The organism is Streptomyces sp. H39-C1 (assembly GCF_027158125.1).
Lineage (GTDB): Bacteria > Actinomycetota > Actinomycetes > Streptomycetales > Streptomycetaceae > Actinacidiphila > Actinacidiphila fildesensis.
In genome coordinates, this window is the sequence record NZ_JAPVLS010000023.1 from 1 (window position 1) to 115,343 (window position 115,343).

The 115,343-nt window shown below is 68.8% G+C and carries 109 protein-coding genes (1 of these 109 running past the window's edge); 59 read left to right on the forward strand and 50 right to left on the reverse strand.

Annotated features, from left to right (window positions below; genetic code table 11):
- Positions 1–37 precede the first annotated feature (37 nt).
- The gene (locus O3W51_RS17195; RefSeq protein ID WP_269286508.1) at positions 38–1,006 is read right to left on the reverse strand and encodes a hypothetical protein; all 969 of its coding nucleotides are present in this window, start codon (positions 1,004–1,006) and stop codon (positions 38–40) included.
- A 265-nt stretch (positions 1,007–1,271) separates the two neighbouring features.
- On the opposite strand from O3W51_RS17195, the gene recD2 reads away from it, so the two are divergent.
- Positions 1,272–3,590 (forward strand): SF1B family DNA helicase RecD2, encoded by a 2,319-nt coding sequence (gene recD2, locus O3W51_RS17200; protein WP_269286510.1) that lies wholly within the window; start codon positions 1,272–1,274, stop codon positions 3,588–3,590.
- Positions 3,591–3,774: 184 nt separating this feature from the next.
- On the forward strand, positions 3,775–4,518 hold the full coding sequence (locus O3W51_RS17205) for a zinc finger domain-containing protein (RefSeq protein WP_269286512.1): 744 nt from the start codon (positions 3,775–3,777) through the stop codon (positions 4,516–4,518).
- 130 nt (positions 4,519–4,648) lie between these two features.
- On the opposite strand, the gene O3W51_RS17210 is transcribed toward O3W51_RS17205, so the two are convergent.
- Positions 4,649–5,668, reverse strand: a complete 1,020-nt coding sequence (locus O3W51_RS17210; protein WP_269286515.1) for a hypothetical protein — start codon at positions 5,666–5,668, stop codon at positions 4,649–4,651.
- A 344-nt stretch (positions 5,669–6,012) separates the two neighbouring features.
- Between O3W51_RS17210 and O3W51_RS17215 the strand changes: the two genes are divergently transcribed.
- Positions 6,013–7,770 (forward strand): hypothetical protein, encoded by a 1,758-nt coding sequence (locus O3W51_RS17215; protein WP_269286516.1) that lies wholly within the window; start codon positions 6,013–6,015, stop codon positions 7,768–7,770.
- 186 nt (positions 7,771–7,956) lie between these two features.
- On the opposite strand, the gene O3W51_RS17220 is transcribed toward O3W51_RS17215, so the two are convergent.
- Both O3W51_RS17220 and O3W51_RS17225 read right to left on the reverse strand, forming a co-directional pair.
- Positions 7,957–8,433 carry a hypothetical protein gene (locus O3W51_RS17220; RefSeq protein ID WP_269286518.1) on the reverse strand — a complete coding sequence of 159 codons (477 nt, stop codon included), beginning with the start codon at positions 8,431–8,433 and terminating at the stop codon, positions 7,957–7,959.
- A gap of 135 nt (positions 8,434–8,568) precedes the next feature.
- Positions 8,569–9,201, reverse strand: a complete 633-nt coding sequence (locus O3W51_RS17225; protein ID WP_269286520.1) for a DUF2461 family protein — start codon at positions 9,199–9,201, stop codon at positions 8,569–8,571.
- A 337-nt stretch (positions 9,202–9,538) separates the two neighbouring features.
- Here O3W51_RS17225 and O3W51_RS17230 point away from each other — a divergent pair, with 337 nt between their 5' ends.
- The 3 genes from O3W51_RS17230 to O3W51_RS17240 all read left to right on the forward strand — a co-directional run bounded on the left by O3W51_RS17230 (position 9,539) and on the right by O3W51_RS17240 (position 16,448).
- Positions 9,539–10,330 carry a DUF6193 family natural product biosynthesis protein gene (locus O3W51_RS17230; RefSeq protein ID WP_269286522.1) on the forward strand — a complete coding sequence of 264 codons (792 nt, stop codon included), beginning with the start codon at positions 9,539–9,541 and terminating at the stop codon, positions 10,328–10,330.
- 680 nt (positions 10,331–11,010) lie between these two features.
- Complete coding sequence (locus tag O3W51_RS17235; protein ID WP_269286524.1) at positions 11,011–15,801, forward strand: CHAT domain-containing tetratricopeptide repeat protein; 4,791 nt, start codon at positions 11,011–11,013, stop codon at positions 15,799–15,801.
- Positions 15,798–16,448 carry a DUF6338 family protein gene (locus O3W51_RS17240; RefSeq protein WP_269286526.1) on the forward strand — a complete coding sequence of 217 codons (651 nt, stop codon included), beginning with the start codon at positions 15,798–15,800 and terminating at the stop codon, positions 16,446–16,448. The genes O3W51_RS17235 and O3W51_RS17240 overlap by 4 nt, the downstream gene beginning before the upstream one ends.
- Before the next feature lie 448 nt (positions 16,449–16,896).
- On the opposite strand, the gene dnaB is transcribed toward O3W51_RS17240, so the two are convergent.
- From dnaB to O3W51_RS17270, 7 genes are all read right to left on the reverse strand, one after another.
- Positions 16,897–18,246, reverse strand: a complete 1,350-nt coding sequence (gene dnaB / locus O3W51_RS17245) for a replicative DNA helicase (protein WP_269286529.1) — start codon at positions 18,244–18,246, stop codon at positions 16,897–16,899.
- Between the two features lie 86 nt (positions 18,247–18,332).
- A complete protein-coding gene (locus tag O3W51_RS17250; protein ID WP_269286531.1) occupies positions 18,333–19,115 on the reverse strand; it encodes a DciA family protein in 783 nt (260 codons plus the stop codon).
- A 109-nt stretch (positions 19,116–19,224) separates the two neighbouring features.
- A complete protein-coding gene (locus tag O3W51_RS17255) occupies positions 19,225–19,992 on the reverse strand; it encodes a hypothetical protein (protein ID WP_269286534.1) in 768 nt (255 codons plus the stop codon).
- Between the two features lie 464 nt (positions 19,993–20,456).
- Entirely contained in the window at positions 20,457–20,714 is a 258-nt protein-coding gene (locus tag O3W51_RS48860) for a DciA family protein (RefSeq protein ID WP_443048294.1), read from the reverse strand.
- A gap of 53 nt (positions 20,715–20,767) precedes the next feature.
- Positions 20,768–21,772, reverse strand: coding sequence for a DnaB-like helicase C-terminal domain-containing protein (locus tag O3W51_RS17260; protein WP_269286537.1), 1,005 nt, complete (start codon positions 21,770–21,772; stop codon positions 20,768–20,770).
- Positions 21,773–22,315: 543 nt separating this feature from the next.
- Positions 22,316–24,217: a hypothetical protein gene (locus O3W51_RS17265; RefSeq protein WP_269286538.1), complete on the reverse strand. Its 1,902-nt coding sequence runs from the start codon at positions 24,215–24,217 to the stop codon at positions 22,316–22,318.
- A gap of 564 nt (positions 24,218–24,781) precedes the next feature.
- A complete protein-coding gene (locus O3W51_RS17270; protein WP_331284074.1) occupies positions 24,782–25,099 on the reverse strand; it encodes a helix-turn-helix transcriptional regulator in 318 nt (105 codons plus the stop codon).
- A 355-nt stretch (positions 25,100–25,454) separates the two neighbouring features.
- On the opposite strand from O3W51_RS17270, the gene O3W51_RS17275 reads away from it, so the two are divergent.
- The 27 genes from O3W51_RS17275 (at position 25,455) to O3W51_RS17405 (ending at position 45,604) form a co-directional block, all read left to right on the forward strand.
- Positions 25,455–26,213 (forward strand): GntR family transcriptional regulator, encoded by a 759-nt coding sequence (locus O3W51_RS17275; RefSeq protein WP_269286541.1) that lies wholly within the window; start codon positions 25,455–25,457, stop codon positions 26,211–26,213.
- 187 nt (positions 26,214–26,400) lie between these two features.
- Positions 26,401–26,658, forward strand: a complete 258-nt coding sequence (locus O3W51_RS17280; RefSeq protein ID WP_269286543.1) for a helix-turn-helix domain-containing protein — start codon at positions 26,401–26,403, stop codon at positions 26,656–26,658.
- Between the two features lie 396 nt (positions 26,659–27,054).
- Positions 27,055–27,855 (forward strand): hypothetical protein, encoded by an 801-nt coding sequence (locus O3W51_RS17285; RefSeq protein ID WP_269286546.1) that lies wholly within the window; start codon positions 27,055–27,057, stop codon positions 27,853–27,855.
- A 463-nt stretch (positions 27,856–28,318) separates the two neighbouring features.
- A complete protein-coding gene (locus O3W51_RS17290; protein ID WP_269286548.1) occupies positions 28,319–28,735 on the forward strand; it encodes a hypothetical protein in 417 nt (138 codons plus the stop codon).
- Complete coding sequence (locus O3W51_RS17295; RefSeq protein WP_269286550.1) at positions 28,732–28,884, forward strand: hypothetical protein; 153 nt, start codon at positions 28,732–28,734, stop codon at positions 28,882–28,884. Before O3W51_RS17290 ends, O3W51_RS17295 begins: the two co-directional genes overlap by 4 nt.
- A complete protein-coding gene (locus O3W51_RS17300; RefSeq protein WP_269286552.1) occupies positions 28,881–29,318 on the forward strand; it encodes a hypothetical protein in 438 nt (145 codons plus the stop codon). The genes O3W51_RS17295 and O3W51_RS17300 overlap by 4 nt, the downstream gene beginning before the upstream one ends.
- A gap of 210 nt (positions 29,319–29,528) precedes the next feature.
- Positions 29,529–29,894: a hypothetical protein gene (locus O3W51_RS17305; RefSeq protein WP_269286554.1), complete on the forward strand. Its 366-nt coding sequence runs from the start codon at positions 29,529–29,531 to the stop codon at positions 29,892–29,894.
- Entirely contained in the window at positions 29,842–30,273 is a 432-nt protein-coding gene (locus tag O3W51_RS17310; RefSeq protein WP_269286556.1) for a hypothetical protein, read from the forward strand. Before O3W51_RS17305 ends, O3W51_RS17310 begins: the two co-directional genes overlap by 53 nt.
- 31 nt (positions 30,274–30,304) lie before the next feature.
- On the forward strand, positions 30,305–31,645 hold the full coding sequence (locus tag O3W51_RS17315; RefSeq protein ID WP_269286558.1) for a hypothetical protein: 1,341 nt from the start codon (positions 30,305–30,307) through the stop codon (positions 31,643–31,645).
- 204 nt (positions 31,646–31,849) lie between these two features.
- Complete coding sequence (locus O3W51_RS17320) at positions 31,850–32,038, forward strand: hypothetical protein (RefSeq protein ID WP_269286560.1); 189 nt, start codon at positions 31,850–31,852, stop codon at positions 32,036–32,038.
- 865 nt (positions 32,039–32,903) lie between these two features.
- Entirely contained in the window at positions 32,904–33,335 is a 432-nt protein-coding gene (locus O3W51_RS17325; protein WP_269286562.1) for a hypothetical protein, read from the forward strand.
- On the forward strand, positions 33,332–33,724 hold the full coding sequence (locus O3W51_RS17330) for a hypothetical protein (RefSeq protein ID WP_269286564.1): 393 nt from the start codon (positions 33,332–33,334) through the stop codon (positions 33,722–33,724). The genes O3W51_RS17325 and O3W51_RS17330 overlap by 4 nt, the downstream gene beginning before the upstream one ends.
- A 95-nt stretch (positions 33,725–33,819) precedes the next feature.
- The gene (locus tag O3W51_RS17335) at positions 33,820–36,354 is read left to right on the forward strand and encodes a hypothetical protein (protein WP_269286566.1); all 2,535 of its coding nucleotides are present in this window, start codon (positions 33,820–33,822) and stop codon (positions 36,352–36,354) included.
- A gap of 40 nt (positions 36,355–36,394) precedes the next feature.
- Positions 36,395–36,625 carry a hypothetical protein gene (locus O3W51_RS17340; RefSeq protein WP_269286568.1) on the forward strand — a complete coding sequence of 77 codons (231 nt, stop codon included), beginning with the start codon at positions 36,395–36,397 and terminating at the stop codon, positions 36,623–36,625.
- Between the two features lie 83 nt (positions 36,626–36,708).
- Positions 36,709–37,257 (forward strand): hypothetical protein, encoded by a 549-nt coding sequence (locus O3W51_RS17345; RefSeq protein ID WP_269286570.1) that lies wholly within the window; start codon positions 36,709–36,711, stop codon positions 37,255–37,257.
- 193 nt (positions 37,258–37,450) lie between these two features.
- Entirely contained in the window at positions 37,451–37,828 is a 378-nt protein-coding gene (locus O3W51_RS17350) for a hypothetical protein (protein ID WP_269286572.1), read from the forward strand.
- Positions 37,829–37,911: 83 nt separating this feature from the next.
- The gene (locus O3W51_RS17355) at positions 37,912–38,268 is read left to right on the forward strand and encodes a hypothetical protein (protein WP_269286575.1); all 357 of its coding nucleotides are present in this window, start codon (positions 37,912–37,914) and stop codon (positions 38,266–38,268) included.
- Positions 38,269–38,328: 60 nt separating this feature from the next.
- Positions 38,329–38,559, forward strand: a complete 231-nt coding sequence (locus O3W51_RS17360; protein ID WP_269286578.1) for a hypothetical protein — start codon at positions 38,329–38,331, stop codon at positions 38,557–38,559.
- 944 nt (positions 38,560–39,503) lie between these two features.
- Positions 39,504–40,190 carry a GGDEF domain-containing protein gene (locus O3W51_RS17365; protein ID WP_269286580.1) on the forward strand — a complete coding sequence of 229 codons (687 nt, stop codon included), beginning with the start codon at positions 39,504–39,506 and terminating at the stop codon, positions 40,188–40,190.
- Positions 40,187–40,639 carry a hypothetical protein gene (locus O3W51_RS17370; protein ID WP_269286582.1) on the forward strand — a complete coding sequence of 151 codons (453 nt, stop codon included), beginning with the start codon at positions 40,187–40,189 and terminating at the stop codon, positions 40,637–40,639. The genes O3W51_RS17365 and O3W51_RS17370 overlap by 4 nt, the downstream gene beginning before the upstream one ends.
- Positions 40,636–40,848: a hypothetical protein gene (locus O3W51_RS17375; protein WP_269286584.1), complete on the forward strand. Its 213-nt coding sequence runs from the start codon at positions 40,636–40,638 to the stop codon at positions 40,846–40,848. The genes O3W51_RS17370 and O3W51_RS17375 overlap by 4 nt, the downstream gene beginning before the upstream one ends.
- Positions 40,848–41,546 (forward strand): hypothetical protein, encoded by a 699-nt coding sequence (locus O3W51_RS17380; protein ID WP_269286586.1) that lies wholly within the window; start codon positions 40,848–40,850, stop codon positions 41,544–41,546. The genes O3W51_RS17375 and O3W51_RS17380 overlap by 1 nt, the downstream gene beginning before the upstream one ends.
- Positions 41,543–41,974 carry an NUDIX hydrolase gene (locus O3W51_RS17385; RefSeq protein WP_269286588.1) on the forward strand — a complete coding sequence of 144 codons (432 nt, stop codon included), beginning with the start codon at positions 41,543–41,545 and terminating at the stop codon, positions 41,972–41,974. Before O3W51_RS17380 ends, O3W51_RS17385 begins: the two co-directional genes overlap by 4 nt.
- A gap of 35 nt (positions 41,975–42,009) precedes the next feature.
- On the forward strand, positions 42,010–42,693 hold the full coding sequence (locus tag O3W51_RS17390) for a hypothetical protein (protein ID WP_269286590.1): 684 nt from the start codon (positions 42,010–42,012) through the stop codon (positions 42,691–42,693).
- A 642-nt stretch (positions 42,694–43,335) separates the two neighbouring features.
- Complete coding sequence (locus tag O3W51_RS17395; protein ID WP_269286592.1) at positions 43,336–43,551, forward strand: hypothetical protein; 216 nt, start codon at positions 43,336–43,338, stop codon at positions 43,549–43,551.
- A 162-nt stretch (positions 43,552–43,713) separates the two neighbouring features.
- On the forward strand, positions 43,714–44,643 hold the full coding sequence (locus O3W51_RS17400; protein ID WP_269286594.1) for a ParA family protein: 930 nt from the start codon (positions 43,714–43,716) through the stop codon (positions 44,641–44,643).
- 1 nt (position 44,644) lies between these two features.
- The gene (locus tag O3W51_RS17405) at positions 44,645–45,604 is read left to right on the forward strand and encodes a hypothetical protein (RefSeq protein ID WP_269286596.1); all 960 of its coding nucleotides are present in this window, start codon (positions 44,645–44,647) and stop codon (positions 45,602–45,604) included.
- Between the two features lie 69 nt (positions 45,605–45,673).
- On the opposite strand, the gene O3W51_RS17410 is transcribed toward O3W51_RS17405, so the two are convergent.
- Entirely contained in the window at positions 45,674–46,447 is a 774-nt protein-coding gene (locus tag O3W51_RS17410) for a hypothetical protein (protein WP_269286597.1), read from the reverse strand.
- Positions 46,444–47,427: a ParA family protein gene (locus O3W51_RS17415; RefSeq protein WP_269286599.1), complete on the reverse strand. Its 984-nt coding sequence runs from the start codon at positions 47,425–47,427 to the stop codon at positions 46,444–46,446. Before O3W51_RS17415 ends, O3W51_RS17410 begins: the two co-directional genes overlap by 4 nt.
- Positions 47,428–48,373: 946 nt before the next feature.
- On the opposite strand from O3W51_RS17415, the gene O3W51_RS17420 reads away from it, so the two are divergent.
- A complete protein-coding gene (locus O3W51_RS17420; RefSeq protein ID WP_269286601.1) occupies positions 48,374–49,690 on the forward strand; it encodes a DUF2637 domain-containing protein in 1,317 nt (438 codons plus the stop codon).
- Between the two features lie 431 nt (positions 49,691–50,121).
- Here O3W51_RS17420 and O3W51_RS17425 read toward each other — a convergent pair whose 3' ends face one another.
- The 13 genes from O3W51_RS17425 to fxsT form a co-directional block, all read right to left on the reverse strand.
- On the reverse strand, positions 50,122–53,589 hold the full coding sequence (locus O3W51_RS17425; protein ID WP_269286603.1) for a LysM peptidoglycan-binding domain-containing protein: 3,468 nt from the start codon (positions 53,587–53,589) through the stop codon (positions 50,122–50,124).
- Positions 53,590–53,597: 8 nt separating this feature from the next.
- On the reverse strand, positions 53,598–53,984 hold the full coding sequence (locus O3W51_RS17430) for a pilus assembly protein TadG-related protein (RefSeq protein ID WP_269279682.1): 387 nt from the start codon (positions 53,982–53,984) through the stop codon (positions 53,598–53,600).
- A gap of 56 nt (positions 53,985–54,040) precedes the next feature.
- Entirely contained in the window at positions 54,041–54,493 is a 453-nt protein-coding gene (locus O3W51_RS17435) for a TadE/TadG family type IV pilus assembly protein (protein ID WP_269286604.1), read from the reverse strand.
- Positions 54,490–54,894 carry a TadE family protein gene (locus O3W51_RS17440; RefSeq protein ID WP_269286606.1) on the reverse strand — a complete coding sequence of 135 codons (405 nt, stop codon included), beginning with the start codon at positions 54,892–54,894 and terminating at the stop codon, positions 54,490–54,492. Before O3W51_RS17440 ends, O3W51_RS17435 begins: the two co-directional genes overlap by 4 nt.
- 51 nt (positions 54,895–54,945) lie before the next feature.
- Entirely contained in the window at positions 54,946–55,134 is a 189-nt protein-coding gene (locus O3W51_RS17445) for a hypothetical protein (protein WP_269286608.1), read from the reverse strand.
- Between the two features lie 22 nt (positions 55,135–55,156).
- Entirely contained in the window at positions 55,157–56,050 is an 894-nt protein-coding gene (locus O3W51_RS17450) for a type II secretion system F family protein (protein WP_269286610.1), read from the reverse strand.
- Complete coding sequence (locus O3W51_RS17455; protein ID WP_269286612.1) at positions 56,047–56,961, reverse strand: type II secretion system F family protein; 915 nt, start codon at positions 56,959–56,961, stop codon at positions 56,047–56,049. Before O3W51_RS17455 ends, O3W51_RS17450 begins: the two co-directional genes overlap by 4 nt.
- A 112-nt stretch (positions 56,962–57,073) precedes the next feature.
- A complete protein-coding gene (locus O3W51_RS17460) occupies positions 57,074–58,630 on the reverse strand; it encodes a CpaF family protein (protein ID WP_269286614.1) in 1,557 nt (518 codons plus the stop codon).
- Entirely contained in the window at positions 58,623–59,495 is an 873-nt protein-coding gene (locus tag O3W51_RS17465) for a hypothetical protein (RefSeq protein WP_269286616.1), read from the reverse strand. Before O3W51_RS17465 ends, O3W51_RS17460 begins: the two co-directional genes overlap by 8 nt.
- Positions 59,495–60,184 (reverse strand): SAF domain-containing protein, encoded by a 690-nt coding sequence (locus tag O3W51_RS17470; protein WP_269286618.1) that lies wholly within the window; start codon positions 60,182–60,184, stop codon positions 59,495–59,497. Before O3W51_RS17470 ends, O3W51_RS17465 begins: the two co-directional genes overlap by 1 nt.
- A 33-nt stretch (positions 60,185–60,217) precedes the next feature.
- The gene (locus O3W51_RS17475) at positions 60,218–60,919 is read right to left on the reverse strand and encodes an ATP/GTP-binding protein (RefSeq protein ID WP_269286620.1); all 702 of its coding nucleotides are present in this window, start codon (positions 60,917–60,919) and stop codon (positions 60,218–60,220) included.
- 245 nt (positions 60,920–61,164) lie between these two features.
- The gene (locus O3W51_RS17480) at positions 61,165–61,563 is read right to left on the reverse strand and encodes a hypothetical protein (protein ID WP_269286622.1); all 399 of its coding nucleotides are present in this window, start codon (positions 61,561–61,563) and stop codon (positions 61,165–61,167) included.
- Positions 61,564–62,702: 1,139 nt separating this feature from the next.
- The gene (fxsT, locus tag O3W51_RS17485; protein WP_269286624.1) at positions 62,703–64,799 is read right to left on the reverse strand and encodes an FxSxx-COOH system tetratricopeptide repeat protein; all 2,097 of its coding nucleotides are present in this window, start codon (positions 64,797–64,799) and stop codon (positions 62,703–62,705) included.
- Between the two features lie 662 nt (positions 64,800–65,461).
- On the opposite strand from fxsT, the gene O3W51_RS17490 reads away from it, so the two are divergent.
- Entirely contained in the window at positions 65,462–65,587 is a 126-nt protein-coding gene (locus O3W51_RS17490; protein WP_269286626.1) for a hypothetical protein, read from the forward strand.
- A 375-nt stretch (positions 65,588–65,962) separates the two neighbouring features.
- Here O3W51_RS17490 and O3W51_RS17495 read toward each other — a convergent pair whose 3' ends face one another.
- The gene (locus O3W51_RS17495) at positions 65,963–66,742 is read right to left on the reverse strand and encodes an XRE family transcriptional regulator (protein WP_269286628.1); all 780 of its coding nucleotides are present in this window, start codon (positions 66,740–66,742) and stop codon (positions 65,963–65,965) included.
- A gap of 278 nt (positions 66,743–67,020) precedes the next feature.
- Positions 67,021–67,623 carry a hypothetical protein gene (locus O3W51_RS17500; RefSeq protein ID WP_269286630.1) on the reverse strand — a complete coding sequence of 201 codons (603 nt, stop codon included), beginning with the start codon at positions 67,621–67,623 and terminating at the stop codon, positions 67,021–67,023.
- Between the two features lie 113 nt (positions 67,624–67,736).
- Between O3W51_RS17500 and O3W51_RS17505 the strand changes: the two genes are divergently transcribed.
- A complete protein-coding gene (locus tag O3W51_RS17505) occupies positions 67,737–69,224 on the forward strand; it encodes a serine/threonine-protein kinase (protein ID WP_269286632.1) in 1,488 nt (495 codons plus the stop codon).
- Positions 69,225–69,298: 74 nt separating this feature from the next.
- Here the strand turns inward: O3W51_RS17505 and O3W51_RS17510 are convergent, their stop codons facing one another.
- From O3W51_RS17510 to O3W51_RS17525, 4 genes are all read right to left on the reverse strand, one after another.
- On the reverse strand, positions 69,299–69,703 hold the full coding sequence (locus tag O3W51_RS17510; protein ID WP_269286634.1) for a hypothetical protein: 405 nt from the start codon (positions 69,701–69,703) through the stop codon (positions 69,299–69,301).
- Positions 69,700–71,841, reverse strand: a complete 2,142-nt coding sequence (locus O3W51_RS17515) for an integrase (protein WP_269286636.1) — start codon at positions 71,839–71,841, stop codon at positions 69,700–69,702. The genes O3W51_RS17510 and O3W51_RS17515 overlap by 4 nt, the downstream gene beginning before the upstream one ends.
- The gene (locus O3W51_RS17520; RefSeq protein WP_269286638.1) at positions 71,838–73,484 is read right to left on the reverse strand and encodes a hypothetical protein; all 1,647 of its coding nucleotides are present in this window, start codon (positions 73,482–73,484) and stop codon (positions 71,838–71,840) included. The genes O3W51_RS17515 and O3W51_RS17520 overlap by 4 nt, the downstream gene beginning before the upstream one ends.
- Positions 73,485–73,561: 77 nt before the next feature.
- The gene (locus O3W51_RS17525) at positions 73,562–75,115 is read right to left on the reverse strand and encodes a site-specific integrase (protein WP_269286640.1); all 1,554 of its coding nucleotides are present in this window, start codon (positions 75,113–75,115) and stop codon (positions 73,562–73,564) included.
- Between the two features lie 19 nt (positions 75,116–75,134).
- Between O3W51_RS17525 and O3W51_RS17530 the strand changes: the two genes are divergently transcribed.
- The 5 genes from O3W51_RS17530 to O3W51_RS17550 all read left to right on the forward strand — a co-directional run bounded on the left by O3W51_RS17530 (position 75,135) and on the right by O3W51_RS17550 (position 79,869).
- A complete protein-coding gene (locus O3W51_RS17530; RefSeq protein ID WP_269286641.1) occupies positions 75,135–75,272 on the forward strand; it encodes a hypothetical protein in 138 nt (45 codons plus the stop codon).
- Between the two features lie 883 nt (positions 75,273–76,155).
- A complete protein-coding gene (gene rfbB, locus O3W51_RS17535; RefSeq protein ID WP_269286644.1) occupies positions 76,156–77,196 on the forward strand; it encodes a dTDP-glucose 4,6-dehydratase in 1,041 nt (346 codons plus the stop codon).
- Between the two features lie 5 nt (positions 77,197–77,201).
- A complete protein-coding gene (locus tag O3W51_RS17540) occupies positions 77,202–78,230 on the forward strand; it encodes an ATP-grasp domain-containing protein (RefSeq protein ID WP_269286647.1) in 1,029 nt (342 codons plus the stop codon).
- A gap of 17 nt (positions 78,231–78,247) precedes the next feature.
- The gene (locus O3W51_RS17545) at positions 78,248–79,411 is read left to right on the forward strand and encodes a DegT/DnrJ/EryC1/StrS family aminotransferase (RefSeq protein WP_269286650.1); all 1,164 of its coding nucleotides are present in this window, start codon (positions 78,248–78,250) and stop codon (positions 79,409–79,411) included.
- Positions 79,411–79,869 carry a low molecular weight protein-tyrosine-phosphatase gene (locus O3W51_RS17550; protein WP_269286652.1) on the forward strand — a complete coding sequence of 153 codons (459 nt, stop codon included), beginning with the start codon at positions 79,411–79,413 and terminating at the stop codon, positions 79,867–79,869. The genes O3W51_RS17545 and O3W51_RS17550 overlap by 1 nt, the downstream gene beginning before the upstream one ends.
- On the opposite strand, the gene O3W51_RS17555 is transcribed toward O3W51_RS17550, so the two are convergent.
- The 16 genes from O3W51_RS17555 to O3W51_RS17630 form a co-directional block, all read right to left on the reverse strand.
- Positions 79,835–81,079: a UDP-N-acetylglucosamine--N-acetylmuramyl-(pentapeptide) pyrophosphoryl-undecaprenol N-acetylglucosamine transferase gene (locus O3W51_RS17555; RefSeq protein ID WP_269286654.1), complete on the reverse strand. Its 1,245-nt coding sequence runs from the start codon at positions 81,077–81,079 to the stop codon at positions 79,835–79,837. The two genes, O3W51_RS17550 and O3W51_RS17555, sit on opposite strands and share 35 nt — an antisense overlap.
- 358 nt (positions 81,080–81,437) lie before the next feature.
- Positions 81,438–81,749 (reverse strand): hypothetical protein, encoded by a 312-nt coding sequence (locus tag O3W51_RS17560; protein WP_269286656.1) that lies wholly within the window; start codon positions 81,747–81,749, stop codon positions 81,438–81,440.
- 9 nt (positions 81,750–81,758) lie between these two features.
- Positions 81,759–81,917 carry a hypothetical protein gene (locus O3W51_RS17565; protein WP_269286658.1) on the reverse strand — a complete coding sequence of 53 codons (159 nt, stop codon included), beginning with the start codon at positions 81,915–81,917 and terminating at the stop codon, positions 81,759–81,761.
- Positions 81,918–82,348: 431 nt separating this feature from the next.
- Complete coding sequence (locus tag O3W51_RS17570) at positions 82,349–82,519, reverse strand: hypothetical protein (RefSeq protein ID WP_269286660.1); 171 nt, start codon at positions 82,517–82,519, stop codon at positions 82,349–82,351.
- A 250-nt stretch (positions 82,520–82,769) separates the two neighbouring features.
- On the reverse strand, positions 82,770–82,982 hold the full coding sequence (locus O3W51_RS17575) for a hypothetical protein (RefSeq protein ID WP_269286662.1): 213 nt from the start codon (positions 82,980–82,982) through the stop codon (positions 82,770–82,772).
- A gap of 138 nt (positions 82,983–83,120) precedes the next feature.
- Complete coding sequence (locus tag O3W51_RS17580) at positions 83,121–84,080, reverse strand: replication-relaxation family protein (protein ID WP_269286664.1); 960 nt, start codon at positions 84,078–84,080, stop codon at positions 83,121–83,123.
- The gene (locus O3W51_RS17585) at positions 84,080–86,362 is read right to left on the reverse strand and encodes an ATP/GTP-binding protein (protein WP_269286666.1); all 2,283 of its coding nucleotides are present in this window, start codon (positions 86,360–86,362) and stop codon (positions 84,080–84,082) included. The genes O3W51_RS17580 and O3W51_RS17585 overlap by 1 nt, the downstream gene beginning before the upstream one ends.
- Positions 86,362–86,883, reverse strand: a complete 522-nt coding sequence (locus tag O3W51_RS17590) for a hypothetical protein (RefSeq protein WP_269286668.1) — start codon at positions 86,881–86,883, stop codon at positions 86,362–86,364. Before O3W51_RS17590 ends, O3W51_RS17585 begins: the two co-directional genes overlap by 1 nt.
- Before the next feature lie 179 nt (positions 86,884–87,062).
- Positions 87,063–88,160: a C40 family peptidase gene (locus O3W51_RS17595; RefSeq protein ID WP_269286670.1), complete on the reverse strand. Its 1,098-nt coding sequence runs from the start codon at positions 88,158–88,160 to the stop codon at positions 87,063–87,065.
- Positions 88,157–90,466: a hypothetical protein gene (locus O3W51_RS17600; RefSeq protein ID WP_269286673.1), complete on the reverse strand. Its 2,310-nt coding sequence runs from the start codon at positions 90,464–90,466 to the stop codon at positions 88,157–88,159. Before O3W51_RS17600 ends, O3W51_RS17595 begins: the two co-directional genes overlap by 4 nt.
- Positions 90,463–93,009, reverse strand: coding sequence for an ATP-binding protein (locus O3W51_RS17605; RefSeq protein ID WP_269286675.1), 2,547 nt, complete (start codon positions 93,007–93,009; stop codon positions 90,463–90,465). Before O3W51_RS17605 ends, O3W51_RS17600 begins: the two co-directional genes overlap by 4 nt.
- Positions 93,006–93,608, reverse strand: coding sequence for a hypothetical protein (locus tag O3W51_RS17610; RefSeq protein ID WP_269286677.1), 603 nt, complete (start codon positions 93,606–93,608; stop codon positions 93,006–93,008). Before O3W51_RS17610 ends, O3W51_RS17605 begins: the two co-directional genes overlap by 4 nt.
- Positions 93,605–93,925 carry a hypothetical protein gene (locus tag O3W51_RS17615; RefSeq protein WP_269286679.1) on the reverse strand — a complete coding sequence of 107 codons (321 nt, stop codon included), beginning with the start codon at positions 93,923–93,925 and terminating at the stop codon, positions 93,605–93,607. Before O3W51_RS17615 ends, O3W51_RS17610 begins: the two co-directional genes overlap by 4 nt.
- 35 nt (positions 93,926–93,960) lie before the next feature.
- Entirely contained in the window at positions 93,961–95,058 is a 1,098-nt protein-coding gene (locus O3W51_RS17620) for a conjugal transfer protein (protein WP_269286682.1), read from the reverse strand.
- Positions 95,055–95,294 (reverse strand): hypothetical protein, encoded by a 240-nt coding sequence (locus O3W51_RS17625; RefSeq protein WP_269286684.1) that lies wholly within the window; start codon positions 95,292–95,294, stop codon positions 95,055–95,057. Before O3W51_RS17625 ends, O3W51_RS17620 begins: the two co-directional genes overlap by 4 nt.
- A 131-nt stretch (positions 95,295–95,425) precedes the next feature.
- On the reverse strand, positions 95,426–96,292 hold the full coding sequence (locus O3W51_RS17630; protein WP_269286686.1) for a hypothetical protein: 867 nt from the start codon (positions 96,290–96,292) through the stop codon (positions 95,426–95,428).
- Positions 96,293–96,979: 687 nt separating this feature from the next.
- Between O3W51_RS17630 and O3W51_RS17635 the strand changes: the two genes are divergently transcribed.
- From O3W51_RS17635 to O3W51_RS17685, 11 genes are all read left to right on the forward strand, one after another.
- Positions 96,980–97,432 (forward strand): hypothetical protein, encoded by a 453-nt coding sequence (locus tag O3W51_RS17635; protein WP_269286687.1) that lies wholly within the window; start codon positions 96,980–96,982, stop codon positions 97,430–97,432.
- Positions 97,433–97,496: 64 nt separating this feature from the next.
- Positions 97,497–98,564: a DUF6292 family protein gene (locus O3W51_RS17640; RefSeq protein WP_269286689.1), complete on the forward strand. Its 1,068-nt coding sequence runs from the start codon at positions 97,497–97,499 to the stop codon at positions 98,562–98,564.
- 1,233 nt (positions 98,565–99,797) lie between these two features.
- Positions 99,798–100,172: a WYL domain-containing protein gene (locus O3W51_RS17645; protein ID WP_269286691.1), complete on the forward strand. Its 375-nt coding sequence runs from the start codon at positions 99,798–99,800 to the stop codon at positions 100,170–100,172.
- A gap of 252 nt (positions 100,173–100,424) precedes the next feature.
- The gene (locus O3W51_RS17650) at positions 100,425–100,772 is read left to right on the forward strand and encodes a DUF3846 domain-containing protein (protein ID WP_269286693.1); all 348 of its coding nucleotides are present in this window, start codon (positions 100,425–100,427) and stop codon (positions 100,770–100,772) included.
- 83 nt (positions 100,773–100,855) lie between these two features.
- The gene (locus O3W51_RS17655; protein WP_269286695.1) at positions 100,856–101,161 is read left to right on the forward strand and encodes a hypothetical protein; all 306 of its coding nucleotides are present in this window, start codon (positions 100,856–100,858) and stop codon (positions 101,159–101,161) included.
- A 272-nt stretch (positions 101,162–101,433) separates the two neighbouring features.
- Positions 101,434–102,810 carry a hypothetical protein gene (locus O3W51_RS17660; protein ID WP_269286697.1) on the forward strand — a complete coding sequence of 459 codons (1,377 nt, stop codon included), beginning with the start codon at positions 101,434–101,436 and terminating at the stop codon, positions 102,808–102,810.
- Positions 102,811–103,126: 316 nt separating this feature from the next.
- Positions 103,127–103,786: a hypothetical protein gene (locus O3W51_RS17665; protein WP_269286699.1), complete on the forward strand. Its 660-nt coding sequence runs from the start codon at positions 103,127–103,129 to the stop codon at positions 103,784–103,786.
- A 115-nt stretch (positions 103,787–103,901) separates the two neighbouring features.
- The gene (locus O3W51_RS17670) at positions 103,902–104,450 is read left to right on the forward strand and encodes a hypothetical protein (protein ID WP_269286701.1); all 549 of its coding nucleotides are present in this window, start codon (positions 103,902–103,904) and stop codon (positions 104,448–104,450) included.
- Positions 104,451–104,718: 268 nt separating this feature from the next.
- The gene (locus tag O3W51_RS17675) at positions 104,719–104,856 is read left to right on the forward strand and encodes a lariocidin/triculamin family lasso peptide core domain (RefSeq protein ID WP_269286703.1); all 138 of its coding nucleotides are present in this window, start codon (positions 104,719–104,721) and stop codon (positions 104,854–104,856) included.
- Positions 104,857–105,035: 179 nt separating this feature from the next.
- Positions 105,036–106,187: an asparagine synthase-related protein gene (locus O3W51_RS17680; protein WP_269286705.1), complete on the forward strand. Its 1,152-nt coding sequence runs from the start codon at positions 105,036–105,038 to the stop codon at positions 106,185–106,187.
- An 87-nt stretch (positions 106,188–106,274) separates the two neighbouring features.
- Entirely contained in the window at positions 106,275–107,144 is an 870-nt protein-coding gene (locus O3W51_RS17685; protein ID WP_269286707.1) for a GNAT family N-acetyltransferase, read from the forward strand.
- Between the two features lie 241 nt (positions 107,145–107,385).
- On the opposite strand, the gene O3W51_RS17690 is transcribed toward O3W51_RS17685, so the two are convergent.
- A complete protein-coding gene (locus tag O3W51_RS17690) occupies positions 107,386–107,595 on the reverse strand; it encodes a hypothetical protein (protein ID WP_269286709.1) in 210 nt (69 codons plus the stop codon).
- A 1,074-nt stretch (positions 107,596–108,669) separates the two neighbouring features.
- Here O3W51_RS17690 and O3W51_RS17695 point away from each other — a divergent pair.
- From O3W51_RS17695 to O3W51_RS17720, 6 genes are all read left to right on the forward strand, one after another.
- Positions 108,670–109,056, forward strand: a complete 387-nt coding sequence (locus O3W51_RS17695) for a DUF3846 domain-containing protein (RefSeq protein ID WP_269286711.1) — start codon at positions 108,670–108,672, stop codon at positions 109,054–109,056.
- The gene (locus O3W51_RS17700) at positions 109,053–109,286 is read left to right on the forward strand and encodes a hypothetical protein (protein ID WP_269286713.1); all 234 of its coding nucleotides are present in this window, start codon (positions 109,053–109,055) and stop codon (positions 109,284–109,286) included. The genes O3W51_RS17695 and O3W51_RS17700 overlap by 4 nt, the downstream gene beginning before the upstream one ends.
- A gap of 121 nt (positions 109,287–109,407) precedes the next feature.
- Positions 109,408–109,818, forward strand: coding sequence for a hypothetical protein (locus tag O3W51_RS17705; protein WP_269286715.1), 411 nt, complete (start codon positions 109,408–109,410; stop codon positions 109,816–109,818).
- Between the two features lie 227 nt (positions 109,819–110,045).
- Positions 110,046–110,588, forward strand: coding sequence for a hypothetical protein (locus tag O3W51_RS17710; protein ID WP_269286717.1), 543 nt, complete (start codon positions 110,046–110,048; stop codon positions 110,586–110,588).
- 96 nt (positions 110,589–110,684) lie between these two features.
- Complete coding sequence (locus O3W51_RS17715; RefSeq protein ID WP_269286719.1) at positions 110,685–111,953, forward strand: DNA polymerase III subunit beta; 1,269 nt, start codon at positions 110,685–110,687, stop codon at positions 111,951–111,953.
- Between the two features lie 267 nt (positions 111,954–112,220).
- On the forward strand, positions 112,221–113,291 hold the full coding sequence (locus O3W51_RS17720; protein WP_269286722.1) for a hypothetical protein: 1,071 nt from the start codon (positions 112,221–112,223) through the stop codon (positions 113,289–113,291).
- A gap of 146 nt (positions 113,292–113,437) precedes the next feature.
- Here the strand turns inward: O3W51_RS17720 and O3W51_RS17725 are convergent, their stop codons facing one another.
- A complete protein-coding gene (locus O3W51_RS17725) occupies positions 113,438–114,007 on the reverse strand; it encodes a hypothetical protein (protein ID WP_269286724.1) in 570 nt (189 codons plus the stop codon).
- A 281-nt stretch (positions 114,008–114,288) separates the two neighbouring features.
- On the opposite strand from O3W51_RS17725, the gene O3W51_RS17730 reads away from it, so the two are divergent.
- On the forward strand, positions 114,289–115,343 hold the 5' portion of the coding sequence (locus O3W51_RS17730) for a serine/threonine protein kinase (protein ID WP_269286726.1). 412 nt of this gene lie beyond the right edge of the window; the window shows 1,055 of its 1,467 coding nt (coding positions 1–1,055); the start codon lies at positions 114,289–114,291; its stop codon lies off the right edge, out of view.

The window sequence follows — 115,343 nt, forward strand, 5'->3', positions numbered from 1 at the left end:
GCGGCCTCGCCGTCCGCTACGACAAAAAACCCGAAAGCTACCAGGCCGGACTCGAATTATGTGCCGGCCTCCTCTGGATCCGACACCTCGAATCACAGCCTTGATCACAACCCCACACACGCCCTAGCTGGCGGATGTGCATCGCGCACTCACGCCACCGCTGTGCCAACGCCCGAATGAACCGACGCCGGTTGATGATGTCCCATGCCTGCTCGCCCCGCATCGCCCGCAGCTCCCTGAAATCCAGCGTGGCCAGGGAGGTGGTGAACTCGGGCGGGATGCCGGCCAACGCGCAGTGGCGGTCGCGCAGGTGCTCCAGAGCCGCGGCCCAGCTGCGCAGGAGCAGGGGGTGTCGGAGGTCGTCGCATCGTTCCTGCTGGTGCGTCACGTCCCCCGCCACCACTGAAGTGATCTTGTGTGGGGCCGCAGCCTGTAGGGCGCGCACTCGCGGGCTGACCGGTGCCTTGATCAGCTGGTGCCGGACAGCGTCCTCGATGGCCTCCAGACCATCCCGGTAGGACACCTCGTACATGGGGGGCTCCAAGGGCAGGCCGCGCCGGGCGAGTTCTTCGGCGCGCAACCGCGCGGATTCCTCCTGGTGATGTTTGGCCAGGATTGACAGCGCGATCAGCCGGGTGTCTTTGAGGTGCGGGGCAAGCATGTCCCAGCCCTGATCACCACGGCGTTCCTTGAGTAATCCATTGACCTGGCCCATGCGCTGATGCACGACACCGGCCTGACGTTTCACCTTCGCCAGCCGCTCGTCGCGGGTATAGGTAATGCGCTCCACGCTGGAAGCGAGTTCCCCGGCCGCGGCATACAGGGCGTCCGCCCATTGCTCCAGCCAGTCGTCGCTGTGCAAGGCCGCTGACACCGTGGCATCCACGTCACCGGTGGCCTCGGCGATCGCGGTCGTGACCAGCACGTCGAAGTCGACCTCCCACCACCGCTCTAACTCGGCATAGGTCATGGCCCGAACATCGCTGATCTTCATGTAGCGCGGCATGATGAGATTCTCTCCCCCAGCTCCGACGAACAGACCTGTATGGGCGAAAAGCCAGTTCGTCGGGAGGAGCAGGATTCGCTCCGAGAGCGGGTTGCCACCCGAGCGGGTTACTGGTGGCTGGACCGCTCGAGGAGAGGTCACCCGCACGAGTGAGCAGAAACCTTCATCCGCAGGACAGGCCCCGACCGGAGGCACATCCTGATCTTGTCGAACCAGGGCGGCATCACACGATCCGCAGTCGTACGTACCTCTGGAGATGGTGAGCGTGCCCCAGCAAGTGCTCCTGAACGCCCTGGATGTGATCGAGGGCGTGGTGGACCATCTGCTGCATGTGAGCTACGACGAGCGCACCGTCCTCCGGCTGGCCACCACGTCCGGCGGCGAGGAAACCATCACCGCGCACGGCAAGGCGCTCTTCGGTGTCCAGCCCGGGGAGAGTCTGCGGCTGCAGGGATGCTGGGTCCACCACCCGCGGCACGGACGACAGTTCAAGGCAGAGCAGTGCGATCGCACGATGCCGGCCGGGGAGCGGGCGATCCGCCTCTATCTCGCCTCCGGCATGATCCGCGGTATCGGGCCAGTCCTGGCGTCCGCGATCGTTGACTCCTTCGGCGAGCAGACCTTGAAGGTCATCGACGCCGAACCGGCGAGGCTGCTGGAGGTTCACGGGATCGGTCAGGTCCGGCTGGGCCGGATCACTGCGGCTTGGCAGGAACAGAAGGCGATCGCCGAGATCATGGTCTTCTTGCAGGGCCTGCAGATCTCCCCGGCGCTCGCTGTAAAGATCTACACCGCCTATGCGGACACCGACGACGACCCGATGCGTATCGTCCGGCGCACCCCCTACCGCTTGTGCCGGGACGTGTACGGCGTCGGTTTCCACAACGCCGACAAGATCGCCCTAGCTGTCGGGATCCCCAAACACAGCGACCAGCGCCTGCAGGCCGCCCTGCTGCACGAACTCGACCAGGCCGGCGCCCACGGCCACTGCCATCTGACGACGCGGGTGCTGATCGCCCGCACCCGCCTGCTGCTCACGGACGACGACCCGGAGACCGCGCAGCTCCTCGAGGACGCGGTGCTGCGCCACGCGCTGCAGGCGGTGTGTGGTCAGGGTGACGTCGTGATCGAGACGCTGCCGCTGCCCGTCGCGGACGGCACCGGCACCGTGGCCGAGATGGAGATCGCGATGGGGCCGCGCCAGCACCGGGACGAGACACAGGTCGCCTTCCATGTACGGCGCCTACTCGCCTCCGCCTCCCCCCTTGCCGGCCTCGCCCCTTGGGGCGAGCGCCTGGCCGAGCTGCAAGGCCAGGACACGGCCGGCCTGACCGATGAGCAGCACCAGGCGATCCTGACCGCCCTGACCAGCCCCGTGTCCGTCCTGACCGGCGGTCCGGGCTGCGGCAAGACCCACACCCTGCGGACCCTGGTCGACATCGCGGACGCGGCCGGCGCAGTCGTCGCCCTGGCTGCGCCCACCGGGAAGGCGGCCAAGCGCCTGGAAGAGACCTGCGGGCAGGACGCGATGACGGTGCACCGGCTCATCCGGCCACCCGACGGCGACTCCCTGTTCGACCACGCCAGCGTCCTAGAGAGCGCCGACCTGATCGTCATCGACGAAGCCTCCATGCTCGATCTATCCCTGGCCCGCCGGCTGGCCGTGGCCATCCGCAACGGCTGCCACCTGCTGCTCGTCGGCGACATCAACCAGCTGCCCAGCGTCGGCCCCGGACGTGTCCTGCGCGACCTCCTCGACGTCGAAGACATCCCGCGCACCCGGCTCACCAAAGTCTTCCGCCAGCACGATGACAGCGCCACGATCGTTCTCAACGCCCACCGGATCCTGCACGGCGAACTTCCCCGGGACGACCCCAAGGTGTTCTGGAACCGTCCCGTTGCCTCCGCCGACGACATCGCGCAGCAGGTGGTGGACCTGGTCGCCGACAAGATGCCGCAGCACTTCGCTATCAGCCCGCAGGACATCCAGGTCCTGTGCCCGGGCAAGAAGAACATCGCCGGGATGACGGACCTCAACCTGCGCCTGCAGGAGCGCCTCAACCCGCCCAGCGCTGACAAGCCCCAGCACTACCACGGCGGGGCCGCTTTCCGCGTCGGCGACCGCGTCCAGCAGGTCCGCAACAACGGCCACCGCGGCGAGAACGGCGTCTTCAACGGGACCAGCGGCATCATTACCGCCGTCGAGGCCGATACCCACCACCTCACCGTCACCTTCGACGACGGCGAGCAGGCTGCCTACCCCTTCGCGGACCTGGACGAACTGGTCCACGCCTACGCGCTGACCGTCCACCGTTCGCAGGGCAGCGAATACCCCTACGTGATCGTCCCCATGGTCAACGCGGCCGGGATGATGCTCCTGCAGCGCAACCTGCTCTACACCGCCGTCACCCGCGCCCGACGGGGGGTCATGCTCATCGGCCAGAGCGACGCCGTGCAACGAGCTGTCGCCAACAACCACACACAGCGCCGCAACACCGCCCTCACCCACCGCATCACCCACACCGACATCCCCGTTCCCGCCTTGCGGATGCAGGCACCGGCCGGTCAACTCGCCTGGGACTGACCGGTCCGATCGACGCACAGGTCCGCACGAACGGATGGCGTCGCCCGTCCCGACGAGGGTGAGGGACGCGATTTCGGCGTCCGGAACGTGCACGACCAGCTACGGGGCCGATCAACTCGCCCGGCAGGCCAAGCCATCGGACACGACTGAAAGATCCCTAAAATATCGTTCTGTGGCAAAGGTAATGAATGAGAAGGCTGAGATTCCTCAGCAGAGTCGGCTGAATCCGCCCGATCTGCCAGTAGTGGCGACTGATGGCACCGGGTGGACCACGGTCAGCGCATCGCCGGCATGGTGGCGCGCGGCCGGACAGGATGCAGCCTGGACCGGGGTGGCTGAACAGATCGCTGCGCTCGGCGAGGGGTCCGTCCGTTCCGCCCTGTGCCGGGTCACGACCGCGACGACGGGCCGTCCCTGCCGGCACAACACCGCGGTACACGGGCCGTGCCCACACCACGGGCCCGATCACGAAGCCGGGCGTTGTGGCGCGGCAACGAAATCGGGTGCCCCCTGTCGTTGGAATCTGGTGGTGCACGGTGCGTGCCCGAACCATCCCGAGAGCTGGGAATCGATCGTTCAGGCCCGTGAGCAGCAGGAGCGGCTGGCCGCGGCTGCCCGGGAGCAGGAGCAGCGGCGGCTCGAGGAGCAGCTGGCCGAGCAATATGCCGAGACCCTGCTGCTGCCCTGTTCCTACTGTGCGGCTTCTCCTGGCGATCGGTGCATCAGCCCGGGCAGTGGGCAGGTCTCCGCGAAGTTGCACACGCCGCGCGTGAAACTGCGCGCGCATCATGCCGACGCGGCGGCCGCGGCGTGCACCGGATGCGATGCCGCAGTAGGGGAATTGTGCCGCACCTCGACGGGGCGACCCGCCGTCGAGAGTCATGCGCCGCGCCGCCGAGCAGCGGAGCTGGCGGTTGACACCCGCTGATGAATGGGGTCGGCCGCCGGACCATCATGGACAGTCGGCGAGTGAATGGTTGGGCCGGAGTCGACCGCCCCAGTCCCGGGCACGCCGTCTCTTCCAGGAGATCATCTCCGCCTCTGATGTCATCCTGAAGCTATTGCGCCCAGCTCTCCATGAAGTTCGGCCAGCGTGGCTGAAGAAAGTAGCCGCCGCCCTGCGCGGTGGCGATGGCGGCGGTGGCAGGGCTGTCACGGCCGACGGGGATGTGCGGGTAGACGCAATCGATCAGGTCGTAAGCCTGGTCGTCGTCGCAGCCGGAGCCGACCACGGCGCAGACGGGGCTGCTGTATCCGCCAGCCTCGGTCCACACCCCCGGCCAGTCGGGGTGCTCCTCCGTCAGGTGCACATTACAGTGCCGACACTGGAGCGTCTGCTCCTTGTCGGTCAGCTGCGCGGCCGGCCGTGCCTGGGCGCTCTCCAGAACGTGGCCGACCCGCCGCGCGGTCTCGCCACCGAGGCGGGTTCGGTCGCAGACCGGCCCGTATTCGTGCTCCACGCTGACCAGCACGCCCGGCCAGTGCGGGTGTCGGTCGGTTACCGGCGTACCGCAGCCGGCGCACTCACGGGCGGACAAGCCGTGCGCGCGGAACAGGGCGAACGTCTCCTGCGGCAGCGCCGGGTAGTACGGGCCGTTGTCGGGGTCGGCGAGCGGCACCAGATCGAACAGCGGCAACTCTTTCTCCGCCAGGTACACGTCCTCCCACGACCGCATCCCGGCCACCGACAGATCTTGCGCCCAGCCGATGCGCGGAACATTCGTGGTCGACGGCCGCTGGACCACCTCGAGTCCGGGGTGGCGCAGGTCCTCGGGCACATACGCGGCCAGAGCTCGCCGCAGCTGTTCCACGGCCTGGCCCTGGTCGTCGGCGTCCAGCCAGCTTGTCGTCACCAGCTCCCGCAGAGTCTGCTGCGGGAATAGCGCCACCTCGTACCGCCAGCCGCCCGCGTCCCGGCGCAGACTGCGCTCGTACTGACCGGAGTCGTCGAAGGCGAAGCGCGACAGAACGCCGCCGGCCTCCTCCGCCGCGGCGACCGCTTCGTCGACCGTCGCGTAGGTATCGGTGAAGTTTCCCGATGACGGGGACATGGAGCCGAGGAGGTAATCGTCTCTCAACAGCTGCGGCAGGTTCGCCGCCACAGCCCCGAATGCGGCGGCGTTCCGTGACGCTGCGGCCCTTCGCTGCTTGGCCTGCTTCGCGTGCTTGGTCCCTCGATTGTGCTGTGCTTTCTTCCGCATCATGCCCACCTGCGTCGGAGTTTATTCTGTATCGATCCGTAAACGGAGGACCAGGAAGTTCGTCACGCTCAGGTCGGCGGAAGGGGCAACTATCCGCGCCTGCAGATCGCCTTGACCTGCTGGAAGATAGACCCTTCAACGTAGTTGCTATTAGCCTGCATTTAGCCTGTTGGGGGATAGTCGTTTCGTTTTCCCGAGCTCAGGTGCGAAATAGTACGCGGATGGTGCAAACTGAACTGCGCGCCGGGCTGGTCACCTGGGGCGCCCGCGTGACGGACGCGCAGCGTCGCGTTCGAGAGGCCGGACCCGCCGAGCAGGCCACGCGGGTACGAGTCGCCGCCGGTGTTCGCCGGGATGCCTTCAAATTTTTGGCGACGGCCTGTCGCACCCTGAGCAGGTGGCCCGCACCAGCCGATGTCGAATCCGACGGTGCCGAGGCCGCGATGACGGTCCTGACCGCCGCTGATGCCGCCGAGATCCGCGCCCTTCTCCCGCTGCTCACCCGCGCCGCTCAGCACGAAAGGGTCTCCACCGTCTGCGTCGCGGAAGCAACAGACGCACTGTGCGCGGCCGAACAACGCCCCCAGCTCTACGGCACCATCCCGGATTACCCCGTCGCCGATCCAGCGCGCCTTGCCACGCTGCGGGCCCGCGTCGGACTGCCGACCAACGCCCCGCTGGTCAAGACGGCCCCTCTTCCCGAGCCGGCCCCCGCGCCTTTGCTCAAACAGTTGCCCGAAGAGCTGGCGATGCTCGAGGGCCTGCTGACGGACCTGCCCGCAGTCCCCGCCCTACCAAGGGTGGTGCGCCCCACCGTTGGCACGGATAACCCCTGGGGATGCGCCTACTGCTGCGGACCAGCCCGGCCAGGAGCCTGCGAACTCGATATCCGGGGCCGTGTCTGGCGGATCTGCACCCCCTGTGAGGAAGCCGAGGACACCCCCCAGGGCAGACTCCTGGACGTGTTGTTGGCCGTGGGCAACGTCTCCGACGGCGCCGCCCATCAGACGGCCGCCCTGGCCCGGAAAGAAGGTTGGCGGGTACCGCTTCGGTACGAGGACACCAGGGCGCGTCCGAACCACCGGCCCCAGCCGCGATGGGCCCATGTCCCGGCCGGAGCCGTGGCGAAACTCGTGGCCTTCGCCGAGCACCACCAGCGCCTCGTACCCGTCCCGGCCCCGCAGGCGGCACCTCCGGTCATCGCCGCTCAGCGCGGCGCGGACGCCCCCGCGCCGCAGCAGTCCCTGGCCCGGCCGGTCACGCCTCAGGCCGACAGTTCCCCCGCCGCGAACTCCATGGGGAGCGCACCGCCCGGATGGGGCTCCTGCCTGCTCCATTCGAAGCGTGCCGCAGAGATGCTGTCCTGGCCCGGCGACGTCGCCCTGACACAGCTCCAGGTCTCCCAGGCTCTACAGCTGGCGCCCGGTACCCTCGATCGCTTCCGCCTCACCATCGCCACAGTCACGGGCCTGCACGAGGTGTTCGCCGATCCGCCGACCTGGCTGGTGGACTTCCACGGCCTGTTGGCGCACCAACGCTCAGTCAACTACGTCCGGCAGACCATGGGCACGAGCACCCCACCGGCCCCTTCTCCCCCGCCGCCACCACCGCCGGTCCGGACGCCGGCTGCGCGCCCGGCAGTTTCGGGGGAAACGACGGCGGCGGCACCGCGCCCAGTACCGCCTGCGGGCCCTCCGCACCCCGAGATGCTGCTCTCTCAACGAGCGGTCACGCTGCTGGCCAAACCACCGAAGGAGCGGTTGAAGCCCGGCCAGGTCGCGAAGGCCTTGCAGGTCGCCGCCCTGGCCACGGTGCAGAAACACCACCTCGTGGTGACGACCGTTGACGAATTGGCCGCGGTCTTCCACGCTCCGCCGGCCTGGCTGTTGGAGTACCACCGCAAGCTCGCCACCGAACGGGAGGCAGAACTCGCCCGCCTACGGGCCGTGCCGCACTGCCCGGAGGGAGCCTCGGCATGATGACCGCCCCGACCGACTGCCCGCTCGTTCCCGTCTCCCGCACACGAAGGCGCGCGGGTTCCGCGGAACGCCGGGGCCACGGGAACCCGTACGCGAGTACCCGGGCCATCGGGCCTCGCGCTCATGGGAGCGCCCATTTAGCAGCATCTTCTTCCCATGGGGCCCGAGCACAGCCTCGCGGCCTACCTATGAAACGTCCGGTGGGCCGTCAGGTCCGGTCTGCTTCTTGTCGAGCATCTCTTCAAGCGACGCCAGGGCCCTCTCATCCAGAGCTCGCTGCTCGGATGACAGGCCAGGATCGGTGAGCTTCGCTCGCAGCTTCTCCACCGCAGACCTAATGACCGGCCCCGCATCCGGAGCCTCTTCTCGTGCGGGAGCTGGTTCTACTCGCCGTCTGTTCTGGAACTGCTCCCGGGTGATGTGACCGTCGCGGAAGGCCGCCTCCCACATGGACTCGGCGTCGTCCGCGCCGAAATCACTTTCCCGGAAGCTGCGCTCCGGGTGCTCGTCCGGCGCCGTTTCCACCCATGGGTCGGATTCGTACGACAAACCGTAGTCCGGGCTCCCCGGGCCATAGTCCGCCACCGCCGACGGATCAGGCGCGTAGGACAAGCCGTAGTCCGGACTTCCAGGTCCGTATTCCTCGTCCTGTCCCTGTGACATGTGGCATCCCCTCCCGCTCGCCCGAGTCGAAACGAGCCTAAGGCTCCACGCGGCCTCGGGGTGCCAAGCCGACGATAGGTCACTGTTCGGACCGCCTGCCACATCCGTCGTGTGCCGCGCGGAGGCCTCGCGATGTCAGGCGGCGCGCTTCACGTGGCGGACCAGCCACATCAGCAGGGCGTCCAGGTCGGCGGCGGCCGAGAGGACCCGGCCGACCGCCTCGGGGGTGTGCAGCCACTCCTCGCAGCCGAGGGGACGCGCGGCGATCAGAGAACGGTGGCGCAGCAGGTTCGTACGGGAGTGGTCTGTCGGATAAGCGCGCGGGGGGCGTTTCATCACATCCCCGGAGATGTCGTAGCCCTTCTTCCGCACGTCCTCGACGATGGCGGACAGTTCGCGGCCGCTCCCCTCGGAGGCCACGGCTTTGCGGAACATGTCCACCTGGCCGGGGTCGGGGTACCACCAGGCGCCCTGGATCCGCAGGCCGTCCAAGGAGAACCGGAGACCGATCTCGATCTTGCGGCCGAGCCGGATCACCGCGCCCTGGTGCTGCCACCACCAGGAGTCGGTGCGGTAGTGCCAGACGGCGAAGTCCTCGTACCGGGGGTCGGTGTCCGCGACCTCGTTGAGAAGGGCGATCATCGGCTGCCGGACCAGGCGTTCGCGGTCCGCGCGGTAGCACTCGCGGGTCGCGTGGGTCGGTTCGCCCTGGAGCTGCCACAACACATCCATGGCCTGCTCCGGCCAGCCGGTGAACTGTCCGCGCATGCGCGGATGGTAGCTCACCCATGATCCGCGTGCGCGGAGAGTGAGAGGGGCAGGGAGGCGTGGCCCCAGACATGGTGGGAAGTGTTGCAGCGGGGCTCGCCAGCCAGTTCGACCGTGGGCGAATTCGTCGAGGAACACGGAGAGTGCAGTCGATATGAAGCGGGCGGTGAGATTGTGCAGCCGAACTTGAGATCCCACACCGCGATGTAGGTTCTCTCGATTCGTGTGATGACGGAGCTCGCTGACCTGGCGCTCTGCGACCTGTCTCACCGTGTGGCAGGGACGGTCCGTCTCACGAGGGTGGCCATTTCCTCGGAGCAGACGGCAGACTCCGGCGGTGACCTCGAACTCCCCGCGCCCTGCTCGACACGAACCAACTCCCGCCGACCCTGATCTCTATCCGGACCTTACAGCTGCCGGCAGCCTGGCCGCGGCCCTGGCACTGGCTGGTGCCGAGCAGGGGCTCGATCTGGAAACGGTGCTGAGCAACGATTCGGACCCGCTGCGGACAGCCGGCGTTACCAGCACAGCTCCTGGCCGGGAGCCCTGCTGGATCTTCATCGGGTCGGAGAGCCGTTGGTTCAACATCAATGGCCTGCGTCAAGGTGTTCAACTGCTCTCGGGCTCGACCTCCGATCTGGAAGAGCTGTCCCGGGCCGCAGCCGGTTGGCGAAACGGGGCCGGGCTCCGCGAGATCCAGAAGGCTGCCCCCTTCATCGTGGTGAGCGAGTTGGCCGAAGCGCATGAACGCGGTCCAGCCGAAGCGGTCGCCGTGCAGTGGCGGCTCCTCTTGAAGGATTTGCGCCAGGAGGCGTATCAGCTCGCCCTCGCCCGCCAGACACTGGCGCTCGCCGAGATGGCGTCAGCCGAACCGAAGCTGCGGCAGTTGTATCCGTTCACCAGCCATTGGTCGCTTCGCTTCACGACCTGCACCGGGTTCCCGTACTCGTGGGACGTGCCGTTCATCGACCCGCTGAGCGACGGACGATACCGAGTCTGCGGGCCTTCCCGCGGGACAGTCGTCGGTGAAGCTGACACGGCAGAGGAGGCCATCTTCATGGTGGTGGAGGGACTTCCGGCGAACTGCGGGCCAGCAATGGCTGGTTCCAGCAGTCAGCGTCGGGGCTGACTTCCTCCCTGCTCCTCGGCGTGATCGGTTGCGCGGAGGGCTGTGTGGGGCTTCTTCAGCAGACGTCTGAGCTTGGAGCCAAGCAGCCCGAAAGAGTGAACGCGCCGACCTGCTGGTCTCACGGCTGCTTCATAAGTGCAGCCGATATGAAGCGGGGCGTGAGACTGTGCAGCGAAATCTGAGACCCTACAGTCGTGTAGGCGCGCATTCGGAATGTCCTGTCCCACGGCAACGACCTGGGGCTTTCCAGTCGTCTCATCTGAGGGACACGGCACTTCTGTCTCACGATCTTGGCCCATCTCGTGGTCTACTCCATGGGCTCGTTGAGCGGGATCTCGGCCACGCGTTCCCAGGTGATGGACGGTCACGGACCGCCTGCAGGGTCCCAAGCCGTGGAAGCCTTGCCTGGCTGGCGACTGCCCGCGGACGGGGCGAGACCTCCTTTGCTGGCGCCGTGGTCCGGACGGTTCGCCATCGATCTGCCCCGTCTAGTCTCGGGCGATTCGGCGCTGGGGATACGCAAGTCCTAGGAACGCGTGTGTGCTGCCATCGACGGACCCGCAGCAGGAGCCCGGGTTAGTCAGCAGGGAGCGGCGGACCATGAGGACCAGTCAGCCAGGTCTCGCTACGATTGTCGTAAAAAGGGGTGAGATTGCGGTCTGTGAATCTAGGCTGCATATATGGGGGTTCCCGCGCGGCTGCGCATCACCGTCGACGATGTGGCATTCGAGCACGACGGCATAATGGCTCGGCACCGTCCAGGCGGGGAACGGGGTCAGATCGACGCGGAGTTGCGGGCGGTGGCGAAAGCGCGGCGCCGGGCGGGCGGCGGCACAGCCGCGACCAACGCGCCGGTCGAGCGATACGTCGCAGCCCTGGACCGGCTGGGCAGACGGCTGGGAGAGCACTTCCTGGCCGGGGACGCCGGCGCCGCTCTCGGTGTGGCACTGCGGGCGGGGGAAGCGCTGCGGCTCGCGATCGAGGTCGAGGACCCTGCTCTTGCCGACCTACCGTGGGAGATGACGGTACCGCCTGGGGAATCGGAGTCGTTCGCACTGGACCGGCGGTTGCAGGTGTTCCGCACGGTGCCGGTGCGGTCCCAGGCAGCGGCGGTGCCGACCGCCGGGCCCTTACGGATCCTCGCCGTCGTCGCAAGCCCTGAGCTCGGCGGCGAGGAGCGGTTGGACTACGAGGCCGAGGTCGACCGGCTGCTGTCGGCGACCGATCCCGCGGTGCACGGTAGCCAGGGAGCCGAGTTCGAGAAAGAGGAGTGGGGTTCCCTCGCGGCGATCGAAGCGAGGTTGCGTACCGGACCGTTCCATGTCCTGCACGTGACGGCTCACGCCGCACCCGGGGTGCTGGTACTGGAGGACGAAGAGGGTTACCCCGACTACGTGTCCACCGCCCGCTTCGCCGCAGCCTTGCTGTCATCGGGACACGTGCCACCCCTCGTCGTACTCGCGGCGTGCTCTACGGGGTCGAGCGCGAATACCGGTATCGAGGACTCAGATGAGTTCAAGGGGATGGCCCGGGGACTGCTCCAGCACGGGGTTCCGGCCGTCCTGGCCATGACCGCAACGGTGAGTGGCCTCTATGCGACCGAACTCGCCGGTATGTTCTATCAGTTACTCGCCGCGGACCCCGCCGTCGATCCGCTAACGGCGTTGACCCAGACCCGCCAGGGCCTGGAGCAGGCGAGAGAGCAAGGTGATCGGACGGCACCCGGCCAGGCACAGGTGGAATGGTGGGTGCCGGCGCTGTTCACCGGCGCAGATCCTGGTCCCTTGTACATGCCCGCTGAGCGGCCGGTGGCCCAGCGAACGGCCCGTATTCCGTTCGTCGGTCGACGCGCCGAGCTGCGTACGCTGGGGCGAGTCCTGAAGTCGCACGAGCCGCACATAATGCTGCACGGCCTCGGTGGCAACGGGGTGCGCAGCCTGGCCCATGCGCTCGCCGACCGGTTGCCGGGAGCGCCACGGATTGTCCGTGTCCCCTGTGACAGAGGGGTCGGCGGTGTCCTCGACAGCATCGCTGATGCGCTGGATCTGGAGCCGTGGCAAGGCGTCGGTTCCTGGTTCCGCTACCTCGACACAATCTGGCCGGCAATGCAACACGGCCCCGTGCTGCTGCTCGCCAATGTTCCCGACGCCGTGCTCCTGCCGCCGGCCGCGCCCGGCGAAGCCGACTGGCTGCTCGCCGACCAGCAACTCGCCTGGTTTTTCACCACCTGGACCCAGCTCACGCCGACCACGCCGCTGGTGCTCACCGCCCGCCGGAGGTTCGCACTTCCCGGTACCCCCCGAATGCACCGGCATCAAGTCGGACCTCTGCACCCCGTCGAGGCGCGTCTGCTCGCCCGACGGTTGTCCACTCTGGACGCGAACGCACAGACCCGAGTCCTGCAGGCAGTCGGCGGCCATCCGGGCATTTGCCATCAGGTCGCGGTGCGGGCCGGTCAGGCACCGCCAGCGGGGAACGACGAGGTGGATCGACTCGTTGAGGCTGTCATCGACGAAGCGGCGGACGCCGCTGGCCTGACCCAGCTCGCCATGGATGCTGACTGGCGGCTACTGCTCGATGTGGCGGTGTTCAAGGTGCCGGTCGGCGCCGACGCGTTCACTGCACCGAACTCCCGTGGGCGGATTGACACGGCGCTGGATCGCCTCTGTGCAGCGGGCCTGGTCGCCCGGGCGGACGACCGTTACCTCGTCGACCGATGGGTCGCTGGTCGCCTGCTGCGGATGTGGCCAGCTGATGCGGCCGACGCGCACCGGCGTGCCGCGGCCTTCTGGCGGCGTGATGAGCAGCCCGCCAGCCTCGCCGACCCACTGCTGCAGGCCCGCCACCACTTGAAGGCGGCCGGAGAACTGGGCGAGGCGCTGCTGGTCAGCAACCAGGCATGCCGGGCGCTGGCCGACCTCGGCCAGTGGTCGGAGGCACAGCGCCACTACAAGACCGCGCAAGGCTGGGTGGACCCGGCATCCGCAGACGCGGCCCGCATTGAGCGGGGTATCGGGGACCTCTGGGTTCTCGCGGGCGATGACACGGTGGCGCAGCGGCATTTCGACCGATCCCTGGCCACGTTCCGCCGGATCGGCGACGAGGCCGAGATCATCGAGACCCTGCGTCGGCTCGGCGGCCTCGCCATCCGCAACGGCGAGGAGAGTGAAGGCCAGAAACTGCTCGACCAGGCACGGGCCCGCGGCGAAGAGCTCGGCGCGACACTCGGCATCGCTGACACTTACCGGTACATCGGTCTTGCCGACCTCAAGCAGAAGCGCCACACCGAGGCCGAAGCACACCTGCGCCGGGCCCTCGCGCGCTATGAAGTCGAACAGGACCACCGGTCCGCCTGCCTGGTGCACATCGACATCGGCGACCTGTACCTTTCGCTCGATCTGCAGCACGAGGCCGGTGTCGCCTATGGGCGCGCTCAGTCGATCACGGATGCTCATCCGTCAGTCGCTTTCGCGACTTTCGGTCTGATTTCTCAGCGCTTAGGCGGTCTCGCTGCGGACATGGGCCTAATCGATGACGCTGAACGGTGCTACGGCATGGCGCTGGAGATGCAAAGGGCCACCAAAGATCTGCCTGGCCAGGCCCGCACGTACCGGATGATGGCGGCCCTGTACCGGCGCCAAGACAACTACGAGTCCGCAATGGCCGCTTTGGACGAGGCACTGGATCTTGCCGAGGATATCGACGACGACCAGACCCGGGTCGAGGGGCTGGCCGAACTCGCCGACCTCCACAAGTGGCAGGGCAGGCACGATGATGCGATGGATACCGCGGTCCGAGCGTTCAAGGTTGCCCTCGGGAGCGCTGCACCGTTCGCTATCGAGCAACCGCTGGATGTTCTCAACGACGTCCGTGAAGAAATCGGTACGCGACAGTTCGACGAGAGTCTGAGGACGGCCACCGACGCAGCCACGCTGAGGCAGTTGCGTACGTGGCTTCGTCGGCACCGCAGAATGTACGCCCCCTCGCGACGCGATATGACCGTGCGAAAGTTTCTGGCCTTCGCCACGATGCAGGAGCGGAATAAACCCCGACGACTCCTCGCCAATTTCCAGCGTCAAATCACCGGCTACTTCGCCGAACTGACGCGGTCGACGTTCGCGTTCGCCGTGGTGACCGCCGTCGGGGTCCTCATGACAGGTGCGCTACTGCGCCACACGGGCCTGCCTGAAGCACTGAAGGCCCTGCTATTCATGGCCCTGGCGGGCGTTGAGGTCGCCGGAGCGGCCCACCGGGCCACCGTACTGCGGGGCCTGCGCCGGGCACCCAATTGGTTCGTCGCCACGATCAGTCAGCCCGTCGCCCGATTGGCCGGGTTGGTGAGTTGGCTCATCGGGCTGGAAAGTCTCAAGGCTGGGTTGTCGCCGGTACCCAACGTCCTGCGCCCCCTGCTTTACCCCCGGTGGAAGCCGCCGTGGTCGGACTTCCACTGGTGGCCGATGCGCTTCGGCGGCCTCCAAGAATTCGGAGTCACCGAATTCGTGCAACTCGGTGGATTCACGCTGCTTATGTTGCTCGCGTTCATGGCGTGCACCGCCATCGGCGCACGGCTACGGACCGGTCAGTCCCTCATCTGGCCAGCGCACCTTCGCCCGACGAGCCCACGCCGGGCGTTTCGCAACATGGAAATCGACATCGTGCTGAAGAGGTCAGAGGAGGCCCGACGAGACGGCACCCCGGAGAGTCGGCTGGAGTGGCAGCGAATGCTCATCCAGTCAGCGACGAAGTCACGACGCGTGGGACTGACGTCTAAGGCTGTCGACGCTCTCATCGTGGCGTACGACATCGACGGGCAAGTCGGCAAGTGGTCGACGGTGCGGGAAGCCGTCCATGAACTGGCTACCCGGATGGGCGAGAGCACGGAGACGGTGATGGGCGCTGCCCCACCCATCGAGGTGCTCGACCTGCTTGGGCAGGCCACCGAACGCGAGCCCGTGCGAGGCCGGGCCGCGCTCGCCGCGTACTGCACCCACCTGTCCCTGACCCATCTCGAACGCCGGGACCTCGATCACCATCACGTGCTGGAGGTGGCGGAACGTGCCGCGAAGCTCTACTCCGAACTGATCCCGAGCAACGTCAGATGGTTCCGGCCGTTCGCCGCCATTGCCAGCGCCGATGCCGCCGAGGTCTTCCACGCTGCCGGGTCGACGGACGATGCGATCGAGTGCCTCCGCTTCGCGATCGCCACGCTCCGGGAGCACGGCTGGGACATTTTTTGGTGGCGGACGGACCTCGTGCGCCTCCAGGTCGAACTCGCCCGCAGTTTCATCGCGCTGCACCGGATGAGTGACGGCACAAACGTCATCTACGAGATGCTCGCCGACATCGACCAGTACTTCGCCGGGCCCGGCGAGCAGCTTCCTGCTGACCTTGGTACTGCGGTCAACGAGCTACGGGACTGGGCCGAGGGGCTCGACAGCGCGAACCGGCCGGCCGACGAGGGACCCCAATGACCATCCCCACGACCACGTACGCCGTCGCCGTCTTCCTGGTGCTCGTCCTGCCCGGCATCGTCTACGGCGTAGTCCGGGCGACCGTCTCCGGTACCCGCCCCCACGACCGCGACTGGACGCCCCGGGTCCTGCAGGCGATGCTTGTCAGCATCCTCCTCGACACTATGTACCTGCTGGTACTCGGCAAGGTAGCGGTCAGATGGGTCACTGAGGGTACTGACACCCTGCGGTCGCAGCCCCGCCTCGGCGCCCTCGCCGTCCTCTGTCTTGGCCTACTCGTCCCAGCACTGCTCGCCTACCTCCGACACGGAGAGCCACGCTGGCGCCAGGCGACGGTGATGGGCCGGTTCCCGGTCAGAGTGCCAACGCGCGGCACCACGAACTCACCCGTGCCGACGGCGTGGGATCAGGTCGCCAGCAGGCTGGAAGGCCGGTGGGTGCGAATCAGGCTCGGCGACGGCCGATGGGTCGGCGGCTGGTTCGCCACCAAATCGTTCGTCAGTACCTACCCCGAGCCACGCGACATCTTCATCGAGGACCAGCACCACATCGCCCCGGACGGCACAATCGGCGACCAGGTGAACGCGACTGCCGGGGTCTGGGTGTCACTCAAGGACGGTGACATCGTCGAATGGCTACACCCCTAATTCACACCCCGACAATGAGGAGACCCCGCAATGCGAGGTATCTGGCCCTTCCGCCGCCGCAAGCGCGTTGAGCGCGAATTCGGCGACGTCCGAGACCTACAAGACACCCGCACAGTAACCGCCCGGATCGCGCCGCAGAAGCCTGCCAACCCACCGCCCGGGCCCTCGGGGACCAGTACAGTATCCGACGACACCCAGGCGCCGGACGCGGGCTGAGGCAGGCCAGTCCGTGCTCGATGGCTAGAAGACATCGACACCCGTCGTCGGCCAGGGCCGGTTCTCGTCGATCTGCCCGTCCACATAGTGAAGACTCGTCGAGACCGGGATCAGCACTACTACGGGCGAACGATCAGACAGGAGTTCGTCTCACTGTCTTGTCCCTTGGGCCAGAAAAGGGCCACTGCTAACGAGAAAGGGACATCGGGAATGTGAGCCTACACGTCGGGGGCTAGCTCCCAGCCATGTCGACGAACCGTCCATAGTGGCCTTGGAACGCGACGGTAATGGTGGCGGTGGGGCCGTACCGATGCTTGGCAACGATCAGATCCGCTTCTCCGGCGCGAGGAGAGTCCTTCTCATAGGCGTCGTCGCGATGGATGAGAATGACAAGGTCGGCGTTGTCCTCCAACGCACCGGAGTCACGAAGGTCGCTGACGAGCGGTTTTTTGTCGATCCGTTGTTCGGGGCCGCGATTAAGGGTGGAAATGGCGACGACAGGGATATCGAGTTCTTTCGCCAGGCGCTTGAGGCAGCGGGAGATCTCGGAGACTTCCTCATAGCGGGATCCGAGGGGGCGGGTGCCGTAGTTGAGCAGCTGCAGGTCATCGACCGCGATGAGTTCGAGGCCGTGTTGGTGGTGCAGGCGCCGGCAGTGGGCGCGGAGCTCCGTGAAGCTGGAGTAGGGGTCGTCCTGGATGAACAGGGGGGCGGCGGAGATGTCCGGCATGCGCCGGGCCAGACGGGCCCAGTCCTCGTCGGTCATGGTTCCACCGCGCATGTGGTGCAGAGCGACACGGGACTCGGCAGCAAGCAGGCGCTGGGTGATATCCAGGCGACGGGCCTCGATCGAGAACAGCGCGGCGGGCCGGTTCTCTCCTATGGCCGCGGCCCGCAGGAAATCCAGTCCGAGGGTGCTTGTGCCCATGGCCGGCCGGCCGGCGATGACGATCAGCTGCCCGGGATAGAGGCCGCCGGTCAGCAAGTCGAGATCGGTGAAGCCGGTGGGGATACCGCTGGGTCCGCCGTGTTGCCGGCTGCCGACGGCCTCGATCTCGTCGAGGGCGCCCTCCAGGATTTCGCTCAGCGGGTGGGCAGTGGGGATCCGGATCCGGCGACGGGATGTCGCCGCGAAGAACTCCGCCTGGGCGGTGTCGATGACACGGTCCAGGTTCTCGGCCGTGCCTTCGGCGGTGTGGTTCTCGATCTGGGCGGCTGCTTGCTTCATACGCCGCAGCACCGCCATCGCCTGAACACGCTCGGCTTCCTTGATCCAGGGCCCGGCGTGGCCGACCCCGTCGAGCAAGGTGAGGAGGTAGCCGCGGCCGCCGGTCTGCTCCAACTTGCCCAGCCGTTCCAGTTCAGTACCGACGCTGGCGTGGTCGGCGGTCTCGGCCCGTCCGTAGATCTCCAAGATGGTGGTGTAGATCGTCTCGTGGGCGGGGCGGTAGAAGTCGTCGCCTACGAGGATTTCGACGATGTCGGCGACGGCCTCCGGGGACCGCAGCATCGCCCTCAGGACAGCTTTCTCCGCGGGCAGGTCGTGGGGCGGGCTTGCCGGTTCGGTCTCGTCCTCGGTCACGCCGCCCCCACTCTTCGTCAGCAGCGAGGCCCTGGTCCTCGGCGCTCAGGCCAGCGTAGCGAGCCGAAGCACGCGGGTTGATCCTTTTAGGAGAGAAGGGCTTTCTCGGAGCAAGCCCTGGCCAGAGCGCGGGCGCGCACGTCATCGGCTTCTGAGCGCGGGTTCTGGGACCGGTGTGCTTGGAGCTCCAGGCTGCGGGCGAACAGGTGCTCGGGTTCCCGTGGTGTCCCTGCGGCCTGTCGGCGCATCGCGGCGAGGACCTCGGTGTCTCCTGGGTCCGTAGGCGGGGGGTTGTGCTCCGAGCGGGCCATTGAGCCGGGCCTCGCCGGTGCGGCCGGCTGCCGTCCGGTTAGCGGGGGCTGCGGGTCGTGCGGGCTGGACGGGGCCACGCTGTGCCTACGGTTCGTGGCGGGAGCCTTGGCAGGGGCGGGCTGCTGGCGGGAGGGCGGCCCGGCGATGACGATCTCGCGCACGGTGTCGGCGCGCAGGGCTTGGTTCATCCACTGGACGAGCGACGGGGCGAGCAAACGGGCCTGTGTCATCCAGGCGGAAGAGTCCGCCCGGATCTGGAGGGTACCGGTGGCCGAATCGAAACCGACCGGCACCAAGTGGGCGACGAGATCCTCGCCGAGCGTGGCCCACTGGCCCATAACGATCATGGTTTCTGTATTGTGCCAGCCCCTTCGTGCCAGCAGTTCTGTGATCGCGTCGCGCAGCAGCACCGGCCGGCGCTTCCCCGATCTGGGGGGCTTGGCGTGCACGTTGGATCGGGCGGCGACAAATGATCGGCGGCGGGCGTCTTGCCGGGCGTGTTGCATGGCCCGGCGCACCAGGTCGCCCTCACCGGCGACGGCTGGCGGTACTGGCACTTGAGCCACCTCGTCCCTCCCCTGCTGCTGGCCGGCTGGAGGCCGCCAACCGCGGCTGATCCTTCGTTCACGATGCGGCCGACTGATCCGGGTGTTCGCCGATTCCGCCTTACCGCTCGGGGCCAGGGCCCCGCCCGCGGTTCTGCCGTTCCTCGCGGGCCCGCTTGGCCGCGGCCGCCCAGACGGGGTCCTGCGCCTCGTGCACTGCTGTGATCTCGCCCCGGTCCCGCTTCGTGGCGTTCCTGCGGTCGCGCTCTGCCCGCTGACGGGCGCGCTCAGCCTCCTGCGCCGGGGTTTCGGTCGCCGCGGTAGGGACGTACTCCGCCCGGGAACGGGGGGCCTGGGTATCGCGGACGACGGACCGTGCCGTGGCCATCATGTCCTCGGCGACCGGGCTCATCGGCTCGACCAGCGGGCGGTGTGGGCGTGGCGGGTGGCAGACCGGGCACTGCTCATCGGGATTGTCCCGGACCCATCCGTCCTCGCAGTCGCCGTCGCACTGCGTCGGGGTAACCAGCCACAGGGCCACGTTGTCCGGCCCGTAGGCCTCCCAACTGCCCTCGTCACCGGCGTCGGTCAAGGGGCGATTCGACCAGCCACCCCACCAGCGCCGCTCGATACGGTCGATCAGCTGCTGGGGCGTCCGGTACTCCAGCTCGGCGCGGATCAGCCGCATGACGTTGGCCGGCGCCATGCCGCCGCAGGCCCGCATCACCTTGGTGGGCAGGGCGAACAGCACGCGCTGCTCCCGGGCCAAGCCCTCACTGTGCTTGCAGTCGTCGCACAGGTCCCGCTTCCAGGTGGAGGAGAAGAAGTGACGCGAGCGGCGCTCCGGCTTTCCGGGGGCGGCGGCCGGCAGGGGGCGGTGCCAGCGCACGGGTTCCTCGGTCTGTTTAGGCAGCGTTCCGTCGCAGGTGCGGCACAGGCCGCGGCAGGTCCGGCACAGGCCCACGGTGTCGCGCCCGGTCGGCGCATCGCAGCGGGGGCACTCCGTGCGGCACACATCGCACAGGTGGTCGCTGGGGTGCGGCGAGGCCAGCCACCGATTTTCTCCCTGACATCGGATGCATTTGCGAGTGTCGCTATCCGGGGCTCCGGGAAGGGTCGGATGGTCCGGGCAGGAGGGACAACGAATGACAGCACCAGCCATAAGACTTCCCCGCGGTATGCGTCGACCTCAGGCCGTGCTCCTCGCGGGGCACGGTGACCGAGAGATGATCGAGTTGCGATGCGACAGCGCCATTGTAGGTTTCCGTGAGGCTGTCAGGCGATGCCCGTTTCTCGTCCGTGCCTGCGGTCCTGGCGGTCGATCGGGTGCGCGCTGAGGTGTGTCCGCCTCGGTCATCCCTGGGTCCCTGGGTGCGGCACGATGCAGAGTTCGGACATGCCCTGGTCCGGTATGTGCGTTTTGATCCTGATCAGGAGCGGTTCGTGCAAGAGCCGTAGCTGAGTTCTCCACGCCACGATGTTGCAGGCCAGGTGAAGTCGCCGGTGTTCGTCGACACCCAAGGGCGTGACGCGCGCGGCGATGTCCTCGCCGACGGCAGGCAGCCACCAAATATTCATGGCGGAAAACCACGCGGGACGGTTTAGCGGCATGACACTCCGTGAGAGCGAAGTCGGCAAGGCGGCGAAGTCGACTTGCGCGGGGGCTACCAGTCGACCGTCAGGCGGTCGGGTGCTGGCCCCGAACGATCCTTGGCCACCAGGACACTGACCTTGCCAGGTTCTGTGCGGTCGAGTAGCAGCACCGCGTCGGCGGGGTATTCCAGTTCTGCAGCGATACCGAGGTCGGCGAGCTCCAACGGCACACCGGTGCGCCGCGGCCGCTCCAGCCGGGCGAGCAGCAGGATCGGCGGCTGTTCAAATTCCGCGGCCATCGCGATCCGCTTCAACTCCACTCCGACCTCGTTCACGTCGTCCTCCGTCCGCACCGGGCGCTGCGGGACGAACACCTCCGGCTCGTCCGGATCGCGGTCCTCGTCCGGGCCGTAGAGCCGGGTCGTGGAATCGACGTGCATGAGCTGCAGGCGGTCGATGACGACGAGACCCACGCGCACGCCGTGCGCGCGCATCGAGGCGAGCACCCCCTTCACGTGGTCGGGGGTCAGCGGTTGGGTCCGGTCGACCGTCAGGCCCGCTACGTGGTTGCGCGGCGTGAGCGCGGGCGCGAAGAGCACCACCTGGGTCCCTTGGGCCGCGGTGTGCACCGCAATGTCGTAGCCGGCCTCTGCCTCCCTGCTGCGCGCGCGCGTGCCAAGGCACACGAAACGAGCGGGGCGCAGGTCCAGCAGAGAGTCCATCGCGGGCCAGGGCGTTTCCCGCCCGATCTGGTGGTCTGAGCCGTATCGGGACAGTTGCCGGGGGAAGCGGTGGGCAACCGAACCGGGCAGCGCCTTCGTCCAATGGGCGAGCAGCTGGTCGGTCTTCGGTGTGCCCGCCGGCACGGTCACATCCGCGAAGACGTAGCTCTCATCTCCGCTGTCGAGCTCGCGATCATACGGGCTGACGAGGCTGCTGCGGCACACGCCAGGGTGAATCGGGTACGGGCCCCACACCCAGATGTCGGGCCCTCCCTTGGTCACTCCCGCAATCGAAATACCTGCCTCCGGATGGAGAGCGACCGGCTGAACGCAGATAGCGCAGTCATAGATCACGTAGGCACACTCCGTCTGGCGGATACCGGGCAATAACGGCGGTATAGCAGAAACGAGGGCTACCCGAGGACACGTCGTGCACATTGACCACTGCGTCAGACCCCGGGGCCACCGCTCCATCGTTCGGCCGCAGCCAGGGGCGGGGAAGCCGATGCGCATGTGGGCGCAGCCCAGCCCCACGACACTCCGGCCCAGCACCGCCATGGCAGCGGGAGGGGACCGTTACCACGAAGGTGGTGCGACCTGGTTGACGATGGGGGCCGGCACCACGGTCCTACTCAGGACCTGCCTCGCCCGACCAACCGTCCATGGGCCTGGTCCGTTCGCCCGACGGCGGCTACCTCGTGATCCGTTGTAGCGCGGACCGTCGCCGCTGACCGTCAGAACCGGCGCTCCGGCTCGTGCACAACGTCTTGAGCAGCGGGTGGTCTCTGCGCAGCGCCTGCCAGCTGTTGCTGATGCCCCTGCCGGTCCGCGCCTTCACGCTGTTCTGCTGGCCGATCTGCACCCCGGAGACCCCTTTGGCCAGAGTGCGGGTGATCGTTAGCGAGGAGCATGCTCAGGCCGTTTTACGGGGACACCAGGAGCATCGCTCACACCATGCCTACCGAAGCCGGGTGGACTGCCAGGGGCCAGGTTCCGGTCGCGCCACGCCGCCATGTGCTGGCGGATCTGATGCTCCAACAGCCGACCGAACGCCCCGGTTGCGGCCAACGCTTGGCCTACCCGGTACTCCTCCGCGGCCGCAGCTTCTGCGTGGCGCTCGTGCGCGGCCTGTCGTCCAGCTGATGTCTCGGTCTCCCGTGCCATGCGTTCCTCGGCCTCGACCCGAACTCGCTCCACGGCCCGCCTCTCGGCCTTCCGCTGCTCGCAGTCGGGGCAGTCCGTGCCCGAATCGAGGAGCACACCGTCCTCGCACGCCGGGTCGGGACAGTCCTGCTCAAGGAGTGCAGCCGCCAGCCAGGAGCAGCGGTTGATGATCCGGTCGCAGCCCTCAGGGTGTTCCTGGTTTCGGCGGGCGGCTTTGCAGCCGGAGGTGGTGCACCGGGCACAACCGCGGTAGGTGGGCAGGGAGCGTTCGGCGGCCTGCATGCCGAACCAGCGGCGGTTGAGCCGGGCGATGACTTGTTCCGGAGTCCGGCGCGGGATGCCCGCGGCGCTGTTCCCGCACAGCAGGTCGTTGATCGCCCGGTGAAGGCCTGGGTACAGGCGCGTTCCGGGGCGGGCGACCTCAGGCGGAATCGCTGCCCGGACCATCTCGAAGCCCGCAGAGCTCTTCCGGGGGCTCGTCTTGAGCGTCTTAGTCCCTGGGCTGCGTGAAGCCTGGCGCTGGGGCTGAGGAGGGATCGCTGGTGGTGACGCGGCGCAGCCGCCACCGGCTGTCCCGGTTTCGGCGGCCGCGCCGTCACGAGCACCCGCACGCGCAAAACCACCCGCAGGTTTGCCTACGGCGTCAGCCAACCCCGTCTCTGACCTACTTCTGAACACCTTCTTGTAATGGGGTCCAGCTGGTGCGGCCACCCCCGTCCAGCTGGTGCGGCCACCCCCGTCCAGCTCATGCGGCCACCCCCGTCCAGCTGGTGCGGCCACCCCCTCTGCCAGGTCGTTCTCCCGGATGTGCTCCTCCTCTGCATCCCGCATCCGTTTCAGGGCTCGCTGCGCCCACCACTTCCCGTCCATGAGCGTGTATGCGGATGCCAGGCGCCCGCCGTTCTCCTCGTCGTACCGCTCGGTGATCAGGAGCAGCCCGTCGTCGGCCATCTCGGAGATGTTCGCGGCCACCGTGCTGCGCCCCAGGCCTGTGGACGCGCACAGCTCCTTGTACGTCGGCGGGCGGTCGCTGCTGGTGCGCTGCTTGCCGTGAACGAACGTCGCCACCGCTGCGTACACCGCCTTGTAATTCGGGGACTTCGCCCCATTGGCCACGGTCGGAGCATCCAGCTTGATGAAATCGAACCCCGGGTCACGCCGGACCCGCGGCACGTAGGGGCCGGTCGAACGCGCCGGCCACGGCTGGCCGGCGGCCAGCGCCGCATCCCGCAACTGCGCCCGCTCCAGCACGCGGCGGGCCCACTGTTCCCGATCGGTCAGGTGATAGACGTTCGCGTCCCGCTCACCCGACGCCGAACCCTGCGGAGCGATCAGCAGCAGCCCCCGCTCCACCAACTCGCGGTTCGCCTTGTCCACGGTGTCCACCGAGCGCCCCACCCGCGCGCCGATCGAGGACCGGTACGGAAGTAGTGCCCGCCGCGCCTCCTCGGAGAGCCCGGCCAGAGTGGCCGGGCTCATGGTCGTGTGCTCATCGGTGTCGGCAAACGTGGCCAGCGCCATGTAGGTGGCCTTCACCACGGTCTTGCACTCACCATCACGCGCCAGACGGGCATCGAACTCGACATAGTCCAGGCCAAGGGAAACCTCGGCCGGACGGAAAGCCTGAGAACTCACCGAGCACCCCCGCCGCGGCCGAGCGAAGACTGCGGGTTGCCGGCAGGGAACAACAGGCGAGACCGCGAACGTCCCGCAGCGACAGCAGGGCGGAAAACATGATCAAGGAGCGGCGCGACGGCCGGGCGGGACCGGACGGGCCCTGCAGCGGTTCTGGGCAGAGAAGTGGTCATACCCGGGGAAGTGCCGGCAGCCCGGCCAATGTGACATCCCGGCTGGATCTTTTTTGCCGGGATGGATTCCGCGGCCGGCGGGCTGCGGCGGTGGAGCTGGTGGTACATGAGGTGGATCTCCCCTAATCGGGGAGTCGGGAGCAGCTGATGTGACCAGACAAACAGGGCGAAAAGGTGCTCTGCACTGGCTATCTGGTGAGCTGTGCCTATCCTGGGGGTAGGTGACCACGCGGACCGCAAGGTCCACGGGCACACCCGGCAGGCGAGGTCACCCTCACTGCTCCGACTCGGGTTCCTGGAAGTCTTCGAGTCGATCGCTAGGGAGCGGCCTCCGTTGTGGCGACGGGGGCCGCTTCGCGTTTTATGGCGCGCGTGCGGTCATCACGATCTTCTAACTGGCTTCGGCCTGGTCAGGTTCGGCGAGCGCTGCAGGGTATTTGGCTGCAAGACCCCTGAGTAGGCGGGCGTAAGCCTCCCGGTATGGGGGGCGAGGCTCGGTCTTCCCGGCCTCCCACCTCACGACGGCCAGGCGCTTTACGCCGAGAGCCTTGGCTACCTGCTCCTGCGTGAGCCGATCCGCTCTGCGGAGCCGTCCCCGCACCGGCGGCGCAGGCAGGTCAGCGGGACGGTTGAGCAACGCGTCTACGGCCTCGAGCAGCTCGGACACCAGACCTCCCCGGATCATCAACAGATTCGACGAAAGATACATCAAAGCAATCCCTCTGCACGCGCCTTGACCGCGTGTCACTCCAAGAACTTTTCATCCACACCTGCGCGCCAAGGCCTAGGGGTTCCCGGAGGTGATCGTTCAGCGGCCAGAGGCATTGGTCTGCAGTGCCAGCTAGGTGTTAGACGTGGATGTGGTGCGTACAGTTGATTGCGGGCATACAGACTCGTCCGTTCGGCGTGCGACCCGTTGTCGCAGGCCAGCGGTAATGATTGCTAGGTTGCAGACTCGTGGGACTGCTGGAACTTACAGTTGCCCACTTCAACGTCTAGGTCAAGTATTGGGTGCCCCCGCGACATGGGCATCCTGCAGTAGAAGCATCGGACCAGGAGGTGCCGTGCCGGGAAGGAAGCGCGCAGCAGGCGTTGGCTATGAGGCCATCGCCGACGCTCTTCGCGAGCGCATTGAGAGCGGCGAGCTGCCCCCGGGTGCCAAGGTGCCGAGTGAGGCCGACGTGATGACCGAGTTCGGTGCCGGTCGCGACACTGTTACCAAGGCGCTTCGGCGGCTCCGGGATGAAGGGCTCACGACGGCGACCCAGGGGGCTGCCACAAGGGTCCGCGAATTCAAGCCGATCCGACGTCCGGCGAACCGGAGGCTGTCGCAGGAGGTTTGGGGTGCTGGCGTGTCCATGTGGGCGATTGACGTCCAGGACAAGACCCCCACTGTGGCCGATGCGAAGGTTGAGCGCATCGAGGCAACCGTTCGAGTAGCGGAAGCGCTCGGCATTCGCCGAGGTGAGGCGGTCGTGCGCCGCAGTCGCCGCTACCTCATTGATGGCAAACCGGTCCTGAAGTCTGACTCCTACCTGCCGGCCGAGATCGCCGACGGGACCGCCATCGCAGAGATCGAAACTGGCGATGGCGGGATCTATGCGCGACTCGGAGAGCTGGGGTTTGGCCCGGCTCGATTCAAGGAAGAACTGCGGATCCGGATGCCGAACCGGCAGGAGAAGGTCTGGCTGCAGCTGAGCCCCGGTACGCCAGTGGTCATCATCGTCCGCGTAGCAGTCACGGCCGAAGGTCGGGTCGTGGAGGTCAACGAGATGGTGCTCGACGCCAGCGCCTACATCTTGGACTACGTGATCGACGCCTAGTCGAACCTTCGTCGCTTGCAGGGCCTCCGCCGCTTGGTGGGGGCCCTTTTTGCGGTCGTTTCGCGATTTGTGCTTGCCGTCCTTGACTTAGACGTGGAAGTTGCCGCACTGTTGGAACACGAAGAACTTGGACGTCTAAGTCCATGCTTCGTAACTTCGCCTCGTCTACACCCAATCGGGAGCCTCCATGAGCCACGATTCCCCGCTCGTCACAGAGAACGTGGCCGAAGGCCCGGACCCATTCCTGACTGTTGCTGAAGTCGTCGCCCGGCTCCGCGTCTCCAAGTCGACCGTCTACAACCTCATCGGCAGCGGACGTCTCCCTGCCCACCGCATGGGGCGCGGCAAGATCCGGCCCCGGGGTTACCGCGTTCCTGAATCACAGGTCGAGCAGTACCTGCAGAACAGCCGCACGTCCGAACTGATCGAAGGTCTCGCCTCATGACCACGATCCATAAGGTCCCTACCACTGATAACGGAGCGGGCGCTGGCAAGTTCAGAGTCCCTGCGGTTCGCGCCGCGCAGTACGCCCAAATCAGCAGCTGAGCCGGCGCCTTCTACGAGGCCCGCTGAGACGCGGGCCTGGTGGTGGGACGCCGGAGACGGCTCCCCTGTAGGACAGCACCACCGCAAAACAGCAGGAGTCACCGCTTTCGGGCGGCGGCAATGGGGTTGTAGCCCGCGCTCCCCCGGCCGAGGCGCCTGTACCGAATAGCTCCGCCTGATCCACCTCGAACAGCGCGCTGTTGCGCTGTCTGTCCGTCAGGACCACCCGGCCGTAAGGCTGGCCTGGCGTGGCAGAGAGAGCAGCACTCGCTCCACCTGTCAGAAGGAGATCGTGATGGCGAAGAACCATAGGCGTCCCGGTCGGGTTCGGACCGAGCGCAGCAACCGCCGCGAGGCGCTCCAGCTCAGCACCATCGCCCCGGAAGACTTCAACGTCCGACCGGGCGAGACGAAGTCGATCGCCTGCCCGGACTGCCGGACCTGGCGCAGGATCATGGGGGACTACGACTTCAAGATTCGCGAGCACCCTGTCAGCGACGAGAAGCCCGACCGCTGCCCCGGCAGCAACCAAGTGGTCGACATCGACATCGACGTGCGGCGGTGGCAGGTCCGTCAGGACCGCCTGCTGCGGGACGCGATGCCGCAGGACAACCGGCGCGCGGCCCAGCAGTTCTACAAGCCGCTCCCGGCTCCCGCCGCCCCGGTCTTTCGGATGAGGTCGGAGGTCACGCTGGAGACGGCCCGCCAGTCCTACCTCGCCCACCGCAAGGGGTGCACGAAGTGCGTCGGCGCTCAGCACTGCACGGATGGCGACATCCTCGCCCGCCGCTACGTCCTCGCCCTCCAGGAAGAGCCCGCCCGCCGCGAGGCCCGCGAACAGTTGGAGCGCCAGGATCAGCGCATCGCCAGGAAGCATGCGGCGCCGGCCGTCCGCAAGGAGCAGTGGGCCAAGCACGGCGGCAGGGTGGTCGAGAGGGCGAATAACCGATGCGCGGAGCGCACCCCGGGGTCGCTCTCCGAGTTCCGCGGCCCCGAGCTCCCGCTGACGCCGCAGGACGTGAAGGCGCACGAACGGCGACAGGCCGAACTGGGCAAGCGATACGCACAGAGGGACCCGTCCACGTCGGCCGCCTGACCCGCACATCGAGACGAGCAGCCACGGCCCCGGCCGCCCCGCATCGAAGGGGGTGGCCGGGGCCGGTTGTTCGTCTGACAGCCGATCCGCTGGGGCTAGCGCCCCACCAGCTCTTCCACGCCGGACCAACTGCCCGCAGATGACCGCCACAACACGCACGGGAACCTCATGAGCGACGAGCAGGATCAGACCGGAACTGAGGCGATGCACGACGCGTACGAGGTATCTGACCAGGCCGAATACGAGGCGTTTATGGATGAGCTGGACGCACGCGACACCAGCTGACCAACGCGTCGCAGGCCATTCCGCGACGAACGACCACGGCCGCCGCCGCCCCGACGAACTCGGGGCGGCGGCGGCCGTGGCTGCTCGTACAGCAGTCGACTCCCCACTTGGGGAGTGATCGCGACACCCCCAGGGATTACGGCCCCGGGGCTGTCCAGGACCTGAATCGGAGGACCTGATGCTCAGCATGACACGCACCCGCCTGGCACCGGTGGACGGCGTCTACGGCGACATTGAGGACGAGGACAAACGTCGCGGGCCGGAGCGCGACGAGACCGACATGTTCCATCAGTTGATTCGTGACCTGGTGGCCGATGGCAATTCCCGGGCCGCCTCGGCCGGGCGCCGCGCCCGGCGCACGCTCGACGAGATGGCGCCCGGCACCACCGTGCCGGCGCTGTTGGTTCTCGGCAGGTCGGCGGCCGCCAACGCCAACGACGCCTGCGTGCTGTGTGGCTTCTGGACCTGCCAGTGCCTTGTGGCCTCGGACGTCCTGAACGCGGACCGTGGCTCGACGTCCGGTCAGCCGTCCAGTCGTCCCGCGCGGCAACGGCGGGCCGCTGTTGCCGCCCGCCGGTCGGGCGGTGAGCGATGAGCAACGACGACGTCCGGCGCGCGGCCGCGGCCGACATGGAGGCGGCACGGCAGCAAGCCGCGAAGAATCTCCGCGCGATGAACGAGGCGGCCGCCCTGTCCGCGGTGTCCGTGGCCACACCGACTCCGGGCCGGGGACGACGGCGATGAGCGTCATCGGCCAGGAAGCTGGAATCGCTCACGGGTCGTTGCGCGGATACCGGCAGCACACCTACCGCAAGGTCGCCGCAACAGAGGCCTGCGGCTGCCTGCAAGCAGCCCGGGACGCCAACGCCCAGTCCGGCAAGCCGGCCAGGGCGCGCAGTAGCAGCGCGCAACGGCAGTGGAACGGCGGCCTGCAGGGCGAGGGCAGCAGCATTGTCCGGCCAGGTCGCCGTCCGGTGCCGGCCGGCGCCTGCCCGGTCAACGGCTGCGGCGGGGAAGCGGGCAACCGGGCCTCCGGGCAACGCCGCGGTTGGGTCCGCGTCCAGGTGACCGGAAGTACCGAACCCACCCGCTACTACTGCTCGGGTTCCTGCGCCACGGTCGGAATCGCGCTCGCCGAACTGCGCATGAAGCCGTTGGCAACTCCGGACATCGCATAGACCACCCTCCGCACCGATTGACGGGTGCCCGTCCGGCCCAGCCCTACGCCACGGGGCCGGGCCGGGCGGGGAACTGTCAGCCACCCCACCCTCAGTTCGTTCGCGTTCGCACCACACAACGTTCCAGGCCGGCCGCCCGTAAGACGGGCGGCCGGCCTTCTGCCTGCTCGGTCGGGGAAGCGGCCGAGGTCACGATCGCAGGAGGATCACATGCCGCACATCATCGCGTTGAAGCACCCGCTGGACGAGACCGGCCTGGCCCGACAGCTAGCGCCCCCGCCGCCCGCCCTGGTCGTCACCGACGTCACCCAGTACAACCACCCGCTCTTTCAGAGCGTCGCGCCCGGCCGGTACGCGGGTGACTTCGTCTACTCCTTCGGGGGCTTCACTGGCCGTGAACCCAAGCCGGAGGTGCCGGTGCGTGTCTACGACGACACGGGGATCACCCGGGATCAGCGCAGTGCGCTCTATCGGCAGTACACGGCGGCGACGGTTCCCCCGGCTGCGGCTCGAGGCCGCCCCCGTGCTGCGCAAGGCGGCGCCGCTGTGGAACGCGTGGACGACCGCGCGGGGTGAACTGCATCGCGTGTTCCAGGGCTTCTGGGAGACCGCGGACGGCAGGTGGCGTGCGCAGCTGCTGAGCCTGACCGACGCGGAGCGCGCCGCGAAGGCCGCAGCCGCCGCCTGGGACGAGGTGGCCGAGACCCTTGCCCGGATGGCGGCCGACCAGATCGGTGCGGCCGGGCACGACGAGGCACTGCACCTGACCGAGATCGCTCAGGAGCTCGGCCTGGATTCGAGCGCCTGGCGGATCGACTCCGTTGACGCCTACAACCCCGCCTCGTACTGGGGCCGGGAAACGCCGCTGGTCGAGTCACTCAATGACGAAATCGAGAAGCAGCGCGAGCGCCTGCGCGAGGTCGCTGGGCTGGCGGCCGAGGCCGCGCCGTTCTGAGCACTCCCCATGAGAAGAAGGAAGGACGGCAATGGATTCCACACCAGACAAGACCCTGACCAGAGGCCAAGCGCTGATCCTTGGGGGCGCAACGATCCCCATGGTGGTGTTCGGTGGCCTGGGCGGCTGGGGCACCTACACCAACATCACCACCGTCTTCCACCGCTCCGCGACGGCGCTGGGCGTCGTCGCCGCCGGCGAGGGAGCAACCCTCATCCTGGCGCTGGTCATGGTCGGACTGACCCTGCTGGGCCAGTCCTCGCCGACGGTCGTGCGGATCGGGCTGTGGACGCTACCTGCGGCTGCTTCCGGCACCGGAGCTTTCGTCGCGGCGAACACGACGGATGCGGTGGTCTTCGCCATCACCCCAATGGCGATGTGCGTGTCAGCCGAAGGGATGGGTCTGCTGGCGCGGCGGATCGTGGTCTACCGCACCGGCGTTGACATCGAGGCGCAGCGCCGCAACGCCGTCACGATGCAGCGGCTGTCCGTCCAGCGGGCGTTGGCCGCGAACCACCCGGAGGAGAAGTCCCGCAAGCGGGCGGAGCGGAAGTCGTGGCGTCTGGCACGGAAGGTCGGCCGGGGTGACGACGGGCTCGGCGCGAATTTCGTCACGGTCCAGCGCGACCGGATGACGGCTGGCGCCGACGCGGCACTGGCCGGCATGTTCGCAGGGGCCGTCCCACCCGCCGTCACGGCGGCCGTCACACCTGCCCTCGCGCTGGAGGCGGGGCGTGACGGATCCGTCACAGCACCCGTGACAGAATCCGCCATCCGTCACACCGCCACGGCCGCACCCGTGACGGATCCGGCTGCTCTGCCCCCCGCCGGCCCGCCCCGGACAGGGGGCGTCACGATGGCAGTCACGCAGGTCAGCGGGCAGATGACCGAGGAAGCGTCACACCGGGTTGTGCCCGTGACGGACGCCGACCGTGACGGCGTCACGGGCCCTGCCACGGACAGTGCACCGCGAGCCGTGACGGATGCGGCATCCGTCACGGGTCACACGGCAGTGACTCTTCCGGGTGGTGTCACGGACCCGGAGCCGTCACGGGCGCTGGAGATGACCGTGACGCTTGAACAGGTCGCGGTCGTCGCGGGTGTGCCCACGCCCCTGGCGGGCGAGCGGCTGAGCAATCAGCAACTTGTCGTGGTGCTGCGTCACCTGCGCTACCGCGAAGACCCGCCGCTGTCGTATCGCCAGGCCGCGACTGCCTTCCGCAACGCGGGGTTCGTCGGAGGTGAGCGGAGGGTGCGCCGCACCTGGGCTGAGCTGATGTCCAAGGAGGACTCAACGACGCAATCCAGCCACTGCGACGACGGAATGAACCTGGACGAAGAGGACGAGGAGGAGGCCGGCCCGCACGCGTAGGACGTCCGGCACCACCAGCGGAGGCCAGCCCGGCAGGAAAGCGGGCTGGCCTTCGCTGCGACTGCCGGAAGCAGTCAGCACCACGGCGGCAGACCCGGCGAGCAGACCCGGTGAGCGGAGATCCACGAGATCCCCGGCAGACCCGGCGAGCAGACCCGGTGAGCGCCACATCGGAGGACCGATCGGAGAGAGAAAGCAGGGCTGATGGGCGGAGCCGCGTACTGGACCCGAGAGATCCGAAAGGCCGATGGCCGCTCTCCGAAAGAGGGCGCGGTCAAGCGTTTGGACCGGCTGCGCGGCGTGCTGCGCGGGGTCGATCCCGTAGTCGCCACCCGCGCTTGGCGCGAGGTCGGCGACGCCCTCCAACAGATCACCGACCGCTACTCACGGTGATCGTTCACTCGTTCATTCACTCCGGGTGAGAGTGAACGTCGGCAGGCTGTATACGCGTACGTACGCGTACGAGGCAGACGTTCACTTCCCCGGTCGCAGACCGTGAGGGGAAGCGATGGAAGTTCTACTCGCCGCCGTCCTGGTGGCGTGGGCCGCCGGGGCGCAGAGCGAACAGGCGAAGCTGGGCATCAGCCCGGCGCAGCGCGCCTTAATGCGCGAACAGGTACGGCACGACAGGGCCGTGCAACGGATCGCCGACACGCACGGCACCCCCCTGCCGAATCCGGCGGGCGGATCACCGTCGAGAAATCGGCGGTCCGCGCCGGCTGCGCCGGTGCCGGCCACGGTTCCTGAGGCTTTTCGGTCGGGGTACCGGGGTCACACTCCGATCGCCCGGGTAGCGACCCCGATGGGGCGCTTCCTCGGTGACCGGACCGCACAGGGCGTGCACTGGGTCAGGGACACCGGGCGCTCGGCGGTGAGGGAGTACATCAGGCGCCGGCGGGCCGACACGAAACCCGAACCGGCCCCGGCCCCTGAGCCGCCGGCCGTCGCTCCACCGGATGTTCCTCCGATGCCGGCCCACCCGCCGTCCACCGGCGACGGGCCACGCAAGGGCGTGAGCCTGGTCAAGCCGGTGGACCCGGCGCCCGACGGCCCGCAGCAGCTGCCCGAGCCGGCCGTAGAGCCCCCAGGAGACGGCGACGGCGCCCCAGGCACCCCAGCGGCCCCAACAGCTCTGGACGCGGCCGCAGGCGGCCCTGCCCCGGTCCTCCCGGCTCCCCGCACCCCGGAGGGGGAGCCGGAATCTGCCGAGCCCAGTGGCCGGAAGTCAACTGTCGAGCAACGGAATGGAGTTGGCCGTATGGCCGAGGTGAGTTACGAGTCCGTCTCGGACGAGAGCGATGAGCTCTCCCTCATGTGTGACGACGACGTGGTGGTGTACGGCCGGATCCACCAGCGCTGCGCGCGGGAGATCGGCCGCGGTGACGAGCGGATCGCCGCGCTGCAGAGCGTCGGGGCCGGGGCGGGCATCATCGCCTGGGTCGCTCGCTGCAAGGAGCAGTACCAGGTGATCTCCGGCACCCTCGACGCCCTGACACAGAACACCATCAGCCAGGGCGAGGCCGTCGTGAAGGCCAAGGCGTACCTGGTAGCCGGGCAGGGCGTGTACGCCGACATCGCCCAGGACATGGAGTCCGTGGCCGAGCGGGACTTCTACACCAGCGACGCGGTCGACAGTGAGGACACCGACGCGCACAGCGAGTCCTACGAGACGCAAGGAGCCCGGTCATGAGCGTAGGAAAGAGCTTGAGTTCAGCCGTCACGTATGTGGCGGTGCTGGCCACTGCCGCCGCGTACGGGATCCGCGCCGCGCGGACCCGAGCGGCAGTCGAGCGGCTGCAGTCCCGGTTCTCAGACCGGGCGGACTCCGCCCGGTACCTGTCCGAGGCGATGACCGTGCTGAACGTCGACGAGCCGACGACGGCCGCGTACATGGAGGTCGCGACCTTGTCGGACGCCATGGCATCCAACGTCGGCGCCATCGTCTCCGCCGCCGATTCCCTGTCGACCGCCGCGCAGGGCCTGGAAAAAGAGACCCAGGCGCAGCACAGCCGCATGGCGGACGCCAACCGAACGCACTCCGTGCAGATGGCCGACCGGCAATTCGTCCAGCGCCGCTAAAGACCACCCGCGACGCACCAGCACAGACACCGATGAGGGCGGGGCCGCAACTGCGGCCCCGCCCTCATCCCATCCGGAATCGGAGGAGACCCCAGATGGTGGCAACGGCCACGGCCCATAAGGACAACACGGACGACGAGGCACGCCCGGAAGCGACCGGGCTGCGCGCGCGGGTGGCCGTCATGCAGCGCTCCCCCGGCCTGTACGCGGGCGCTGGCCTCGGCCTGGCCTCCGCTTCCCTGACCGGGGAGCCGCTGCTGGTGGCCACGGTCGGAGCCTCCGGCATCGCAGCCGCGTGGACCGCGTTGGGCCTCCTGCCCGGCCCGTGGCGCTGGCTGCCCGGCCAGGGCGAGCCGTGGGAGTGGACGTGCCGGACCAGCCGCCGCGGCTACCGGCGCACCCTGCGCCGGATGCGCGGCCGCCTGGCCCAGGACCACGACCACGCGCCGGTCGTCGGCACTGACGGTCTGCTGGTGCCGATCATCGGCATCGGTGACGGCTGGTACCACCACCAGCAGCGAGCCGCCCTGGTACGCGAGGCGACGGCCGACGTCCGGCGAGCCCGGTGCGAAGTGCTGCGCACCGCCTGGACGAAGGCGCTGCCCGACTGGGAGAGCGGCTGGTGGCGCCGGTACTCCCCCGCCGAGCTCGCGCTGCGCGCCGGGCCCCTGGCGGCGATCCCCGCGACCGGGTACGTCGACATGCCCTGGTGGGGCCACCTCGTGGTCGCTTCCGCCGCCTCATCCTGGGGATTGCGGGTGTGGCAGCGGCCCGATCCGGCCGCGCCGGGAGCCGTCCGGGCAGCAACGGTGGCCTGGTACCTGGCCCGCTGGGAGGAGTGGATCGCGTGCGAGCGCGGCCCGCTGCCCGCCTCCCGCCTGGTCAGCGTCCACCTGGAGGAGGACCACCTGACGGCTGTCATCGTCTCGGCCACCGCCAAGGCGGCCCTGGGCGTCGGCCAGGACGCCGTATCAATCGCGTTCGACGTGCCGCCGGCGGCGGTGAACATCTACCGACCCGACGACATGCCCGCCAACCGCGCCAAGCTCACCGTCCGCCTGCGGGCGCAGAACACCACAGACCTGCACGGCCTTCCCGCCCTGTGGGACGAGTTCTCCCCGTACGCCGGCAGCGAGCTGTACGACGTGGAGCCCACCGAGTTCGGGCGCCGCTTCAAACTGCTCCTGCCGCGCCGCGGCACCTCGGTCGCCGACGTACAGCCGCGCAGCATCGCCCAGGCGCTGGACATGGAAGGCGAAGACACCGTCTCCCGGCTGCACCTACGGGTGCTCGACGCCCGCCGGATCGAAGTCAACGAGATGAGCAGCAACCCGCTGCAGGCCGGCGTCGGTCTCGACCTGGACGCCCTGACCATGGACGACCAGGGCTACATCACCGTCGGCAAGGACATCTACGGCCAGCCCGCGAAGTGGCGCCTGCTGAAGTTCGACCCCACACGCCGCGGCCTGTCCCAAAGCCCATCCGCGTCCGCGGTGCACGCCTTCGGCTCCGGGACCACCGGCGCCGGAAAGACCTCGCTGGAGGAAGACCTCCAGGTCGCCCAACGCCTCAACGGATTCGTGTCCTGGCTGGCCGACGGCAAGGGAGGCGCCGGGTACGCCCCCTGGATGGGAGACCTGGACTGGCTGGTGAAGTCGGCGTTCGGGGCCATGGTGATGGGCCAAGGCGCCAACCGGGTCAGCGAGTACCGGTACGCGGAGCAGATGAAGATGGCCTGGCTGGACGCCGACGGGTACACCGAGCAGGGCCGCTCGTTCTTCGTTCCCGGCGAGCCGTTCGCCCCGATGGTCGTGACCTGGGACGAGTTCAACGAGATGGTCCTCAAAGACCCGCAGGCAGACCACCTCAAACCTCTACTGCGATCCGTGTCCAGCGTGGGTCGCCTCTCGCGTGCGGCAGGCATCGGAGCCCGGATCTGGGTGCAGATCCCGAACCTGGACTCCCTCGGATCGGACAGCAGCGCGAACGCCATTCGCGACATGCTCCAGTCCGGGAACATCGCCCTGTTCCGCACGGCGCGCGCCGACGTGGACGTGATGTCGCTCGGCTCACGCACCCCCGAATTCCGACTGGCTCCGCTGCCGGAACGCTTCCCGGACGGATCCGAGACGGGCGGCCTGTTCTACATCGCGGACGGCAAGTCCCAATACACCCAGTCCCGGGCCATGTTCCACACCAACCCGGCCCGCGTCGCCCGGCAGTTCCCCCTGGAGACGCTGACCGCCCCCGAAGCCGAGGCCGCCGGCCTCGCATACCTGCGGCGCGCGGAGTACCGACACCTGGACGCCACCCAGGAGGAAGCCTTCCTGCGCGACCTGCTGAAGGAAGAGCAGTCCGCGAGCACTAAGCACACCACCGTCTTCGACCTGCACACCACGCAGCCGGACAGCGACGTCGACGACGAGGACCTGGACGACCTCGTGCCCCTGACCCGCACCCAGAAGGTCTGGCATGCCGTCGACAGCGGGGCTCGCCGCAACCGGCAAATCGCCGACGTCACCGACCTCAAGCCCCCCAACGTTGCCGGCGCCACCGCACGCCTGGAACGCCTCGGCAAGCTCACCAAGATCGACCGCGACTGGCACACCACCGAACGCCTCGACGCCTGAAATCCACCCCTCACCCCGCCCAGGGAATCGGAGAAACCCCATGACGCTCACCACCACCGGCCTGTTCGTGCTCTGCTGCATCGGCCTCGGCATCTGGATGAAGAAGGACAGCTCGTTCCGGCGCCGGGAGTTCCTGGCCGTCTCCCTCTTCTGGATCCTCGCGGTCGCCACCCCGTGGGGTGCGGCCGGCGTCACCAAAGCCCAGGACCTCCTCGGCAACGGCGTCCAGACCGCCACCAGCACCGTCAACTCCGTCTCCAACTCCAAATAACGCGACCACAGCACCGGCGGCCCGCACCCCCAGCGGACAGCCGGTGCTGCCCCAGGCCTCAGCAGCAAGGAGCAATCACCGCCATGGCCGACCACCACCACGACACCGCAGGCCCGGCACGGGAAGTGTCGGCGCAGGAAGCGTTCGAAGCCGCCCGATTGTTGGCCGAGGCATACAGCAGCAACGCCCCCACGGCCACCCAATACCGCGACATCGTGCCCACCCCCACGAACGGGGACACCATGCCGTACGCCCAGCCCGGACGCGCACCGATGTCGCAGAAGGCCACCGATCACGCCTCCCTCATCCTCGCCTACTCCTTCGGCTCCCTCCCGGTCGGCGCAGCACTGTCCCTAGTGCTGTGGTCACTGTCCAGCGTGGACGCCACGACCCTGACCATCGCCGCAGCGACCCCGGCCGTACTGGTCGGGACGATCGGTGTTGCCGCCCGCATGATCGGGCGCGCCGTGCGCGACGGCGCCTCTGCACTGCCGCCGCCGTCCACGGTCCACCAGCACACCGGACCGACGTACGTGCACCACACCGCAGTGCACCAGGAGCTGCATACCGACACCCGGTGGTTCGGCAGGACCGTCAACCAGCTCCCGCCTGACTACCCGAACGCAAGCTGACGTCTGCCTGTCCCCTCCCGCGCCCTCAAAGGCCCGGGGCGGGCAGGGAGCCGGAACAGCCACCACCCAGCCGAGCCGACCGGCCGCTCTCCGTAGAGCCCCGCGCTCCGCCCCCCGGGCGGCTGGCAGCGGGGCCGTGCGGTGTCCGCCCGGTCACCCAAGATCAGGCGCCCGAATCTCCCCGGAGGTCACCGTGCCCCTCAGCACCCTCATCGAGTCCGCTGCCGCTCTCGTCGGCTGGCGCCGCGCCTACACCGACACCACCGAGGTCGACGGCCTGCTGACCGAGCAAACCGAGACTGTGCGCCGCCAGGCCGCCAACCACGCGGCCCTGGCCACCGCGAAGAACGGGGACGCCTTGGACGTGCAGCCCGGCGTCCTGGATGTCCGCGGCCGTGTCTTGGCAGATGTCCTGTACCTGGAAGGCGTCCTGGTCGGCGCCCGTAACCGAGATCTGGAGCCGGAGCTCATCGAGCGCCTGGCGGACGTCGTCGACCACGGCCACGAGCTGACCGAGCTGCTCGCGGACACCGTCCGCACCACGGCTGCCGTCAACGCGGCCGACCACTGAAACGCCCGGGGCGGCCGCAGGCATGCGGCCCGGCCGCCCGGAGCACGCCCCTCTCCGAGCACATCGAGAAGAAGGACTCCTCCATGACCGCAAACTTCCGCGACACCGTCGCCAGCGCCATGATCGAAGGCGCAAGCATGGCATCCGCGCTGATCGGCGGCGCCGCTGGCGCCTACATCGGCCACCAACTCACCCCCACCACCTGGTCCGCCACGGTCCGCCTCCTGTTCGCCGGTGCGGTCGCTGTCGTCGGTGCCGTCACCGTCGACGCACTCGCCGAACTCGTCCTCGTTCCGCTACGCCGCCTGCTGATGACGATGATCCGCAGCACCACGCGCAGTTCGGCCCCGGCCTCCGCGAACACCCTGGGTGAGGCCCTCGCCCAGGTTGCCATCGCCACCGCGCACCGTGCTGCCAACGCCGCGCACCGCATCGACTAGGGCAACGACTTCCTGCGGGACGAGAACCGATGGCGCGGCTACGAAGATGGCGACGCGTCGTTGTACATCGCCCCCTGCGTCTGGCTCCGCTACCGCAGTGAGGAATCCAAGTACAGCCGTGAGCACCACGGAGGGGTTCTGGAGCAACTCGCCGATAGGACCGGCAAGGGCAACTTCTTCCGACTCGCCGATCACGGACTCAACGGCGCGTACGCGCTCAATCAGGCCTGGCACGAGGGATGGGAGACCATCGCCGCGCTCATCGCCACTACCAAGGCGACGGCCCGATGAGCGTCGGCTCTCCTACACACCTGGACTCGCTCCGCGCGGCGGGCACCCTGCCCCGCCCGTCCTGTGTCGCGCCCATCGCCGAGGTGCGATCACCTCGTGGGTGCTCGCCCGGCACGTTGCGCCGACAGCCGCTCGCGTCGACCAGCTACACGGCCAGCTCAGACCGCCTGTAGTGCGCGGCGTTCCTCCGTGCTCCCCCGGCCATCACCGGCCGGCGCAGTCGCGGTGTTCCGCCACGACGAGTCTTCAGGGCCCAGTGGCAGCTGTCATTCGACGTTGTGTATGCGCCCCGTGCTGGTGGTGCCACTCCCATGCCGGTCGAGCCGAGTGCAACTGCTTGCCCGGTTGCACTGAGCTCGACCGTCAGGTGATTTCACAAGTGCAACCACCTGACCTGCAAAGACAGCGGTTTTTGCAAGCGAAAGTGCAAGGGGTGGTGAGGAGACTTCACGCCACATGAACCGAACGGGGCCGTGCCGTGATCCACACCGTCAACGCCGTCGACCGACTGAACACTGAGTGGCCGACGCTGTCCGCCGATCCTTTGAGTACTTCACCTGGTGGCACTTCGACCGTTGGAGCGGAGCTGCTCCGGTCCTCCAACCGTCCGACGGCACGGCCGGGCGGTGCAGTCATCACGCCCTCACCGGCCGGCCGCGACGCTGGCCCCAGCGAGGCCCTGGACACCGCGCGCAGGCGCCTGCGACCGGGCAGTGCAGCACCTCTTCGCCAGCCGTCCGGTACCGGACGACTTCAGAGATGGATGGCTCTTCATGACCTGCGCCTCGACTGGGTCCTGGGCTGGCACCAGGCCACCACGAAGCCGTGGATCAACCCAACAGCCTGCCGGGAATTCGCCCCGGACAGCTGGCCATCGGCGTCCAAACCAGCCCGCCCTACCCGGGCCACCCACCCCGTATGAAACAAGAGAGGGACATCCCAGTATGGACTCCGCCCTGCGAGTACAGACCCCCTCTGGGCACCGCGCTGTGCTCATCACCGCACTCGCGGTTCCGCTCACCGGCTGGACCGTCCACGCACTCACACTCCACCGGCGTCTGGCCGCTGAACGCATCGACCCACTGACCGGAGCCCAGCGCCGCCGCGTCTTCGAGCGCCGCGCCCAGCGTCTGGTCCACCAGCACCCGACGGACTCGGTCGTCTGCCTTGTCGACCTCGACCATTTCAAGGACCTAAACGACGAACACGGTCACGCGACGGGCGACATGGCGCTCGCTGCGACCGGGGAACGCCTGGCCGGATGGGCCGGGCCCCGCGGGGTGGTAGGGCGCCTGGGCGGTGACGAGTTCGCCGTCGCCACTCGCGTGGAACCCACAGACGGCGAGAACGTGCTGGAACAGCGCCTCGACCAGCTCATGGGCGCCCTGCGCGAACCGGTCCTCACCGCGGCCGGGCCCATCACCATCGCCGCGTCGGTCGGGACTGCAGTCCCGGCCTACCTGGGCACCAGCGCCCTGCCGTCCTTGCTGCGAGGTGCCGACGTCTCCATGTACCGGACCAAGCACACCGGGAACTACGGGTGGGCCGGAATCGAGGACCTGCAGACGGCGACCGTCAACGGCCGCCGTGCCGGCCGCCCCGGGACACACACCCTGGCGCGCGCCGCATGAGCGCCGCTGAACGCGCAGGGGACGACTGGATCCGCGGCATCACCATCCGCCAGCCCTGGGCGGCCTGCGTCCTTGCCGGAAAGACCGTGGAGAACCGGTCCAGGCCCTGGAGCTGGCGCGGCTGGATCCTCATCCATGCCGGGAAGGCGAAGCCGGTGCGCACTGTGCTGCGCGACCCGCTGGTCGCCCGCACGATCCGCGGCTGCGAACTGCACCTTGGTGCGGTCATCGGAGTCGCCCGCCTCACCAGCTGCCACCAGGACGACGGTCCCGACCTCTGCAGCCTCTGGGCACAGGCCGGCGCCCATCACCTGGTCCTGGGCGAGATCCAGGAACTCGCCCTCCCGGTGCCGTTCGACGGCACGCTCGGGCCCTGGAAGCCGACACCGGATCTCGTGGACCAGGTCCTGCTCCAACTCCCGCACCTCCGCCCGGAGACCACGTTATGACCAGCACATCGAGGAACGACGAGGGCCGGCCCCAGCAGGACGGCGCGGGTGCCTACCCCGAGCCCCCTCCGCATCCGAGCTGGCACCAGCCCGGGCCAACGTACGGCGCCTTGTCCCCCGCCCAGCAGCAGCACAATCGGGAGCTGCTGCTGCGGGGCCTACGCACTGACCACGACCACACGCGCGGCACGCTGGAGGAGGCAAGCTGATGGACGCCATCCCTTTCACAATCGACGGATTCCTCGAGACCGAGCCCGTGCACGCCCATGGTGATACCCACGGCACCACCGCCGATTTCCGGGTGATCTCTTCGCCTACCGACCGCACCATGGACGAGACGCTGCTGCCGTGCGCTACCGGCGACCCCCGCCTTGCCTACGCTCTGCTCACCGAGCTGAAGCCCGGCGACTTGCTCCGTCTCTCGGGGCTCCTGGTCCTCCCGGACCGTGCCGACGGCGGCATGCGTCTGCAGGTCGATGCGCTCGAGGTCCTGGACACCGTGCCCCTGTGCACCACCAGGGACGCCGACCAGTTCACCTTCGACCGGCACGGTGACTACATCGCCATCAGTGACAGCACGGCCGTGGTTCACGTATGGACTGAGGGCGGCACCTGGGTGGGCACCGCCCCCGACCCAGCCTCCGTCGACATCCTAATCACCGCGTATGAGATCGAGGACAGATCCCTGCCACGCTCCAAGCGCTGGACGCGGCCGCGCCGCCGGGCCCCGCGCTCGTGGCCGCATCTGACCGACACGACCGTCGTCACCGCTGCGCAGCTGCCGGGCGCGGGCGCAGCCACCTCATTGCCACCGCTCGCTGAACGGCCTCCACCACCCGTACCGCCCGGGGCGGCTGCCGAGCATCTGCCCGGCGCCCCAACAGACTGTCCAGATAGGTGTGCATGACCGATTCCGAGACCGAGACGTTCGAGACCATCCGCTACACCGCTGACGTGGTGGCCGTGACGCCCAGCGGCGAAGTCCTGCTGATCGAGCGCGACTGGCCGCCGTATGCGGGCTCTTGGGCCTTGCCTGGGGGCCACGTGGACCCCGGGGAAACGAGCCGCGCGGCGGCTGCCCGTGAACTGGCCGAGGAGACCGGCGTCCACGTGCGCGCCGAGGATCTGCGCCCGATCGGCGTCTGGGATACGCCCGACCGCGACCCGCGCGGCAGGTACGTCACCGTCGTGTACGTGGTTGTCGTCCCCGCCGATACCCCGATCACCGCTGGAGACGACGCCCGCACCGTCCGTTGGTGGCCCCTGGACGACCTGCCGCCGTTGGCCTTCGACCACGCCGACATCCTCAGCGCGCCCACGACCGCAACCACCTGACACACCACCACCGATCCCGAGCAGGAGACTGCCCAATGATCCGTCGCACGTTCAGCCGCTGCGGCAACGCGCCCAGCCCCGTCTCCCCCGAGGACCAGGCCTTCGTTGACGCGTTCCGCGCGATGCTCGCTGCCGTACGCGACCCGCAGCCCTGGACGCCAGACCAGTCCCTGGACATCGCCGTACGGGTCGGCCCGTTCATCGAGCGCGCCCACCCGCGCCCCGGCGACGACCACGGCACCGAGCTGATCGCAGTGATTTTGGTCCATCCCGACACTGGACACGCCGCGGCCCACCACTACGGCCACCAGCTCGGCTACACCAGCCGCGGCTGGCTGCGCTGCGAGACCACCGCGATCCTCGGCACCTGGCAGCCGGCCTACGTGATGCTCACCCACGCCGCCGCGAACCTGCCCCTCCCTTCCGACGTCGGCATGGACCCCGCCCACTACGGCGTCCACGTCGAAGCTCGCCGCGCCGACGGCACCGGCTTCCCTCTGCTGCGCCTTGGCCCGTACACCCAGACCTGGCTCGCCTCCCGGGACGCCGACCACCTCAACAGCGAATTGGCAGGGAAGGCAGCCACCGTCCTCCCCGGCTTCACCGTCACCGCCAGGGGCACGCCGTTCGACGTCAGTGACCACGAGAGCTACGTCGACCCGCACGACCGCGACATCGCTGCGCTCCTGGCCGACGCCGTCGCTAGGGTGAGCGCGTGACCGCCGCGGCCCTGTAAGCGATCGAGACCTACGAGGGTGACGTCGCCAACAGACACCGGGCCGAACAGCTTGGGCCCCTGCGCAGACGACGGGGCACGGACGCTGGCCCGCTCACCGCTACGGCAGCAGTTGCACCGGCGGCCGCCAGCCTGGGGCCCGGCCCCAACCTCGAGCCTCGACGGCCGCCCGCCTCGCGCACGGCCGCCCGGATGTCACTCCCCCGCAGACAAGAAGGCTCGGCCCCGGTTGACTACCGGCGCCGGGCCTTCTTTGCGTTCCTAGATCCCCTGCCTCGGTCGTCACCTACGAAATGAGACTCCTCAATTAGAGAGCCGCGGCAGCGGGCTGGTGTGTCGTCCCCGCGGAGCGGCTCGGCGAGGTTGGTCAACCGCGTCTCCTCCTGCGAAGCAAGTCGACCTGCTCGTGGACGATCGGGAGAGGTCGAATTGGAAATATCTCGCGAACTGGGCCATAGGCGACGCCCAGAAAGGTGCCGTACGCGGCCGATCTCCCATCCGCCGGTATGGCGCGACGGTCAAGCTCCTCGCAGGCCGCCTGGGCGCAACACAGCCGATCTAGGCCTTGGCGGTGGGGCGTTGACTGGGCTAGAAGGGGGGTGACCAGGGTTGTAAGGAGGTCACTGTGCGCAGCACACGTATCGGCTTACCGCAATCCGGCAGCGTGTACATCGCCGGCATCGGCGGGCAAGCCGACGACGCCTACCGGGCTCCGTTCGTCTCACTCGAACACCAGCGATGCTCGGCGGTCATCAACGAGGCGGCGGCCAGTTACATGGATGCGGTCCCCGAGCCGGACCGGGTTGCGGCTCGCGTCCACCGACGTCAACGAACCGGGTGAGGTGACCCGTTGGTTGCACCGTGGCCGGTACGTCCCGTGGGTTGGACTCCCCAATTGGGGAGTCCAACCCACCGGCCCGTCTCCCCAGGATTTCTGGTGTGTCAGGATGCCGTGTGTCGCGTCTCGTTTGGACGCGGCTAAGTGAGTAAGGAGGCAGGACCCGTGCTGAACGATCCGGTGGAGCTGATCGAGCCACCCCAGGACTGCGTCATGGTCGGCACGGGCAAGGGCGGCGTCGGAAAGAGCACCATCGCCGCCCACCTGGCCGGCCACAGTGCAGCGCAAGGCCGACGGACCTTGCTGGTGTGCGTGACGAGCCAGGACGACGACGACCTAGGCCTGAAGCGCTTCGGCCACGGCATTCACCCCGATGGACCGACCGTTGTGGACGGTCAGGGCCTGTATCGGGCGATCTACGAGCGTTCGCCCCTGCTCCCCATCCGCGAGGTGCGCCCCAACCTGGACGTCGTACCCGGTGGCAAAGCAGTCGGAGAAATCATCCAGCTTCTGATGCACCGCATGATGACGGACGGCATGGGCGTGACGCTTTCCCTCGCCCGCTCCCTTGCGCCGATCGCCAGCTGGTACGACCAGATCGTCATCGACAGCGCCCCCGAGAACGATTCTCTGGAGCAACTTGCGGCCGGCGCCGCCCGCCACCTCATCGTCCCGACCCGGTCGGACGACTCCTCAATCAAGGGCATGGAGCGCATCTCCCTCAACTTCAAGGCCGTCAGGCGACAGGTCAATCCCGCGCTGCGCGTGGCAGGGGCCTTCCTGTACGCCTCGAACCCGACGGCCACCTCGATGCACGCCGAAGTGAAGCAAGACATCCGGGCCGTCCTCGGCGACTCCACACCGATCTTGAATACGGTGGTCGGGTACCGGGAGAAGCCCGCGCGGAACGCACGCAAGAAGGGGCTGCTCTTCGGCGAGTACGCCGAACTGCTGCCCACCAGCGCACGCAGCTACGACGTGGCCGCCGGCCGGGCCAAGGTCGCCGATGTGGTCCCCGAAGCCATCATCGGCCTGGCCGACGACATGCGCGCGCTGAGTGAAGAGATTTTCGAGTCCTGCAGGAAGGCGGTCTGAGATGGGCCTGTTCGACGAGGAAACGGCCACGGACACCGAGGCCGGCCCACAGGGCACCGGCTTCATGGGAGGCGGACTGCCCGCCATCGCGCAGCAGGCCACTGTCGTCTTCAAGGCGCCGGCGGGCACTACCCTGGACTCCGTCCCACCCCCACATCCGCCCGTCGGTGCCGGTGAACTCTCCCCAGAGGAAGCCCAGGAGTTCGAGGCCTGCAAAGCCGGCATGGACAACCTGCACCGCGCGTTCTGGATCGCCGGCAAGAGCCTCGAGACCATGAAGACCGCGAACCTTCACCGCAACGAAGGCATCCCGAACTTCGCCGACTACGTCTACAACACCTGGGAAGTCAGCGAGTCCCAAGCCCAACGCCTGATGAGCGAATGGCGACTGGGCGAGACCCTGGCACAGCTGGGCTGGCGGCCGCGGGAGTCCCAGGTACGCGAACTCACCGAGGTCGTCAAGCAAGCCGGCCACGACGCAGGCGTCGCGGTCTACGACGCTCTGGCACGCAGCGGCGAGAAGGTGACAGCAACCGCCGTCCGAGCCGTAGTCCAACAGCTGCCGCCTCTGGCACCGGACACTCCCCCGGCCGAAGTAAGCCGGTTGACGCGGGACCTGCTGCATGCCCAACGCGCCGCACGCGCGGCTGCAGCGGGCGGCGCAACGTCCGCTGACGAGACCTCCGCGGTGACCCTCCCCGCCCAGGCAACGGGCGACTCCCCAATTGGGGAGTCGAACGGAGAAGGCGGCGGAGAAGCGGCCGCGCCTGCGGAGTCATCAGACATCGAGCGCCTGCGACGTGCGCTGGCGGCGCTCAACGACGCAGCGAAAGCCGTCAACCAGGCCGCTGTACGCCGCGCCCGTGCTGCCGACCCGGCCCTGGCGGAACTCCTGGTGAAGGACATCGACGAGGCGCTCGACCGGCTGCGCCGCACGGTCGACGCACGACGGAAGAGCTGATCCACGACGCAGCGGTGGGGGCGGGCCCGGATTCTCCGGCCCGCCCCCACCGCGTTGACGTGAATCGGGCTACCTGGAGTTGCGGCCCTTGGGTTCCGAGAGCTGCGGCAAGAACGCATCCAGAGCAGCGTTGAGGAAATCGGACCGGGTGGGAAACCCGTGCCCCGCCGTCAGCGCGTCGATCACGGCGAGCTCTTGCAGCGACGGACGGAAGGACTGCTGCACCGAGTCCTTGACCCGTCCTCGCGCGGTGCGCCGTGCTGGGACGTCGCCGAACATGCCCTCAGGGTCATAGTCCTCGTCCTGGGCTGGCTGCTGCTGGTGGCGTAGCGCCTCGAGCAGCCCGGCGAACAGATCTTGACGCTTGGCGTGAATAACAGCCCTGCGGACCACGATCGCATTGGTGGGCTCATGGCCCGTGGTCAGCTTCCGCGACAGCTGATAGGCCGCGAAGCGCTTCCGGACCCCGCCGCTGATCATGATGGAGCACTGGGTGGCGACCTCGCCAGGAGACCCCAGACTCCCCGAAGGGACCGCGACGGGCCGTCCCCCGGCCGGATGTTGCTGGGGCGCCGCCGTCACGCCAGCCAACCCGGTAACGGCGGCCGCCACCGTCGTGGGCTCGGCCTCGGCGGGAGAAGCTGTCGTCTCCGTCGGCTGCGATTGATCATTCTGGGGGGTCTCCGCTTGCGCGGGGCTGGGCGAGGCAGGTTCGGCCGCACCGCGCTGGCGCCGACGCGGCGGCGCGAAGGCAGACCCGGCCGCCGCGGCGAACGCCCCCAGGTCGCCATCGTCCTCGGGCAGGCCACCGAGCTTTGCAGGGGTCTGGATTGCGCTACTCATACTGCTTGGTCCTCCATCTCATCGGCACGGTCCAGTGCCGCCTTGGCCTGCATGACTTCGATCGCCAGTGACTGGTAGTCCCCCGCCAGCGCCTTCATCGACTGCCTCACGCCGGGCGTGAGGTCCTTACTCCCTCGCAACTCCTGCGGCACCTTCCCCGCACTGCGGCAGGCGACAGCCGCGGATTCAACGTGGCGGATGGTCTGCTCGAAGACCGGGGCGGCGCCCTGGAGATCCGCGGACAACTGGCTCTTGATGTTCGTCTGCACCTTGGTGGCGGTCACATTCGTCGCGAAGACCACGACGCCCAGCAGACGTAGTTTCGGGTTGAGTGCGCGGGCCTGGGCGAAGCGCTGGGCGACGGTCCGCAGTCCCTTGCGCGACGACGGGTCGGACTTGGACGGGATGAGGACCATGTCCCCAGCCACGAGTGCCTGCAGTTGCAGGACTTCGGAGCCGGGCGCCACATCGAGGATGATCACGTCGAAGTCGTCGCGGAGAGCGTCGATTGCGACGGCGTACATGCCCATCCATGCGGTCTGGTCCTCGGGGCTGTCCATGCGCGCGGCCAGACGCCGCTGGCAGTACAGCTCCTCGATGACCTCCTCCAGGACGGCTCCCCCAGGGATCACGAACAGCCCCGGCCGCGCCTCTCCGGTCGGGATGAGGGGCTTGCCATCGAGGATCGCCGCGGCCTGAGCTTCACCGCCGTCGGCGAGCTTGCCGCCCGTGGTGCCCAGATCCTCACCGTTGTTGCCCTGCTCGTCCATCTCGATCAGCAGGACCCGCAGCCCGATCCGGGACAGGGCCACGGCCAGCGCCGCGGACAAGGAACTCTTGCCGACTCCCCCCTTGCCGTTGATGACGACGAACACCTTGGCCGCGTGCAGACCCTCGGCCATCAACTGCATCCGGCGGCGTACCGCGGCCTTGACTCTGCTCAGATCGACGACGTCGAGCGGGACCGGTCCCGTGGGCACACAGATCACTCCCTGCCACAAAACGGACATCATGTGATCATCGACGTTAGGGATAGGCGTATGAACGAGACGGACGCCACGCAGATAGGAGCGGCCGTCGGCGACGAGATCCACCCGCATGGCGGTGATCTCGTGCGCACTGCACCGCCGAGCCGACGGCGTGACTCCTAGCGCGCTACGCGGGACGCCTTCTAGCAACACCTCTAGCGTCGCGACTAGCGTCTCCTCTAGGGGCGCACCTAGTGGCAGTCCTAGTGTCCCGACTAGCGCAACTCCCGGCGTCGTGCCGGGCCTCACTGCGAGCGCGACTCCCCAATTGGGGAGTCCGGGGCCCAACTCCCCAATTGGGGAGGCGGGGCCGTCCTGCTGCGAGCGAGGGACCGCACGTCACCCAGATGGCCCCCACAAGGCTCCTTTGGGGGCAGGGAGATCGACTGTGCGGCGCTCTGGCGGCCCAGGAAGACCTCTGACGTCCAGCCACACCGGCGCAAGGGCGTTTGGCTGCGCACGGGGCCATTCTGGGGGTCGCCTTTTTGCCCATTCGCGGGATACGCACGATTGGTCTCGATCCTGGGGCAGTCTTCCGACTCCGCATCCAACCTGGTGAATTCCGCCTGGGCAGCGCGGGGCGCGACCGTACCAGCGCTCGCTGGCGAAGAGACGCGAGGCGGAGGCGAGAACCTAGGCGGAGGCGGGGACAGTACGGCGATTCTCAACCAGGTCCGGGACGCGCTCGAAGGACGCCGCGGGAGTCACCCAAATTTGGGTGACTCCCGTCTGCAAGCCGGCGGACCCGGACGCGGTCGCCTGCTTCCTGCTCCCAGTGATCACTTTTCGCTGACGATCCGTGCCCTGGGCGTCCCGAACAGGCCCGGCACGCAATGCATCGTGAGACGGTGAAAGCCGTTCAGGGAGTGATCGACTAATGCAGGAGGGACGGCGGCACGTGACTGCGGGGAAGGCGACGCCACCAACGCTGACGCGGACGCACCGCATTCTGATCTCGGTGGTGGTGACCGGGGTGATCATCATCGCCGGCATCGGCTTCGCCGGCTCGTACGCGGCTGTCCGGCACCTCGCCACGGAGAAGGGCTTCGGCTGGTTCGCGAATGTCTTCCCGGTCGGGGTCGATGCCGGCATCGTCGTGCTCCTGGCACTCGACCTGCTGCTGACCTGGATGCGCATCCCGTTCCCGCTGCTGCGCCCGACGGCCTGGCTGTTGACCGCCGCCACGATTGCGTTCAACGGCGCCGCAGCGTGGCCCGACCCGGTCGGTGTCGGGATGCACGGCATCATTCCGGTGCTGTTCGTGGTGTCCGTAGAAGCGGGCCGGCACGCACTGGGACGGATCGCGGATCTCACCGCCGACCGGCACATGGAATCGGTGCGCATCATGCGGTGGCTGCTTGCACCCGTCCCGACCTTCAAACTATGGCGCCGGATGAAGCTGTGGGAACTGCGCTCCTACGACCAGGTCATCCGCCTGGAACAGGACCGCCTCGTCTACCAAGCCCGCCTCCAAGCCCGCTACGGACGGGCCTGGCGCCGCAAGGCCCCCATCGAGGCCATGATGCCGTTGCGGCTCGCCCGCTTCGGAGTACCGCTGACGGAGACAGCAGCAGCTGGCCTCGCGGCGGCCGGCATCGATGCCCCCGCCGTCCTGCGCCCGCGCCAGACCACAGCGTTGGAACTCCTGGAACCCGAGGAATCCGCAGCAGCGGGGGAGACGCCACAGGGCGGGAAACCCCTGCACGCGGCGACGCCGAGCGCAGCAGCACCAGTCCAGGAGATGCCCGGACATCCCGGCGAGCCGGCCGCTGTGCCGTCGACCGAGGAGTTGAAACACGCCAGCGGTTGGAACGAATCGCAAGACGACGCTGCAGTTGTCGCTGCGCAGTTCCAAGAGCAGGAACTGCGCAGTGCGCAACCGCGATACGCCGGTGTGCCGCCCGCCCGGCACACCGCGCCGCGGGCATCCACCGTCCACTCCCGGGTACCGGATCGGCCCACCGAAGCCAGCACGATGGCAACGTCTGCGACCACGGCCACTCGCACCGCCGTCGCGACGACAGAGGACAGGGAAGCCCTCCTCTTGCGGGGCAAGGCAGGGGTGCGCGCGATCTTCGCGCGCATGACCCCGGCCGAACGGGCGGAGTCCGACAACGCCCTGGCGCCCCGGCTCGCACAACAGGTGGGCCTGTCGGAGGGCACCACGCGCAAGTACCTGGGGGCCGTCCGCCGCGAGTTCCAACCGGCGGACTAACCGTTCCAACGCACCGGCTGCACGGCGTTGGAACACGGATGGCGTTGGAACGCGCAACCGTTGGAACGCCGCGCATCAGCCGCATCGACTGCGCAATGCCCCCGGCCCGCGGCTCTGCGCACTGCGCAATCGACCGACGGCGCGGCCCTGCGCACTGCGCAATCCACCGACGGCCGCGTCAGCTCCGCTGCGCACTCGCCGATGTTCCAACCGCCATGCGCAGCGGCTGCGCAGTGTCCAGCGCGGGTCAAGCACTCACTGCGCGCCGAGGCCCGTGAGCCGCACCCGCGTCACGAGTGCCGGCTGCGCAGCAGACGCAGAGGCGGCGGAAGACGACTGCACCGGCGCTGCAGGACCTGGGGGACCGGTTGCGCAGATGCTTGCACCGGTCGATTGCACTGCAGGTCAGCGCCGTGCAATCCCCATTGCTCCTACGCGGGGGTCAGTAGGGTCCGTAGGAGCTCCGCGGTGGCGTCCTCCATGTCGGAGTGCAGCTCATCGCACAGCTTCTCGAGCTGCGTGGCTGCGCGTTCCAACCCCTCATAGTCACCGAGAGCGTGGTGCGCTTGGAACGCCAGGCGGTGCAACCGCTCGGATTCCATCGCGACGTCCAGCCCCTTGGTCGCGGCCCACAACGCGCTCCGCGGATCGGCGGCCTGCAGGCGCCGCTCGGCCAGCGTCGCGGCAGCGTCGATGATCGCGTCGATCATGTCCTGGGCGAGATGGCCGGCCCAGTGGTAGCGACGTGGCGGGACGGCAGCGAACGGCCGGCCGCGGACGAGTTCCAACGCGGTGCGCAGCAGCGCGTCGCCGTCGGCCAGCGGTGCGCACTTTCCAGCGGCTACCAGGTTCTGGAACTGGTGCCAGTCGCAGCTGACGGTGTCGGCGAACCGGTAGCGGGCGTCGTCGGTGTTGGCGATGAGGGGCAGGTGCTTGGCGCCGTCGGCGCTCGTGCCGAGCCAGCCGCGCAGGCGGCTGATCCACGGGTTGCGGGATTTGCGGTCGATGTCCCTGCCGGGCCACAGCGCTTCGTCCAGGGCACGGTGGTCGAGGCCTGGATGCAGCACCATCCACGCGGCGAGCTCCGTCAAGGTGCGCCGGTGCTTGGTCTCCAAGGTTCCCTGCGCGCCCCCCACATCCACCGGCCCGAGCACCTGGATGACCGGACCAGGCAGGACTTCCTTGGCTTCGGGTTCCGGGGCGGGTTCGGCCGCTGCGCGCGGGGCGGTGATCGGAACGCTGGCAGGCGTCGACGCCCCGGTGTCCGGGGAAGTCGGCTCCGGCTCGTCGTCCAGGTCGCCACCGAAATCCGCGAGGCCGGCCAGCAGCCCGCGGTCGTTGTCTTGGCAGATGCCGCCGAGGTCGCTGGCGTCCGGACCCGCAGGGGGAGAGGGCAACGATGGAGTGGAGGAGAGGATGGAGTCGTCATTGGTGATCCGCGCGTGCACCCGCGGATCACGGAGGTATGGGGCCGGCACCGCCACAGCGGGGGGCTGCTGCGGCTTGGCGGGCCCGGCCTCCACAGCAACGGCGGGCGTAGGGATGGGGCTCGCCGGCACGTCGGGGGCGGCTTCATCGGAGAGCGTCAGCAGTTCGAGGACATCGGCGTAGTCCTGATCGGACAAGGCCTGCGGCGTACAAACGATGTTGGTGCCGGGAAGCCGCACCACAGTGGCGGGGGAGGCGTCGATCGTCCACGCCGACGGCAGCGACGCGGCACCGGAGCCCGGGTCGTTGGTGGTGATGATGACGGTGGCGGTGCGGGGGTGCGCGTCGGTGATGGACGCGAGTTGCTCGTGCGCCCCGTGCTCGCTGATGTCGGCGGCGAGGAGCAGGTACGGGGTCCAGGACGCTGCGCCATCTTCGCCGAGCCGGGCCTGGCGCAGGCTGGCGGCCCCCACAGCGGCGAGGGCTTGTTGCTGATCGGTGTGGTGCGCGGCTACCGCCCGCAGTGCGGACGCGACATCGACGGGCGCGGCGAACCACTCGGGGAGCAGAGCGGGCAGCCCGGCGAAGGCGTTGTCGCCCAGCGCAGCGATGTCGAGGTGGTCGGCGTACGGCGAGGTGGCCAGCTCCACGGCCAGGGCCCGCAGGACCGGTAGCCGGTCGGGGCCGGTGATCTGCACGGCCCCGTAGCGCTCCAGGTCGACCAGCACCGTGTGGCCGGCGGTGTCCCCGCCGAGGGTGACCAGAGCCGGATAGGGGGCGTCGACGGATCGGGTGTCGGCGGGCTCCAGGAGCTCGGTGGTGTTGACCGGGCAGTGCCACCGGCTCAGGTCCTCATCGGTGACCACGAACGGCGTCACCGGTGCGGCGGCCGTGGTCAGATGCAGCACCAGACCCGTGGCCGGGGCGTACACCACGGCGGCCAGCTCGGGCAGTTCTCGCCCCGCAGCGGCCAGGTGTACGGCGGCGGTGCGCAGCGCGGCGTCGATGAACTCGGCGCCGTCGGGGTTCTCGGTGGCGCGCAGTGCGCTCTCGGTGGCTGCCGCGCTGCCCGTGGGCAGCGGAATGCGGCGGCCAGGGCGGCGCCGGCGCTGCTGCAGTTTGCGGCGGGTGGCGAGCAGGGTGAGCAGCGCTGCGGCCAGCAGCCCGCCGCCGAGCGCGTAGACCGGCATCCGGCTGCCGGTGGGCGTGCTCTCCGCCGTGGTGGTGCCCGCCGGCACCGATGCGGCCGGGGAGGGGGCACCGTTCGGGACCGGCGTCCGGGTGGTCGGCACGGACGGTGTGGTGCTCGGCGTGGGCGACTGCGTGCTCGGCGACGCCTGCTCATGGGAAGGGGGGCTGTCTGGGGCAGTCGTGGACGGCGCGGGAGCAGGGTGCTCGGTCGGTGCGTGCGTCGGGGCTTGCTCGGTGGGGGCGGAGGGCTTCTGCTGCGGATGGGGTGTGACCGGGGCCGAGGGCGGAGTGGTCCCGGCCGCTGCGGGCAGCTTCAGGTGCTCGCCGGGGTAGATCAGGTCGGGGTCGGTCAGATGGTGGCCGCCGGGCTGGAGGTGGCCCCGGTTCAGGTCGTAGATCTTCGGCCACTGGTCGGCGTCGCCGAGCCGCTCCTGCGCGATCCGCGTGAGGGAGTCGTCGGGCACGACGACGTAAGTGGTCGGCTTTGCCGGCCCGGTGCGGGCGGTGGTCGGCGTCGTCGTGCTGTTGATGGGCGTCGCCTGCGTCTGCTCCCGGCTCTCCGCCTGGGTACTGGGGAGCGGGTCGGCGCTGGGGGTGGAACTGGTGGAGGGTGTGGTGGGGCGGGCATCGGCGGGCAGCTTGATGACGGCGCCCTGGGGCAGGTAGCCGTCGCCGGCCGCGAGCGCGGGGATCTCAGGGTTCAGCGCGGCGATGTCTTTCCACCGCTGGCCGGCTCCGAGGTAGTGCTCGGCCAGGTCCCAGGGGGATTCGGTGGGCGAGGTGACGGTGTGGGTGAGCCAATGCGTGTCATCTGCCGCGGCAGCGGACGATGCGGAAGCACTTGGACTGCCTTGTCCTTGGAGGACGCTCTGCGTCACGCTGACGGCCGCGGCGTGGGTGGCGGTCGCAGCGGATGCGGCGGTCGGCGCGAGGAGCACGATCCCGCCGATGAGGAAGCTGGCGAGGGACTGCATTCCGCTCAGGCCGCGGATCCGGGGGGCGGAGCGGCGCCGCAGTACCGCCACGAGCTCCACGAGCGCGGAGAGGGTGAAGGCGGCCCAGGCGGCCCATCCCAGGAGGGTGATGACGACCAGGAACAAGGTGCCGTCGTCCTGGCGCAGCAGCAGATCAAGGCCGCCGGATAGTTCGGTGGGCTGGTGCCCGATCGCCAGGAGCGCGTAGGGGACGCCGGCGATCAGGGCGAGCAGGAGGGCGAGGCCGGCAAGGGCGCGCAACAGGACGCCGATGGTGCGCAGCGGTCCGGGGGTATGGGGGGCCATGGTGCGGCTCAACCTCCAGCTTGGGTCTGCAGATGGGCTGTCGCGCTCCCCGTCACATTGATCGTCGACTTACCGACCATGGAGGCGAACAGCGTTTGGTACGTGCTGTGGACGTGGACACTCAGGGTTCGGCCGCCGTCGGTGATCTCCACGTCGCCTTGCACGCCTGCCGCGGCGAGGTAGTCCTGCGCGGCGGTGCGGGCGGCGTCCGGGTCGATGGTGATGGCGGTGCCCTCGATGGCCTGGGCCGGGTCGAGTTGTTCGCCGGCGGTGCGGGCGGCTTCTTGGGCGAGGGAGGTGGCGCGGTTGGCGGCGTTCAGTGCGCCGCCTCCATCCACGAGCAGCCCCATGACCATGAAGATCGCCAGTGCTGCCACGGCGAAGAACAGGGACATGGAGCCGCGGTCTCCCGCCGGGCGGCACCGCTGGGCGCATCGGCGCAGCGTACGGATCATTGCCGGCCCCTGTAGGTGTCGATTGGACTCGTCCAGGTGGAAGTGAGGGTCTTGGAGCCCGGCAGGCCTGGCAGCCCGATGTCGGCAAGGTTGGCGGTGCAGGAGATCGTCACCGTGACGGTGGCTTCCGTGCCGACGTCCAAGGAGAAGCCGCCGGTGTCCACCAGCACGCTGGAGGTCTGGCAGGTGATGCCGTCACCTTCCAAACTGCGGTCGGCCGCAGTTTGCGCTTGCGACTGGGCGTGCTCACCGTCGCGCTCCAATGATGCGGCACGTGCGGCGGCGTGGGCCGCGGAGTCCACAGCACCCTCGGCGTCGACGACCCGGCCGAAGGCGACCATCAACCCCAGCAGGCCGATGACGACGGGCGCCAGGACCGCGGTCTCCAGCGCATAGCTGCCCCGGTCGCGGTGATCGCTGAGGATGCGGAGGCGGTGCGGGCGGGTCATGGGGCGGTCCAGCGCTCGATCGGGCCATCGGCGAACTGTGTGACGTCCAGTTCCAGCCCGGGCACCAGGGTCGCGACGTGACCGGTCACGGTGATGCGGATCTGTTCCGGTGTGCTGCCGGCGGAGGAGACCTGGGCGTCGCGCACGCTGTTGCCGAACTTGGCGAGGAAGTCGTCGGCCTGGCGCACGCCGTCGTCGGGGGTCGCGCCGAAGGCCCGGCCGGATTCGACGCCCTGGCGTGCGGCGGACTGGGCGACCTTGCGTGCGTGGTAGTACAGGCCGACCTGGAGGGCGGTGAAGATCAGCGCCAGGACGACGACGGCCAGGATCGCGAACTCGACGCTGGCGAATCCCCGACTGCCGCGCAGGCGCGCGGCCATGGCCCGCCGACGGTTCCGCACCTGGGCCTGCACCTTGTTCCCCCTCTCCGTGTTCTGGTCCGCACTGATCGCTCATCCGCCGTTGATGATGCCGATCTTCTCCAGGAGCTTGCCGCGGATGGCCACGACCAGCAGGCCGGCGCCCACCAGAAGCGCACCGGCGATGAGCGCCAGCTCGGTGCTGGTCTGGCCGGCATCACGGCCCGCCTTGAGCGTCGCGTACTGGCTGCGGATCCACACGGTGAGGATCTGGATATCCATGAGCTGTTCGTCTCCTGAGGGTTCAGCTGCCGAGGATGGTGATCGTGATCGGGATCATCACGAAGGTGAGCATGAGGATCACACCAGCGGTGACAGGCAGAATCATCACCGCGCTCGCCGCGTTGGCTTCGGCCTTGGCATCGGACAACAGGGCAATGCGCAACTGCCGTGCCTGGGCCTGCAAGGTGGCGTAGACCGCCGCACCGTCACCGGCCAGCGCCAGGGTGTCAGCGGGCCGGGTCAGTTCCGGGATGTCGAGTTCCTCGCCCAACTGCTTGAGCGCGTCCCACACGGTGACGCCGGACAGATCGGCCTGGTGAAACACCTGCCGCATCCGCACGAAGATCCAGCCGTCGCCGACCTCCGCGGTCTGCGTCAACGCCTGGGCCGCGCCCGAGTTCGCGATACGGGCCAGCGCGACCCGCTCCAGGTAGGAGGCGGCGGCGTGCCGCACGATCAGCCGCGCAGCGGCCGCGTCCCGGGCGACCTCCTTGCCGGGCCACACCCAGAACAAGGCGCCGAACCCGAGGGACACGAACCCGTAGGCGATGAAGTGGAAAGGACTGCCGGTCGCCGCGAGCAGAGCCTGCAGCAGCTGCGGCAGCAGCAGCCCGTACAGGGCGAACAGGAATCGCTTGCCCAGGTGCTCGGCAGGCGACTTGCGCAGCAGATTCAGGTCCTTCATCGGCAGCGTGAGGCGGCCGCCGAACTCCCGCAGCAGGCGCTCTCCGATGCGTTCGGGCAGCGAACCGGTGCGGGCGGTGTCCGCGGAGGACGGTCCGACCGTGACCTTGCCGGCGTCCAACCGGTCCAGGGCGCTGGCCAGATCCGGGCGGGCGGGCATCGCGGCCCGCACCGCCAGTCCGATCAGGGCGCCGGCTGCGGCTGCGGGCAGTACCGCGTGAACCGGGATCATCGCGTCCCCCCGAGCGTAGTGAGGTGGGCGGGCAGCGGGTCCAGCAGCCGGGGGTCGGGCTTGGTCCGGGCGATGCGGCGCAGCCACGACAGCGTCCAGGCGAACATCCCGCCGAGAATGGCCAGCACGATCTGCCCGGCCGGCGACTGGTACCAGGCGGACCAGGCGCCGTTGAGCATGCAGCCGATCACGACCACGCAGATGACGACGGAGACCATGCGGGAGCTCTTGCGGACCTTCGCACGGTCCGCTTCCACGTCGCGGGCGTCAGCGGCCTGCTGGTGAATGGTGACGGCGAGCGCCTCCAAAGCATCCGACAGCCCCGGACCTTTGTAGACGGCGTGGGACTGGAAGAGCAGCACCACATGGTCGGAGACCCCGTCGGCGAGCTCATCGGCGAACTGCGCGAAGGCCCGCTGGGCGTCGACGCCGCTGCGCAGCCGCTCGGCCAACAGCCGCACGTTCAGCGCGATCGGCGCGGGCGGGTTCTTCGCCGAGGCGCGAATGGTCTGGGTCAGGCTGATGCCCGCGGTGTGCACACCGGCCAGGTGATTGAGCCACTGCCCCAACGCCTCCAGGCGCTCGATGCGCAGCTTCGCACCCGTGCCCGGGTTGAGGACGAAGGGCAGCCCGAGCACGGCGGCCCCGGCGAGCAGGCCATGGACAGGCCACCCGGTCCAGGCCCACACGCTCACGGTGACGACGCCGGCTGTGGTGACCAGCAGGCGCCAGCGGGCACGCCAGGCCTCGGGCAGTTCCGCCTTCGCGCGACGGATACGGCCTGTTGTGCGGGACGCCGGCTTGGTTGGATCCAGGGTATGGCCGCGCACCTCCCGGACCAGGAGGAGGACAGCAAGGATCGCCAGGACCGAGCAACTGGCGGCGACCAGAGCCAACTGCGAGGTAGTCACCACGGCCTCCAGGTGCGTGCGGAACCCTGGGGCCAGCAGCAGTCAAAGCCCGCCCGCTGGGCGTCGCTGCTGAGGGGCAGGTCGTGGAAGACCGCGTCCAGGTCGGGGGCGGTCATCGGGGGCTCACTGTCTGCAGGGCGGGTCCCCACGCGCCGTGGGGATTGTCGGTCAGCCACGTGCGGTGGAACTGACCGGTGCGTTCCAGGTCGTCGATGAAACTGGGCATGTTGCGGTACAGGGCTCGGCGTTCCGTGCCGATCGGGGCGAACAGCTCGCTGGTGGTGGGGCGGCCGCCTTCGCCGACGACGTCCTGGACCTCGTAGATGTGCGAGACGAACCGGTGCTTGCGGCCACCCTGGCCGGTCTCATCGAGATAGGTGAGGTAGATGACCACGTCGATGGACGAGGCGATGAGGTGGTGGGCGGCCTCGCTGACCATGCCTGCCTCGGTGCACAGCTGCACCAGGCGGCTGATGATGGCGTGCGGGCGCCGCACGTGCATCGTGCACATCGACCCGGAGCCACCGGCAGACATCGACTGCAACATCGGCACGATCTCCGTGCTGCGGACCTCACCGACGATGACGCGCGTGGCGTTGTAGCGCAGCGCGGTGGCGAACATGTCCGACAGGGTCACCTCACCGGCCAGCCGGTTGTCGCCGGTGCGTTCCCCATTGGACGACCGGGCTTCGAAAGCGAAGGTCACCGGGCCGGGCTTCGGGCCGGGTTCGTCCAAGTACAGTTCGCGGTCTGATTCCAGGGTGACCAGGCGTTCGGCCTCCGGGATCTCCCGGCCCAGCGCGCGCAGCAAGGACGTCTTGCCGGCGCCCATGTCCCCGACGACCAGGATGTTCATCCGGGCGTGGACGCAGGCGATCAGGAATCGCTCCAGCAGCGGATTGATCGAGCCCCAGCGGACGAGCTCGCTCATGCCGTGCTGCCGGATGCGGTGCTTGCGGATCACCACCGAAGGACGACTGGTCAACATTGATGCCGTCACCCGCGACCCGTCGGGCATCCGGAACCCGACCATCGGCGAGGCCTGCGTCAGCGCGCGCTCGCCGTTCCCGGACAGCCCCGCCATCCGATTGACCCAAGCAATGAGCTCATCATGGGTATCAGCGACGCGCTCGATGGTTTGCCGCGGCCGGTCGAAGTACTCGACGTGCGCCCGGGTGCCGTCGACCATCAGGTCCTCGACACCCTCCTGGTCCAAGAGCGCCTGGAGCCGACCGCCGCGGTACATCGCATCGAAGACGGCGGTCCCGATGACCGCTTCCTGCTCGGCGGTCAGCGGCGCATTGCCCTGGGCGTACAGGGCACCCCACTCGGCGACCGTGGAGGTGGCCAGGGACCGGGCCAGGGCCCGCCGGTCGTCCTCGGCCAAAGTCCGGTTGGGGTCCCGAGTGCTGAGCTGCTGGGAGACTTTGACTTGCAGGTCCTCGATGACGTCCCAACCCACCGGCAGCCCGCCCGGGAAATCCGTCAGGAGCGGCACCGCAGCCGGCCCGGCCGCTGCCGGTTGCGCGGGCTGCTCGGGCAGTGGGTGAGGTTGAGCCGGATCCGGTCGGCGCGTTCCGATGTGGGTGGTGAGCAGGTTGGCCAGCTCATCGCGGCCCATGGGTGCGGGGTGACCGTTGAGGCCGGGCCGCTGGTGGGTGTCAGCCACGTCCAAGCCCCTTTGTCTGGGTCAGGCGCTGCAGGGCCCCGGCCAGTTGCGGGTTGCCCTGCCAGGCCGGCAGCTGCTGATGGATACGACGCCGAGACGCGGCGGCTTCCAGCTGCTCGGTGGCGGTGCGAGCGTGCCGCAGGAAAGGACTACGGGCGTGCCCGCGCGGCGGGCGCCCGCCGTTCGTGAGGTAGCCAGCCGTGTCCGGGTCCCACGGCAGAGCGGCCAGCACCGGTGTCTTGAGGGCTTCAGCGACCTGATGGGCCCGATAGGAGGCTTCCTCGATCAGCAGCAGCCCCAGCGCATCGGCTCCGGTGCCGTGCTCCTCGAGTTCCGCGCGGAGCGGTTCGATCACATGCCGGGCCAGCGTCAGGGACTGATCGGTGCCACGAACCACCAACAGCACCAGGTCGGCCCGGTGCAGCAAGGGCGCCGGCGTCAAAGTGGGGTGCAGATGCCCGGACTCCAACGCCAACCGGCCGGCATCGATGAAGACGTGGTACCCGGCCTCAGCCGCCATGACATGCAGGACATCCGACAGGGCCGGCCATGTCCGGCCCAGCGCAGCAGCCTGCGCCGGGTCGGTCAGACCGGGCAGCAGCCTACGGTGACCAGCCTCATCCATCGCCCACAAGTGCGAGGCGAACGCGTTGGCCATCGCCTCCGGGCCCGTTCGCTCAGCGGCGGCCAGGTGGTACAGCCCGAAGCCAGCACCGACCTGGCCTTGGAGGAAGCCAGCCCGAATCGTGCCGCCCGCCGGATCACACTCGGCGAGCAACGAGGGGCGCGTGGAGGCCAGAGCCAGAGCCAGGGCGGTCGTGGTGACGCCGCCCGATTTGGCGGAGACCAGCGCAGTAACCGGCATCAGCTGCTCCGGGGCTCACGGACCAGCGCGATGCGACCCATCACGGCACGGGTCGCCAGCAGCGGCCCATCGGTAGTGGCTACGGCGAGGTTGACCACGACAGTGCCGGAAGCGTCCGGTCGGGAGACCGAGACAACCACGGCGCTGATGGACGACGGCTGGCCCTCGTTCTTGGCGTTGGGCTGGTCACCCTGGGCGGGTGTGGTGACCGCGAGGACCTTGTCACCGGCCGCCAGAGTGCCGGAAGGACTCTGACCTCGCTTGACCTGCACCCCGACCTGCTGCTTGTCGTCACCGAGACCGGTGCCGGCACCGAGTTGGGAGCTGGTCAGCAGGCCGCCCTTGCGCAGGTCGACAGCGGTGCGCTTACCGACGACACTGCTGCGATCGGCCGCGCGTACCGGTGTCAGAGCGCCATCGGCGGAGACCTCCGCAACCGCCAGATCGGCGTCGGTGAGGGTCTGACCTGCGGGGACATCGCGGGCGATGGCCAGTACTTTGACGCGGTTGCTGGCGGAGGTGACGGCCGCGGCCGCGCCCAGGCCGGCCAGGACCGCCAAGACGATGCACAACGCCACGACGGCCCACCGGCGCTCCCGCTTGACCGGAGCCGCGGTGGTGATGGGGATCTCGGGGCGGCCCGGGCTCTGCGGGCGCGGCACCGACGGCGCGGTGACGGGGGGTTCCATACGGTGATCGGCCTCTCGAGTCTGCGTGGTGCGTTAGTTGAGGACCTGGACCTCAGCCACGGTGACGTCCACGGCACTGTTGCGGACCTCGGTGAGCTGACCGGTCTGTCCGCCGCCCTGCCAGTCGATCGTCCACGTTGATGTCGCGGTGACGTGGAAGGTGCCGGCCGGTTGGGAGGAGGACGCCTGGATGTAGCGGTATCCGCAGTCGGGGGAAGGAGCCTTGCCGTACTCCGCCTTGTACGGCGTGCCTGCCGTGGTGCAGGTGAGCGAGTTGCCGTCGCCCATGGTCCAGACGATCTTTGAGACCTTTGCTGTGGCGACCACCGTCACGGCTCCGGCGGAAGCGCTCGCGGTATTCGGCCCGTAGGTCTCGGCAGACTTGGTCGTCCAGAGGTAGACCGGCATGCCAACGACGCCCTTGCCTCCAGGCTTGGGAGTAATGCCGATCGCGGGACCGAGGAGCGTCATCTTGTCCACCGCTTCTCGGGCCAGCTGGGCTGGATCAACGACCACGGCCGCGGGATCGGTGGCAGAGAAGAAGGTGCCGCCCTGCAGCGGCCGGCCAGGGCAGATGACGTTGTAGAACTGGCCCTTGTCACCGGGCTTCCATCCGGCGGGCAGCCCGACGGTGAGCGGTACGACCGGGTCATCGGCGGCGGGCTGTGGGACGAGGGGCCGCCAGTAGCACTGACCGTTGGGGTTGAAGGTTCCCATCTCGGTCTGGCAGGGCACGACCTTGCCATCGATTGCGCAGACAGGCGCGTTCGGGTGGCCGCCCCCGGGTTTCGGAGGGTTTCCCGGTGTGGTGGTGCCTGGACTTCCGGGGTCCTGGGCGTTGACGTCGCAGTCGAGGACCTTTGGCGGGCATTGCACACCGCCGCCTGGTCCCGGTGTGGGCGGACCGGCCAGCGCCACCTGTTGCGAAACGCCCACGAGTGCCAACGCCAGGATGGCGGCCGCAACTCCGGCCCGCGGCCTCAGCATGTCCGGTCCCGGTCGATGACCGAGGTATAGATCTTCCAGGTACCCGTCTTGCTACGTTCGGCCGTGGACATCACGATGTGCCGGCGGCTCCCCGTGTACGTGGACTTGACCGGTACGCCGGTCTTGGCGTTGGTCTCGTAGTAGTGATTGGAGTCGACGCAGTCGACGATGGTGGCTTTCAGCGGGACCGACTGCAGGCTGATTCCGGTGACGTTCGGAGCTCGCGTCACAGCCCCCTTCATGACGGTGCCCTTCTGCTGGTAGTAGAAGACCGTCGCTTCGATGTCGGTCAAAGCTGTGTGGGCGGCGTACTTCCCCAACGAAGGATCAACCTTCGCCTGCGCATACGAGTGCCCCTCCGCCTGCGACAAGCCCTGATAGACCGCCAGCACCTTCTGCTTCTCGGCCGCATCAGGATCAACCGAGTGAGTGGGCGACGGGGGAGCGCTGGAAGGCTTGACCCCTGAACTGTCGTCGTTGGAACCACACCCGACAACAAGCACGCATGCGACTGCCAAGCCGACGCAAGCCGTGATCCCGCGCAGTCCCCGTACGCGGCCGCGCGGGTATTGCTGAGCCGACCTCACGTGAGCCTCCCCCATCGTTGGCTTGTGCATGATCCGCGCTGAGACACGCGTGCCAGAATGAGGGGCAACCGCCCCGATCATGCTGTGTGATCGCGTGATCGCGAAGTGTTGTACATGGCACCCTATGACGTAGTCGTGCCAGGTCAAATGGGGTTCCTGGGACAGTTGAGGCGCGAAGCGGCGGTTTACCTGACAAACAGGTTCTCCGATTGCCTGTGCTGATCCTGCCGGGCCCACGCGCAGTCGACGGCCAGGGGCACCCGTCAGCCACCTGCGCCACTCCGAGAACTCCATGCTCACCCTTTCGCATTCGATCGAGCCGTCGATTGTGCTCCTGCAACCTCTCTGCGCGGTATGGGGCGTTCTCCGTGCGGCGCCCAAGCCGGTGCACCGCGGCCCGGTAGGTCAACTGCCGGCGGTGTCAGCAGATCCTGGAGGGTGCCGTGCCCATCGCTCTGCTCGGCCCAGCCCTCCACCAGACGCGCCACAACAATGCCCGCGAGGCGCTGGTACTCCTCAGGCCGCTGTTCCCGGCTGCCAAGCCACGGAAGGTTGCGGGCGTGATCGCACAGTGCTTCCAGCTCAGCGAGCAGCGGGGTGGACAGGGCCGGGCCAGAGGCCGGCGTCTCGCATCCGAGGCGAGGAGGCGTGGTGGCGGTGCGGCGGAAACGGCGCATAGGAGGCTCCCGAGGTCGGACAGCCGGACGGATTCCGGGTGTACAACTACGGGAAGTCCTCCGAACGGGTGGGATGTGACCGCAAGGGTCGATGAATTGGCGAAGGGCTTGGCGACCAGCCCGGCACGGCTCCTTGTGCTGGGCGCCGCGCCGACCCGATCGCAGTCTGCCACCGTCCTGCCGATCGTTGTGAGTCGCACCGCGCTCAACTCGGTTCCGCGGTTGGGCGAGCGGTCAGAAGCGCTTCCGGGATGCTGGCAGCCGCGCCTATTCCAGACCTGCCGCCCTCCGCCAGTACGCCAAGATCTGGCGAGTACCCATGGTGTGGGGATGGCCAGGGCCGAGCACCCGGACCGACCGGGCCAGAGCGTCCTCGAACGCTGCGACCGCACCCTCCAGATCTCCGGTCCGGCCCCGCACGCTTGCCAAGTTGTTGTGGGCAGTGAGGGTCTGCGGGTGATCCGGGCCCAGCACCCGGAGGAAGTCAACCAGCACCTCCTCGTGTCTGGAGACGGCATCCGGGTCCCCCGCCAGACCTCGCATGCTCGCGAGATTGCTGCGGTTGATGAGCGTGTTGGGGTGATCGGGACCGAGAGCTCGCAGCTGATCTCCTAACAATTCCTCGAGCGTGGCGACCGCACCTGTCGGGTTCCCTGTCCGGCCTCGCCAAGTCGCCAGTGAGTTGCGGGTGGACAGGGTATCCGGGTGGTCGGGGCCGAGTGCTCGTAGCTGATCGGTCAGCAACTCCTCGATGGCGGCGGTCGCCCCTGCAGCATCACCCGTTCTACCCCGCAAGGATGCCAGGTGGGCACGGGTGGTCAGGGTGTTGCGGTGTTCGGAACCATGGAGCGTCAGCTGAGCCCGCAGCAATTCCGCGAACGTGGAGAGTGCCCATGCTGTATCCCCTAGTTGGCCACGCGCGTGCGCCAGGTTGCCCCAGGTGATGAGGGTGCCTGGGTGGTCGGGGCCGAGTGCTCGTAGCTGATCGGCCAGCAACTCCTCGAACGCGGTGGCCGCACCCATCACGTCCCCAACCTCACGAAGCCAGTTGGCCTGGTTGCCTCGGGCGGTCAGAGTGTCGGGATGATCAGGGCCAAGATGTTCGAGAGCAGCGGTGTGCAGTTCAGCGGATGCGGCGATGGCGGCGGTCACCTGTCCGGCCTTACCGAGGCTGGTGGCGGCCAGGAACAGGACCGGGTGGCCCCCGGTATCGAGGTTCCATAGGGCAGCGCCTGCGGCTTGGTGAACGGCCGTGGTGTTGGCCTGCAGCATTTGAACGAGTTCATCGCGTTCGGTCTGCGGCCACACCGCGAGCAGCGCGTCGGCGGCGGTTTCGGCCAGCGCCGCGAACAGCTCCGGTCCTTGGTGGGGTTGGGCGGAGAGGTTCTCTCGAGTGGCGCGCTGGACGAGTTGGTGGACGCGGACCTCGCGATGGATGGCAGCCCGGTCGTGGTTGATCAGGTTGTGCCGGTGAAGCACCCGCAACGACTCATCCACGACCTGAGCGTTCAGCCCAGCTATCGGTGCCGGATCGAGCAGGTAGCTGGCCAGGTAGTCCAAGGCGGGAGGGCTGGACAAGACGATCTGAGGGATGCCGCCGGGGTCAAGGACGCTGGCTAAAGACAGAACCGGCCGGGCCAGGCCAGCCGGTTCTGCACGATCGGCGAGATCGATAGACAACTCCCAGATTGCCGTGACAATCCGTTCATGGTCATCAGGCAGATTCTGTTCGTCCGGGACTGTACGAGCCAGCAGACGCTTCGCCAGCAGATGTCGGTAGGCGGCGCACTCGATGTCGCTGTTGCGGATGTAGGTTGCGGCCTGCGCCAATGCCAGCGGCAGATATCCCAGCTCCTCTGCGAGAGCATCGGCCTGGTCGGTGTCGAAGACAGCGCTGGCGAGCTTGGCGTGCAGGTAAGTACGGGCCTCGGTGGGGGTGAAGGTGCTGACTTCGACCATGGTCCGATCCACGCCTGCGAGGGCCGCGTCACGCAGCCGGGTTGTGACCACCACCTGCCCCCCCGCCGCCGAGACCCCCGCTGCCGGCCACAGACTTCTGAGGTCACCGGCGCCCCGTACGTCGTCGAGCACTACCAGCCACCACCGCTCCGTTGTGGTCTCCGCCCATGCTAGAAACTCCCGCGCGGCGCCTTCGGGATCGGCGGGGTCGGCCAGCGGCAATTCCAACCGCAGCGCGGCATCGGCGTAGGCGGACACCACGCCGTCACGTGTCGCGGCGTTCACCCACACCAGCAGACCGACACCCAGCTCCCAAGCCTGGCGAGCATAGGCGGCCGCCATCTGGGTCTTGCCGACCCCACCCATCCCCGACAGAATCCGGGTCGCCGCCTGGGTGAGGGTCACTGTGTCGCCATCACCCGCCGTCCGTTCCAACCGGGCGGGCCCACTCCGGTCCTGGAGACAATCCGCCGGCCGCGGCACCACTCCAACTCGGATCTGCTCGGCCGCCTCAGGTAGAGCTGACGGGTGCTCGCGCGGTGGCCGGCCCCCCTTTCCCAAGCCGGTTTGGCGCTCCTCCCTGGCTCGCCGCCACGCTTCCTCCCACCAAGCGTCCGCTGGTGGCACGAACGATGGCGATTTCTGCCGGGCGCGACCCCGCAAGAAGACAACCAGCCACTGCGCGGTCCTTGCATCGGACGGGACATTCTTGCCGTTGCGCCAGTCGCCCCACGACGACGATGTCACTTTCACCGGCGGCACCTGCACTGAGGCATTGTGCGTGATCGCTGCGCCAGTTGGGTGGCCAGCCGCGTTCCACAACGCCCGCAACGCCCCCGTCCACACCTCAGTCGCATCTAGCGGCTCATTCACGTCCCTGCCCCCTAGCTACCGGAATCCGGACCGCAATAGCTCCGGAAATCCCGACCACGCCCATGCCCCGAGGCCACCAGCCTGCCTGCCCTGACAAGCAGTCCGGGCCAGAACCGGAAAACCATCCGGACAATTCCCCTCGACGGCGAACGGCCAGGCACTCCGCCAAGGCCGCCACCCTAAAAGGGGCCATCATGGTCAACCGTCCACTCCTTCGCCGCCTCGCCCGGATCGCAGTCGAGGGCGCGGTCCGCGGCGGCGCCGCCGCCGTCGCATCCGCCCCCATTCAGCTCGCCATCTGGTGGATCACCCACAAGTAGCCTCGGACCCCGAGTGTCCTTTGCGCCCCTCCCAGAGAGGGGCGCAAAGGATTTCGGACTCAGGTGCACTCGGGAGCCCCCGACGCGCGTCGGTTGTCTCGCTGACCGGCACGTCGGGGGCTCTTCGAGATGATCTAGGCCGCGAGGCGCGATCAGAGCGCCACAGCCATATGCTCAGCCCCGCCACTCAAACCTGGTCGACCCCGGCGATGTCGGATGCCAGGGGGCGAGCGAGTTCGCGGATCTGCGGCGTCAGTTTCGCCGGAAGTGAGAGTCCCGAGCTCGGCGGGTGCTCTACCTAGTTGCGACTGACCGAATGCGCGATGCGAAGAGCTAGGAATCGTGGTCGTCAATCGGAGTGGGGATGGAAAGCGCTCAGTGCGCCAGCTTCTGGACGAAGGATTGGACCGCCGGGCTGCGGGAATCTTTGAGGATCAGTGTGTTGGCGAGATGGTGGGCCCGGGTGTTGATGGCGTCGGCATGGCGCTGGACGCGTAGGGCGATGCTGCCGTGCGTGAGGGCAACATCGAGGCCGCCGAGGGCTGCGTGGGCGTCGGCGAGGTCGAGATGGGCGATGGCGGCGCGGGTGGGGGAGCGGTACGCCGCGCTGTCGTACTCAGTGACGGCATCTTCCGCGGCCGCGCGTGCCGGGCGGGGTTGTCCGAGGGCGAGGTAGCTGGTGGCGTCAAAGCTCAGAAGCCGCACCTGGTCGGCGGAGAACAGACCACTGGCGTGCGGCGGCAGACCCGCAGCGGCTTCATGCGCGAGGCGCCGTGCAGATACAAATGCGTCGGCGTTCCCACTACGGGCTTGGGCGCGGGCGGTCTGTGCGGCGAGTCGGACGCGGGCCGCTGTGGAGGTGGCGGCGGTCAGGCCCCGGAAGGCGTAGTCGGCCGCGCGCTGCGGCTGATCGGCATACAGGCAGGTGGTAGCAGCAGCGTCGTCAGCCCACGCGCAGACGTCTCCCATACCGGCGGCTGTCCCGTGAGCGCGGGCGTCAGCGCAGTACGCCAGCGCGGTTTGAGGCTCACCGAGATCATGGGCGAGCCAGGCCAGCACCACGGACAGCATTCCCGCCGCATGCGCGAGCTCTTGCGCTTGGCCCAGCGTGTGCCGCCCATCCAGCAGACGGGCCGCGTACTTGCGGACCGCCATGACCCGGGGCCAGGTTGCCGCAGCGGGGGAGGCGGCATAGTCGGCGGCGAACGCCTCGATCTGCTCCTGTAGCTGATCCAGGGTTCCCGACCCGAGATCGGTGCGCTCCAGCTCCTGAGCGAACGCGAAGGCGTCGGTCCACTGAAGGCGGCCCCATGGTGAGGGACGCGGCGGCGGTGAAGGTGACGAGTTTGAGGGCAGTGCGGCGGTTCATGGCGTCTCCTCCCGAGCACGGGCTCCGGAATCGGTGGACGTGTCACCGCTCTCCGTCTTAATGGTCAGCTGGCGAGAGCGAGCTCCGTTCGGGCGTGGTGGAGGAAGTCCTGGACTCGCTGCTCTGTCCTCCAGGGTTGGAGGGCGGTGGTGAAGTCGCGTACGTAGTCGAGTGCGCGGGTGGATTGGACTCGGGAGAGGATCGTCACGGCTTGGTGGCCGAGTTCCAGGCCCTGGTCGAGGTCCCGTGCCTGGAGGTGGACGGTGCCCACGACGGTCAGGCGCAGCCCCACAGAGCGGGTGTAGAGGCCGGCGGGTGTGGCGGCGGCTTGGTTGTTCCAGGCGAGTGCGGCCTTGGGGTTGTGCAGGTCGCGGCTGATCTCGACGGCGTCGGAGGACATGCGGGTGTGGGTGACGTAGTTGATCCAGTCGGGCTCGCTGTCAGGACAGGCGCGGCCGATCAGATGCTCGGATTCAGCCAGGGCCCTGAACGCTGCGCGGGTGTCACCGGCCCGCCCGTGCGCGCGGGCCTCGATGAGCTTGGTGAAGGCGAGAACGCGGGGGGCGGCAACGTCCTTCGCGCGCTCGAAGGCGCCTTGGGTCATGTCGATGGCTTCGCTGGGCCACCCGCGCAGCAGGGCCTGCAGCGCCATGGTCTTCCCTGTCAAGTGAATGTGTTCAGGTTCTGAGCGTGTCGAAGGTGCGCTCACGAGCTCAGAGGTCGCTACGATTTTCGACTGGCTGTGTGAACAGGACCTATTGAGCGTGGGGGTGTTAGCGAGTGGCCGACGAGGTGACCTTCATTGGTCAGTCTGGCAAGGCTTGGCGCTACTGGGAGAGCAAGCCGCTCGGGAAGCCGGGTGGCTTTGGTGGTGTCTACGAGGCCGAGGGCCCGGACGGATCACCCATGGCGGTCAAGGTCGTTCCGAAAGAACACCCTTGGGGAAGGCTCGACGATCGGCTCCTGCAGCGAGAGGTCCACATCGGCAAGCGAGTAGCTGAAAGCGGCAGCGGAATGCTGCTGCCGGTGATCGACGCCGCCGACGCTGGCGACTCCATGCTCTTGGTCATGCAACGGGCCCAGGGCGTGCTGGCGTCGGGCCCGATGGCCGAGGCCGAGGCGGTAACGGCCTTGGTGGACATCGCGACGGGTCTCCAGGACCTGCACTCGATCCCGATCACGCACCGGGACCTCAAGCCGGCGAACGTGTTGCGCCACGAGGACAGGTGGAAGCTCGGGGACTTCGGGATCGCCCGGGATGAGGAGATTGGAACCGGCGACCCGACGTTCCGTGGGGCGGGTACGTTGCCCTACATGGCACCGGAACTGTGGGAACTGAAGTCCCCCACGGTCAAGACCGACTTGTACGCGCTGGGGTGCCTAGCGTTCGAACTGCTGGCTGGTGTAACGCCGTTCACCGGGGACAGGGACGCGATCCGCGACGGCCACCTGAACCAGACCCCACCGGATGCGCCCTGCAGCGACACCGTGCTCAAGAACCTCATCCGCCGACTCCTGGCGAAGCGGCCGGAGGATCGCCCGCAGGATGCCCGAGCTGTGGTCGAGCGGCTAAGCCGGGTGCTGGTACCCCGTACTCCGGTCCAGGAGGCTATCGCGCGCGGTCTCGGAGCCCATGCCGCCGACCAGGCTCGCGCTGAATCCGAACGCTTGCTCGCGCAGGTGGCCGAGGACGTGCATCGCCAGCAGGGCGCCCAGGCCAAGGCCGATCTGCGCGAGATCATGGAGGACGCGCTCACCGACCTGCAGGCAGTCGAGCCGAGCGCGGCCCTCGAAGTACGGGAAACCACCAGGGGCTCTCACAGGGCGGTGCCGGACCTCAGGCTGACTGCCAACGCAGTCAGGCTCCGGGTCGACCTGTGGGAAGGAATGACCACGGACCAGCCAGTCCCGAACGACACGATGGTCCTGGCTGGCTGCGTCGTGATCACCAACCCGAGCTACAGCACCGAGCTGACCTCGGCCAACGTTGTCTACGAGCAGGTTGGTGACCGCCTCGTATGGCAGATCTACAAGTTCCGCAGCGGTATGGTGCCGCGAGAGAAGTACCGCTTCGGGCCGTACGGACGCACCCATGGGTTCCAGCACGGCGAGTTCTTCAACTCTCAGGAGCGGTACTTCATGCTCCACCCGGCACTGCATGTCTGGAACAAGACCGTCGAGGTGCTGACCGCCGAGACTCTCTTGAACCTGTTCCAGGAAGCTGTTGACCTTCGGCCCCCGGACCCGCGAACCGGCCTGTGGTCGTGAAGCCCCCATCTGGCCTGTTCCCGACAGCATTGGTGCTGTCGGGAACAGGCCAGATCGGTTCTCACACCAGGTGATCAGGGCTTCGGGAGGCGTACAACGTTGTCGGGCAGTCGGGCCTGGTCCTCGGCCGTGCGCAACCGGTCGGCCAGGACCGCGCTGGCGAGCGAGAGGTGGGCGACCCGGTCCTTCAAGCCGGAGTTCTCCGTCGTCAAGTCGGAGACCCGCTCCTTCAGCTTGCTGACGCTCTTCCGGAGCCGCGTCTCGCCCTCCGGGACCTGTGTCGTTTCGGTGCGGACGCGTTCGTAGAACTCGTTCTTCAGGTCCGCATGCCGCTTGAGTAGGGCCATACGGTGGACGCCCGCCTCAGCGGCCAAGGCGACGACCGTCAGGCTTCCGTTGGAGACGGTGGCCTGGCCGGACAGGAGCCGGTCGATGGCCTCACGGATGCGGGTGCGTTCGTCGTGGTGCTGTTCGTTCATGTCACGGCCTCAGCTGATTGGGCGGTGGCGTCGTGGATGTCGGCGACCGCGCGTAGGCGATCGGCGTTGTGCTTCAGCCTCCGCCCGACGGGCTCGGGGGCCGCGGCGGCCAGGGAGTCGAGCTCACGGGCTCGTATCCGCAGGTCGACAGCGTGGGCGTCGGTGCGGACCGCGTTGCCGCAGCCCAGCTCGCAAGCGAACTGGTTCGGCGCGACGGCGTTCGACTCCGGCTCGCAGAGCGCGTTGTCGCGCTTGAAGACGCAGATCAGGTGGGCGTCGGGGTTGTCGAACAGCACCAGGCCATCGCGCGCCAGGAAGGTGGCGGCCTTCTTGGCGAACTTGGAGGTGACGATCCTGCCCTCGAACCTGGGCGTGATCGCGGCGGCAGTCAGCGCCCGGCGGGCGGCTGGACCGGAGATCTTCTCGCCGGCCGCCATGCGGTCGTTCAGCTTGGCCGCAGTGTCGGCCGCCGCCCTCACCGTCTCAATGTCGAGCTCCGCGTGGATGCCGCGCCGGCTGCGAGTGCCGTAGCCAATGGACGTGCGGGCGTCCAGGATGGTGCGCATATGCCCGTACTGAATCGCCAGCGCGATCAGGCCGCCCGGACGGCGGGCGACATGCCAGGCCAACGTCCTGCGGAACCGGCTCAACCAGATTCTGCCGTGCGGGTCCTCCGGGATGGACTGCTCGGAAAGTCCCTGCGCGTGAGCCTCCCGGTTCGCCCAGGCCACAAAGTCCTCGACCCGGTAGTTCAAGCCGATCGCCTTCAAGGCGCCATGGCCGCCCCGCCGCCCACCAGCATCGAGGTGGGCAGCACTGAGCAGGAGTTCACCCTCAGGGACCATGCGCTCCAGGACACGGATGGCGCGGACGACAGGAATGATCGCGGTCCACGGGACCGCACGCTCCTCACCGGCCGAGAGGTGGTTACCGTCATCGTCGGTAACGTTCTTGAAGTGGTAGCTGTAGATCAGGTGCCGACCGGCGGTGCCGTCCGGCCGGGGTCCAGGGTCAGGGCAGCAGCCGGAGCGCAGGCCCTGAACCTCCTGTGGCCGCATACCAGTTAAATAGAGACAAATAACCGCCGCGGCGGTGCCCAGATGCCGCCTCAGCTCGTTGACTTCGTCGAAGTCCATGTGTTTCCGCCACGGCCGGCCGTTGATGTGTCCAGTAACTGCCAGAGGCAGAGGACACGGCCCGGGCCGCTCTGCCGCCAGTCGGGCGAGACCGTGCTGGGCCTTGAACATGTCGACCTGACGAACGCTGGCTCCGGTCATGGCGGCGATGAAATTCCGCGCGATAGTCACGGTGCCCTTGTGCTGAGTGGTCGGTAGGGGGGCGCCGGAGCGAGCGAGCGGCAGCAGGTATGCCTCCAGAGCGGCCCGTCCCTTAGGAGTCGAAAGGGTCGTGCTGGCAAGGTCGGCCATGCGGCGCCGCTCGGCCCAGGCCGCCAGAATGTCGTCGGCGAAGTCCTCGACCATCCGGATCGCCCAGACCAACAGGGGACCGATGACCTGCGGATCCAGTGGTTCTGTCGAGTTCTCCCCGCCTGCCCCTTTCTCTTCGGGTAGGTAGTCGTCGATCCCCTCGGCAACCCAGGGAGGCTGGAGAATCCCCAGTGGCTGGGCAGCGATCTGGTCGAACGCCCACAGATCTGTCAGCCGGCCCAGGACCTTCTGTGCTTGGTCTCGGCTGATGCCGTCCGCTCGGTGGGCGGCATAAGCGGCGAAGAGCTCCGGAGTGCAGTCGATAACGCTGGTGATGCCCTGCTTGGCCAGCCAGCGGGCCAGAGAGAACCACTCGTAACAGGTATGCCGCATTTCGCCGGGTGAGGTCCGGCTTCGGGCAAGGGGCCCACGTGTCTGCAGGTAGGTCGGACGGAGCTGACCATTGATCAGACACCAGGTGACCCGCCTCAGCTGGTCGCGCATCTCCGCCGGACACAGCTTCCAGCTGATGGACCGAAGGCTGGTGCTGGGGTTGTCGATGAGTGGGGCCAAGGGCCAGACCGGATCCCTGTAGCGGCCATTTGGGTGGCGGTTGTCGGGCAAGATCCACTGCAGCAACACGACGGGGCTGTTCGGGGTGGGTGTAGCCAGGATGTAAGGGTCGGTCTCGACGGCGGGGACAGCGGTCACGGCGCGAGGTCTTCTTTCAAAAGGAGGCGGACGAGGGCACGGTCGGTGTCGCTGACCCGGGTCAGCGCGGCGTCCCAAGCGGCGGGACTGACCTTCTCGCGCAGGTCCTCCAGCCGTAGCAGATGATTGCGCCAACGGCTGTTCCAGAGGTTGTCAGGCATGACGGAGCGCATGCTGTCCAGCTGCTGATGCAGGTATGCGAGGCGGGCGTGATGGCCGGGGTGCACGTGCGCGTTGCGGCAGGCCAGGCAGAGCAGGAAGTCCGCCCCGCAGCCGCCGCTGGACGTCGGCCAGGGACTGGAGCTCTCGTCCGCGCAGTCCGCAGTTGCGGTCTCCTGATGGCTCGGGCTCGGGGCATCGGCCAGCTGGCCGCCGAAGGCGATGGCCCGCGCCATTCCCAGAGCCTCCAGGGCGCCCTCCTCGAAGACTTCCCGAGAAGCCGACTGGACGCGCTTGTCCGGCAAGACGTAGGTGCTCTGGTGGGTTTGCTGGGTGTGCTGCAGCGGCCGCCCCTCCTCCACCACCGTGCTTCGCCGGGTCCGCTGGAACGGCGAACCGCCGAGCTTGTGGCTCCTCGCCCAGGCCCTCGCATCGGCGGAGGATATGCCGAACCGGAGGGGGCCAATCGGCCGAGGCCGGTCCAAGTCGCCGCTCTGGCGGCCTTGCACGCTGGTTCGGGAGGTGATCAGCAGGTCGGTGCCAGGTATCAGGCGGGCGGCGAGAGCCCGGCCGTGAACGGTGGCCTCCAGCGCCTGGGAGATCAGTCTGCCCGGAGAGTCGGCACCCGAGTCGGTGATGTTCTCGGTCGAGAACCACCGCCCGCCGCCGGCTCGGCGCTTCTCCAACTGCACGTGATAGGTCACCGCCTTCGTCTCGCCAGCCGACGGTGCCGTTGTAGGAGCCGGCAGGCGATGGTAAAGGGAGAGGTTCCAGGCGAACCGGTCTGTCAGAAGGACCCCCAGGGCGGTCGCCTCGTTCTGCGTCAGAAACAGCCGTCCCCACGTCCGTGCCACGCCTTCGCCTCCGAGCAAGCGGGCGCTCTTGACCGAAGTCCGCCCATCTGGCCTCCTGGTCCGAGGCACGTCACCGTTGTGGGCGAGGAATTCCAGGATCTCGCCGATCCTCCACTCCCGGCTGCCCTCGGGCAGGTCGCCCGCCCGCCAGCGCTCAAGCAGTTCAGTGTTCTCCCGGATGCGCATCCACGCGGTGCGGAACTGCCGCCGAGCCGTCAGCAACACTCGCTCCCGCTCCGCCTCGCCGTAGGACTGCTTGCTCGGCTTAGTCCTGGGCACGCGTCGCGCGAGCTCTTCCGCCACTGGGCCGCTGGCCAGCCGAGTATCCCGCCGCAGCAGCACCCGCGTACTGCCCAGAGCATGCCGACCGCTACCAATATTGCGTTGGCGCCAGCGCTTCATCATGGCCCCGGTCAAGCCATCCAGGTCATCCGGGGCCTGTTCCTGACTGGCCAGGAAGCGCATGAAGGCCAGCAGATCATTCCAGTAGGTCTCGGCACTGGCGTGCGAAGTCCAGTGACGTGACTGGCCAGCGAACGCCTTGGCCAGCGAACGCTGCATCGGCTCAGGGGCCGGCAGCTCGGCGAAGTCGAACTCCCTCAAGAACCCGGCCTTGTTGATCACTGTCACGACCAGCCCGTCCGGGGCCAAAGCCCTGGGGCCTCGGTGATCGCGGGGTGGTGGCACCGCACGGCGCCCACGCCCGCTCACAGGCTCACTGCCGGCACTGAGTCGACCACCTCGTCAACCAGGAACTCCACGTCCTGGATCCCGGCGCTCTCCCGCGCCAGTCGGGCGAACACCCCGTCCAGGTCCTCAATCTCCCGCTTCCCAGGGTCAGTGTCCGCGGCCGCCAGGATTGACTCCAGCCGCAGGTGCGACACCGGCGCGAGGTAGTGGCGCTTGGTGGTCTCCACATCTGCGTGCCCCAACAGCGTCATGACCAGAAACCACGGGTCGCCAAACAGCAGCGCGAAGTCCCTTCGATCCTTGGCGGTCAGCCCGAACCTGGTCTCCATCAGCTGGTTCAACACGATCAGCATGTAGAGCGCCATCGAGTGTCGGGCCGAGTGCGGCGTCGCCCACGGCGACTTGCCCCGCACCTCCGCCAGTCGGAAATTCCGCCCAAGCTCCCGCTCTTGCTGGGTCAGCAGGACCTCCTCGCAGCGCAGGTTCGCGTTCCTGAACACCGTGTTCCAGCGGTCCGGCAGCATCGGCAGACCCTGCTCGGTCAGCCACAGCCATGCCGGCTCCGGGCCCTCGCGGCCCTCCAGGAACAGCCACTGCCGCTCCCGCCAGCCCAGCCGCGCAAGCGCCTGTTCGCCCTCCACCCCGTCCCGGTCCACCCATCGAGCCTTCGGCTCCCGCCCCCGCGTCAGTTCGGTGACCAGCCGCATGTACGGCAGGCGCTCGTACCTCCCCACTTCCTGAGCCCGCCCAATTGCCCAGGCCCGCTCCGACTGCACATACGCCTCGACCTGACCCAGCGCATCAACACTCGCGTAAAACGTCCGGCTCCGCTTAGACCGCGTCAAAGCCGCGGCGACCTGGCCGTGACAGAACCTCCCGTGCCGCAGCTGTTGTGTGGGCAGCTCGAACGTCAGCAGAGAGCCGCCCTCCTGACGACGCATCCCCGAACTCAGCTGCAGCTGTACGAAGGAAGTGTTGCGTTCCTCAGTCCGCGCGTCCCATCCCGCTGCCGGAGCCCCCTGACGGGTGTGGCCGCGAAGTCCGATGTTCGACCACAGTCCCCACGTGCGCGGTGTGAGCCACGAGACTCGGGCGCTCACCGAGTCCGCAGCCCGGTCCTCCCGCCGTCCCACATCCACCGGCATCGGGACCGCCTTTGCCCACTTGTACAGGCGCGTGAATGCTGCAGCCTCACGGTTCCACTTCGTCCCGCTGACCCGCTGCGGATTCAGCGGGGAGTTGCACCGCCAGTCCCGGTAGTCCGACAGGTCTTGTCCCGTCGCCTCCCGCCACCGCACCGCCCGAGACGACAGAAAGTTCAGCAACAGCCGGATATCCGTCCCGTAGTTCCGCTTTGTCTCACGCTCCAGCCCGCGGAACTCCATCGACCGGACGAAGTCCAGCAGGTCGACATCCACCTCGAACTCCGGCGAGACAAACACCGGGTCTCCTGGCTTCAACCCGATCTTGGCCACCGCCGCCGGAAGATCTTGGACCCCGAGCACCCCCTCTACCGGCAGCTGCCCCCATCCCTCCGGATCGGGTACCCACACCACGAGCCACTCGTCCACGTACAACCTCTCTTGACGCTTGAACACATCCAATCATCAGGGAAATGGTCGTCAGGACGTAGCAGCCCAGCTCGACGTTGCCGGCGGCCTTGGCCAGGCGCAGGGCCTGGATGAAGTGGCGTTGGGCCAGATCGTGATGCCCGGCATCCAGCGCTGACCAGCCGGCCACGCGGGAGAGCTCAGCAGTAACGGAGTACAGCTCCCGGCCGATGCCGTCGCTGAAGGTGCCGCTGAGCAGGGGCGCGGCGCGGCGCTGCAGGCAGTCGGTGACGGAGCTGGCGTGCCAGTTCCCGCCGCCGTAGCGGGAGTCCCAACTGCGGGCCTGATCGGCGGCCGTCCACAGCTCCTGCAGGTCGCGGCGTCCGACGCGGGGGCCGCCGCGCCGACCGGTGGCGGGGTCGGCGGGTTTGACGAGCCATCGGGTGACGGGGGTGGCGTAGGCGGAGACGGCGAAGGCCGAACCGAGGATGTCGCGACGGTGCACAGCGCTCCAGAAGTCGGCGGCGACGCGGAGAGCGTCGGCGGGGTCTCTCGCGAACTCCAGCCCCAGGGAGGATGCGGGTCGGGGCGAGGTGCCCATTCCGATCTCCGCCGGACTGACGGGCCGGCCGAGGCGCTCGCCCAGCGCGACCGCGATTAGCGACGGTATCGGCGGGTGCGGGGTCATGCCCTGGTGAACCCAGTTCGCGACACTCGTATGGGTGTATCCGCGGGCCAGTCCTTGCCGTTGGGCGAGCTGGTTGACCTGGTGCGCCAGGGCCTTGTGGCTCATCGCGCTGGAGGCGAGGAGTTGTTGCAGCTGAGTGTTGGGTTGCTCGGTCCGCCCATGCGTGGTCATCGCTGTGCTCCCTCGCTCGCCCCGGCCCCATCCTTCACCCGGTTGTCGAACTCTCGAGCGTAGTGACACCTGGGCACACAGTGAACCTGGTCAGCGCTCTGTGGGCCCCCCGTTTGTGCCTCCCCGCGTGCGCTTCTCCGCGGTCTGCTGATGGTGGGCCCGCCCTCGGCGGTGCCTATCGCTCCAGGTGAAGGACGGTCTGATGCCAGCACATCCGCACGAGGAGTTCCGACACAGAGTCCTGGTTACCGGCGGCGCGGGCTTCATCGGCTCGCACTTCGTCAAGCGCCTCCTGCGGGCCCCCGACGTGGCCGCGGTGACGGTGCTGGACGCCCTGACCTACGCCGGGCACCTGGAGAATCTGGGCGAGGCGCTGCTGCGGCCCGAACTGGTCTTCGTCGAGGGCAGCATCCTCGATGCTGAGCTGGTCGACCACCTGGTCCGGCAGCACACCGCCGTCGTGCATTTCGCAGCCGAATCGCACGTTGACCGCTCCTTCCTGCACGCCGGGCACTTCCTGACCACGAACGTGCTCGGCACCCACACCCTGCTCGATGCCGCCCGCCGCTTCGAGATCAGCAAGTTCGTTCACGTCTCCACCGACGAGGTCTACGGGCCCATCGCGTCCGGGGCCGCCGTGGAGGGCGACCCGCTGCGGCCGACCGTGCCCTACGCCGCGTCGAAGGCCGGCAGTGACCTGGTGGCCCTGTCGGCGTTCCACACCTACGGCGTCCCGGTGTGCGTGACCCGCTCGTCGAACAACTTCGGCCCCGGCCAACACCCGGAAAAGATCATCCCGCTGTTCGTCACCAACCTCCTCAAAGGAAAACAGCTCACCCTGCACGGCAGCGGCGAGCACGTGCGGAACTGGCTGCACGTTGAGGACAACTGCCAGGGCCTCGAACTCGTGCTCCGCCACGGTGTGCCTGGCGAGGTCTACAACCTCGGCGGCGGAACGGACCTGACGAACAACGAGCTGACCGCACTGATCCTGGGCGCCTGCGGCGCCGCCTGGGACCGCGTCGTGTACGTGCCGGACCGGCGGGCCAACGACCTCCGCTACGCGATGGACTGGACGAAAGCCGCCGACCGGCTCGGCTACCGACCCGAACGCACCCTGGCGGACTCTCTCGCCGAGACCGTGGCGTGGTACCGGGACAACCCCGACCGCTGGGCGCCCCTGCTCCGTAACCCCAGCGCCCCCATGACCCGTATCAGCCTGACCGCGGCGGCGGGGAGGTGAGCGGCATGGATCCTGCGGTCCACGTGGACGCACCGGGACGCCCGCGGCGCATCCTGGTCACCGGCGTCGGGGGAGCGCCCGGGTTCGACCTGGCCCGCCACCTGATGACGCTCGGCTGCCAGGTCATTGCCGTGGACGCCAGCCCCCTGGCCGCCGGCCTCCACCTCCCGCTCACCGCACGCCTCACCCCCTCGGCCGACGACCCCGCCTACGCCACGGCACTGCTGGACCTGTGCCGCGAGCTGCGCCCCGACGCGATCATCCCCACCGTCGAAGCGGAATTGCTGCAGCTCATCCGGTTGCGTGGCGCCTTGGAGGACCTGGGCGTCAGGACGTGGCTGCCTTCGCGGAACGTTGTGGATGCGTGCGCCGACAAAGCGCAGTTCGCCGCGGTGATGTGCGAGCACAGCCTGGCGACCCCGCGTAGCTTCCTGCCCCACCAGATCCGCGACATCCCTGACGGGCGCCCCCTGGTCGTCAAACCTCGACGCGGTCAGGGCGCGAAAGGTGTGCACTTCTGCTCGACCCGCCGACAGGCGCAAATCCTGTGCGAGCTGGTCGACGAACCCCTCGTCCAGGAGCACGTCACCGGTGCCGAGTTCACCGCGGACTGCCTCGTGGACCGTGCCGGCCGCGCCTCGGTGATCCTGCGCCACCGCCTCCTGGTCCGCAACGGCCTGGCCATGGTCGCCGCCACCTTCCACGACGAGGAGGCCACCGCCCTGGTGGAAGCAACCCTGGCAGCCGTCGGCATCACCGGATTGTGCTGCGCACAGGGCTTCATCCGCGACGACACCACCGGCGGGGCGCGCGTGGTGATGACGGAGGTCAACGCCAGAGTTGCGGGCGCCTTCCCCCTGAGCGTGGTGGCCGGCGCGGACCTTGTCGGCCAGACCCTCAACGGATTGTTCGACCTGCCCGTCGACCACTCGCGCCTCGGCTACCAGCCGGGGGTCCAGCTGACGAAGTACGTCGAAACGCTCACTACCAGCGAACGCGCCCCCGGCGCAGGCCCGTCACCCCTCCACCCGTGATCAGGAAGGCAACGCAGATGACAACAGCACCTTCGAGTACCGCTGCGGCCGCGAGGAGCAACGCGCGCCCGTTCCTACACGGGACGGAGTTCGCCGCAGCCGCCGACGCGATGCGAGAGGGTCAGTACGGGCACGGCGTACTGACCGAGCTATTCGAGCAGGACGTGGCGCGGTTCCTGGGCGTCCCGGACGTCGTGGCGGTCTCCTCGGGAACCATGGCCCTGCACATTGCCCTGCTGGCTGCCGGAATCGGCCCGGGCGACGAGGTGATCGTGCCGTCGCAAACCTTCGCCGCGACCATCCAAGCGATCGTCGCGTGCGGCGCGCACCCGCGGTTCATCGAGATCAACCCGGACACCCTGTGCATCGAGAGCCAGTCCGTGCTCGAAGCGATCACCTCTGACACCCGCGCAGTCATGCCCGTGCTCTTCGGCGGCCGGGCCGTCGATCTCAACGCCGTGCACGACGTCCTGGGTGAGCGCGACATCACCGTCATTGAGGACGCCGCCCACGCCTTCGGCTCCTACACGGCAACCGCCCGGGTCGGCGCCACCCGGACGGCGCTGACGTGCTTCTCCTTCGGCCCGATCAAGAACCTGACCTGCCTCGAAGGCGGCGCCCTCGTCCCGCGCACCGCCCACGAGGCAGACATCGCCCGGCAACTGCGGCTGCTGGGCATCAACCAGCCGCAGTCCGAGCGCATCAGCACCACGTCCTACACCGTCGGTGCCTTCGGCCTGCGCGGCACGATGTCCTCGATCCACGCGGCCGTCGGCAGCGCCCAACTCGACCAGTTCCCCCTCATCGAGGCCAAACGCAAGAATCTGTGGCGGGCGTACGCGGCCGGGCTGCGCCAGCTGGACGGTGTTGCCCTCGTTGACCTGGACGTCGACCGCACGGTGCCGTTCAACTGCGTGGTCCGCGTGCCACACCGCGATGACGTGCACCGGATCCTCCACCAGCAGGGCATCGGGGTCGGCGTCCACTACCCGCCCAATCATCTACAACCCGCGTTCTCCCCCTGGTACCGCAGCCTGCCCGTCACCGAGACCGTCGCAGGGGAGATGCTGAGCCTGCCGTTCCACCCGTACATGAGCATCATGGACGTCCAGCACGTGGTCGCAGCCCTCGGACGGGCCGTGACCAAGGTGCGCACCGATCCTGCTGCGGAGGCATCCTGATGACCGGCGGCCCTGAGTTTCCCGTCGCGGCCCCGGTCCCGCGGCGCATCCTGAAGGTGTGCCTGGGGAACTACTGCCGTTCGCCCCTGGCCGCGGCGGTCCTCGCCCAGCACGGGGGCTCTGCCGTGGAGGCTCGTTCGGCCGGCATCGTGGACAAGTGGGTCGGCGGGCCCGCCCACCCGGCCATGATTGACGCGGCCGCCGCACACGGATACGACCTCACCCGGCATCGCGCCGTCCAGGTCAGCCCCGCCCTGATGGCATGGGCCGACCTGATCCTGGCGATGGACCACTCGATCCTGGCCACCCTGCGCGACCTGGCCGACGACCATACTGCGGCCAAGCTGGCGCTGTACCTCGACGACCAGGACGTCGCAGACCCCTACGGGCAGGACGAGCAGGCGTTCGCTGTTTGTGTGGAGGTCATCGAGCGCGGTGCCTGGCGGCACCTCGCGTAGTTCCCCTGCCCGTGGCAGCGGCCAGCACCACATCGACCAGGCGCTCAGCCGCGTCGGGCCGGCCGGCCGCGCGGGCGCGTCCGGCCATGGCCGTGCGACGGTGAGAGTCCGCGATCAGGGGCTCGACCGCGGCTTGCAGGGTGTCCGGTGTCGCTTCGCCGAGCAGCGCGATAGCGGCGCCGGTCTCCTGCAGGTGGCGGGCGTTGTGCGCCTGCTCATTGCCTGCGGAGGTGGCCAGCGGGATGAACACGGCAGCTTTTCCGAGCGCGGTGAGTTCCGCGATCGTGCCCGCACCGCTGCGAGAGATCACCACATCGGCCAGCGCGAGCACATCGGGCAGCTCCGCCCCGACGTAGCCGGTCAGCAGATATCGGGCCGCCAGGTCCGCCGGCAGCGCCGCAGTGTGCTGTCGCAGCTCGGTGACGTTGTCGGGGCCGCACTGATGCACCACGTTCGCTCGCTGGAGCAGCCAGGGCAGGATGTCGCGGACCAGGGTGTTGATCTGCTGCGACCCTTGGGCGCCGCCGGTGACGTACACCGTCGGCAGACGGCGGACGAACCCGTGCAGGCCCAGAGCCTGAACGGCTTGGTCTGCCCGCCCGGTCAGAATCTCGGGCCGCACCGGGTTACCCGTGACGACAGCGGTGGCCCGGGCCGACTCGGGCAGCAGCTCCAGCGTGGAATCGGACGACACCGCCACGCAGGTCGCCCGACCGGCCAGCGACCGGTTGGCCAAGCCGAGCCGGACGGTCTGCTCGTGCACCACCAGCGGGCAGTGCGTCATCCTGGCGGCCAGGCCGACGGGGACGGCAACGTAACCGCCGGTGGCCAGCACCACGTCCGGCCGGAAGCCGGTCAGGACCCTGCGGGCCTGCAGCACACCGAGTGGCACCCGGCCCATGTCCTTGACGTTCGCCGGGGAGACCATCTTCAGCGGGTTGCTGCTGCGCCGGATCTTGCCCGTCGCGACCGACGCGAACCGGATGCCCTCAGCCGCGGCGACACGCTCTTCGAGACTGTCGGCCTTGCCGACCCACAAGACTTCCAACATCCGGCCGGCAGCAGCGAGCCTGCTCTGTAGTGCCCGGACCGCGGTGAGCGCGGGATAGGTGTGACCGCCCGTCCCACCACCGGTGACGATCAGGCGCAGATCCCGCGCGGGACCCACCGGAACACGGCTGAAGTCGGTGCTCACAAGGCGGCTACCCATCTGACCAGGCCGACAGAGACGGACAACGCGGACCATATCAGGCACCGCGCCCAGGGCCGGAGTTGGCTGGTCGCTGCTGCTCAGCCAGCGGCCCCTCAGCCCATTGGTCATGATCAACAGGGTGGGTGCACCGGGTACTCACCCTCCCACCCCGACGGTGCCGATTGTTGAATCTGCGCTATTCGCGCAGGAGCCCTGCCTGGGCCTCCATCACGGTAATGGTTGCGTCCGAGACAACCAGTCCGGCCGCGAGCAGGGCGCGCTGGCCGCAGCCGGGTTGCCGCCAGCGCGCGCAGATCCGCGGTTCGGCGGCTCAGCGCGGCGACTTGTGACATCGGGGGACGGAACGGGCGATACGTCAGGACCGCGCAGCGGGGAAGAACTTCGCAGCCAGCACCCGCAACATTTCGTACAGGACGGGGAACCCGCCTGAGGGACCGGCGCCGATGTCGAGCAGGATCTCAGCCATCCGTTCGGCGTCCTCACGCTGGACAGCAGCAAGGAAGTCCGCCGCGTGGCCGACGTGCACCGACATCGGCACTACCACCGCAGCGGGATCATCCGGCAGCACACGCTCCGCGATGGCCTCCAGCTCTTCCAGGGTCAGGGCCGCGTCCGGCTGCACTTTGCCGAAGAGGTTGCGTGCCCACGATGGTGCGTGCTCGATCACTTCCTCGGCCTACAGCGCCATCGGCAGGCCCACCCCACCCGTGCCGTAGCGGGCATAGACCATTCCGCCGATCTTGTGAGCGCCCTGGTGATCTTTGGCCGCCGTCTTCCGCAGCATCGCCACCGCGCAGACCCGTACGGCCTGCCGGTCACCGTCGGTCAGTTCCACCCGGCGCCCCGGGCACGCATCGTGCTGCCGGCGTCGATCGCAACCAGCCGTTGACCGGGCGCCGGAGCAACCCCGGCACTTTGCGGCACTGCGCTCATCGGAACTCGCCTCCCTGGGCGGACAAAACGATGGTGGCAGCGTCCGAGCCCGCCATCAGCTGAGAAGGTCGGCGCCCCATCGAGCACCGGGGCGCCATCCGGTGCACCCACCGTCGTCCCGGTTTCAAGCAGGATAAAACGGTCTACACAGTGATGCGGATGCGCCTCGCCCACCTCCCCCCTTGAGCGGGGCGCACCCACCGGCATGCCGGGTCTGGGACCCTGCGGGATCCTGGCGAGGGTGTGTGGTGCACGCAGGCCCGGCGGGGGTGGCAGGTGCCCGGTGACTCCGCCCGGCCGCCCCCGCCACGGTCCCGGCACATCCAGTGGAGCTCAGCCCGTGGGGGAGCCGGCGAGCACCCAGCGACGGACGGCTAGGACTCGCGGCAGCGCGATCACCCGATAGTGCGAACCCGTCGGATGATCCACCGTGAACACCCGGTCGGCGATCAGCCGGTCCAGCGTGTAGGCCGAGATCCCCAGCACGACGCGGCGGCCGCACACGACACCGTCAGACCCTCGAACGGATCCTCGCTGTCCCGGTCGAGCACCCGCAGGTCTTTTGGCCCCATTCCCGCATCCCCCTCTGACCAGCCCTGTTCCCTCCCTCATTCCTATCTCACGCCACCGACACATCGGCAGGCATTATCGCGCGGCCCATAGAGACGACGGAGTGATGGGCGGAGGTGAGGTTTCCGGGCGTCGCCGAAAGCCGGGCAGCCACCACACTGTGGCCTCGCCGGCGAAACGGCCGTCAGGTAATCCGGTCGGGAGGAGGTTCCTGTTGGCGCCTGCGTTGTTCCTCGATGAGGTCGAGTTCGGCCTTCAGCGCGATAATCGTGCCCGCCGAGGCCGCCTCCTTCGCGAGAGCGGTGATGAACGCGTTCAGCGCCGCCCCCGCCCCGATCACGGGCACTTGCCGATGCCACTCCCGTACGGCGCGCGTCAGCTCGCTCTCGTCGCTCATGATGATTTCAACGCTCGGCAGATAGCCGAGGTCACAGTCGGGTCGGTGCCCCGCGCCAGGACCGCAGCCAGCGACCCGCCGCTCGACCCAGCTCAGAGTGAGCGGCGGGCCCGACCTCACAGAGGCCAGCCCTAGCGGTCAGTCGGCTTCTGCTACGCGTGTGTACAGCAGGGCGTTGGTGGGGGTGGCGTCGTCCCCGAAAACAGGGGTGATGATCGGTTCCCACGGGCCGGCGTTCTGCAGTTGGTGCAGGGTGGTGATGCCTGCGGGGAGCCGGGCGGCGGCACGACGCAACCGTGTATCGGCTGCCGCGAGCGCGCGCAGATCGGCAGTCCGGCGGTTCAAGGTGGCGGTGGGGGCGCCGGTGAGGACGAACAGCACGCGTGGGAAGGCGGGGTAGCGATCCTGCCAGGCCGCTCCGCTGCCCGCTGAGGTGGCGCCGGTACGGGATCGTCCGGTGATGGGGACGGGGTGGTAGCTCTGGTAGCGGGCGTACGCGCGCAACTTGTCGACGAGACGGTCCGGGGTCATGGTGGCGCGGTCGATCTCCAGGAAGTAGTTGCAGATCGTGCGGGTGCTGTGGTGCCGGTGAATGTAGGACAGGACGGCGTCGGGGATCAGGAAGGCTTCGTCGCCGGTGCGGCTGTCCCCATCGCGCAGTCGGTGGGCGAGCTCTGGCTCCCAGTCCAGTGGTCCGCATTCGTGCCCGGCCCTGCGCGCGGCCTCGACGAACGCCAGGCCGGTGGCGTTGATGGCCAGGGTGTGTTCCTGCAGCTGGGAGGTGGCGCTCTGCTCTGTCATCCGGTAGGCGCGAGGGCGTACCTCGCCGGCAGCCTCCACGAGGTCCGCTCCCGCGCTGGTGCAGTACCAGGCGAGTTCGCCCTGCCCTCCGCGGCGGCGCACGGTCGCGCCCGCGAGCTGCAGATTGCGCAGCAGGTTCAGTTGGCGGCGCAGGTACACCGGGTACGTGGTGTGCGGCTGCAGCAGCTGTTGGAGCTGGCTGGTGGTCATCAGCCGGTGCTGGTACAGCACCGGCAGCAGCTGTTCGGCGAGCAGCGGCAGGCCGTGGGTGCGGAGCATTCCGGCGGGATAGGCCATTACAGATTCTCTTCTTCTCGGTCGTCGCCGGCGTCTGCGGCGCCGGTGTCGTGGGACAGGTCATGGCGCATGACGTCGTGCTGGCCGGTCGGTGCTGCCACTGGGGCGGGCGGGTGGGCGGCGAGGTAGTCGCCGATCCGTTCGTCGAGGGAGGCCAGGTCGGCGAGGATCTTCGCGACGGGGCGCCGGCCCAGGGAGATGTCGATGGCGGCGTCCAGGTCGGGCAGGGCGTTCGGGTCGTAGTAGTGGGCCAGCACCTGGTCGACGGGAACGCCTCTCACCTTGAACGGGGTGGTGCGTTTGCCGTGGAGCATGACGCTGACGATGTATTCGTATTTATCCAGGCCGGCGAGGGTCTGCGGTGTGATGCCGGGCATCCGGTTCGCGACGTAACGGGCCTCGTCGATGTCGGACGCGGTCGACGACAGGACGGACTGGTTCTGGAATGCCGCTTGCCGGGTGGTCTCCGACAGGCGCATCGCCATCTGCGTCATCGCCATGAGCCGCACCTCGTACTTGCGCAGCTGTTCGAAGATCTTGGCGATGAAGCCGCGGCCGGCGGCGTCAACGGCAGCGACCTCATCCATCCAGGCAAAGAACGTGCGGCGCTGCTCAACGGGGGTGTCCTGGCGGGACGTGCCGGCCAGGAACAGATCGAAGATCAGCAGGCTGGTGATGAGCGAATCGCCCGCGCCGGTTCCGGACGGTGCGATGAGCACGATGCTCCCGTTGTCCATGGCGTGCCGCACGTTGTACGTGGACAAGGAGCCGCCCAGGAGCGTTTTGAGGCTGAGGGAGGTGTCCAGGACATCCAGGGCGTTGGTCACCGTTGGTACCGCGGTGGCGGCGTATTTCGGGAAGCTGGTCCGCCAGAACCGCCTGATGTCGTCCGGCATGCGCTCGAGAACGCCCGCCCGCCATTCATCGTCTGTCAGCAGGGATTTGATCTGAAAGACGGTGGGCTGCAGTTCCGGACAGCCCTCAGCGACCAGCTGGTACGCCAAGTGGGCCAGCACCAGCACAGCGTTGCTCAAAATGGCTCGTGCCTGCGGAGCGTTTCCTCCCCAGCCCTGCGCGGAGGCGATGCCGCCGACGATGGCGCCGACGACATCCTGAATGACCTCGATCGGGCGGCCGCGCATGTCCAGGGGGTTCCAGCACCCGAAGGGGCTGTCCATGGTGGGCTTGGCCAGGTCGATCAGCTGGACGCGGTCGCGCACCGCCGGGTGCGTCAGATAGGGCCGGGCACGCGCCAGCGCCTCCCCGTGCGGGTCCAGGAACCAGCACCCGTACCCGCCGTAGGCGAGGGTGATCATCTGGACCAGGGCCTGCTCCGTCTTGCCGAACCCGGATTTGCCCAGACCCAGGCCGAACAGCACATCAGCGACGTGCGCGGCAGCCAGATACTCCCGGCCTCCGGCACCGGTCACCCAGCCCAGCGGGACCATGCCGGGTTGTCCGGTCCATTCGGGCAGCCCGGCCGGGGCGGGCGGCACGACGCCGCCGCACCGGGCGACGTTGGTGGCCGCGCAGTGCTTCGTGGGCGGTTTCAGCAGGCCGGCGATCTCCGCGGTGGTGACCCACTGCCGCTTGGCGGGGGCGAACTCACCGGTAGCCGCCCGCCGGTCGAAGGAGCGGCGGCGCCACCACACGTTGCTGTACGGACGCCAGGCGGTGCGGCGGGGGCCGACCGGGCGCCACCGGTTCTCGCCGGAGAACATCGCCATCGCGCCGAGCAGCTGGTGCAGCAGCGCGCGGGCCCGCACCGGATGCGTGGCAGTGACCCGAACCAGGACCTGCACGGCGAAGACCGGCTCGCCCAGCGTGAACTTGCCGACCCCGTCGGCGAGGTCGACCTGCCGGGGCACCTTCGCCGGACGAGGCCGGCTGCCGGGGGAGGAGCTGATCCCCATGCCATCGGCCAAGACGGTGCGCACACTGTCCACCCACGCGCCACCTCCACCGCCGGGGCCGAGGCGCTCGCCGAACGCGGACGGCCCGCGCCGGGCCGCGCGGGCGATCAGCGACCGGCGACGGCGGTCCACCTGACCGTCCGGTACCGGCACCAGGTCCACCATCACATCGGCCTGTTCGCCGTCCTGGCTGCGTACGGTGGCCATGGCCGCGGCGAGGCGTTGCAGCGGGTCGGGGTCGGAGCCCAGGCGGGCCAGCGGCCGGTGATCGGGCCGGGCCAGCACCAGCTCGGCCCGCGCCACGTACAGCCGCCGCCCGTCCCGCACGCCGCCCGAAGTCGTCGGCTTCTTCTTCAGGTTCACACTCATCAGGTAGTCCCTCGGGTGGGTTGCGTGGGCGCGGGCGCTGGTGCCGGCCGAGGGGGTGCCCCTTCGAAGCGGATCCTTGGTACTTTCGGGCGGCCGCTGCCGAGGTGGGCGGGAACTACTTCGACGTCGGTATATCCGGGCATCCGCAGCAAGCTCGCCGCGCGCGCCGGACCCTCCAGCAGGGTGCGCATCTTGCTGTCGGTGTAGGTGGTCCGCAGCCGGGTGGCCACCGCGCGCCGGGGCATCGGCCCGCAGGCGGCGCGGACCGAGGCGATCTGTCCGGCCGACCAGCGCAACTCGGACGGGCCGGCCTCGAAGGTGGCTGCGGGCACCAGCTCGAAGGCGACCCGATCCCGGAGAGCGGCCGCCGCCCGCTGACGCCACCATCCCGCTGCGGCAGCCCAAACGGCCCCGGCCAGGAGCACACCACCGGCGACCCACCAGCGGTGGGCGCCCAACGACGCCACTATCTGCTGTGGGACGTGCTCGATGCCGTGCAAGACGGTCCGCGGGTCCTTCACTGCGACCACCGTTGCCGCTGGCAACTGATGTGACGGATCATGTTCAGCCTCCTGATCTGCGGGGTGGGCCAACCCACCTCGTCTACCTGCGGGAAGTACGCGGGCAGGCCCGGATGTGACACGGGAGCGCGAAGTAGCGGAAAAATGTTGTGGGGAGGCCGCGCGCCGGCGGCCGGGGCTCACCACGCCACGACCCGGCGGACCGCCACGGCCCGGGTGATGTTGCTCGTGGACTGCCGCCAGGAGGCGTAACTGACCAGACGTGTCTGCAGTCCAGTCCTGGGCGCCTCGAGGAGCTGGCCACCCCCCACGTAGAGACCGACGTGTCCCGGGCTGCTCGTGGTGCCGTCGGAGCCCGCGGAAAACACCAGGTCACCGGGGAGCGGTGCGTCGGGACTGACTGCGACACCGGCGTTGACCTGGTCGAACGTGGTGCGCGGCAGGTTCACGCCGGCGGCGTGGTAGGCCTGTTGGACCAGGGAACTGCAGTCGCACTGATGGGCCGGGTCGGAGCCGAGACCGTGGGTGCAGTCGCCGCCCAGGTGATACCAACCACCCCGCTGCTGCAGAGCCCAGGCCAAGGCAATGCGGATCTTCGCGGGGGCGTTCGCCGGCAGCGCGTACTCGGCGGGCAGCTGCTGGGCGCCGGTGGGAGCGGTGTACTGTGCGGCGCCCGCCATGATCGTGCGCACGTACTGGTAGGTCTGGCCGGATGCGAACTCCTTCGGAGGAACGCCCCGGTAGCGCTGCACAGCGCCCCAGCCCGCGTTGTAGCCGGCCAGGGCCAGCTCGATCGGCTGCCCGGGGTAGCCGGAGGCGGTCGCCTGCTGGAGCAGGCTGCACATGAACTTGCCCTGGGCGGTGATGGCGTCCGCGGGATCCCAGACGTTGGCGGCGCCGTCCCCGTTGGCGTCGATCTTCCAGGTGGTCCAGGTGCCGGGCATGAACTGGGCGATGCCCTCCGCGCCGGCATTCGAGCGGGCGGTGGGATTGAACCCGCTTTCCTGCTGAAGCTGGGCGGCGAGAACCGGGGCGGGAAGCCCGGGGCACGCGGCGGCAGCGCGCAGGACCCACGGCTCATAGGCTGCCGGCACGCTGCCGGGCTTCAGGGTGCCGCCACCCGTTCCCACCGGGGCGGTGCGGGAACGGGCGGCGGCCTGCAGAGCGGCGTTGCCGGTCCCGGTGGCCACCGCGATGAACAGCACCAGAACCCCGAACAGCGCCAGAACCGTGGTGAGCGCGACGCCTCCGCCGACCGACCAGGCGCGGCGGCTCACGTGCTGCCGCCGCGCGGGCGGGGCCGGAGCGCGGGCGCGCCGGGCGGGGTGCGACGCTCAAGCCGCCGGCGGAGCTCGGCCTGACGGGTGGAGTGGGGCGGCGGGGTGGAGGGAGGGACGGGAGCAGGCACCCGGCGTGGCCCAGGGCGCGGAAGCGGCAGAGGTCCAGGGCGGCGCGGCCGCGGCCGCGGTGGCGTTCGGGGCTGCGGCGGCGACGTGGGCTGCGGCGGGTTCGTGGGCTGCGGTGGCATGACCAGCTGCGGGGCGGCCGGGCGGTAGGGGCCAGCCTGCGTCGGCGGCCCTTGAGGCTGCGGCTGCGCCGGCGGCGCGGTGTTCGGGCCACGGCCGTTGGGGCGGTGGTGGGGGCGGGGAGCAGGCCGCGGACCGCGCCGTGGGGCCGCGTGCAGGCGGCGGGCCAGCCGCGCGCCGGTGCCGCGCATGGTGGTGGCGGTGCCGCCGCTGATGGCCAGCGCGCCGAGCGTGAGCGCACCCCGCCCCAGCGCTCCGCTGCGCTGGCTGGAGTCGTCGCCGTAACCGGCCCGGAAGATCGCCTTGCCGGCACCGCCGACCCGGTTGCCGTCCATGCGGGTACGGAAATTACCCGCAGCGCGCCGTGCCGCCTTCGCGACCTTCTTGCGATAGATGAAGGCCGCGATGCACACGATGTCGAGCACGAGGAACCGCAGGGCCAGGCTGCCGAGGAACGCGTCATCCAGGGACGGGTCCAGAAGGGTGGTGATGAAGACGAGGAACACCGCGAGCAGCAGCACCGACATGATCAGGGTCTGGAAGACCTTCAGCAGGTTGGCGCACCACTGCCACAGCAGGGTGCGGCCACCTCCCGGCAGGGTGCCGGCGACCAGGACGCCCTCGCCGCGGATCGCTTCCAGCGCGATGCGGCACTGCGCGGCCAGCAAACTGCCGGCCAGGCGGCAGATGAAGAAGGTGACGATGAGCGCGGCCAGCGCCACGAACAGCGCGCCGGCGAGCTTGTCGACCGAGGCCTTCTTCGCGGAGGCGACGTCGCCGGGCACGCACTTGGCCTCGAAAGCCCCCATCGGCGGCTTGCCGTAGTGGTCCTTGACCCACCCGCCGACGATGCCGACGACCTGGTCCGTGCCCCACTGCTGAATCCCCGTCGGGTCCAGAGGACTAGGGGCACCGGTGAGGCGGGAGAGCGAGTCGTGGTCCTTGATCCACTGGATGTTGCTGTCGGCCTGCCGGTCCCACGCCAACTGCTGGATCTTCGCCTCGGCGTAGGCCTTGGAGCAGTCCCGGTCGAAAGTCCTGCCGTACTGCAGGAGCTCGGCCGGTTTCACGATCAGGGCATCGACCAGGCTGTCGCTGATCGGCCGGGCCAGGGCGCTGACGTCGTTGGTGGAGACCGGGGAGCGGGTACCGGTGGCGTGGCCGCTGTTGATGATGATGCCGGCCACTTCCAGGCTGAATCCCTGGGCGGCCCCGAGTATCCCGCCGTTCTCGCCGCCCATGAGCTGCTCGGGCGGAGAGACCAGCGCGGTCGCACACAAGGCGGCGATGACGAGGGTGAGTGCGGCTTCGCCGACCCCGCGGACCCGGTCGCCGACCATGATGTGCCACGCGCACACCGTGGCCGCGACCACGAGGAACAGGCCCGGCAGGCCGAGTTCCACGATGACCTGGGAGTGCAGGCTGGACGCGATGGCCAGTACCGGCTTGAGGAGGATCTTCGCCAGGCCGAAGCTCAGCGCCCAGGTGATCAGCCAGCACGCGAAAGCGATCATCCACTTGGTGGCCGCGAAGCAGATCTCGATCAGGAATCCGTAGACCTTCAGCGACCAGTCGGTCAGGCCGCCGGTGTCCGGGTTGATCGTGTAGACCTGGATCGGGACCCCGTACTGGTCGGTGGTGTTGAAGACGCCCAGCACACCGCCCTCATCCGGGAGCTCCTTGCGCAGCTGCTCGGTGGCCTGGTCCATCAGCACCCGCTGCGTCGCGGCCGAGAACGCTTCGCTCAAGTCCTGGGCCTGCTGCAGGCGCTTGGTGATGTCCTGGTCGCTGATGCGGGGGAGACCGCCACCCCCACCCGCGCCTGACGCGGCGCCGGGGTCGGGGGTGCTGCCGGCCGTCGGCCCCGCCGCCGGTGTCGGGGCTGTTGTCGGTGCTGGGCTGGTGGGAGCGCTGGTCGGACGGGGCGCGGGCGTCGGGTCGGCGTGGGCGTTGCCAGCAGTCCACAGCACGGCGGTGAGTGCGGCCAGGGCGAGCAGTACGGCGATCTGTCGCCGGCCGAACGCACCGCGGGTCGCTGCCTGCAGTCGGCGGATCATGAGGTGCTCCGGCCGGGGGTGGAGTGGATCTGCTCCTGTGCCTTCGGGTCGGAGGGCATGAGTACACGCATCGTCCCGACCCTTTTGTTGAGGTCCCGGTACAGACACTCGCCGGCCCGCGCCGCTTTCTCTTCGGCGGACAGGTCCATCGGAGACAGGCCGGTCGTGACCAGGTCGACCAGGTTCCGGTCGGTGGAGTCCAGGCCCAAAAATTCCAGGCCGCGCACGGCGAGGGTTTCGTCGGTCTGCCGGAACAGGAACCGGTGCGGGATCAGACCGCGCAGGACCGCGCCGAGATGGCTGTCCGCAGGCCCGATGTCGTAGGAGTCGTGGGTCCCTAGCAGCGCCCCGGCACGGTGCTTGCGGCCGTCGCGCAGCTGCTCCAGGAGCAGCTCTTGGCCCTCGGGGGAGGAGGTCAGCCACCAGCACTCGTCCCAGACGCTGACCGCGAATTCGTCCTTCGAGCCGAAGGTGATCTCTCGGCACAGTGCGGCGACCAGGTACATCAGAGCGCGGCCGATGATCTTTTCGGTCTCCATGCGCTCCATGCGGAACTCGCTGTCCAGCTCGCTCTTCTTAGGCAGCTGCAGGGAGCTGACGGAGAAGACCACGCTGTCCGCGGTGACGGTGGCGATCGGCGGGAGCGATGGGTCGAAGATGACCCGGGCCAGGTCCTCCTCGGCGGCGGCCGCGAGCTTGCGGGCCAGCATGCTGGCCGTCGCATCGTGGGCGCCACGTGCGGCGAGTTCTGTGGTCAGAGCCTGCATGCTCGCTCCGTCGCGGGACAGCACGGCCTTGATGGCCTCGGTCAGGACGACGCCCTCGATGTCCATCGGCTTGATGCCGAGCAGCAGCGTCAGGAAGCTCTTTGTCCGCCGGGACCGCTGTTCGGGGGCGAAGATCCGCAGCGGGTCGAGGGAGATCTCCGCGGAGTCATCCACGGTGATGACCTGGGTGCTGCCGGGACAGGCCCGCGCGAACCGCTCCCACTCGCGGTCCTCGGTGCGGTCCACGACCACGACCCGGCCCCGGCTACCCGGCCAGTTCACCCGGCGCCCTGCAGCCAGCACCGAGAACATGGCTGTCTTCAACCCGACCGACTTGCCGGCGCCCAGCTCCCCGATGAACGCCGCGCACGCCGAGGCATTCTCGGCCGGACCGCGGCTGAAGTCGACCAGGACGGGCCGCTCACCGCCGCCCGTGAGCTGCACCCCGTACAGCGGGCCGCTGTCGTCGCCGAGTTGTGCCCCGCACCACGGCATGGCCATGGCCCAGTCCCGCGCCAGCAGGTACTGCGCATACGAGGCCAGGACCTTGGGGGCGCGGGTGCCGGGCAGCATGGCGTACCAGAGGTTCTCCTGCTCGCCGAGGGGACGAGCCAGCGTGTAGTCGGCGCCTCCGAAGTGGTGCTGCACGGCCTCGGCGCGGGCGTGCGCCTCGGCGGGGGTCGGCCCCCACACGCACAGCGTGACCATGGACCGGATATCGACTTCCGTGTGAGACGAGGCCAGCCGCTCCCGGTTCTCCGCCAGATCAGCCACCGCCTCCACCTGCGTGGGCGGCACCCCGGTGGGCTCGTGCTCGTACTCCTTGTCCTGGTGGGCGACGTTGCGGGCGCGCTGCTTGGTCCGGCGCAGGGCGGTCGCCCCGGACGAGATCGCCAGCCGGCACGTCCAGTCGATGGGGAAGTCGAAGTCGTCCAGGCTGGCCAGGTACTCGCTGCCGGGGAACGCGAAGCGCTTGGGCATCTGGGCGAGCGCGAGCAGCGCCTGGTACGCGGTGCCCCACTCGGTCGTCACCTGCAGATGCCGGTTGGCGAAGGGGTTGCCCGGCATCCGTCGGCCGTTGTGCTCCTCAACCCTGGGGCGGCCTCCCTCGGCCAACAGAACCTCCGCCAGAGCGGCCACCCCGCGGCCGCGGCCCAGCACGGGCTGCTCGTCGCCGGGCGCGGGCAGCAGCGGTTCCACGGTGCCGCGCCGGGCGGCATGCCCGTACATCCACAAGATCTCCGCCTCGGTAGCCGGTCGCAGACCCACCCCGGACGGCCAGGTCGCGGCCAGCGCAGCGGTCTGAGCGATGCGCCGGTCCTGCTCGCTCGCGCTCACCCCGGCGGGCACCAGACCGAGCGTCAACGCCAGCCCGGCCCGGGTGGCGTCCGCCAGGTCAGCGAGCGTCTGGAGGCGGCCTCCGGCCGGCAGGGGAACGGCCAGCCAGTCGGTGCGCGCGGACAGCTCCATGCTTTCCAGCTGGGTCAGCACCCGGTCGGCGAGGTCCTGGTATTCCTGGCTGCGGTCCAAATCGACGTCGGCCGTCATGGCGCGCACCACGCTGCGCGGATCCACCTGCGGGCACAGCGACAGCAGGATCGGCTCGCCCCCGGTCGGGAGCGCCTTCACGAACGCTTCGATGGTGCGCAGCCGGGACTTCTTGGCGGTTCCTGAAGAGTGGGAGTAGTTCGCCGCGCTGACCCGCCAGATTCCCCACGCGGTGCCGTGCGTCGTCCAGCAGATGTTCCCGGCGACATGCCGGATCGGGAGTTTCACAGCCGTGCTCCTTGTCGTGCGCGTGCGGCCCGTTGGGCGAGCAAGGCTTGAACCCCAGACACCACTCGGGGCGGGGCCGGGACCGGCGCCGGGGGCGCGGGGGAAGACGGAATGGCGTGAGCGCTGGCGGCCTGTTCCGGCTCCACGCTCAGTTCGCCAGCGGACCCGTCCGGCCGGGCCGTAGTGGTGAAGTCGACGGTGGCGACCGGGGCGATCCGGCGGGGCGGGCGCTGCTGGAAGGGCCGACCGTGCAGACGGCCCGCTGCCGGCGCACCGGCGCGGCCGGCCAGACTCACCAGTGCCGCCAGCGGGTTGCGGTGATCGATCTGAACCCGCCCGACCGTCCACCCCACCGGGAAGGGGACCGCCACCACGACCGCCGCGTCCAGCAGCGGGTTGGTGCCCCACAGCGGGCGGGTCACCACCAGCAACACGAAACTCCCGACCATGACCGCCAGCTGCGTCATGGTGTACGGGCCGCCCGGGATCCGGCCGCCCGAAGCGAACCGGCCCACCGCCAGCGGGAAGCGGCGCGCCTCGGTGTAGCAGCGCCCGACCAGCTCTTCGCTGTCGTTGGTCGTGGTAGCGGCGGCGCTCATCGTGCGCCCGTGCCCAGCGGGCCGCCGTTCGCCGTTCCCGCGCCCGAGGTGGTGCTGATGGTGTTGGAGCGGTTGATGTCGTCACCGGTTTTGTCGCGCAGCATGTCCATGTGCAGGGCGCCCCACCACACGGCGCAGCCCATGATGAGCGCGACGATGGCGGCCGGGGTGGAATGCGTCTTCCACCACGTGAGGATCACGCCGATCAGCGCGATGATCGGAATGACGATGTAGAGCAGGAATGTCTTGAACTCGGTCCCGAGATTGGTGCCGGTTTCGATCCAACCGGTGGCCAACGTCTGGGGGAGGGTGTGCATCGGTGTGCTCGCTTTCTCAAAGGGGCGGCGCGCGGTCAGCGTGCCGAGGAGGACGGAACAGTTGTGGGGACCGGGGCCAGTGCGGGGACGGGGGCGGCGTTCAGCGCGGTGATCTCCCAGCGGCCGGCCCGCGCGGTCAGGCTCAGCGCGTAGGACAGCGGCGTGCGGGTGCCGTCGCCGCCGGTGGCCCGCACCGTCACCAGCACGTCCTGCCGCGTGCCGTCGTCCGGCACGCGTGACCCGGCCGTGTCAGCATCGGCTCCGACGCCGGCGGCGGCGATCTGGTCGACGGCCACCGCGGTGTAGGGGGCCGGGGTGATGCCGGTCATCTGCACCCCCGGGGTGAGGAAGCGCGTCAGATCACCGCCGGCCAGATAGGCGGTCAGGAACTGGCCGACGGTCTGCACCCGCACGTCACTGGCGGCTGCGGACTTCATCACCCCGTACTCCAGCTGCGGGGCTGCGGCTTGCCCGGGTGCGGCGACCTCGGCCGGGGCGGCCAGCGCGCTGTAGCCGAAGGGCACTCCGGCCGCTGACTCCCCGCTGGAGGCGAGAGCGACCTGGAAGTACCGCACGCCGGGACCCGCCGCAGCCGGTGTCCCCGTGGCGCCGGTCGTGGTCGGGCGCGCATCGGGCTCGATCACCCGCGCGCCGACGGTCACCGACCACAGGCCGCCACCCAGAGCGATCGTTCGCACGGTTGCGATCTGGGTCACCTGCCGCCGACCCGGCGCCCCTTCGAAGTTCACCGACCGGGCGCCGGGCCAAAAGGCCGCCAAGGCTGCCTGGTCGCCCTCGCCGGCGGACACATACTGCGTGACGAACAGTTCGGCGAATCCCGCCGGGCCCGTCCCCGCCGGGGCCGGGACACTGGGCTGCACCGTTGCCGGAGGCAGAGCGCCGCCGGCCGAGGCGGGAACGGTCAACAGGGCCCCGACACCGAGCAGCGGACCAGCCACAATGACCGCCCAAGCCGCCCACCGTGCCAACGCGGCCCGGTTCGCCGCCGCACCGCTGGTCATCGACCAGCCGCCGACCACCGGCGACGCGTCCCACTCGGCCTCCCCGACCACACCCTCCTCGACCCACTCGGGATCCACCGCGCGCTCGCTGCGCCGCCACCGCCGGCTCATGAGCACGCCTCCCCGCCGCGGCCGCCGCGGGTCAGCTCCGCGATCCGCGCCCGCACGACCTCGGACGGCAGCATCTGCAACTGCGCGTAAGACGTCAGGGCCTGCCCGGCATCGGCCAGATAGGCCTGCACCGCAGTGACCGTCTCCGGCGCGAACGGGTGACGGACCAATGCCACTGCCGCGCGCGTCGCGAGGTTGCGGGCTGCCACCAGCTGCCGTTCCTGCTCCGTCGGCACACCCTGTTCCCGATCTTGTTCCGACCCTGTATTCACCGTGGTCGCCCCTCCTGTGTGATGTGTCCTGGCGTCGGCTGATCCGCCGCCAGACGTCAGCAAGTCCCGGCCGCCGTACCGCGGCAGGTGGGTTCTCATGCGGTCTGCTCCAGCCAGCGCCCCGCCGACTGCCGCAACTGGCCCACTGCGCGCGAGCGGCGTCGACGCCATGCCGCAGGGCGCACGCCCGCCCGCCGGGCCGCCAGCTCGTCCGGCACCGCCGCCTCCTGGTAGTGGTCCGCGATCGCGGTGACGCCGCTGGTAGTCAAGACCCGCTCAGACAGCGCCCACAGCAGCAGCTCGACCACTTCGCCGCGGGCGCCGACCAAGTCCTCTGGAGCGCAGGCCAGTCCCGTCAGGCCGCTGGCCGCTGCGGCGGCAGCCATCTGACTGCGCACCGCGCACTCCTCCGGTTCCTGGCCGGGGTCAGCACTCGCATGGCTCACGCCGAGGGGCGCGTGGCTGGTCTCCGAAAGGCATGGTCCGTCCCACCGCAGCTCCCGGATGGCGTGGTGCACGGTGTCCATCAGTAGATTCGCGGCGATCTTGATGGGCCTGCGGCTGAGCGGATAGCGCCGGACCACTTCGAACAGCGTCGCGACAACGATGTGAACGACCTCGGCAAACGGGCGGTCGGACTTCTGCAACCGGTGGGCGGTGTTGATCGCTCCGTTCAACATCGCCTGCATGACCACCCGGGCAGCCAACTGCCCCGCCTCGCCAGGAACGATTGCGTACTGCAGCAGCGCGCCCATCCACCAATCGGTGTGGTCGCGCCCCAGGCAGCGATCGCGGTACTTCAGCTCCGTGAGTAGCGCGGCGAGATTGGACGGCGCCTCACCCGGCGCGAACACGCCTGCATCGACCAGCCAGCCGGTGACCGTCGCCGTCTTCGAGACATCGGCGGACAGCGCCGACCACTCGGCATTCAGTCGGTCGACGGCGTTGACGGTGTGGATCACGGCACGGCCCCTTTCGGTTCATGTGCCGTGAACTCTCCTCACCACCCCTTGCACTCTTCCTTGCAAAAATCGCCGTTTTTGCAGGTCAAGCGGTTGCACTTTTCAAATCACCCGCTTGGTCGAGCCGAGTGCAACCGGACAAGCGGTTGCACTGGACTCGATTGGCAGGGAAAGGCACCACCAGGCGGGCGCGTACACGTCGACCACCGCTGCCGCTGGAAGCCCGCGGAAAGAGCTCGTCGTCGCGGCCCGGTGGCACGCTCTGCTCTGGAACGAAGCCGGCGCGCTACATCTCGGGTTCGTTGATCATCGCCCTGGCCAGCGACCGGGCGGCGGTTCAGACACGTACGGCAAGTTGCGCCGGGCCAACGGCGGCGGTCACCACGGCAGCGTCGCTGCGGGGAGGAACTGCCAGCTGGGCAGGCTCCGGGGAGGGCGTGCCTGGCAGGGAACGTAAGAGGCCGGCGCCCACTTCCGCCGAGGCGGGTGGCAAGGGCGCCGGCCAACCGAAAACACACACTCCGCGGGAGAACCCGAGAGGCGGTCTCGTCATGGAGTCTAGCCGCCCGACACGGTGGTGGGTACGTGCATCCTTGCCGTGAATGACGTAAGGGGGGTATTGTTTTTTCGGTGGAGCGTTGTGGCAGCGCACCACCACCGAAGACACCCAACCGCAAGGAGACCCGCATGCCCCTCTACCGCACCCAGCACGCCCTCGACGACCGGGTCCAGGAAGTCGAGGCACCCGCCGTGGGCCACGCCGCCGCCCTGGCCGCAGTTCACCGAGCGCGACTGGCCTGGCCGACCACCGCCGCGGCCGCCACGGGCGAACTCGACCAGCTCGCCGCCGCGCTGGCCGACGCCGGCGTCATCGTGGAGCGCGACGGCCAGGACCTTGTCCTGCCGAGCCTCGCCAGCGGCCCGGAGCAGGCCGGCATCTGCGTGCACACCACGGGCCACACTCCGCACGCCCTGTACGTCATTACCGCCGACGACCTGGTCCCGCTGACCCATGCCGGGGGAGTCCTCGTCTATCTCCAGCCGCTTATCGACGCCGCCACCCGCGGCTGCGAGGGATGCGGCGCCGACCCGAACGAGCTCTGCCTCCCGAACTGCGTGCCGAGCCCCTCAACCACGTAACACCCGATCCGGGCGGGACGCCGGCAACGGCGCCCCGCCCGCCCCGTGATGGAGAAGCCTCAAGATGATTCGCGCTGGCCGCCGCAAGTACGCGCAGACCATGGCCGACCTGGCCTCAGCGCTCGGCATGCCCCTGGGCACCTTCCGCAACAAGAAGCCCCACGCCCAGGAAGGCCACCCTGCCCCGATCAGCTCCCCGAAGTCGCGGGCGCTGCTGTGGGACAGCGAGCAGACCAAGGCCTTCTATGCCGGCAAGCCCATCCCGCAGCTCCCGGCCGCGGACAGCGACGAGGACCTGCTGGACCGTCACGAGGCGGCAGCCGAACTGGGGGTGTCGCCGGCCAGCTGGAACAAGTACAAGCATGATCCGAAGCTGGCCGAGCATGTTGTCCGGATCCCAGTGAGCAAGGCAGGCGAGGAAGGCACGGAGCACTGGCCGCGCAGCGTGGTCCGCGCCTTCAAGACCGCACGCCCGGGCAAGGGTCAGTCGCCCACCTCCGGCCGGCCCAAGGGCAGCGGCGACATGGTCCCGCGCGAAGAGATCCTGCCCCGCATCGCCGAGCTGCTCGACGCGGACCCGGCCGTCACCGCGGCGGTGGTCGTCGACGAGCTGAAGGTCGCCTCGACCACCGCCATGAGCGGCCTGGCGCAACTGCGCGGCCGGCGCATCGCCGACCTCCTCGAGGCCGAACCGCGGCTCACCGCCGAGAAGGCAGCAGAACAGCTCGGCTACCCGGTAGTCGCCCGCCGGCGCGCGTTGGCGGTCGCGGTGGCCGAGCAGCGTGCCCGCCAAACACACCCGTACCTGCAGCACATCGCTGATGCGCTGGCCGAGGCAGGCGCCGCGGAGCCGATCGAGGTCGAGGTGCAGCAGCTGCCCGGCGAGCACCTGGCGGCCGCCGTCCCGCTCAGCGCGGATCAGCCCGCACCCGCGCTGGTCTGGGACGAGCGCTACGGGTGGCGAACGGCCAACAGTCGACGCCACCCGCTCGGCAAGGAATCCGGAACGGCACCCGAGGGGGAGGGGATCCGCTACCTCGGCAGCGGCCCGCGGCCGGCGCCGGCCGAACTGCTCGAAGCACTTACTGACGGACGCAAGGGCTCCAAGCGGCCCAAGTCCTTCGCAGGATGAGGACACGCCGGCCTCCTGCTAGCTGAATGAGTGTGCTTCGACGCTCAGCCTCCCGGCCCCACTCGAAGGCGAGCGCTTCAATTCAGGAGGCCCCATCACCCGCGGGCTGAGGCAACGGCAGCCACGACAGGGCCAGTCAAAGGCGGTGCAACGCCGCCGATCAGGGCGCCCAGCTGGTTTCGCGGCAGGTTTCGCGGCAGGTTTCGTAGGAGGTTTCGTAGGAGGTTTCGTACGGGGTTTCGCGGCAGGTTTCGCCGCCCGTCTCGGCGCCCCGGCGTTTGCGCAGGTCACCGGGTGAGTGCAACCGGCTTTCCCGGATTGACACCTCTTCCCGGTATACCCGGGAGAGGAATCTGTTCCCCTTCCCGCCGGGCGAGCGGTGCTCAGCGCAGGAGCCAATACAGCCATTCCTACTTCCTGTCCTCCTTCCCGCTCTGCTGCCCCCTCCGTCAGCGCCGGCCGGGCCCATCCCGGACTTCGGAACCGGGAAGGGTCGCCGTGCGAACGGCAGTCGCGGATGTAGAACTGCTCCTCGTCAGCGATGACCCAGCTGTTGGCGACAGGCGCTGACGACAGCGGGATCCAAGCCGCTGTTCTTTGCCCAGGAACAGACGATCGCACTGTCGTAGGTGGCGTTCGGATGCTGGGTAGCCGTCCCGCGCCGCGACTGCGAGCGAGGAGCAGCCTGGACCGGGTGGCCTGCCGGATGGCCCGGGCGCTTCACCGTGCCTCGGTACGGGCGCGTGCCGTGCGCGATGGGATGCGCGTGATCGGCTGGCTCACCAGAGGTCGCCTCATGCGAGCTTCCGTCAATGGGTGACGCGCTATCGGGGCCGACCATTGCGAGCTCCGCGTGAAGGGGAGCCGGTACCGGCTCCGGCCAGGTCTCCGTAGCGGCAGGGGAGGGGCGGCTTGCCGGGACCAGGTCGCGGCCCGTCTTTGTGTTCAAGGGGGCTACTGAGGCGCAGCCTGCCGTCAGCAGTACTGCGGCGAGCGTGAGCGGAATGTATCGGCGCATCCGCCCACGGTTTCGCATCGAGGGCGAGTTGCACCCTGTGGCGCGCCTCATTCACGCCCACGGGTGAGCGAAATAGTTGTCAGCAAAAGCGGCTTGAGCAGGCGTTTCTCTTTCTTCTGTGATTCACATGGGATATAGTTGTCTCATTGGTCGGCGGTGGCAGCCGGACAGCACCGAAAACACCACTTCGCAGGGAGATCCCAGTGTTCAACACTATGAAGCGCACCGCCCGTCAGGCCTCCACCCGCACCCTGGCCGACCTGATCCGCGCAATGGACGGACAGCGCGCAGTGACCATCACCTACGCCAAGGCGGACGGTGAGGCGTCGGTGCGCACCATCGAGATCTACGACATCTGCACCACCAGCGCCGGTCGTATCCTCATCTGCGCGATGGACCGACTGCGCGGCGAGCGGCGCACCTTCCACCCCGAGCAGATCGAGTCGTACACGGTCCACCGCATCCGCTGCGAAATGACCGCCCCCTCCGGTGAGATGTCCTCCCATGCGGCGAAGACGGTGGGCCGATTCATTGCCCTAGAGCTGAACCGCGATTACCTGCGCGCGGGACGCGTCGCGCTCGCTGCATAGCGCTGCAGGGCCCGCCCTTGCCGGGCGGGCCCTGCCACATGGACACCCTCGGCCCCTGTCTCTGGCGGGGGTCATTTCCCGTTCGGCGCAGTTCCCGAAAGGGACTCGGGGTGGCCGGTGAAGGCGAAAATTCGTGAAAGGAAAAGCCGAGGCACGCCCCCGAATGTGGCGCGAGCGGGATATAGTTGTCTTGTTGGTCGGCGGTGGCAGTCGCCCAACACCGAACACGCACCCGCGAAAAGGGAGTCATCCATGAACCGCACGCCCGGCGCCTTGCTCATCACCCCCGAAGCGGACATCATCCCGATCGACCTGCCCGGCTCGGACGACCGATTGGTGGTCATGCGGGCCGTGATCCGCTGCGAGCGCGTGGACGTGGTGGCGCTGACGAACCGGCTGGACATGTGGCTGGACGACGAGGGGGTTTACAACCACCCGGTCAACAAGGTTGCGACCCTGCTGGCTATGCGTTTCGGCTTTGCATGGCAGGAGTACCACGGCCCCGTATTGCTGACCGGTGGAGCCGACTCCGAGGGGGAAACGGTGCCGCTCAGCAAGGACGGGCTCCTCGGGCTGCTCACCAGCCTCGACGAACTCTGATCCCCCGGCCGGAACGGCCTCGCGGCCGTTCCGGCCCAGGTGCGGCCCCGCCTGGCAACCTCACCCTCCGAGAGGAGCTCAGCATGTCGGTCACCTTCACTGCCGAACTCGCCGGAGAGCCGGTCGATATGGCGAACTCCAACGCCGCCCGCGTGCTGGATACCCTCGGCTACTCCGAGCCGTATGGCGATGAAGATGCTCGGCTCTTCCTGGGCAGAGTGCTGATCGCGCTTGCGCTCGACCCCGAGGACGCCGGACGCCCGGCCTTCACGGACGGGCGCTTCACCGACTGCGGTCGGCCCCAGGGCTACACCGAATCGCGGCTGCATGAGCTGCGTGAGCTCGCCGAATACGCGCAGGTCCAAGGTCTGCGTATCACCTGGGGCTGACCCTGCCCCGCCGCCGTTGGGGCGGGGCAGGGTCAGCCCCGGCCGGGGCGAGGACTCGGGTTGGCCCGATCGTCGGCGCCAACCACGCCCGGGCGATCCAGCGGGGCGTGTCCCCCAACGCCTTGCATCTGCGCGCACGTGCGAACTCCGGGATCGAGAAATACGCGGCGCGCCCTTCCCTCTCGTGACAAGAAAAGGATATAGTTGTCTTGTTGGGTGGTGGTGGCAACCACCCAACAGCCGAACCGCACGCACCGAACGAGGAGATCCGCATGGCTCACACGGCAGGCACCCGAGGCGAGATCGACATCGAGAGCTCGGCGGTCGCCCGCATCGAGTACGAGGGCCTCACGATCGAGACGCGCCCGGTAGCGGAGGACCAGGGCGAGGAGTATCCCCGCGTGGCCTACGCGCTCAACGGCGAGTGGGACGTCGACGGCCGGCCCCTGTACGGAATGCCGGGGCAGTCCGCAGAGTCGGTCGTCAGCGATCTGAAGCGGTCGATCACCCAGGTTGACGGCACGTTCTCCCCGTACGTCCGCGCCCACTGGTACCGGCCTGGCACCGTCGAGCCGTGCCCGCGCACCAAGGGCGCCGCCTACGGGCAGCACATCAAGCCGGTCGGCGCCGTGTGTCCTGAACTGCGCTGCGTCAAGGAAGCACGGGTCAAGGCCCGTCGCGCGGCCCGCGCAACCGGTATCACCGCCTCATCCATGTCCAACCTGCTGGCCCGCGGCGGATTCACCCGCGCCGAGCTCCGCTCGGACGGCACCCCACGCAGCGAGGGATTCAGCGCAGAGGGAGAGCACCATAACCGACGCGTGGCCATCCTGTGGCGCGGCGCAGGCCTGGCCGACTCCCTCGCGGGAGAACTGCCGCAGATCGCCGAGCACCTGCAGAGCAAGGGCTTCCGGGTGGAGGTGGCGGTTTCCGGCCGCTACCTCGTCGTCTTTGCCCGGGGTGCCGCAGGTACCGGGGACCGTGAATACGCCCCGAGCGCGGCCGGAGCGGTCGTTGAAGAGGTAGCCAGCGTTCCCGCGCCGAACGCCCAGGGTTGGCAGGTCCAGTTTGCGCGGCGTGAGCTCGCCGCCCGGACCGACATGGTCGACGTCGAGACGGACGACAAAGACGCGCTGGACGGATTCCAGGTCCTGGCCGACAGCCAGGGGGTGATGGTGCTCCGCGTCCAGCAGGGCGCTCGTGACCCGCGCAAGGGAACCGCAGCTCGCGAGCGATGGGATGCCGCCCTGGATCAACTGGAAGCGGCGCTGGCCGCGGCCGGATTCACTCATCTGTCGCGGAACCGCGTGCGCGTCAGCGCCCGCGCTCCCCGTCCGCAGGCGCCACCGACCGTCGCCCGCGTCCAGGCCGTGGGCCGACCCGACGAGTTCGCCGAGCGCGTCCGCTTCGCCGCTGCAGGCACAAACAACGAGCCGGAGCGCCCCTACGACCCGGACCAGGTCGGCGGAGACGTGATCCTGCACGCCAACTTTGCTGGCGCGACCCTGTATGTCGTGGACGCCGCAGGTACCCACGTGGGGCGCGGGTACCGCGACCGGGGGAGCGCCGCGGAAGCGCTGGCCGACTGGTACGGCCTGCCCCTGCCCATCCAGATCATCCAGGAGCCGTCCAAGCGCGACTGGACGTAGTCCCTGAGGCCGAGTGCCGGCCCCTTCCGCGCCGCCCGCCCTCCGTGCGAAATCCCGTCCGCGGAGGGCGACCATCCCGGCGCCCGGGAAATCTGACGCTCCGTGGACACCTTCGGCCCCCGCCTCTGGCGGGGGCCGTTGCGCGTTCGGGGCGCAGCTCCCGAAAGGGAAACGGGGTGGCTGGCGAATGCGGACGTGGAGGAAAGGGCCGTGGAACGCCCCTGATTGTGGAATGAATGGGATATAGTTGTCTTGTTGGTTTGACGGTGGCAGTCGACCAACGCCGAAGACCGCAATCCAACCCAGGAGAAACACCGTGACGATCGAACACCCCGACCCCTACGCGATCGGCTGCTTCAGCACCCTGCACCCCAACCGACTCGTCACCGAGTCCATTGGCGCACGGGGCATCCGCCGCAACCTCACCGAGCTGCTCCCCGGCCCCGCCCCGTACGCCACTGTCCCGCTCGCCGACGGCGTAGAGCTGCACTACCAGCCCGGCACCCCGGGCGCGCCGAACCAGGTCGCGGCAGGCCTGGCCGAGCTGTTCGGTTTCGACGGCCACAACATCCGGGGAGTCGTCCACTTCACCGGCAACAGCGCCGAGACGGACTCCGCGCCGGGCATGGACGACGAGACATTCCACGCCCTGTACGAGGGACTCGCGGAGATCTGCAACGGTCTCGGCGTGCGCCTGTGGCGCCAATTCCGCCCGGATGAACTGGTCAGCGTCCACTACGACGACTTGGCGCCGGGCGACGTCTTCTGGTTCGTGAACACCGCACGTCGCTTCATGGGATTCCGCGACTTCCCCGCCGACAGTCCCACGCTGAAGAGCATCCGTGATGCCCGAATCCTGTTCTGCGAGGACGGCTTCGAGATCACCGCCAGCGGCTCGTTCACCGAAAGGGCGGACCGTGCCCCGGCCGGGTACTGGCAGCGCACCGGCAACCAGCTCCTGCCCGACCGCCGGTGACCACCCCCGGGGCGGCCGCCGCACCGGCCGTCCCGGGCTGCCCCGCCCACCACCTCCGCCCGCCGGCCCTCCTTCCTTTTCCTGGGGCCGGCCCATTCCCACAGGAAGCCCCTCCATGAGCCACGCCAGCCCCAAGCGCCCGTACGCCAATCTTGCCGAGTGGGACGACGTGCGCGCCGCGACCCATGCCACGGGCCAGCGCATCGCCCACGTCATCGCCGACACCCTCCGGCTGCAGTTCCCCGCCGCCGCCTACCTCGTCATGCACCGCTGCGACTACTCCGGGGATCTGTACCTGGACAGTGTCCGCGACGCCCGCAGCGTCTACGTCTGGGACTTCCGACAGGAAGGCGGCCCCGGGCGTAGCTACGCGCCGATTCCCAGCGAACTTGCCCAGGGCGGCTCACTGCTCGCCGCCTGGGGCAGGCGCGACCCGACCAACCCCGCCCACCTCCAATTCCTGCTGCAGGAGCTCGACTGGGCCGGGTGCGGCTTCGACGTCCTGCCGGATGATCTCGACGGCGCGGCGGGTACGGATGACCGGTGGGATGAGACCAACTCGCCGGAGCTGTGCCTCCTGCTGTCCGACCAAGCGCGGCCCGCACGGTGGGACCACGACGCGCTGCGCCCCTACAGCGCGGTGCGTCCCGCCCCCCGCGCCTGACCACTCGCCACGCGTCTCGCCAAACCCCAGCCCAGTCGTCGCTCTCCGCCGCGCCCGGAGGCTTGCGCGGCTGCCTCGCCTGCCGACCGAAAGCTTCGCGCTCCGAGGTGACCCCGAATGTGCCCAATCAGGCTCTGAGCAGGAGATTTGTTCGCGGTGAGGGGCGTTCCCAATAGACATCCGTGATGCATGGATGGTATAGTTGTCTTGTTGGTCGGCGGTGGCAGCCGGTCAGCGAAACCGAATCACACACAAGGAGTTGATGTTCATGTCCACGAAGTCGAAGCCCGGTGACGGTACCTACACCAAGGGCGCGAAGGGCCTGCCGTACGGGGAGTCCCTGCGCGGTGCTGTGACGGTCGCGCGTGACGTGGTCCGGAGCCTTCAGGCGCTCGCCCAGAAGTGATCGATCCCCTAGCGGCAAGCTTCCGGAGTGGGGACGGACGGACAGCGGGCAACCCGCTGGATCTGTCCGGCCCCGCTCCGGCGGTCGATCTGCATGCGGTCGGGCTGCTTCTGGCCCCGCCTGCGCTGACGGGGGAGTTCTACCCCGTCAGTCTGTGGCGCGGAGTCGAACGACTCCCTATGCGCCCTGTTGTTCCTGCTGCGCATCCTGGCGGTCTGCGGGCCACGTTCGCCGCTTCGGTGGCCGGGCTGACCGAGCGGGCGGACACGATCGGTGTCTCGGTCTCCGGTGGTCTGGATTCGTTGGCCACGCTCGTGCACGCCTGCGCGGTGGCGGACGGTCGGCGGGTGATCGCGTTCACCGTTGCTCTCACGGATGACCAGGGCCGCTCGTGCGTCCCGGTGGTCCGCAAGCTGTTGCGGGATGTGGGACTGGCTCACGTGGAAGTGGAGGTGATCGACCCTGCCCGGCACTGGGTGGACCCGCGCTGGTCTGCCCACGGGCCCCGGCTGGATGCATTGCCGGGTCTGAACGCTGCGGTGGCGCAGCGGGCCGTGTCACGCGGCGTGGAAGTGCTGCTGTCGGGTCTGGGATCGGACGAGTTGTTGGGTGTGCCGCGCTACGCCACGGCCCCCATCGCCCGGCGCTATGGCTTGCGGGCGGCGGCCCGCTATGCCGGGGACGTCGCCCGTTCCGGCCCCGGGCTGCTGGGGGAGGCACTGGCCGTTGCGGCGCGCGTGATGCCCGCGCAAGCGAGCGCAGGCGCGTACTGGGCGGCGAACTGGCCGGAGTGGTGCGACCCGCAGGCGACGCCGGTTCTGGCGGAGCCGTACCGGGGGAACGCCACGCACTGGGCCCGGTCCTGGGTACGGGAGCAGGTCTCCGGCCATGCCGGAGCCGGTCGATCCTGGGTGCAGGCAGACGCGCATGACGCGTTCTACCCGCACGAGGCGATGGGCCCGGCGGGCGATGTGGTGGAGGCGTCACCGTTCCTGACGGAGCAGTTCCTTGCGGCGGCCTTCGCGGTGCCGCTCGCGGACCGCTACCGCCCGGACCTGCCGTCCGGGTACTGGCGCTGCAAGTCCCTGGTCCTGTCGCTGCTCCCGGACCGCGCCATCCGGGCACTGCCCCGGACCAAGCAGTACTACAGCGCGGCGATGGCCCATGAGGCCGCAGGACTGGACACCAGCGGCCCACTGCTGGTGACCGAGACCGGGTTGATCGACCGCGCGCACCTCGCGCGGGAGACCGATACGGCCGTTCTCCTGGTCGTGTCCGCGATCGAGCGATGGCTGATCGGAGCCATCGAGCACGGAGCACGGATCAACTGACACACCCCAACCGGTGGGGGCGGTACGCCCCATGGCGCACCGCCCCCACCCTGGACAGAAGGGACTTACCCGGTCATGGTCGTATCCGTGAGCACCCCACTCGGCGTCACGCTGCGCCCGTACACCCCGGCCGACCAGACGGCCGTTCTCCGCCTGATCAACGCCGACCGCCTCCCTGGCCAGCCGCCGACCACTCCCGCGATGCTCCATCAGGCGCTGGAGGGCCGCTCGCCGGTAGATGCGCAGTGGTGGGCCGCACTGGACCAGCCCACCACCGAGGTGGTCGTGGAGGACACCGGGGCCGTCTTCGGTGTGGTGTCCTACGCCGTCCGGCCCAAGGACGACACGGGGCTGATCCTGTGGCTGCACTGCAGTGAGGCCGCCCGGACCGCCGATGTGCTGATCCATCGCGCGGTTGCCGCACTGGGGCCGCGCCCGGTCCAGGCGTTCCAGATCGCCTCCGCGCTGTCTCTGGGACTGGAGGCGTTGCCGGTCCGGAACCGTGCGGTCACCGATGAGGCGTTGCGGCGGGCGGGGTTCACCGGCGAGCGGCTGTGGCGGTACATGCGCGCTGCTTTGCCCGCCCCCGGCCTGCCTCACGCCGCTCATGTCCACATCGGCTCCGCTGATGACACGGGTAAGAACGCCCGACGGCTGGAGATCCGCGACGGCGCCGACGTGGTCGCGGAGGCTGTGGTGGGCCCGCCGGTTGAAGGTGTCGGCGTCTTGTGGTGGATCGAAGTGTCAGCCTCCGCACGCGGCCAAGGGCTGGGGCGCGCCCTGCTGGGCTCTGCCCTGGACGTCTTGACCGGGCTGGGTGCCACCGAGGTGATTCTGTACGTCGACGACGACGCTCCTGCGGGAGACGACAGGGACCGGACCGCAGCGAACCGGCTCTATGAATCGGCGGGATTCATCGAGATCGACCGACTCCACTCCTACACGCGCGCACCGTAGGCGTCGCCGATCGACCAAGGGGGGGACGAGCCCGAATGGGCACGTCCCCCCTCGCGCGACTTCCGCAGATTCCGGCCCGGCCCGCCGCAGTGACCTTGGCCAGCCGGCCGTTGGGCAGGTCGGCCTCATCCTTGTCGAACGTGTCCATGAGCAGCCGCCGGCCCCGGGTGTGCTGGATCCGCGCCGCCGCGCAGACCCGGCACACCCGCACGCATCCGGGTGAACGCCCCACTCGAGAAGGTCAGCGGTACAGACCGGCGAGAGTCTCCAGAATCTTCGGGATGTCCGCAGGATTGGTCCGGAGCAGCACCAGGCCCACGATCGCGGCAATCGCGAGCCGGGTGAGCCCGGTCTGCACGATGGCGGGGACGTCCGCCGGCCGTGCCTTGCGCACCGCGACGAGCAGCACCGACACCAACGCGATGAGAACGACAAAAACAGGAATGGCCACGACGGACCCTTCGGTATGGCCGAACATCAATTTTCGGCTTCAGACCTTCGCGGGGCTCGAGAGCCCGCGGACAGGAAGAAACCTGTACGGGTCGTACCACAGCACCGCGAGGCAACGGTCACGGAAGCGCCAAGACGCCTCGTCCGTGGGGTTTGCCGCACGGTCGGCGGTATTGCCTGGCCCAGCAATCGGGGCCCTGCTCGCAGCGTAGAACCAAATCGCCGAAAGCTTCCCCCCGGTCCCCAATGCGCGGCTGGGCATCCGGTGCGTGGCTACCGCCCGGCAGTTGGGAGGGCACCGGCCTGCTCGAGGGAGCCCGTCACCCGGGGACAGCCGGCGCAGCACCCTGCCGGCGGCCCCCAGGCGCCCACCTGGCGGGCTTCCACGGGCGCAGCGGGCAGAGGCGCAGCGGCGCGGTAGTAGGTGACGTGCGGCAGTACGCCCTTTCTCCCTGGGGCGGGGCGCCGCGCAGTCCGCGCCGCCCGGCGGGTACGGGTCCGCTGTGCTCCCCCGTGTGTTTGTGACAGGTTCAGTTGGCCCCAGTTGGGCGGTTCGTTTTGGCTCCGACAGGCGTTCGGCTGTCGGGCTGTCGGCGGGCTGATGCACAGGCATGGCCAGCAAGAAGAGGCCGTAGGGGGCCCGGGTGAGCCGTCGGCTGCCAGTTCGAGGGTGGAGCCAAATCAACTTGTCCGAGTGGGGCCAACTGAACCTGTCACAGACACCCGTGCCGCCTCCCCGCGTGCCGGGCCTCCGCTGCGCTGCGGCCCGGACCGAGCGCTGCGCGCTCTCACGCGCTGCGGGAGTGGCAGCCGGGGCCGGCGCGCTGCGCGCCCCGGCCCCTCGCCCCGCGCTGCCTCCTCCCTTGCCTCCGACGCTTCGCGCCGGGGTGGCAACACGCCCTGCACGGTGCCCCGCCCCAGAGCCCCGAAACGGCACCTGACGTGGGAAAACAATGCCGCGAAAGGGCCGTACCCAACCCCAATTTGTGATTCGTGAATGGTATAGTTGTCTTGTTGGTCGGCGGTGGCAGTCGACCAACACCGAAAGCACACCCTCCGATCAAAGGGGACACCTATGCCCATGGCCACTACGGCTGTTGAGACTTTCGCACTGTGGGTCTCGCCCAGCGGCACATTCCGTCTGCTGCCCTGGGACGCCGCCATCACCCCGGACGACGCGCTGTGCTGCAACATCGCGCGGCCGGTTGACCTCACCACCCAACTGATCATGTGGGTTGATGACGACGCCCTCCTGCTTGACCAGCCGCTGAACGGCCCCGCCTGCGCGCTCCTGAGCACCTACGAGGCCTTGCCCGGACCGTATTTCGGGGACGTCGTCTTCACCGGCTCCACGGACGCCCAGGGCAACATCCTCGGACTGACCCAAGACCAGGCCCTCATGCTCGTTGACCGCTATCTCCAGCGGCCCGCGCTCCTGCCCCGCCCGCGACACACCACATGAGCGCCCCCGCCACCCAGACGTTCACGGTCATCGGGCTGCGCATGGACATCGACTTGAGCGAACTGCTCATCGCCGCGGTTCTGCCCGGCCCGGTCGCCGACGACGTCGTCTGCCTGCGCAGCAGCGAGGACGAGTTCACCCGGTGGGCCATGGAGTTCGACGCGACCGACGCCGACGCCGCAGCGGCCAGCGCGTACGCGCACTGCCAGAACGACCCCGACTGGGACTAACCCGACCCGGGGCGCAGCCCACCGGCTGCGCCCCGGCCCCAAGCGGCGGGGGAGTGGCACCCCCGCCGCCACCGAGAACCCGACGAGAGCGAGCGAATCCATGGACCACTTCCTCCATGCAATGTTCCCGCGAGCGGTCGAGAACGCCGCCGCACTACTCAACAGCGTCTTTACCGCCCTCGGCGATGGGTGCCACACACTCACCGTCTCGATCCGCGCGCACTCCACGTCGGACGACTACTTCGTTACCACGGTGCCGTTCTGCACCACGGGCGAGCGAATCACGGTCGACCAGGACGAAACTGACCGCATCGTGACGCTGATGCTGGCGGGCCGTATCGGCGGCCTGGTCGTGCGCACCGCGACCGACAACGGACATGCCCGCGTGTGCGGCTGGTACCTCCAGGACAACACCGCCGTCCCACTCAGCCGCGCCCAAATCTTCAACGCCTACTGCACTGACCCCGAGGGCGAGCCGATCCCGCCGGAACACGGCGTGGAGTACGCCGAGGCACCGCCCCTGAACGTCTAGATCTCCCGGGGCGCAACCGAGCGGCTGCGCCCCCGCCCCAAGCGGCGGGGGAGTGGCGCCCCCGCCGGCCGAGCCGCAGCGCCAAACCGTCTCTGACCACGGGGAATTCGGGGAAGAACGGAGCCCGCCACAGCCCCAAATGTGGTCCAGTTGAGATATAGTTGTCTTGTTGGTCGGTGGTGGCAATCGGCCGGCAATCGAAAACACACCCAATTCGAGGGAGAGCCATGTCCAAGCACAGCCCCAGCCCTGTTGCCGAGCGCGATCTGACGGCCGCCGCCCCGGGCCCGCTGCACGGCAACGCGTGGGTCGCGAAGATGCTGCGCGACGTGTTCGGCGGCGACGAACAGTCCCGGTTCGATGTGCTCACGCTCCGCGAGGTGACCGACTTGCGCACCGTCGGTCGCCGGGCGATGCAGGCAGCCGAGATGCTGCGCCACACCGCGCTGGCCGATCGGCCGATCGGCGCCGAATGGCTGACCAGCATGGTCACTGTCTTCCGCTCGCGCGCGATCCTCGCGGCTGATGAAGCCGAGTTCGCCGCCCAGCAGGCCCGTGCGGCGGGCATGACCTACCCGCTCAGCACTTTCGCGTTCCGGCTGTGGGTCCTGGCCGCGTGCACGAATGCGTGGGTTGAGGCTCATCTCATGGATGCGGCCGCGATCCTGGCCGTGCCGGACGCCAATCACGACGATGCGAGCGCGTGGATGCGGACGGCTGCGGACCGGCTGGAATTCCTGGACACGGCCATCAATCCGCGTCCCCTCTAAACCGCCCGTGCGGCCCCGCTACGGGGCCGCAACCCCCTGGGGCGGGGGAGTGGCACTCCCGCCCCGCCGACAACACACGCCCAAGGAAGGCACCCCATGACGCAGGCCAGCACCGAGACCAAGACCGTCGAGCCGGTGAAGCCCACCGCCCATTTCGCGGTGCCTCACGCAGAGCTCACCGAGGCGCTCAACCTCGCCGAGTTCGGCGTTCCGGGCCTGCCCAACCCGCCCGCACAGTGCGGGGTCCTGCTGCAGACAGGACGCGACCGGCTCACCGTCGAAACGTTCGACTTCTGGACCGCCGTGTCGGTCACGATCCCCGCCGCAACACCCGTGGCCAAGGGCTGGTCGCTGCTCGATTTCGACGAGCTGAAGAAGGCACTCGCCGCGCTCGCGGCCGGAGAGACCAAGGCGGTCGCCAATCGGATTCCGGTCGCGCTCGCCGGCGACCTGCTGTCCACCCCGGACATGGCGGTACCGGTCATGGTGCGCGACCTCCACGAGTTCACCCACCCGCCGGAGTCGGTGCCCGCCATGGCGACCGTGGACGCGAAAGCGTTCCTGTCGCAGCTGGAGCGCGTGCTGCCGTGCGCGGGCCGTGATGACACCCTTCCGGCGCTCACCGCCGTACAGATGACGCTGGAGGGCGAGACACTCACCATGGCGGCCACCGACCGGTACCGGTTCGGCGTGGCCACCGTTCCCGCCGACGCCACGGTGCAGCCGTCGGAGAAACCCCTCACCACCCTCATTCCCGCTGACCTGCTGCGACGTCTTGCCAAGCGGCTGAAGTCCTACGAGGGACCGGTGGGCATCGGCATCATCGAGGCCGACGTCGACGGCGTAGCCCGGACCACTCTCACGGTGGGGACCGCCAGGATCACGATGCGACCGTTGGAAGGCGGCCTGCCCAAGTACACATCCCTGTTCCCGACGGAGCGTGAGACATCCATCCGTGTAGAGCGCTCCACCCTGGTGCGGGCCGTGAAGAAGGCGGCGGCACTGATCAAAGCCAAGGCAGAGAACGGCGCAGCAGTCACTGTCGCCTGGAGCCAGGACGAGGTACTCACTCTTTTCCCGCGCATCGGTAGCGAGGACGACCGGGCCCGCGTCAAGGGAATGGAGATCCCAGCCGCCTTCACACACGGCACTGCCGACAACGTCCGGGGCAGCAGCCTGTCGTTCAACCCGGCCCTGCTGCTTGACGCACTCCGAACGTTCCCCGCAGACACCCTCACCCTGCACCTGCGACCCATGGAGGACGGGCAGGGCAAGAAGCCCGTGCTGCTCACCGGCGGGCCCGACGTGACAGGTGACGGATACCGTCACCTGCTGATGCCCGTACGGCTCGACCTGATCAGGTAGAGGCTGCCGCGGGGACAGGAGAATCTTCCTGTCCCCGCGCTGCGACATCCGAACAAAACGAAACCTTGAAACCGCACGGGACCCCGGGGGCCATGACATCCTCGGGGTCCCGCTGTGCACTTCGCTGACCACCGGTTCAACGACCGGGCGAGGCCGGTGTCACGCCCTGGCCGCGACCGCGCCGTCAACGCGGCTTCCCGCTCATGGGCCGCACTGTCAGTGCCCGCCCGTACCCTGTCGCCCAAGCACTGCGACAGGAGGGGCAACGTGGCCCGCAACGGCATCAACCAGCGTGAACTCGACAAGTGGGCCAAGGGCTTGGTCAAGGAAGCGAACAAGAGCCTGGAGCGAGCCGCCCGCCGCAACCCCTCCCGCGTGCCCGTCCAGTTCGAGACCACCCCAACAGGAAGCGGCGCGCCCAACGGCGAGGCAATCGAGAGCAGCGCCCACCTGGCACGGTTGCTGCTGTGGTTGGACGCCTACGCCCAGCAGCACCCCGGGCGGTACATCGACGTCACCAGGTTCGTCGAAGAACACGAGCTGACCGACGACGCCTCCGTTCTCGCCCTCCAACTGGAGCAGCGTGGCCTGGCGAATCTCGCCCGAGCTTGGGGAGACGCGGTGCCTCACGTTCAGCTCACGGACGAAGGCCGCGTTGCTGTGCACGCCCTGAAGAACCGGCAGAAGGACCGCGCTGCTCGGCTCCGTCACACCATGAACGCCTTCCTCCGGTGGTTGTATGACACCGCAGGCGACCAGGTACCCACCAACCCCGCCCTGTTCCTCGCCACCCCCGGTTCGTACTTCGCCGGAGCGGACGTCTCCGGCGCCGACCTGCACCAGGCGCTCGCCTACCTGACAGAGAACGGCCTCATCGAACCCATCGACACCGACCCCAGCACAGTCGCCATCACACCCCGGGGCGTCAGCTGCGCCCTGGCAGGAGGAAGCGTGCAAGACGACATCAACCAGCCGACTCCCAGCGATAACGGGCCGGTGTTCCACATTGCCACGAACAACGGCAACATCGCGGCCAACAGCACTGGCTTCACCCAGAACGCGGTGACGCAGACCGGGTTCGATCCGGCGCAGATCCTGGCAGCGGTCAATCTTCTCCAGCAACTCGCGCCGTCCCTGACCCCGAACGCTGGTGAGCAGCAGGTACTCCTGACCCAGGTGCAGGAGCTCCAGGCAGCCGCCACAGTCCCGGCACCTGATCGCGGGTTGGTACGCCGCGTGGCGGGCGGAGTCATTTCCACCATCCGCGGTCTTGCACACTCACCTGATGTCCAGCGCCTGGCTCTGGAAGCGGTAGAGCAAGGAATCCAGGGCCTGTAGGGCGGCGGTCACTCTGCGGCGAAAACGGAGGACCTGTGCGGGTCCCCGGGTGCCATGACACTCCCGGGGCCCCGCTGTGCACTTCGCTGACCAACCGTTCAACGACCGGGCCCAGCCAGCGTTACGCCCGTGTTGGGACTGCGGTCCTACACAGGGGCCGGCTGCGGCTCTTCCAACACCCCGGCGACCTTCCGGGCCAGCTCCGCGACGTGCGGCGGCAGATAGCTGTCGAGCGCGTCGACGTCGTCGCACAGCCGGGCCCGCAGCCCATGCAGCACCGCCTCGGTGAACAGCTTCTGCGGGTCGTCCTCAACCTGTTGAGCGCTCTCGGCGGTGTATTGCCCGCGCCAGTAGCGCAGACCCAAGCCTCCCTGCTCTCCGCCGTTCTCGGGGGCCGGCTCACCCAGCAGCCCCGCGAGGTGCGCGCGGTCGTCGTCCGTCGGCCCGGCTGCCCGGCTGTGCTGCTGCCGGGTCTGCAGATACGACGCGAGGGTGTCCATGGCCATGCCGGTGCGCTGGCAGTACGCGGCGATCAGCAGGGATGCCATGTCCATCGTGTCGGAGGCGTCCGTGGCACGGATCAGCGTCATCCGCTTCCAGTCGTGCGCGATGTCCGGCTCGGTGTACCGCAGCACCTCCTGGAGGTTCTGCACCGCCTCGGAGACTAGCTGGTGGATCGCCCGCCGCAACGGCTCGGGCATCGGGGTGTCATCCATGACCGCACGCTAAAGGCGACGCGATCCCGGACGGCGGAACCCCGGCCCATTCCTCACCCGTATGGGCGACGGCACCGACGGCAGGAAACGGCGGCCCGGCGCCGGAGCCCCACGTTCCGCGCGAGCACTATCCCCTGCCTCCCGCCTTTCAGTAATGAGGGAGCCCAGTCCATCCATGACCAGCCTCGATCACCGGGAGGTGTCAGATGGCTCCGGCATGATGAGATCGGGCTCAAGCAGCCCTCCGGGATCAACTGTTGGTGACGGCGAGGCGCGAGATCATGAAAATGCAGCTCCAGCAGGAATGGGACCTTGGCGAGCCCCGCCAGCCCATCGGGGACGAAGGCGGCTTCGGCCGCGTCTACGAGGCACGATCTGCCGCCGGCGAGCTGGCGGCGGTGAAGCTGGTCCCCCAGGAACCCGGTGCTGACCGAGAACTGCTGTTCATCGACTTGGAAGGCGTCCGCAACGTCGTCCCCATTCTCGACAGCGGCGAAGCCGACGACGAATGGGCCCTGGTCATGCCCCGCGCGGACAAGTCACTGCGCGCCCACCTGGACCAACACCGCTCGCTGCCCCTGGACGAGGCCGTGCGCGTCCTGACGGACATCGCCGAAACCCTGACCGACCTGGACGGCCGGGTCGTGCACCGGGACCTGAAGCCGGAAAACGTCCTGCTCCTCGATGGCCACTGGTGCCTGGCCGACTTCGGCATCGCCCGCTACGCCGAGGCAACAACCGCCAAGCACACCTTCAAAGGCGGGGGAACCCTCCCGTACATGGCCCCCGAGTGCTGGAAGCACCAACGGGCCACTGGGGCGACCGACATCTACGCCCTGGGTGTCCTTGCCTATGAGCTTTTGGAGGGCACCACGCCCTTTACGGGACCGTTCGATCACGATTTCCAGGATCAGCACCTGCACGGCACCCCACCGCCACTGACCACCGCCCCCGCCCTGCTGGCCGCACTCATCACCGAATGCCTCTACCGCGCCCCGCAAAGCCGTCCGGCGGCAGGCAACGTGCTGGAGAGACTGCGCCGTATCCCTACCGCATCCCTGTCCGGTGGCCTGGCAGCTCTAGCTGAGGCGAATAAGGCCGTAGCCACACAGCACGCAGAGATCGACCGCCAGGCATCGGCAGCAGTGACGGAAGCCGAACGCCGTAGAGACCTGCTGGAAGCCGCTCAGACGTCACTCAGCTTGATCTCCGAACAGCTTCTGACGGCGATCACCAAAGTGGGCTCCGCGGCTGAGGTACGACGCGGTAAGAACGACTGGGCGGTCATCCTCTCCGACGCCCAGCTGTCCTTCAGCGACCCCACGAAGACTCGGCC

Coding starts and splice junctions, on each gene's coding strand:
- O3W51_RS17195 (WP_269286508.1), bottom strand. CDS start 1,006: ATGCCGCGCTACATGAAGATCAGCGATGTTCGGGCCATGACCTATGCC.
- O3W51_RS17205 (WP_269286512.1), top strand. CDS start 3,775: ATGAATGAGAAGGCTGAGATTCCTCAGCAGAGTCGGCTGAATCCGCCC.
- O3W51_RS17215 (WP_269286516.1), top strand. CDS start 6,013: ATGGTGCAAACTGAACTGCGCGCCGGGCTGGTCACCTGGGGCGCCCGC.
- O3W51_RS17220 (WP_269286518.1), bottom strand. CDS start 8,433: ATGTCACAGGGACAGGACGAGGAATACGGACCTGGAAGTCCGGACTAC.
- O3W51_RS17225 (WP_269286520.1), bottom strand. CDS start 9,201: ATGCGCGGACAGTTCACCGGCTGGCCGGAGCAGGCCATGGATGTGTTG.
- O3W51_RS17235 (WP_269286524.1), top strand. CDS start 11,011: ATGGGGGTTCCCGCGCGGCTGCGCATCACCGTCGACGATGTGGCATTC.
- O3W51_RS17240 (WP_269286526.1), top strand. CDS start 15,798: ATGACCATCCCCACGACCACGTACGCCGTCGCCGTCTTCCTGGTGCTC.
- O3W51_RS48860 (WP_443048294.1), bottom strand. CDS start 20,714: ATGCCGCTAAACCGTCCCGCGTGGTTTTCCGCCATGAATATTTGGTGG.
- O3W51_RS17270 (WP_331284074.1), bottom strand. CDS start 25,099: ATGTATCTTTCGTCGAATCTGTTGATGATCCGGGGAGGTCTGGTGTCC.
- O3W51_RS17280 (WP_269286543.1), top strand. CDS start 26,401: ATGAGCCACGATTCCCCGCTCGTCACAGAGAACGTGGCCGAAGGCCCG.
- O3W51_RS17285 (WP_269286546.1), top strand. CDS start 27,055: ATGGCGAAGAACCATAGGCGTCCCGGTCGGGTTCGGACCGAGCGCAGC.
- O3W51_RS17290 (WP_269286548.1), top strand. CDS start 28,319: ATGCTCAGCATGACACGCACCCGCCTGGCACCGGTGGACGGCGTCTAC.
- O3W51_RS17295 (WP_269286550.1), top strand. CDS start 28,732: ATGAGCAACGACGACGTCCGGCGCGCGGCCGCGGCCGACATGGAGGCG.
- O3W51_RS17300 (WP_269286552.1), top strand. CDS start 28,881: ATGAGCGTCATCGGCCAGGAAGCTGGAATCGCTCACGGGTCGTTGCGC.
- O3W51_RS17305 (WP_269286554.1), top strand. CDS start 29,529: ATGCCGCACATCATCGCGTTGAAGCACCCGCTGGACGAGACCGGCCTG.
- O3W51_RS17315 (WP_269286558.1), top strand. CDS start 30,305: ATGGATTCCACACCAGACAAGACCCTGACCAGAGGCCAAGCGCTGATC.
- O3W51_RS17320 (WP_269286560.1), top strand. CDS start 31,850: ATGGGCGGAGCCGCGTACTGGACCCGAGAGATCCGAAAGGCCGATGGC.
- O3W51_RS17325 (WP_269286562.1), top strand. CDS start 32,904: ATGGCCGAGGTGAGTTACGAGTCCGTCTCGGACGAGAGCGATGAGCTC.
- O3W51_RS17330 (WP_269286564.1), top strand. CDS start 33,332: ATGAGCGTAGGAAAGAGCTTGAGTTCAGCCGTCACGTATGTGGCGGTG.
- O3W51_RS17335 (WP_269286566.1), top strand. CDS start 33,820: ATGGTGGCAACGGCCACGGCCCATAAGGACAACACGGACGACGAGGCA.
- O3W51_RS17340 (WP_269286568.1), top strand. CDS start 36,395: ATGACGCTCACCACCACCGGCCTGTTCGTGCTCTGCTGCATCGGCCTC.
- O3W51_RS17345 (WP_269286570.1), top strand. CDS start 36,709: ATGGCCGACCACCACCACGACACCGCAGGCCCGGCACGGGAAGTGTCG.
- O3W51_RS17355 (WP_269286575.1), top strand. CDS start 37,912: ATGACCGCAAACTTCCGCGACACCGTCGCCAGCGCCATGATCGAAGGC.
- O3W51_RS17365 (WP_269286580.1), top strand. CDS start 39,504: ATGGACTCCGCCCTGCGAGTACAGACCCCCTCTGGGCACCGCGCTGTG.
- O3W51_RS17370 (WP_269286582.1), top strand. CDS start 40,187: ATGAGCGCCGCTGAACGCGCAGGGGACGACTGGATCCGCGGCATCACC.
- O3W51_RS17375 (WP_269286584.1), top strand. CDS start 40,636: ATGACCAGCACATCGAGGAACGACGAGGGCCGGCCCCAGCAGGACGGC.
- O3W51_RS17380 (WP_269286586.1), top strand. CDS start 40,848: ATGGACGCCATCCCTTTCACAATCGACGGATTCCTCGAGACCGAGCCC.
- O3W51_RS17385 (WP_269286588.1), top strand. CDS start 41,543: ATGACCGATTCCGAGACCGAGACGTTCGAGACCATCCGCTACACCGCT.
- O3W51_RS17390 (WP_269286590.1), top strand. CDS start 42,010: ATGATCCGTCGCACGTTCAGCCGCTGCGGCAACGCGCCCAGCCCCGTC.
- O3W51_RS17405 (WP_269286596.1), top strand. CDS start 44,645: ATGGGCCTGTTCGACGAGGAAACGGCCACGGACACCGAGGCCGGCCCA.
- O3W51_RS17410 (WP_269286597.1), bottom strand. CDS start 46,447: ATGAGTAGCGCAATCCAGACCCCTGCAAAGCTCGGTGGCCTGCCCGAG.
- O3W51_RS17425 (WP_269286603.1), bottom strand. CDS start 53,589: ATGGCCCCCCATACCCCCGGACCGCTGCGCACCATCGGCGTCCTGTTG.
- O3W51_RS17430 (WP_269279682.1), bottom strand. CDS start 53,984: ATGTCCCTGTTCTTCGCCGTGGCAGCACTGGCGATCTTCATGGTCATG.
- O3W51_RS17435 (WP_269286604.1), bottom strand. CDS start 54,493: ATGACCCGCCCGCACCGCCTCCGCATCCTCAGCGATCACCGCGACCGG.
- O3W51_RS17445 (WP_269286608.1), bottom strand. CDS start 55,134: ATGGATATCCAGATCCTCACCGTGTGGATCCGCAGCCAGTACGCGACG.
- O3W51_RS17450 (WP_269286610.1), bottom strand. CDS start 56,050: ATGATCCCGGTTCACGCGGTACTGCCCGCAGCCGCAGCCGGCGCCCTG.
- O3W51_RS17465 (WP_269286616.1), bottom strand. CDS start 59,495: ATGCCGGTTACTGCGCTGGTCTCCGCCAAATCGGGCGGCGTCACCACG.
- O3W51_RS17470 (WP_269286618.1), bottom strand. CDS start 60,184: ATGGAACCCCCCGTCACCGCGCCGTCGGTGCCGCGCCCGCAGAGCCCG.
- O3W51_RS17490 (WP_269286626.1), top strand. CDS start 65,462: ATGGTCAACCGTCCACTCCTTCGCCGCCTCGCCCGGATCGCAGTCGAG.
- O3W51_RS17495 (WP_269286628.1), bottom strand. CDS start 66,742: ATGGCGGTCCGCAAGTACGCGGCCCGTCTGCTGGATGGGCGGCACACG.
- O3W51_RS17510 (WP_269286634.1), bottom strand. CDS start 69,703: ATGAACGAACAGCACCACGACGAACGCACCCGCATCCGTGAGGCCATC.
- rfbB (WP_269286644.1), top strand. CDS start 76,156: ATGCCAGCACATCCGCACGAGGAGTTCCGACACAGAGTCCTGGTTACC.
- O3W51_RS17540 (WP_269286647.1), top strand. CDS start 77,202: ATGGATCCTGCGGTCCACGTGGACGCACCGGGACGCCCGCGGCGCATC.
- O3W51_RS17545 (WP_269286650.1), top strand. CDS start 78,248: ATGACAACAGCACCTTCGAGTACCGCTGCGGCCGCGAGGAGCAACGCG.
- O3W51_RS17550 (WP_269286652.1), top strand. CDS start 79,411: ATGACCGGCGGCCCTGAGTTTCCCGTCGCGGCCCCGGTCCCGCGGCGC.
- O3W51_RS17555 (WP_269286654.1), bottom strand. CDS start 81,079: ATGGGTAGCCGCCTTGTGAGCACCGACTTCAGCCGTGTTCCGGTGGGT.
- O3W51_RS17575 (WP_269286662.1), bottom strand. CDS start 82,982: ATGAGCGACGAGAGCGAGCTGACGCGCGCCGTACGGGAGTGGCATCGG.
- O3W51_RS17580 (WP_269286664.1), bottom strand. CDS start 84,080: ATGGCCTATCCCGCCGGAATGCTCCGCACCCACGGCCTGCCGCTGCTC.
- O3W51_RS17585 (WP_269286666.1), bottom strand. CDS start 86,362: ATGAGTGTGAACCTGAAGAAGAAGCCGACGACTTCGGGCGGCGTGCGG.
- O3W51_RS17600 (WP_269286673.1), bottom strand. CDS start 90,466: ATGATCCGCCGACTGCAGGCAGCGACCCGCGGTGCGTTCGGCCGGCGA.
- O3W51_RS17610 (WP_269286677.1), bottom strand. CDS start 93,608: ATGAGCGCCGCCGCTACCACGACCAACGACAGCGAAGAGCTGGTCGGG.
- O3W51_RS17615 (WP_269286679.1), bottom strand. CDS start 93,925: ATGCACACCCTCCCCCAGACGTTGGCCACCGGTTGGATCGAAACCGGC.
- O3W51_RS17620 (WP_269286682.1), bottom strand. CDS start 95,058: ATGAGCCGGCGGTGGCGGCGCAGCGAGCGCGCGGTGGATCCCGAGTGG.
- O3W51_RS17635 (WP_269286687.1), top strand. CDS start 96,980: ATGCCCCTCTACCGCACCCAGCACGCCCTCGACGACCGGGTCCAGGAA.
- O3W51_RS17640 (WP_269286689.1), top strand. CDS start 97,497: ATGATTCGCGCTGGCCGCCGCAAGTACGCGCAGACCATGGCCGACCTG.
- O3W51_RS17645 (WP_269286691.1), top strand. CDS start 99,798: ATGAAGCGCACCGCCCGTCAGGCCTCCACCCGCACCCTGGCCGACCTG.
- O3W51_RS17650 (WP_269286693.1), top strand. CDS start 100,425: ATGAACCGCACGCCCGGCGCCTTGCTCATCACCCCCGAAGCGGACATC.
- O3W51_RS17655 (WP_269286695.1), top strand. CDS start 100,856: ATGTCGGTCACCTTCACTGCCGAACTCGCCGGAGAGCCGGTCGATATG.
- O3W51_RS17660 (WP_269286697.1), top strand. CDS start 101,434: ATGGCTCACACGGCAGGCACCCGAGGCGAGATCGACATCGAGAGCTCG.
- O3W51_RS17670 (WP_269286701.1), top strand. CDS start 103,902: ATGAGCCACGCCAGCCCCAAGCGCCCGTACGCCAATCTTGCCGAGTGG.
- O3W51_RS17675 (WP_269286703.1), top strand. CDS start 104,719: ATGTCCACGAAGTCGAAGCCCGGTGACGGTACCTACACCAAGGGCGCG.
- O3W51_RS17680 (WP_269286705.1), top strand. CDS start 105,036: ATGCGCCCTGTTGTTCCTGCTGCGCATCCTGGCGGTCTGCGGGCCACG.
- O3W51_RS17695 (WP_269286711.1), top strand. CDS start 108,670: ATGCCCATGGCCACTACGGCTGTTGAGACTTTCGCACTGTGGGTCTCG.
- O3W51_RS17700 (WP_269286713.1), top strand. CDS start 109,053: ATGAGCGCCCCCGCCACCCAGACGTTCACGGTCATCGGGCTGCGCATG.
- O3W51_RS17705 (WP_269286715.1), top strand. CDS start 109,408: ATGTTCCCGCGAGCGGTCGAGAACGCCGCCGCACTACTCAACAGCGTC.
- O3W51_RS17710 (WP_269286717.1), top strand. CDS start 110,046: ATGTCCAAGCACAGCCCCAGCCCTGTTGCCGAGCGCGATCTGACGGCC.
- O3W51_RS17715 (WP_269286719.1), top strand. CDS start 110,685: ATGACGCAGGCCAGCACCGAGACCAAGACCGTCGAGCCGGTGAAGCCC.
- O3W51_RS17725 (WP_269286724.1), bottom strand. CDS start 114,007: ATGGATGACACCCCGATGCCCGAGCCGTTGCGGCGGGCGATCCACCAG.